This is a genomic window from Sinomonas sp. B1-1, assembly GCF_050474465.1.
GTDB classification, from domain to species: Bacteria; Actinomycetota; Actinomycetes; order Actinomycetales; family Micrococcaceae; genus Sinomonas; species Sinomonas flava.
Window position 1 is genome coordinate 1 of sequence record NZ_JBCHVF010000014.1, and the last position, 109,856, is coordinate 109,856.

The 109,856-nt window shown below is 70.3% G+C and carries 100 protein-coding genes, 1 tRNA gene, 2 pseudogenes and 1 riboswitch; of the genes and pseudogenes, 52 read left to right on the top strand and 51 right to left on the bottom strand.

The genetic code is table 11. The features are described from left to right. The first annotated feature begins 200 nt into the window (after positions 1-200). The 7 genes from ACQ5BE_RS16560 to ACQ5BE_RS16590 all read left to right on the top strand — a co-directional run bounded on the left by ACQ5BE_RS16560 (position 201) and on the right by ACQ5BE_RS16590 (position 6,520). Complete coding sequence (locus tag ACQ5BE_RS16560; RefSeq protein ID WP_430298086.1) at positions 201-1,136, top strand: ABC transporter ATP-binding protein; 936 nt, start codon at positions 201-203, stop codon at positions 1,134-1,136. After that, on the top strand, positions 1,102-1,902 hold the full coding sequence (locus tag ACQ5BE_RS16565; protein WP_430298087.1) for an ABC transporter permease subunit: 801 nt from the start codon (positions 1,102-1,104) through the stop codon (positions 1,900-1,902). The genes ACQ5BE_RS16560 and ACQ5BE_RS16565 overlap by 35 nt, the downstream gene beginning before the upstream one ends. A gap of 142 nt (positions 1,903-2,044) precedes the next feature. Further along, complete coding sequence (locus tag ACQ5BE_RS16570) at positions 2,045-3,034, top strand: ABC transporter substrate-binding protein (RefSeq protein WP_430298088.1); 990 nt, start codon at positions 2,045-2,047, stop codon at positions 3,032-3,034. Between the two features lie 37 nt (positions 3,035-3,071). Beyond that, positions 3,072-4,055, top strand: coding sequence for an ABC transporter substrate-binding protein (locus ACQ5BE_RS16575; protein WP_430298089.1), 984 nt, complete (start codon positions 3,072-3,074; stop codon positions 4,053-4,055). Beyond that, positions 4,052-4,915, top strand: a complete 864-nt coding sequence (locus tag ACQ5BE_RS16580) for an ABC transporter permease (RefSeq protein WP_430298090.1) — start codon at positions 4,052-4,054, stop codon at positions 4,913-4,915. Before ACQ5BE_RS16575 ends, ACQ5BE_RS16580 begins: the two co-directional genes overlap by 4 nt. Continuing rightward, positions 4,912-5,685: an ABC transporter permease gene (locus tag ACQ5BE_RS16585; protein ID WP_344299252.1), complete on the top strand. Its 774-nt coding sequence runs from the start codon at positions 4,912-4,914 to the stop codon at positions 5,683-5,685. The genes ACQ5BE_RS16580 and ACQ5BE_RS16585 overlap by 4 nt, the downstream gene beginning before the upstream one ends. Next, positions 5,675-6,520: an ABC transporter ATP-binding protein gene (locus tag ACQ5BE_RS16590; protein WP_430298091.1), complete on the top strand. Its 846-nt coding sequence runs from the start codon at positions 5,675-5,677 to the stop codon at positions 6,518-6,520. Before ACQ5BE_RS16585 ends, ACQ5BE_RS16590 begins: the two co-directional genes overlap by 11 nt. Positions 6,521-6,563: 43 nt before the next feature. On the opposite strand, the gene ACQ5BE_RS16595 is transcribed toward ACQ5BE_RS16590, so the two are convergent. Next, positions 6,564-7,454, bottom strand: coding sequence for an aminoglycoside phosphotransferase family protein (locus ACQ5BE_RS16595; protein WP_430298092.1), 891 nt, complete (start codon positions 7,452-7,454; stop codon positions 6,564-6,566). 226 nt (positions 7,455-7,680) lie between these two features. Here ACQ5BE_RS16595 and ACQ5BE_RS16600 point away from each other — a divergent pair, with 226 nt between their 5' ends. The 3 genes from ACQ5BE_RS16600 to ACQ5BE_RS16610 all read left to right on the top strand — a co-directional run bounded on the left by ACQ5BE_RS16600 (position 7,681) and on the right by ACQ5BE_RS16610 (position 12,642). Beyond that, positions 7,681-7,965: an HU family DNA-binding protein gene (locus tag ACQ5BE_RS16600; protein ID WP_208710531.1), complete on the top strand. Its 285-nt coding sequence runs from the start codon at positions 7,681-7,683 to the stop codon at positions 7,963-7,965. Positions 7,966-8,075: 110 nt separating this feature from the next. Next, a complete protein-coding gene (locus ACQ5BE_RS16605; RefSeq protein ID WP_430298093.1) occupies positions 8,076-10,208 on the top strand; it encodes a cytochrome c oxidase assembly protein in 2,133 nt (710 codons plus the stop codon). Between the two features lie 352 nt (positions 10,209-10,560). Beyond that, positions 10,561-12,642, top strand: coding sequence for an NHL domain-containing thioredoxin family protein (locus ACQ5BE_RS16610; protein WP_430298094.1), 2,082 nt, complete (start codon positions 10,561-10,563; stop codon positions 12,640-12,642). 110 nt (positions 12,643-12,752) lie between these two features. Here the strand turns inward: ACQ5BE_RS16610 and ACQ5BE_RS16615 are convergent, their stop codons facing one another. From ACQ5BE_RS16615 to ACQ5BE_RS16630, 4 genes are all read right to left on the bottom strand, one after another. Then, positions 12,753-13,742, bottom strand: a complete 990-nt coding sequence (locus ACQ5BE_RS16615) for a hypothetical protein (protein WP_430298095.1) — start codon at positions 13,740-13,742, stop codon at positions 12,753-12,755. A 102-nt stretch (positions 13,743-13,844) separates the two neighbouring features. Then, complete coding sequence (locus ACQ5BE_RS16620) at positions 13,845-15,506, bottom strand: helicase HerA-like domain-containing protein (RefSeq protein WP_430298096.1); 1,662 nt, start codon at positions 15,504-15,506, stop codon at positions 13,845-13,847. A 5-nt stretch (positions 15,507-15,511) separates the two neighbouring features. Next, entirely contained in the window at positions 15,512-16,453 is a 942-nt protein-coding gene (locus tag ACQ5BE_RS16625) for an SDR family oxidoreductase (protein ID WP_430298097.1), read from the bottom strand. Then, positions 16,450-16,896 carry a nuclear transport factor 2 family protein gene (locus ACQ5BE_RS16630; RefSeq protein WP_430298098.1) on the bottom strand — a complete coding sequence of 149 codons (447 nt, stop codon included), beginning with the start codon at positions 16,894-16,896 and terminating at the stop codon, positions 16,450-16,452. Before ACQ5BE_RS16630 ends, ACQ5BE_RS16625 begins: the two co-directional genes overlap by 4 nt. Positions 16,897-16,980: 84 nt before the next feature. Here ACQ5BE_RS16630 and ACQ5BE_RS16635 point away from each other — a divergent pair, with 84 nt between their 5' ends. Continuing rightward, positions 16,981-17,640: a TetR/AcrR family transcriptional regulator gene (locus tag ACQ5BE_RS16635; RefSeq protein ID WP_430298099.1), complete on the top strand. Its 660-nt coding sequence runs from the start codon at positions 16,981-16,983 to the stop codon at positions 17,638-17,640. Positions 17,641-17,692: 52 nt separating this feature from the next. On the opposite strand, the gene ACQ5BE_RS16640 is transcribed toward ACQ5BE_RS16635, so the two are convergent. From ACQ5BE_RS16640 to ACQ5BE_RS16650, 3 genes are all read right to left on the bottom strand, one after another. After that, positions 17,693-18,628, bottom strand: coding sequence for an AEC family transporter (locus tag ACQ5BE_RS16640; RefSeq protein WP_430298100.1), 936 nt, complete (start codon positions 18,626-18,628; stop codon positions 17,693-17,695). 89 nt (positions 18,629-18,717) lie between these two features. Then, the gene (panD, locus tag ACQ5BE_RS16645; RefSeq protein WP_208710523.1) at positions 18,718-19,143 is read right to left on the bottom strand and encodes an aspartate 1-decarboxylase; all 426 of its coding nucleotides are present in this window, start codon (positions 19,141-19,143) and stop codon (positions 18,718-18,720) included. A gap of 48 nt (positions 19,144-19,191) precedes the next feature. Continuing rightward, positions 19,192-20,043 (bottom strand): LysR substrate-binding domain-containing protein, encoded by an 852-nt coding sequence (locus ACQ5BE_RS16650; protein ID WP_430298101.1) that lies wholly within the window; start codon positions 20,041-20,043, stop codon positions 19,192-19,194. Positions 20,044-20,186: 143 nt separating this feature from the next. Here ACQ5BE_RS16650 and ACQ5BE_RS16655 point away from each other — a divergent pair, with 143 nt between their 5' ends. After that, on the top strand, positions 20,187-21,539 hold the full coding sequence (locus tag ACQ5BE_RS16655) for an MFS transporter (RefSeq protein WP_430298102.1): 1,353 nt from the start codon (positions 20,187-20,189) through the stop codon (positions 21,537-21,539). Between the two features lie 21 nt (positions 21,540-21,560). Here the strand turns inward: ACQ5BE_RS16655 and ACQ5BE_RS16660 are convergent, their stop codons facing one another. The 3 genes and pseudogenes from ACQ5BE_RS16660 to ACQ5BE_RS16670 form a co-directional block, all read right to left on the bottom strand. Next, positions 21,561-21,998 (bottom strand): SRPBCC family protein, encoded by a 438-nt coding sequence (locus ACQ5BE_RS16660; protein ID WP_430298103.1) that lies wholly within the window; start codon positions 21,996-21,998, stop codon positions 21,561-21,563. Between the two features lie 101 nt (positions 21,999-22,099). Then, positions 22,100-22,173 (bottom strand) — tRNA-Gly (locus ACQ5BE_RS16665). Between the two features lie 102 nt (positions 22,174-22,275). Further along, positions 22,276-22,425, bottom strand: a pseudogene (locus tag ACQ5BE_RS16670) (AraC family transcriptional regulator); the annotation flags it as partial. Positions 22,426-22,519: 94 nt separating this feature from the next. On the opposite strand from ACQ5BE_RS16670, the gene ACQ5BE_RS16675 reads away from it, so the two are divergent. Beyond that, positions 22,520-22,966 carry an SRPBCC family protein gene (locus ACQ5BE_RS16675; RefSeq protein WP_208710519.1) on the top strand — a complete coding sequence of 149 codons (447 nt, stop codon included), beginning with the start codon at positions 22,520-22,522 and terminating at the stop codon, positions 22,964-22,966. Between the two features lie 47 nt (positions 22,967-23,013). Here ACQ5BE_RS16675 and ACQ5BE_RS16680 read toward each other — a convergent pair whose 3' ends face one another. Next, positions 23,014-24,684, bottom strand: a complete 1,671-nt coding sequence (locus ACQ5BE_RS16680) for a CAP domain-containing protein (protein WP_430298104.1) — start codon at positions 24,682-24,684, stop codon at positions 23,014-23,016. Positions 24,685-24,840: 156 nt separating this feature from the next. Between ACQ5BE_RS16680 and dcd the strand changes: the two genes are divergently transcribed. Then, on the top strand, positions 24,841-25,416 hold the full coding sequence (gene dcd / locus ACQ5BE_RS16685; RefSeq protein WP_430298105.1) for a dCTP deaminase: 576 nt from the start codon (positions 24,841-24,843) through the stop codon (positions 25,414-25,416). Positions 25,417-25,548: 132 nt separating this feature from the next. Here the strand turns inward: dcd and ACQ5BE_RS16690 are convergent, their stop codons facing one another. From ACQ5BE_RS16690 to ACQ5BE_RS16700, 3 genes are all read right to left on the bottom strand, one after another. After that, the gene (locus tag ACQ5BE_RS16690; RefSeq protein WP_430298107.1) at positions 25,549-26,538 is read right to left on the bottom strand and encodes a hypothetical protein; all 990 of its coding nucleotides are present in this window, start codon (positions 26,536-26,538) and stop codon (positions 25,549-25,551) included. 187 nt (positions 26,539-26,725) lie between these two features. Next, positions 26,726-27,430, bottom strand: coding sequence for a FadR/GntR family transcriptional regulator (locus ACQ5BE_RS16695; RefSeq protein ID WP_208710516.1), 705 nt, complete (start codon positions 27,428-27,430; stop codon positions 26,726-26,728). A 114-nt stretch (positions 27,431-27,544) separates the two neighbouring features. Continuing rightward, positions 27,545-29,227, bottom strand: a complete 1,683-nt coding sequence (locus ACQ5BE_RS16700) for an L-lactate permease (RefSeq protein ID WP_430298108.1) — start codon at positions 29,225-29,227, stop codon at positions 27,545-27,547. Between the two features lie 171 nt (positions 29,228-29,398). On the opposite strand from ACQ5BE_RS16700, the gene ACQ5BE_RS16705 reads away from it, so the two are divergent. The 4 genes from ACQ5BE_RS16705 to ACQ5BE_RS16720 all read left to right on the top strand — a co-directional run bounded on the left by ACQ5BE_RS16705 (position 29,399) and on the right by ACQ5BE_RS16720 (position 35,519). Beyond that, entirely contained in the window at positions 29,399-32,296 is a 2,898-nt protein-coding gene (locus tag ACQ5BE_RS16705) for an FAD-binding and (Fe-S)-binding domain-containing protein (protein ID WP_430298109.1), read from the top strand. A gap of 114 nt (positions 32,297-32,410) precedes the next feature. Further along, entirely contained in the window at positions 32,411-33,280 is an 870-nt protein-coding gene (locus ACQ5BE_RS16710; RefSeq protein WP_430298110.1) for a (Fe-S)-binding protein, read from the top strand. Further along, the gene (locus tag ACQ5BE_RS16715; protein ID WP_430298111.1) at positions 33,277-34,791 is read left to right on the top strand and encodes a lactate utilization protein B; all 1,515 of its coding nucleotides are present in this window, start codon (positions 33,277-33,279) and stop codon (positions 34,789-34,791) included. Before ACQ5BE_RS16710 ends, ACQ5BE_RS16715 begins: the two co-directional genes overlap by 4 nt. Further along, positions 34,788-35,519, top strand: coding sequence for a LutC/YkgG family protein (locus tag ACQ5BE_RS16720; RefSeq protein ID WP_430298112.1), 732 nt, complete (start codon positions 34,788-34,790; stop codon positions 35,517-35,519). The genes ACQ5BE_RS16715 and ACQ5BE_RS16720 overlap by 4 nt, the downstream gene beginning before the upstream one ends. A gap of 125 nt (positions 35,520-35,644) precedes the next feature. Here the strand turns inward: ACQ5BE_RS16720 and ACQ5BE_RS16725 are convergent, their stop codons facing one another. From ACQ5BE_RS16725 to ACQ5BE_RS16740, 4 genes are all read right to left on the bottom strand, one after another. After that, the gene (locus ACQ5BE_RS16725) at positions 35,645-36,475 is read right to left on the bottom strand and encodes an amino acid-binding protein (protein WP_430298113.1); all 831 of its coding nucleotides are present in this window, start codon (positions 36,473-36,475) and stop codon (positions 35,645-35,647) included. 72 nt (positions 36,476-36,547) lie between these two features. Beyond that, positions 36,548-37,744 (bottom strand): cation:proton antiporter, encoded by a 1,197-nt coding sequence (locus tag ACQ5BE_RS16730; protein WP_430298114.1) that lies wholly within the window; start codon positions 37,742-37,744, stop codon positions 36,548-36,550. Positions 37,745-37,750: 6 nt separating this feature from the next. After that, positions 37,751-38,233 carry a cation:proton antiporter regulatory subunit gene (locus ACQ5BE_RS16735; protein ID WP_208710511.1) on the bottom strand — a complete coding sequence of 161 codons (483 nt, stop codon included), beginning with the start codon at positions 38,231-38,233 and terminating at the stop codon, positions 37,751-37,753. 334 nt (positions 38,234-38,567) lie between these two features. Then, positions 38,568-39,944: an MFS transporter gene (locus ACQ5BE_RS16740; protein ID WP_430298115.1), complete on the bottom strand. Its 1,377-nt coding sequence runs from the start codon at positions 39,942-39,944 to the stop codon at positions 38,568-38,570. 119 nt (positions 39,945-40,063) lie between these two features. On the opposite strand from ACQ5BE_RS16740, the gene ACQ5BE_RS16745 reads away from it, so the two are divergent. Genes ACQ5BE_RS16745 through mnhG form a run of 6 tightly spaced genes read left to right on the top strand, consistent with a single transcriptional unit; the run spans position 40,064 to position 46,583 of the window. Further along, positions 40,064-43,135: a Na+/H+ antiporter subunit A gene (locus ACQ5BE_RS16745; RefSeq protein WP_430298116.1), complete on the top strand. Its 3,072-nt coding sequence runs from the start codon at positions 40,064-40,066 to the stop codon at positions 43,133-43,135. Next, positions 43,132-43,668: a Na(+)/H(+) antiporter subunit C gene (locus tag ACQ5BE_RS16750; protein ID WP_430298117.1), complete on the top strand. Its 537-nt coding sequence runs from the start codon at positions 43,132-43,134 to the stop codon at positions 43,666-43,668. The genes ACQ5BE_RS16745 and ACQ5BE_RS16750 overlap by 4 nt, the downstream gene beginning before the upstream one ends. Continuing rightward, positions 43,665-45,269 (top strand): Na+/H+ antiporter subunit D, encoded by a 1,605-nt coding sequence (locus tag ACQ5BE_RS16755; RefSeq protein ID WP_430298118.1) that lies wholly within the window; start codon positions 43,665-43,667, stop codon positions 45,267-45,269. The genes ACQ5BE_RS16750 and ACQ5BE_RS16755 overlap by 4 nt, the downstream gene beginning before the upstream one ends. Then, positions 45,266-45,853, top strand: coding sequence for a Na+/H+ antiporter subunit E (locus tag ACQ5BE_RS16760; protein WP_430298119.1), 588 nt, complete (start codon positions 45,266-45,268; stop codon positions 45,851-45,853). The genes ACQ5BE_RS16755 and ACQ5BE_RS16760 overlap by 4 nt, the downstream gene beginning before the upstream one ends. Then, the gene (locus ACQ5BE_RS16765) at positions 45,850-46,137 is read left to right on the top strand and encodes a monovalent cation/H+ antiporter complex subunit F (protein WP_255405338.1); all 288 of its coding nucleotides are present in this window, start codon (positions 45,850-45,852) and stop codon (positions 46,135-46,137) included. Before ACQ5BE_RS16760 ends, ACQ5BE_RS16765 begins: the two co-directional genes overlap by 4 nt. Further along, the gene (mnhG, locus tag ACQ5BE_RS16770) at positions 46,134-46,583 is read left to right on the top strand and encodes a monovalent cation/H(+) antiporter subunit G (RefSeq protein ID WP_430298120.1); all 450 of its coding nucleotides are present in this window, start codon (positions 46,134-46,136) and stop codon (positions 46,581-46,583) included. The genes ACQ5BE_RS16765 and mnhG overlap by 4 nt, the downstream gene beginning before the upstream one ends. A gap of 14 nt (positions 46,584-46,597) precedes the next feature. Here the strand turns inward: mnhG and ACQ5BE_RS16775 are convergent, their stop codons facing one another. Beyond that, positions 46,598-46,858 carry a DUF4235 domain-containing protein gene (locus ACQ5BE_RS16775; protein WP_208710504.1) on the bottom strand — a complete coding sequence of 87 codons (261 nt, stop codon included), beginning with the start codon at positions 46,856-46,858 and terminating at the stop codon, positions 46,598-46,600. Positions 46,859-46,895: 37 nt separating this feature from the next. Then, positions 46,896-47,035: riboswitch (TPP riboswitch) on the top strand. A 43-nt stretch (positions 47,036-47,078) separates the two neighbouring features. Between ACQ5BE_RS16775 and ACQ5BE_RS16780 the strand changes: the two genes are divergently transcribed. The 6 genes from ACQ5BE_RS16780 (at position 47,079) to ACQ5BE_RS16805 (ending at position 53,327) form a co-directional block, all read left to right on the top strand. Beyond that, complete coding sequence (locus tag ACQ5BE_RS16780) at positions 47,079-47,681, top strand: ECF transporter S component (RefSeq protein WP_430298121.1); 603 nt, start codon at positions 47,079-47,081, stop codon at positions 47,679-47,681. A 1-nt stretch (position 47,682) separates the two neighbouring features. Beyond that, positions 47,683-49,254 (top strand): ABC transporter ATP-binding protein, encoded by a 1,572-nt coding sequence (locus ACQ5BE_RS16785; RefSeq protein WP_430298122.1) that lies wholly within the window; start codon positions 47,683-47,685, stop codon positions 49,252-49,254. Next, positions 49,251-50,090 (top strand): energy-coupling factor transporter transmembrane component T family protein, encoded by an 840-nt coding sequence (locus ACQ5BE_RS16790; protein WP_430298123.1) that lies wholly within the window; start codon positions 49,251-49,253, stop codon positions 50,088-50,090. The genes ACQ5BE_RS16785 and ACQ5BE_RS16790 overlap by 4 nt, the downstream gene beginning before the upstream one ends. A gap of 76 nt (positions 50,091-50,166) precedes the next feature. Further along, positions 50,167-50,550 (top strand): VOC family protein, encoded by a 384-nt coding sequence (locus ACQ5BE_RS16795; protein WP_430298124.1) that lies wholly within the window; start codon positions 50,167-50,169, stop codon positions 50,548-50,550. A 122-nt stretch (positions 50,551-50,672) separates the two neighbouring features. Then, positions 50,673-52,211, top strand: a complete 1,539-nt coding sequence (locus tag ACQ5BE_RS16800; protein ID WP_430298125.1) for a UDP-N-acetylglucosamine 1-carboxyvinyltransferase — start codon at positions 50,673-50,675, stop codon at positions 52,209-52,211. Between the two features lie 48 nt (positions 52,212-52,259). Next, positions 52,260-53,327 (top strand): NADPH:quinone reductase, encoded by a 1,068-nt coding sequence (locus tag ACQ5BE_RS16805; RefSeq protein ID WP_430298126.1) that lies wholly within the window; start codon positions 52,260-52,262, stop codon positions 53,325-53,327. On the opposite strand, the gene ACQ5BE_RS16810 is transcribed toward ACQ5BE_RS16805, so the two are convergent. Then, a complete protein-coding gene (locus tag ACQ5BE_RS16810; protein ID WP_430298127.1) occupies positions 53,314-53,553 on the bottom strand; it encodes a hypothetical protein in 240 nt (79 codons plus the stop codon). The two genes, ACQ5BE_RS16805 and ACQ5BE_RS16810, sit on opposite strands and share 14 nt — an antisense overlap. 146 nt (positions 53,554-53,699) lie before the next feature. Between ACQ5BE_RS16810 and ACQ5BE_RS16815 the strand changes: the two genes are divergently transcribed. Beyond that, positions 53,700-55,937: an ATP-binding protein gene (locus ACQ5BE_RS16815; RefSeq protein ID WP_430298129.1), complete on the top strand. Its 2,238-nt coding sequence runs from the start codon at positions 53,700-53,702 to the stop codon at positions 55,935-55,937. A gap of 15 nt (positions 55,938-55,952) precedes the next feature. On the opposite strand, the gene ACQ5BE_RS16820 is transcribed toward ACQ5BE_RS16815, so the two are convergent. Next, a complete protein-coding gene (locus ACQ5BE_RS16820; protein WP_430298130.1) occupies positions 55,953-56,435 on the bottom strand; it encodes a glutathione peroxidase in 483 nt (160 codons plus the stop codon). 155 nt (positions 56,436-56,590) lie between these two features. Here ACQ5BE_RS16820 and ACQ5BE_RS16825 point away from each other — a divergent pair, with 155 nt between their 5' ends. After that, positions 56,591-57,052 (top strand): DUF6326 family protein, encoded by a 462-nt coding sequence (locus ACQ5BE_RS16825; RefSeq protein WP_430298131.1) that lies wholly within the window; start codon positions 56,591-56,593, stop codon positions 57,050-57,052. Positions 57,053-57,180: 128 nt separating this feature from the next. On the opposite strand, the gene ACQ5BE_RS16830 is transcribed toward ACQ5BE_RS16825, so the two are convergent. From ACQ5BE_RS16830 to ACQ5BE_RS16865, 8 genes are all read right to left on the bottom strand, one after another. Further along, positions 57,181-58,524, bottom strand: coding sequence for an MFS transporter (locus ACQ5BE_RS16830; RefSeq protein WP_430298132.1), 1,344 nt, complete (start codon positions 58,522-58,524; stop codon positions 57,181-57,183). Positions 58,525-58,760: 236 nt separating this feature from the next. After that, positions 58,761-59,453, bottom strand: a complete 693-nt coding sequence (locus ACQ5BE_RS16835) for a GntR family transcriptional regulator (protein WP_430298133.1) — start codon at positions 59,451-59,453, stop codon at positions 58,761-58,763. A gap of 24 nt (positions 59,454-59,477) precedes the next feature. Continuing rightward, a complete protein-coding gene (locus ACQ5BE_RS16840; RefSeq protein ID WP_430298135.1) occupies positions 59,478-61,247 on the bottom strand; it encodes an acetyl/propionyl/methylcrotonyl-CoA carboxylase subunit alpha in 1,770 nt (589 codons plus the stop codon). Next, a complete protein-coding gene (locus ACQ5BE_RS16845) occupies positions 61,240-62,946 on the bottom strand; it encodes a 5-oxoprolinase/urea amidolyase family protein (RefSeq protein WP_430298136.1) in 1,707 nt (568 codons plus the stop codon). Before ACQ5BE_RS16845 ends, ACQ5BE_RS16840 begins: the two co-directional genes overlap by 8 nt. Next, positions 62,946-63,701 carry a LamB/YcsF family protein gene (locus ACQ5BE_RS16850; protein WP_430298175.1) on the bottom strand — a complete coding sequence of 252 codons (756 nt, stop codon included), beginning with the start codon at positions 63,699-63,701 and terminating at the stop codon, positions 62,946-62,948. The genes ACQ5BE_RS16845 and ACQ5BE_RS16850 overlap by 1 nt, the downstream gene beginning before the upstream one ends. 91 nt (positions 63,702-63,792) lie before the next feature. Next, positions 63,793-66,471, bottom strand: a complete 2,679-nt coding sequence (locus ACQ5BE_RS16855) for an ATP-dependent DNA ligase (RefSeq protein WP_430298137.1) — start codon at positions 66,469-66,471, stop codon at positions 63,793-63,795. 114 nt (positions 66,472-66,585) lie between these two features. Further along, positions 66,586-67,029 (bottom strand): SRPBCC family protein, encoded by a 444-nt coding sequence (locus tag ACQ5BE_RS16860; protein ID WP_430298138.1) that lies wholly within the window; start codon positions 67,027-67,029, stop codon positions 66,586-66,588. Positions 67,030-67,074: 45 nt separating this feature from the next. Further along, positions 67,075-67,608, bottom strand: a complete 534-nt coding sequence (locus ACQ5BE_RS16865; protein WP_430298139.1) for a DUF805 domain-containing protein — start codon at positions 67,606-67,608, stop codon at positions 67,075-67,077. A 234-nt stretch (positions 67,609-67,842) separates the two neighbouring features. Here ACQ5BE_RS16865 and ACQ5BE_RS16870 point away from each other — a divergent pair, with 234 nt between their 5' ends. After that, positions 67,843-69,645 carry a hypothetical protein gene (locus ACQ5BE_RS16870; protein ID WP_430298140.1) on the top strand — a complete coding sequence of 601 codons (1,803 nt, stop codon included), beginning with the start codon at positions 67,843-67,845 and terminating at the stop codon, positions 69,643-69,645. Positions 69,646-69,719: 74 nt separating this feature from the next. Here ACQ5BE_RS16870 and ACQ5BE_RS16875 read toward each other — a convergent pair whose 3' ends face one another. Further along, complete coding sequence (locus ACQ5BE_RS16875; protein WP_430298141.1) at positions 69,720-70,262, bottom strand: flavodoxin domain-containing protein; 543 nt, start codon at positions 70,260-70,262, stop codon at positions 69,720-69,722. Between the two features lie 124 nt (positions 70,263-70,386). Between ACQ5BE_RS16875 and ACQ5BE_RS16880 the strand changes: the two genes are divergently transcribed. Next, positions 70,387-71,337 carry a Ku protein gene (locus ACQ5BE_RS16880; protein WP_430298143.1) on the top strand — a complete coding sequence of 317 codons (951 nt, stop codon included), beginning with the start codon at positions 70,387-70,389 and terminating at the stop codon, positions 71,335-71,337. A gap of 18 nt (positions 71,338-71,355) precedes the next feature. On the opposite strand, the gene ACQ5BE_RS16885 is transcribed toward ACQ5BE_RS16880, so the two are convergent. The 5 genes and pseudogenes from ACQ5BE_RS16885 to ACQ5BE_RS16905 form a co-directional block, all read right to left on the bottom strand. Continuing rightward, positions 71,356-72,204 (bottom strand): Rieske 2Fe-2S domain-containing protein, encoded by an 849-nt coding sequence (locus ACQ5BE_RS16885; RefSeq protein ID WP_430298144.1) that lies wholly within the window; start codon positions 72,202-72,204, stop codon positions 71,356-71,358. Positions 72,205-72,388: 184 nt separating this feature from the next. Continuing rightward, complete coding sequence (locus ACQ5BE_RS16890; protein ID WP_430298176.1) at positions 72,389-72,808, bottom strand: RpiB/LacA/LacB family sugar-phosphate isomerase; 420 nt, start codon at positions 72,806-72,808, stop codon at positions 72,389-72,391. After that, positions 72,751-73,062: pseudogene (locus ACQ5BE_RS16895) on the bottom strand (dihydroxyacetone kinase subunit DhaK); the annotation flags it as partial. The gene ACQ5BE_RS16890 and the pseudogene ACQ5BE_RS16895, both read right to left, overlap by 58 nt. Positions 73,063-73,310: 248 nt before the next feature. Then, positions 73,311-74,084: an SDR family NAD(P)-dependent oxidoreductase gene (locus ACQ5BE_RS16900; RefSeq protein WP_413248790.1), complete on the bottom strand. Its 774-nt coding sequence runs from the start codon at positions 74,082-74,084 to the stop codon at positions 73,311-73,313. Between the two features lie 41 nt (positions 74,085-74,125). Beyond that, positions 74,126-74,962, bottom strand: coding sequence for a sugar phosphate isomerase/epimerase family protein (locus tag ACQ5BE_RS16905; RefSeq protein ID WP_430298145.1), 837 nt, complete (start codon positions 74,960-74,962; stop codon positions 74,126-74,128). A gap of 184 nt (positions 74,963-75,146) precedes the next feature. Between ACQ5BE_RS16905 and ACQ5BE_RS16910 the strand changes: the two genes are divergently transcribed. The 5 genes from ACQ5BE_RS16910 to ACQ5BE_RS16930 all read left to right on the top strand — a co-directional run bounded on the left by ACQ5BE_RS16910 (position 75,147) and on the right by ACQ5BE_RS16930 (position 79,723). Continuing rightward, positions 75,147-76,487, top strand: a complete 1,341-nt coding sequence (locus tag ACQ5BE_RS16910; protein ID WP_430298146.1) for an MFS transporter — start codon at positions 75,147-75,149, stop codon at positions 76,485-76,487. 23 nt (positions 76,488-76,510) lie between these two features. Then, entirely contained in the window at positions 76,511-77,419 is a 909-nt protein-coding gene (locus tag ACQ5BE_RS16915; protein WP_430298147.1) for a transketolase, read from the top strand. Beyond that, complete coding sequence (locus tag ACQ5BE_RS16920) at positions 77,416-78,423, top strand: transketolase family protein (RefSeq protein ID WP_430298148.1); 1,008 nt, start codon at positions 77,416-77,418, stop codon at positions 78,421-78,423. Before ACQ5BE_RS16915 ends, ACQ5BE_RS16920 begins: the two co-directional genes overlap by 4 nt. A gap of 128 nt (positions 78,424-78,551) precedes the next feature. Next, entirely contained in the window at positions 78,552-79,202 is a 651-nt protein-coding gene (locus tag ACQ5BE_RS16925; RefSeq protein WP_344299195.1) for a GntR family transcriptional regulator, read from the top strand. A 245-nt stretch (positions 79,203-79,447) separates the two neighbouring features. Beyond that, positions 79,448-79,723: a hypothetical protein gene (locus ACQ5BE_RS16930; RefSeq protein WP_430298149.1), complete on the top strand. Its 276-nt coding sequence runs from the start codon at positions 79,448-79,450 to the stop codon at positions 79,721-79,723. 21 nt (positions 79,724-79,744) lie between these two features. Here the strand turns inward: ACQ5BE_RS16930 and ACQ5BE_RS16935 are convergent, their stop codons facing one another. From ACQ5BE_RS16935 to ACQ5BE_RS16980, 10 genes are read right to left on the bottom strand one after another with little or no spacing between them, the layout of a single operon-like run. Next, entirely contained in the window at positions 79,745-80,110 is a 366-nt protein-coding gene (locus tag ACQ5BE_RS16935) for a hypothetical protein (RefSeq protein ID WP_430298150.1), read from the bottom strand. A 43-nt stretch (positions 80,111-80,153) separates the two neighbouring features. Continuing rightward, positions 80,154-80,462, bottom strand: a complete 309-nt coding sequence (locus ACQ5BE_RS16940; RefSeq protein ID WP_430298151.1) for a hypothetical protein — start codon at positions 80,460-80,462, stop codon at positions 80,154-80,156. Positions 80,463-80,471: 9 nt separating this feature from the next. After that, the gene (locus tag ACQ5BE_RS16945; RefSeq protein ID WP_430298152.1) at positions 80,472-80,840 is read right to left on the bottom strand and encodes a hypothetical protein; all 369 of its coding nucleotides are present in this window, start codon (positions 80,838-80,840) and stop codon (positions 80,472-80,474) included. Then, positions 80,837-82,474 carry a radical SAM protein gene (locus tag ACQ5BE_RS16950; protein WP_430298153.1) on the bottom strand — a complete coding sequence of 546 codons (1,638 nt, stop codon included), beginning with the start codon at positions 82,472-82,474 and terminating at the stop codon, positions 80,837-80,839. Before ACQ5BE_RS16950 ends, ACQ5BE_RS16945 begins: the two co-directional genes overlap by 4 nt. Before the next feature lie 37 nt (positions 82,475-82,511). Next, complete coding sequence (locus ACQ5BE_RS16955; protein WP_430298154.1) at positions 82,512-82,862, bottom strand: hypothetical protein; 351 nt, start codon at positions 82,860-82,862, stop codon at positions 82,512-82,514. Between the two features lie 4 nt (positions 82,863-82,866). After that, positions 82,867-83,019: a hypothetical protein gene (locus ACQ5BE_RS16960; protein ID WP_430298155.1), complete on the bottom strand. Its 153-nt coding sequence runs from the start codon at positions 83,017-83,019 to the stop codon at positions 82,867-82,869. 10 nt (positions 83,020-83,029) lie between these two features. After that, positions 83,030-83,365, bottom strand: a complete 336-nt coding sequence (locus tag ACQ5BE_RS16965) for a hypothetical protein (RefSeq protein ID WP_430298156.1) — start codon at positions 83,363-83,365, stop codon at positions 83,030-83,032. Beyond that, positions 83,362-84,120 (bottom strand): prolipoprotein diacylglyceryl transferase, encoded by a 759-nt coding sequence (locus tag ACQ5BE_RS16970; protein ID WP_430298157.1) that lies wholly within the window; start codon positions 84,118-84,120, stop codon positions 83,362-83,364. Before ACQ5BE_RS16970 ends, ACQ5BE_RS16965 begins: the two co-directional genes overlap by 4 nt. 55 nt (positions 84,121-84,175) lie before the next feature. Beyond that, positions 84,176-84,997 carry an SDR family oxidoreductase gene (locus ACQ5BE_RS16975; protein WP_430298158.1) on the bottom strand — a complete coding sequence of 274 codons (822 nt, stop codon included), beginning with the start codon at positions 84,995-84,997 and terminating at the stop codon, positions 84,176-84,178. A 54-nt stretch (positions 84,998-85,051) separates the two neighbouring features. Next, a complete protein-coding gene (locus ACQ5BE_RS16980; protein WP_430298159.1) occupies positions 85,052-86,599 on the bottom strand; it encodes a succinic semialdehyde dehydrogenase in 1,548 nt (515 codons plus the stop codon). A 126-nt stretch (positions 86,600-86,725) separates the two neighbouring features. On the opposite strand from ACQ5BE_RS16980, the gene ACQ5BE_RS16985 reads away from it, so the two are divergent. Continuing rightward, a complete protein-coding gene (locus tag ACQ5BE_RS16985) occupies positions 86,726-87,409 on the top strand; it encodes a bifunctional 4-hydroxy-2-oxoglutarate aldolase/2-dehydro-3-deoxy-phosphogluconate aldolase (protein WP_430298160.1) in 684 nt (227 codons plus the stop codon). After that, the gene (locus tag ACQ5BE_RS16990; protein ID WP_430298161.1) at positions 87,406-88,407 is read left to right on the top strand and encodes a sugar kinase; all 1,002 of its coding nucleotides are present in this window, start codon (positions 87,406-87,408) and stop codon (positions 88,405-88,407) included. The genes ACQ5BE_RS16985 and ACQ5BE_RS16990 overlap by 4 nt, the downstream gene beginning before the upstream one ends. A gap of 11 nt (positions 88,408-88,418) precedes the next feature. On the opposite strand, the gene ACQ5BE_RS16995 is transcribed toward ACQ5BE_RS16990, so the two are convergent. Next, positions 88,419-89,486 (bottom strand): Lrp/AsnC family transcriptional regulator, encoded by a 1,068-nt coding sequence (locus tag ACQ5BE_RS16995; protein ID WP_430298162.1) that lies wholly within the window; start codon positions 89,484-89,486, stop codon positions 88,419-88,421. Positions 89,487-89,711: 225 nt separating this feature from the next. Here ACQ5BE_RS16995 and ACQ5BE_RS17000 point away from each other — a divergent pair, with 225 nt between their 5' ends. From ACQ5BE_RS17000 to ACQ5BE_RS17020, 5 genes are read left to right on the top strand one after another with little or no spacing between them, the layout of a single operon-like run. Further along, positions 89,712-90,632 (top strand): polysaccharide deacetylase family protein, encoded by a 921-nt coding sequence (locus ACQ5BE_RS17000; RefSeq protein WP_344299178.1) that lies wholly within the window; start codon positions 89,712-89,714, stop codon positions 90,630-90,632. Beyond that, positions 90,629-91,945: an MFS transporter gene (locus tag ACQ5BE_RS17005; RefSeq protein WP_430298163.1), complete on the top strand. Its 1,317-nt coding sequence runs from the start codon at positions 90,629-90,631 to the stop codon at positions 91,943-91,945. The genes ACQ5BE_RS17000 and ACQ5BE_RS17005 overlap by 4 nt, the downstream gene beginning before the upstream one ends. A gap of 11 nt (positions 91,946-91,956) precedes the next feature. Beyond that, complete coding sequence (locus tag ACQ5BE_RS17010) at positions 91,957-92,742, top strand: SDR family NAD(P)-dependent oxidoreductase (protein ID WP_430298164.1); 786 nt, start codon at positions 91,957-91,959, stop codon at positions 92,740-92,742. Between the two features lie 7 nt (positions 92,743-92,749). Beyond that, positions 92,750-93,808: a ketopantoate reductase family protein gene (locus ACQ5BE_RS17015; protein ID WP_430298165.1), complete on the top strand. Its 1,059-nt coding sequence runs from the start codon at positions 92,750-92,752 to the stop codon at positions 93,806-93,808. 59 nt (positions 93,809-93,867) lie between these two features. After that, positions 93,868-95,013, top strand: a complete 1,146-nt coding sequence (locus tag ACQ5BE_RS17020) for a M20/M25/M40 family metallo-hydrolase (protein ID WP_430298166.1) — start codon at positions 93,868-93,870, stop codon at positions 95,011-95,013. Positions 95,014-95,064: 51 nt separating this feature from the next. Here the strand turns inward: ACQ5BE_RS17020 and ACQ5BE_RS17025 are convergent, their stop codons facing one another. Further along, complete coding sequence (locus tag ACQ5BE_RS17025) at positions 95,065-96,342, bottom strand: S8 family serine peptidase (RefSeq protein ID WP_430298167.1); 1,278 nt, start codon at positions 96,340-96,342, stop codon at positions 95,065-95,067. A 60-nt stretch (positions 96,343-96,402) separates the two neighbouring features. After that, on the bottom strand, positions 96,403-96,711 hold the full coding sequence (locus ACQ5BE_RS17030; RefSeq protein ID WP_413248752.1) for a hypothetical protein: 309 nt from the start codon (positions 96,709-96,711) through the stop codon (positions 96,403-96,405). Positions 96,712-96,867: 156 nt separating this feature from the next. Here ACQ5BE_RS17030 and ACQ5BE_RS17035 point away from each other — a divergent pair, with 156 nt between their 5' ends. Next, positions 96,868-97,098: a hypothetical protein gene (locus ACQ5BE_RS17035; protein ID WP_430298168.1), complete on the top strand. Its 231-nt coding sequence runs from the start codon at positions 96,868-96,870 to the stop codon at positions 97,096-97,098. A gap of 30 nt (positions 97,099-97,128) precedes the next feature. On the opposite strand, the gene ACQ5BE_RS17040 is transcribed toward ACQ5BE_RS17035, so the two are convergent. Further along, positions 97,129-97,974: an SDR family oxidoreductase gene (locus tag ACQ5BE_RS17040; protein WP_430298169.1), complete on the bottom strand. Its 846-nt coding sequence runs from the start codon at positions 97,972-97,974 to the stop codon at positions 97,129-97,131. An 85-nt stretch (positions 97,975-98,059) separates the two neighbouring features. On the opposite strand from ACQ5BE_RS17040, the gene ACQ5BE_RS17045 reads away from it, so the two are divergent. The 5 genes from ACQ5BE_RS17045 (at position 98,060) to ACQ5BE_RS17065 (ending at position 109,315) form a co-directional block, all read left to right on the top strand. Continuing rightward, positions 98,060-98,260: a hypothetical protein gene (locus ACQ5BE_RS17045; protein ID WP_208710458.1), complete on the top strand. Its 201-nt coding sequence runs from the start codon at positions 98,060-98,062 to the stop codon at positions 98,258-98,260. A gap of 198 nt (positions 98,261-98,458) precedes the next feature. Next, positions 98,459-100,864, top strand: coding sequence for a hypothetical protein (locus ACQ5BE_RS17050; RefSeq protein WP_430298170.1), 2,406 nt, complete (start codon positions 98,459-98,461; stop codon positions 100,862-100,864). Beyond that, positions 100,865-102,340 carry a hypothetical protein gene (locus ACQ5BE_RS17055; protein ID WP_430298171.1) on the top strand — a complete coding sequence of 492 codons (1,476 nt, stop codon included), beginning with the start codon at positions 100,865-100,867 and terminating at the stop codon, positions 102,338-102,340. A gap of 1 nt (position 102,341) precedes the next feature. Next, on the top strand, positions 102,342-107,780 hold the full coding sequence (locus tag ACQ5BE_RS17060) for a type IV secretion system DNA-binding domain-containing protein (RefSeq protein WP_430298172.1): 5,439 nt from the start codon (positions 102,342-102,344) through the stop codon (positions 107,778-107,780). Positions 107,781-107,863: 83 nt separating this feature from the next. After that, positions 107,864-109,315 (top strand): DNA cytosine methyltransferase, encoded by a 1,452-nt coding sequence (locus ACQ5BE_RS17065; RefSeq protein ID WP_430298173.1) that lies wholly within the window; start codon positions 107,864-107,866, stop codon positions 109,313-109,315. An 83-nt stretch (positions 109,316-109,398) separates the two neighbouring features. On the opposite strand, the gene ACQ5BE_RS17070 is transcribed toward ACQ5BE_RS17065, so the two are convergent. Beyond that, on the bottom strand, positions 109,399-109,856 hold a 458-nt coding region (locus ACQ5BE_RS17070), incomplete at its 5' end, for an IS1634 family transposase (protein ID WP_430298174.1).

Sequence of the window (109,856 nt, forward strand, 5' to 3'; positions counted from 1 at the left end):
GGCGACCATCGCCATCAACGGCGCTGCACAGACCTTCGCACCCGACGTTCCAGCCCAGCAGCAGGCCATCCTCGACGCCATCCACCGCCCGAACCTCACGCACTAAGCAAATGAGCCAACTCGGGTCGGACTCCCGGAGCCGGCGGCAGACGGTCCTTTGGCCTCTGGTCGGCCCTGCTGCCGCCGCTGATACTGGCCGCATGCGTGCAGACCAGCCCGTCGTGATTGACGCTCTGACCAAGAGATTCGGGCGCGCCTTGGCCCTCGACCGGGTGGGCTTCACGATAGAGCCGGGCGAGGTGTTCGGGTATCTGGGCCCCAACGGGGCGGGGAAGACCACGACCATCCGGCTCCTGCTCGGGATGATCCGCCCCACGGCGGGCAGCGCGGCCATCTTCGGCCTCGACGTGTGGGACCGGGCCATGGAGGTGCACCGCCTCGTCGGGTACGTCCCGGGGGAGCCGTCGCTCTACCCCCGGCTCACGGGCCACGAGCACATCGAGTACCTGAGCCATCTGCGCGGCCGCAAGGACCATGCGCTGGGCCGCGCACTGGCCGAGAGGCTGGGCCTGGACCTCGCCAAGCGCAGCCGCACGCTCTCCCGGGGCAACCGGCAGAAGCTCGCCATCGTGCTCGCCCTCATGTCGCAGCCGCGGCTGCTCATCCTGGACGAGCCGACCAGCGGCCTGGACCCGCTCGTGCAGAGGGAATTCCATGCCATGCTGCGCGAGCACACCGCCGGCGGCGGCAGCATCCTCCTGTCCTCCCACATCCTCGGGGAGGTCCAGCGCGTCGCCGACCGGATCGGCGTCGTGCGGGAAGGGCGGCTCGTCGCGGTGGAGAGGCTCGCGGACCTGAGCCAGAAGTCGCTGCACCACGTGAGGGCATCGTTCAGCGCAGAGGTCAGGCCGGAGGACTTCGCGGGCGTTCCCGACGTGCGAGACCTCGCCGTCGACACCCACTCCATGACCTGCAGCGCTCCCCAGTCAGCCCTCGACGCCCTCCTGAAGAGGGTCAGCGCCCACCCCGTGATCGACTTCGAGTGCGCGGAGGCCGAGCTCGACGAGATGTTCCTTACCTACTACGGAGGAGGGGCCGACCATGCTGACCAGCGTGTTCCTCAAGACGCTTCGTGACCAGCTGCGGGCACTGGCCGGCTGGGCGGTCGCGATTGCCGTCCTCGTGGCGATGTACGCGGCGATATGGCCCAGCATCCGGGACCAGCCATCCATGAACGCGTTCCTCGACCAGATGCCGGAGGCGCTCCGCAGCCTCTTCGCGATGTCGGGCGCGGACATGACGACGCCGACCGGCTACATCAAGATCGAGCTCCTGTCCTTCATGGGGCCCATCGTCGTGCTCCTGTACGCGATCGGCACGGGCGTCGCCGCCGTCGCGGGCGAGGAAGACCACCACACCCTCGAACTCCTGCTCTCAACGCCCCTCAGCCGGGCCCGGATCGTGCTGGAGAAGGCGGGGGCCATGGCCGTGGGCACCGTCTTCCTCGCAGCGACGATGGGAGCCTCGCTCATGGTCGAAGGCTCGTGGACCGGGATGGACCTCCCCGCGGACAAGGTCTTCGCGGCCATGGGCCACCTCGCACTCCTCGGGCTCGTGTTCGGCGGGCTCGGCCTGGCCCTCTCCGCGGCCACGGGGCGAGCGGGCCTGAGCAAGGGGCTCCCCGCCGCGCTTGCCGTCCTCGCGTACGTGGTGAACGGGCTCGGGGGTGTCGTCGACTGGCTCAAGCCGGTCCAGAAGTACTCGCCCCTCTACCAGTACTCGGGGCACGACCCGCTCGTGAACGGCGTGGACTGGCCGAGTGCCTGGATCGCCCTCGGGACGGCCGTGGTGCTCGTGGTGCTCGCGGTGGTCGCGTTCCGACGGCGCGACGTGGCGGTCTAGGGCTCCACGGCACTGGAGGAGCACAGGCACTCCGAATGATCAATAGTTGATGTTCTCAATGATTGAAGATAGTGTGCACTTAACGTGGGGTGGATCACATCGGGCCAACGGTGACCCGGCACCCCCGACAGGGAGCTGAGACATGTTGAAGACTGTTGCCAAGGCGCTCGCCGGAGCCGCCGTCGTCGCCGTCGCCCTCACGGGGTGCGGTTCAGGATCGCCGTCGGGGAGCGGCGGAGCCAGCCAGCAGGGCGGCGGCTCGGGTCCGCTCACGAAGGTCACGGTTGGCCTGCTGAGCATCGCGCCCTCGGCCGCAGTCCAGTACGGCGTCGAGAAGGGCTACTTCTCCCAGGAGGGCCTCGACGTCCAGTTCCAGACCGGTCAGGGCGGCGCTGCCATGCTGCCGGCCGTCTCGTCGGGCAGCATGGACTTCGCCGTGGGCAACCCGCTCTCCGTGCTCGTCGCCGCCGACAAGGGGCTCGACATGAAGATCGTCACTGGCTTCTCGAACTCGATCGCCAGCGGCAACGACATCGAGGCGGTCATCGTCAAGAAGGACTCGCCGATCCAGTCCTGGAAGGACCTCGCGGGCAAGACGGTGTCCGTCAACGCCGTCAACACGCAGGGCGACCTGACCATCATGGAGTCCGCCGCCAAGGAGGGCGCAGACCCCAAGGCCATCAAGTTCAGCGAGGTCGCGTTCCCCGACGCCCAGGCGCAGCTCGACCGGGGCAACATCGACGCGGCGTGGGTCCCCGAGCCGTTCATGAGCAAGATGCTCGGCGACCCGAACTACCGGCTCCTCGGCTACCCCTACCAGGAGGTCATCCCCGGGCTGCCCACGATGGTCTCGTTCACCTCCGGCAACTTCGCCAAGTCCAACGCGGACACCGTGCAGAAGTTCAAGAAGGCCATGCAGACCACGCTTGACGCCGTGCAGAAGGACCAGCAGGGCTTCAAGGCCTCCGCCGGCACCTTCCTCAAGATGGACGCCGCTGCCGCGCAGAAGCTGAACATGGAGGAGATGTCCGCGGAACTGCGCGAGAAGCAGCTCACCGATCTCGGCAGCCTCATGCAGAAGTACAAGTTCGTCTCCAAGCAGCCCTCGGTCGACTCCCTCCTCGTCAAGTAGCCCCGCCCGCACCCGGGGACCTGAAAGGAACGCACCCATGATGAAGCGCATCGCGACGGCAGCAGCCGCAGCGCTCACCATCCTCTCCCTCGCCGCCTGCGGCTCGGGCTCGCCCAGCGGCGGGTCGCAGACCGCCGCCGGAGGCGGAGGCGGACAGACGCAGAAGATCACGGTCGGAGTGATCCCGATCGTGGACACCGCTCCGATCTGGCTCGGCAAGTCCAAGGGCTTCTTCACCGCGGAGGGCCTCGACCTCGACATCCAGACGGCCACAGGCGGCTCGGCGATCGTGCCCGGGGTGCAGTCCGGCAGCTACGACTTCGCGTTCTCCAACCTCATCTCCGTCATGGTCGCTCGCGACAAGGGCCTCGACATGCGGTTCGTGGCCGACGGCGCGTCCTCCACCGGGGACCCCGCCAAGGAGTTCGGCGCGGTGCTCGTCAAGGCTGACTCGCCGATCAAGACCGCGAAGGACCTCGCCGGCAAGAAGGTCTCCGTCAACAACCTCGCCAACATCGGCGACACGACCATCAAGTCGGTCGTGGAGAAGGCGGGCGGGGACCCGTCGAGCGTCCAGTTCGTCGAGGTCGCCTTCCCCGACGCCCAGGCGGCGCTCGAGAAGGGCGTGGTCGACGCCGCGTGGATCCTGGACCCGTTCCGCACCGCAGGCGTCGAGGCGGGCGACCGGATCATCAGCAACAACTTCGTCGAGTTCGATCCGAAGCTCGACATCGCGGGGTACTTCACGAGCGGGGACACTGTGAAGAACAAGCCCGAGCTGGTCGGCAAGTTCACGCGCGCGATGAACAAGTCCCTCGAGTACGCGCAGGAGCACCCCCAGGAGGTCCGGGACATCGTGGGCACGTACACCAAGATCGACGCCGCGACGCGCGCGAAGATGAACCTGCCCCTGTACCGCAGCGCGTTCGACCGGGCGGCCGTGCAGAAGCTCGGCGACGCCGCGCAGAAGTACGGCACCCTCAGCAAGCCCGTGAACCTCGACGACCTCCTGCCGCGATGAGCACCGAGGCAACGCAGGCCAGCGGGCGCCCCGCGGCGTCCGTGCCGGCCCCGCGGCGCTCGAGGCCGCGGGCCGGCGGAGGGCGGCGCGGGTGGACGACGCCGGTGCTCGGCGTCGTCGGCATCCTCGCCTTCCTCGCGCTGTGGGAGCTGGCGCCGGCGAGCGGGATCATCCAAGCGAAGTACCTCCCCCCGGCCTCGGAGGTGCTGGCCGCGCTCGCGAACGACTTCGGCCTGGCGCTGTTCTGGAAGGCCGTGGCGGACACGATGTCGGCGTGGGCCGTCGGCCTCGCGATCGCCGTCGTGCTCGCCACCGTGCTGGGCCTCGTGATCGGGATGTTCCCGTTCCTGCGGCGGGCCACGAACTCGACCATCGAGTTCCTGCGCCCGATCCCGTCGGTCGCGCTCATCCCGCTCGCGGTGCTGCTGTTCGGCATCAAGATCGAGTCGACGCTCATGCTCGTCGTGTACGCGAGCTTCTGGCAGGTGCTCATCCAGGTCCTGTACGGGGTCGCGGACGTCGACACGGTGGCGATGAACACCGCGAAGAGCTACGGGTTCTCGTGGTGGCAGCGGGTGCGCGACGTCGTGTTCCCCACCGTCCTCCCGTACCTCATGACGGGCGTGCGGCTGGCCGCCTCGGTGGCGCTGATCCTGGCGATCACGGCCGAGCTCGTCATCGGTTCCCCCGGCCTCGGCCGCGAGATCGCCCTCGCACAGTCCGGCGGTGCCATCTCTGGCATGTATGCCCTCATCCTCGCCACCGGCCTGCTGGGCGTCCTCGTCAACCTCGCCGCACGGTGGGTCGAGCGGCGCGTCCTGGCCTGGCATCCGTCGATCCGCGGGGAGGTCGCGGCATGAAGATCCTCAAGGCTTTCCTCTACGGGATCGGGCTTCCGGTCCTCCTCATCGCGCTGTGGTGGGCGGCGACCTCGGGCGCCCCGAACTTCTTCGTGCCCACCCCGGGCGCGCTCGTCGAGAAGTTCCCGGCCACCTGGTTCGGGGACCGGCTCCTCACGGACGTGCTCCCCAGCATCCTGAGGCTCCTGGCGGGACTCGCCGTGGCGATCGTCCTGGGCATCGTGCTCGGCCTGCTCGTGGGCCTGAGCCCGGTGCTGCGGGCGCTCACCGAACCGGTCTTCGAGTTCTTCCGCGCCATCCCGCCGCCCGTGCTCGTTCCGGTGCTCATGCTCATCGTCGGCATCAACGACTCGATGAAGGTCGCCGTGATCGTGTCGGGCTGCGTGTGGCCGGTGCTGCTGAACACCATCGAGGGCGTCCGCGCCATCGACCCGGTGCAGAACGAGACCACCCGCTCCTACGGGATCACGGGCTTCAGCAGGGTCCGGTACCAGATCCTGCCCTCGGCCGCGCCGCAGATCTTCGCCGGTGTGCGCCAGAGCCTCTCGATCGGCCTGATCCTCATGGTGATCTCCGAGATGTTCGCATCCTCGTCCGGCCTCGGGTTCACCATCGTGCAGTTCCAGCGCTCGTTCGCGATCCCCGAGATGTGGTCCGGGATCGTGGTCCTGGGCCTCATCGGCGTGGCCATGTCGCTCATCTTCCAGTGGATCCAGCGGATCGTCCTCCGCTGGTACAACGGCCTTAAAGAGGTAGAGAATGCAGCCTGACCAGACCCAGACCGTCCCCCGCGGGCGCACCCTCCCCGAGGGCGAGGCCCTCCTCTCGGTGCGCGGCGTGAAGAAGGTCTACCACACGGACGCCGGCCCCGTCGAGGCGGTCCGAGACCTCACGTTCGACCTCGGCCACAACGAGCTCGCGTGCATCGTCGGGCCGTCCGGCTCGGGCAAGACCACCCTGCTCAAGTGCATCGCCGGCCTGCTCTCCACGACCGAGGGCGAGGTGGTCCTGGACGGGAAGAAGGTCACGGGGCCGCCCAAGAAGATGGCTGTCGTGTTCCAGGAGTACGGCCGGTCCCTGTTCCCGTGGCTGCGCGTCAAGGACAACGTGGAGCTCCCGCTCAAGAACGCCGGCGTCCCGAAGGCCGAGCGGGAGAAGCTCGTCAGCCAGGCCCTCGAGGCCGTGGGCCTCGCGCACGTCCCGCGGTCGTACCCCTGGCAGCTCTCGGGCGGCATGCAGCAGCGCGTGGCCATCGCGCGTGCGGTCGCGTACCAGCCCGAGGTGCTCCTCATGGACGAGCCCTTCGCAGCAGTCGACGCCCAGACCCGTGCCGACCTCGAGGACCTCATCCGGCGCATCTGGAAGGACCTCGGCGTCACCGTCCTGTTCGTCACCCACGACATCGACGAGTCGGTGTACCTGGGCCAGCGCGTGATCATCCTCTCGTCCTCGCCGACGGTGGTGCAGGAGGACCTCGTGATCGACCTGCCCGCCGAGCGCGACCAGCTCGAGACCCGTGCCCTGCCGCGCTTCACCGAGCTCCGGCACCACGTGTACGAGCAGATCCAGCTGGCGAAGCAGGGACACCGTCCCGACGCGAGGTGACGCCCGGGGCGACGGCCGGTGCGCTGGACCCGGGACAGCAGGCTCAGGCGAGCCGGTCCACGACACGCGCCAGCATGCGCCGGCCCTCCTCCTCGAACGCGGGCTCGCCGACGTCGTGGGCCCACACGATCGTTCCGAGCGACTGCAGGATGTTGTCGAGGCGCCATGAGCCCGGCTCCTGGGCCGGGTCGCGGCCGTAGCCGGCGTAGAACGCCGCCCGCAGCCGGGCGGCGTCGTGCGTCCCCGGCCGGTCCGGCTCGAACCACTGGTGTTCGAGCCGGACGAGGTCGGTGACCCAGGGCCGGTACCCGGCGCGGCCCCAGTCGATGACTGACACTCTCCCGCCGGCGGACGGATCGCCGTCGACGAGCCAGTTGCGCGGCGTGTAGTCGCCGTGGGTCGCGTACAGGCGCCGCGGCTCCGGCCTGTGCGCGTGCGCCGCGCGCTCGACGGCGCGCAGATGGGCGGCCGGGGCCAGGCCTCTGGCGCGGGTGAGGAAGTCGCCGACCTTGTTCAGCGCGGCGGGGTCATAGCTAGCCGTCTTCTCGCCGGGCACGTGGACGAGCGAGAGGAGCTGGCCGGCCTGGCGGAACGCCTCCTCGGACCGCTCGTGCGCACTCCCTTCGACGATGCGGCCGGGCAGCCACGTCGTGGCGAGGACGCCCGCGCGGGTGTCGGCGTGGAGGAGCCGGGACGCCCGCGGCGGGTCGAGCGAGGCGAGCGGCGCCGTCATCCGGCGGTGCGCCCGGACTTCCCGCTGGATGTGGTGGCCGGTCTCGGACGCCTTCACGACGACGGTCCCGCGCGCCGTCCGCACGCGCAGGACGTGGATGCCCTGGACCCCCCACGAGAGGTCCTCGAGCACGTCCCAGGCCCCGAACCATGCCTCGAGGAGGGCGATCTGCCCGGCGTTCAGGGGCGTGGAATCGGTCACCCTCCCACGGTACTGTCCCCCGCCGGGCGGGTCCGGATATGGGACTTTGGCACTCGGTTAAGGGGTGCTGGGCGGGCTCGAAAGGGGAAAGTGCCCGGAAAACCGCGGAAACACGCGGGTTTCTGCTGGCGTCACGACTCTCAACTGGTAAGTTGCGGTAACAGCAGGCCCCGGGCGAAAGCCGCGCGGGGACTGGCACGAACAATCCACACGTCCAGGAGGACACATGGCTAAGAACCGCAGCGAGCTGGTTGCAGAGGTTGCTGGCAAGACCAGCCTGAGCCAGACCGCCGTCAACGGTGTGCTCGACGCACTGTTCGAGGTCTTCGAGACCTCCGTCGCGAACGGTGAGAAGGTCAGCATCCCGGGCTGGCTCGCCGTCGAGCGCACCGAGCGTGCCGCCCGCACCGGCCGCAACCCCCAGACCGGCGCCGCCATCGAGATCCCGGCCGGCTACAGCGTCAAGCTCACCGCGGGCTCGAAGCTCAAGGCCGCAGCGTCCGGCAAGTAAGGCTTTTCCCTTCTCAGGGGGCGGCGGGAGACACCGCTGCCCCCTGAGGGCGTTAAGGCCCCCACCCGGTGGTGGAGATCCGTCCCGGGCCGGTGGGGGAGAATGGACAGGTGCCTCGTTCTGCTCTTCCCGTCCGTCCGCCCGCCCACGACACCGCCACGGGCGGACCCGTGCGCGGCTGGGCGATCGGAGCCGGCGTCGCGGTGCTGGTGGCGCTCGCTGCAGGGCTCCTGTTCTCCGGGGCGGCCGATCCGCGCCAGGTGCTCGACCCGGGCGCCCTCGTCCGGTGGGGCCTCCCCGTCGCGAAGGCGGTGCTCAACGTCTCCCTCGCGCTGGTGATCGGAGGGATCACCTTCGCCGTGGGCGTCCTGCCCCGCTACCCCTCGCGACGGCGTACCGACCACGGGCACGACGACGCCGATGAGCACCCGGCCTTCACGCGGTCCCTCCGCATCGCCACCGCGGGCGCCATCGTGTGGACGATCAGCGCGATCGCCGTCCTCGTCCTGACCCACTCGGACCTCGTGGGGCAGCCCCTCTCCGGCAGCGCCGACTACACCAAGCAACTGGTCTTCTTCATGACCGATCTGGACGTCGGGCGCGCCTGGCTCAGCATGGTGATCATCGCGGCAGTCGTGGCGACCCTCCTGTTCGCGGTCCGATCGCTCACGGGCCTTGCCCTCACCGGGCTCCTCGCTCTCGGGGGCCTCGTCCCGCTCGCGCTGATCGGGCACTCTGCCAGCGCCGGCGACCACGAGGGCGCCATCAACTCCCTCGGCCTGCACCTCGTCGGTGCCTCGCTCTGGCTCGGAGGCGTCGGCGTCCTGGCCCTGCTCGGACGGACCCTCGCCGGCGGTGCGGACCGCCCGGGTTCCGCGGCCGACGGGAGTGGAGGACGCGCCGTCGTGCGTGCCACCGACGCGACCGAGGCCGCGCTGCGGCGGTTCTCCGCGCTCGCGCTGTTCGCATTCCTGCTCGTCGTGGCGTCCGGCGTCATCAACGCCCTGATCCGGCTCCCGAACCTCGGCGACCTGGTCGGGTCCGCGTACGGGCAGCTGATCCTCGTCAAGACGGCCCTCGCCCTCGTGCTCGGCGGGATCGGCTTCATGCACCGCCAGTGGGTCATCCCGCAGCTGGGCCGCGGGGCGTCGGCGCGCCGGGTGCTGTGGCAGCTCATCGGCGTCGAGCTGGCCGTGATGGGCGCGGTGTCCGGGGTCGCGGTCGCACTGTCGCGCTCCGCGCCGCCCGAGCCGACGACCTATGCCCCGGACGCCTCGCCGGCCTTCATCCTCACCGGCTACGAGCTCCCGCCCGAGCTCACCCCGGCACGCTGGCTGACCGAGTGGCGCGCCGACTGGCTCTGGGTCGCCGTCGCACTGTTCGGCGCCGTCACGTACGCGCTCGGGATCGTCAAGGTGGTGCGGCGTGGGGACTCGTGGCCGTGGGCGCGGGCCCTGACGTGGTTCGTGGGGCTTGCCGCGCTCACCTACATCACGAGCGGGCCGCCGGCCGTGTACGGGCGCGTGCTGTTCTCCGCGCACATGGTGGACCACATGATGCTCACGATGGTCGCGCCGATCTTCCTCGTGCTCGGGTCCCCGATCACGCTCGCGCTCAAGGCGCTCACGCCCCGCGGCGACGGCAGCCGCGGGCTGCGCGAGTGGATCCTCGTGTTCGTGCACTCCAAGTGGTCGCAGCTCGTGACGCACCCGCTCTTCGCCGCCGCGAACTTCGCCGGGTCGATCATCCTGTTCTACTACTCGGACATCTTCGGGTACGCCATGCGCGACCACGTGGGCCACGAGCTCATGAACTTGCACTTCACGCTCACGGGGTACATCTTCGTGCTGACGATGATCGGCTCTGACCCGCTCCCGCGCCGCGCCCCGTACCCGCTGCGGCTCCTGCTGCTGTTCGCGACCATGGCGTTCCACGCCTTCTTCGGGGTGGCCATCATGGGCTCCGACATCCTGCTCGAGCCCGGGTACTTCGGCAATCTCGGGCGGACGTGGGGGCCCTCCGCGATCGCCGACCAGCAGGCCGGCGGCGCCGTGGCCTGGGGCATCGGCGAGATCCCGACGCTCTTCGTGGCCATCGGGGTGGCGGTCATGTGGTCCACCGCGGACGCCCGGGAGACGCGGCGCCGCGACCGCGCCGCGGACCGCGACCACGAGGCCGAGCTCGAGGCGTACAACGCGATGTTCTCGCGCCTCAACGAGCGCGACCGCTCCCGGGGGCAGTAGGCGACCTCCCCGCCGAGGTCACCGGGTGTGGTGCCGAGGTCACCGGGTGTGGCGTCGAGGTCACCGGGTGTGGCGCCGAATCGGCGTCGGGGGGGTGACCTCGGGCGCATAGGGGGTGACCTCGGCGTCGGTGGGGGTGACTTCGGGCGCATAGGGGGTGACCTCGGCGTCGGTGGGGGGTGACCTCGGCGTCGGTGGGGGTGACTTCGGGAGCATACGGGGTGACCTCGGGCCCGCACGGGGTGACTTCGGCGTGTGGGTGCCGGCGACGCGCGGCGTAACGTGGGGAAGAAAGCCCGGGATAATGGGGTTGCCCCTATCGGCCCCGTTCCACCATGCATGAGGAGTGCCCGTGACCGCAGAATCCACTGAGGACCAGCACAGCGCCGGAACCCTGCGCGCTGACTCCGTGCGCACCGCCCGTCGCGTCCGCGCGAGCGAGCTCGGCGGCCGGGCCTGGCTCAACACCGGCGGCAAGGAGCTGGACCTCGCGGCGCTGCGGGGCAAGATCGTGCTCCTCGACTTCTGGACCTTCTGCTGCATCAACTGCCTCCACGTCCTCGACGAGCTTCGCCCGCTCGAGGAGAAGTACAGCGACGTCCTGGTCACCGTCGGCGTGCACTCGCCCAAGTTCGAGCACGAGGCGGACCCGGTGGCGCTCGCGGCTGCAGTGGAGCGCTACGAGATCCACCACCCGGTCCTCGACGACCCGGAGCTGCTCACCTGGCAGGCGTACACGGCGCGCGCGTGGCCGACCCTCGTCGTCGTCGACCCCGAGGGCTACATCGTCGCGCACCTGTCCGGGGAGGGCCACGGCGGCGGCCTCGGCGTGCTGGTCGAGGAACTCGTGGCCGAGCACGAGGCCAAGGGCACGCTCCACCGCGGCGACGGCCCGTACGTCGCACCCGAGCCCACCGCGGGCACGCTCCGCTTCCCCGGCCAGGCAGTGCCGCTGCCCAACGGCAACTACCTCGTCGCCGACACCGGCCACCACCGCCTCGTCGAGCTGCGCCCGGACCTCACCACGGTCGAGCGGGTCATCGGCTCCGGCACGAAGGGGCACCTCGACGGCCAGGCCGAGGTCGCCCAGTTCAACGAGCCGCAGGGCATCGCCGTCCTGCCGGCGTCGGTCGCGTGGCAGACCGGCTACGAGGCCATCGTCGCGGACACGGTCAACCACCGGCTCCGCGGCGTGACCCTCAGCTCCGGCTATGTGCAGACCCTCGCCGGGAACGGCGTCCAGCGGCTCCTCGACGCGGGCCCCGCCCGGGTGGACGGCGACGGCGCGGGCACGTGGGCCAAGGCCGGGAAGGACGACGCCGGTGCTCCCGCCACCGCGGCGGCCGGCTCGCCGTCGGACGGTTCAGGGGCACCCCATGACGTGTACGCCGGCGACGCCGAGGACATCGGCTACCTCGGGCACGGCACCGGTGTCTCGCTCTCCTCGCCATGGGACGTCGTGTGGAGCGAGAAGCTCGGCAAGGCGGTCGTGGCGATGGCCGGCACGCACCAGATCTTCACGTTCGACCCCCTCACCAACGAGGTCGCGATCCTCGCCGGCTCGGGCCTCGAAGGACTCCTCGACGGCTCCGGGCCGCAGTCGTGGTTCGCGCAGCCGTCCGGGCTCGCCGTCGACCCCACCGGGGACCTCTGGGTCGCCGACTCCGAGACGTCCGCCCTGCGCCGCCTGCGCCTCGGCGCATCGGGGCGGAACGGGGACGTTGTCGTCGAGACGGCCGTGGGCAAGGGGCTCTTCGACTTCGGCTTCCGCGACGGCGACTCGGACACCGCCCGCCTCCAGCATCCGCTCGGCGTGACGGTCCTTCCCGACGGATCGGTCGCCATCGCCGACACGTACAACGGCGCCGTGCGCCGGTACGAGCCCGCGACCGGCGCGGTCTCCACGCTCGCGAGGGGACTCGCGGAGCCCGCGGACGTGGTCGTCGTCGTGCCCGAGGAGGGCGAGCCGCTGCTGCTGGTGACGGAGACGAACCGGCACGAGCTGGTCCTCGTGCCGCTTCCGAAGGAGGCGCAGCAGGTCGACGAGGGCGAGCGCCAGACCCAGCGCCCCCGCACCGCCGTCGCCGCCGGCCCACTCGACCTGAAGGTGCGCTTCGCCGCTCCGACTGGGCAGAAGCTCGACGACCGGTGGGGCGACCCGACCCAGCTGAAGGTGTCCTCGACCCCGCCCGAGCTGCTGCTCGGCGGCACCGGGACGTCGCAGGGCCTCGCGCGCACGCTCGAGCTCAACCCCGCGATCGCCGAGGGCGTCCTGCACATCACGGCCCGTGCCGCGGCCTGCGACGGTGCGCCCGGCGAGGACATCCCGGACCACGCCGCCTGCCACCTGTACCAGCAGGACTGGGGCATCCCGGTGGTGCTCCAGGACGGGGCGGACTCGGCCCTCACGCTGGACCTCCGCGGCATGGACTGACGCGGGAGGTGACCTCCAGGAGGTGACCCCCAGAGGGTGACCTCCGGGAGGTGACCCCCAGGAGGTGACCCCCAGAAGGTGCCCCTCAGAGGGGCGGCTGCGTGACTGGGCTACTTGAACTGGGGCGTGACCGTGATGGCCGTGTCGGTGACGTCGAGGCGGGCCGAGAACTCGTAGCCGAGCTCCTCGTCGAGGGGCTGGCGCGCGCCCGTGAAGAGGTTGATCTGGGTGGCCTTGAGCCGCGCCGTGCCGGTCAGCGGGGCCACGACCCAGTGGCCCTCGAACGGCTCGACGGACACCATAGGGTACGTCTCGACGCTCCACTGGATGGTTCCGTCCTGGATGCGGCTGTTCGTGGCCAGGGCGAAGGGGCAGTCCGGCTGGAGCCGCTGCTGCTGCGTGGCCGTGCGGGCGCACTCGTCCAGGTAGCCGCGCACCTTGGTCTCGATCGACTCGACGAGCTGCGGCGTCGCCTTGGTCGCAAGGCTCATGGCCGGCGTCCCGCTCGTGCCGCTCACCACGACGGCGCTCGGCTCGGCGGCGAACTGCTCGCCCGGGAGCGATCCCACGTACGAGCCGGGGTAGAAGACGGGAAACGCGTTGGCTCCGCCGGGCATGTTCACGGCCACGCCGTTCACGGTGGCCCGCGCGGAGTTCACCACGGTCGCCTGGAGCGTGGGGAGCGTGCCGCGGACCATCTGCCAGCGGGGGAAGAACAGCCAGTCGGTGCCCGTCCGCTCGAGCCGGAAGGTGCTGTCGTGCCGGCCGCCGTCCACGGTGTAGTGGACGGTCACGGAGGCGTGGTCATCGTCGGACTCGGTGGTCTCGAACGCGAGGTCCTGCACCCGGCTCATCGAGTCGCGCAGCGGCGTCCCGTCGAGGAGCGCCGGGCTGCCGGGCGGGACCTGGGCGCGGAGGACGCCCAGGGCGCGGGCGCCGTCGCCGGCCTGGAGCGCGGCGACGTAGCTTCGCACGGGCTGCTCGGGCCCGGAGACCGTGGACTTCACCGTCCGCACGGCCACGACCGAGCCCACAATCGCCACCACGAGGGCCAGCAGCCATGCGGCGGCGACCCTGAGGAGGGCGGGACTCTTCTGCACTCGCCCCAGCCTACCAACGCGGGCGGGGCCGACGAACGCGGGGGCGGGACCGCGCCCAGGGCGACCCGCACCCAGGACAGCGCACACCCGGGGCGCGGGCGGCTAGCGGCGCCGCCGGCGGGAGGACGTGCCGAACATCCCGCGCATGAGCTCGCGGCCCAGCTGGGTCCCGAAGGAGCGGGCCATCGACTTCAGCCCGCCGCCCAGCGCACCGCCCAGGCTGCCTACGACGTCGCCGAGGACGCCGCCGCCGTCGTGCCCCTCGCCGTCCCGTCGGTCCGTGTCCCGCGGGGCGGGGGGCTCGAGGTTCGGCGAGGGGAGCGGCGGCGGGGGTGGCAGGGGCGCGCCGGTCTGTGCGGCGGGCTCAGCCGCCTGCTTCTGCTCCGCGGCCTGCTGGAGCTTCTCGTAGGCGGTCACATTGTCGACGGCGGTCCCGTACCGCCCGAGGAGCGGCGAGGCCTGGACCGTGCTCGCCACGAGCGCGGGGTCCGAGGGGCCCATCTTCGACTCGGGGGCGCGCAGGCGCGTGAGGGCCACCGGGGTCGGGGCGCCCTTCTCGTTCATCACGGTGATGACGGCCTCGCCGATCCCTGCGGAGGTGAGGACCTCCCCAAGGTCGTAGTCGCTCACGGGGAACGTGGAGACGGTGGCCTTGAGTGCCTTCGCGTCCTCGGGCGTGAACGCGCGCAGGGCGTGCTGGACCCGGTTCGCGAGCTGCCCGAGCACATCGGCCGGGACGTCCTTGGGGGTCTGGGTCACGAAGAAGATGCCCACGCCCTTGGAGCGGATGAGCCGGACCGTCTGCGTGATCGCGTCGAGGAACGCCTTGGACGCGTTGTTGAACAGCAGGTGTGCCTCGTCGAGGAAGAAGACGAGCTTGGGCTTGTCTGCGTCGCCCACCTCGGGCAGGTCCTCGAAAAGGTCCGCGAGCAGCCACATCAGGAAGGTCGAGAACAGGAGCGGCTTGCTGGCCACCCCCGGAAGCTCGAGGCAGGTAATGACCCCACGCCCGTCGGGAGCGGTCCGGAGGAGCTCCGAGGTGTCGAACTCGGGCTCGCCGAAGAACTTCTCCATCCCGGCGGCCTCGAGCCCGACGAGCTCGCGGAGGATCACCCCGGCCGTGGCCTTGGAGAGCCCGCCGAGGTTCTCGAGCTCGTCCTTGCCCTCGGCGGAGGTGAGGAACTGGATGACGGCCCTCAGGTCCTTGAGGTCCGTCAGCTCGAGCTGGTTCTTGTCGGCGAAGTGGAAGATGAGCTGCAGACTGGATTCCTGCGTCTCGTTCAGTTCCATGACGCGCGAGAGCAGGATCGGCCCGAACGAGGTGATGGTCGCCCGCACGGGCACCCCGGTGCCTTCGCCGCCAAGCGCGAGGAACTCGACGGGAAAGGTCGAGGACTTCCACTCCTGCCCGAGGCCCTTGGTACGGGCCAGGAGCTTCTCGCTGCCCTCCCCGCCGGTCGCGAGGCCGGTGAGGTCGCCCTTCATATCCGCAAGGAACACCGGGACGCCGGCCGTGGAGAGCTGTTCGGCGATCATGTGCAGGGTGACGGTCTTGCCGGTGCCGGTCGCGCCGGCCACGAGCCCGTGCCGGTTCATCATGGCCAGCGGAAGGCCCACCTGCGCCTCCGGGCGGACCTCGCCGTCCACGATCGCCGCGCCGAGGGCCACGGTCGCGCCCTCGAAGACGTAGCCCTTCTGGATCGTGGACAGCTTCTCGTCGGTCGTCTTCGCCGTGCTGGTCTTCGCCGCGCTCGATTCAGCCATGCGGCTCAGCTTAGCGGGGAGTGACCCGCGCCACGCTGCTCGGCGGGCATCATGTCAGCGAGAGCCTCCTCCAGGCTGGTGAGCGGAAGGTCCGGGAACTCGGCGCGGCCGGGGGCGGGATCGAAGGACTCGTCGCCCGAGTCCTCCCACACCCCCGCCCCGGCCACCCGGGCCAGGAACGGCGAGAACGGCTTCGCGGCCACAGCCATGACGCGGAGCACCGGCGTCGGCACGCGCTGCACCGACCCGCGGCCCGCCTTCGCGATCATCGCCCCTGCAACCTCGTTGGCGGTGTGCGTCTCGGAGCCCCACTCGATCACGCGGTTCCTCAGCGCAGGGTCCGTCAGGGCGCGCACGACGACGGCCGCGGCGTCGTGCGCGGACGTGAAGGTCACCGGGGCCTCGCCCGAGCCGAAGACGGGCACCTTGCCCTTGGAAGCCAGGCCCTCGCCCATGATGTCGAGGCGCTGTTCGAGGATGGCTCCGAGGCGCACGATGGTCCACGCAATGCCGGAGGTGCGGGTGGCCTCCTCGGCTGCCGCCTTGCAGCGCAGGTACTCGATGGGGGCATTTTGGGCGGCGCCGTGCATCGACATCATCACGAGGTGGCCGACGCCGGCCTGTGCCGCCGCGCGCACGAGCCGGATCGCGCCGTCGCGGTCGACGCTGCGCTCGTCGGCGCCCTTGGGGATGCCGAAGCCCGAGGCGGCGAAGACGACCTGGCTGCATCCCTCGACCGCGCGGCGGCAGTCGGATTCGGAGGTGAGGTCCCCGCGGACGTACTCGGCGCCGTCGTCCGCCCCGCTTCCTGCCGGAGTGTCGGGGGAGGGGGCCGGGAACGGCTGGGAGGCGCCGCGCGCCATGACGCGCACGCGCTCGCCCCTGCGGAGCAGCTGGGCGACGAGCTCGCGGCCGAGGCGGCCGGTGCCGCCGACGACGAGGATCATGGCCGGCCTCCCGTCCCCACACCGGTGGTCTCGCGGACGGCGGCGTCGACGTCGCCCGATGCGTGCTCGACAGGCTCGAGGTAGAAGCGGACGGCCGAGATGAGGTCGTCGTCGAGGGTGAAGACCGAGACGCCGGCGAGATCGACGGGCACGCCGTCCCGTCGGGTGCCCCGCTGCCCCCACTCGACCCAGACCATGCCGTCCGGCGCCGTCGTCGCGCGGACGACGAAGGGAACAAGGTCCGGGATGCCGGCGAGGATGGAGGTCCAGTTCTTCCGGACCTGCTCGCGGCCCCTGAAGCCGCGGTCCGGGTGGATCGGGGTCTCGTTGAGGTAGTCCTCGGCGAAGCAGGCAACCATGCCGTCGAGGTCGTGGCGGCTGATGGCCTCGAAGACCCGGCGTACGGGACCTGCCGGGAGGAGGTCGATTCCTGAGGCGTCCATGACGTGCTCCTGTGTGCTGGGAAAGGTGGAGGCTGGTACGCTCAATTGAATACAGTTCACTGTATTGATTGGAGTATAGATCCGGTGCCACAGGCGGTCAACGGCTCGGGCCGCGCCCGCGGGTACGACGCGTCGCTCCGGCGAGAGCGTGCCGAGGCCTCGCGGCGCGAGGTCCTCGCGCGGGCACGCGAGCTGCTGCTGTCCCAGGGGTTCGGCGCGACGACGATCGCGCAGATCGCGCGGGCCGCTGGCGTCTCGGCCGAGTTCGTGTACAAGAACTTCGGCGGGAAGCCCGGTCTGGTCCGGGCGATCTGGGACCAGAGCCTCCTCGGTTCGGGCGACGTGCCGGCCGAAGTGCGCTCCGACGCCGCCCAGGAGGCCGCGACGGAGCCGCGCGCGCTCATGGAGCAGTTCGGGCGGTTCGTCGCCGAGGTCAGCCCGATCGGCTCGCCCGTCGTGCTTCTCGTCCGCGACGCCGCGGCCAGCGGGGACGCCGCGATGGCCGCGCTCCTGGAAGAGGTCGACGGCGCGCGGTACCGGCGCATGCTGCACAACGCCCGGCACGTGCTCGCCCGTGGGCTGCTGCGCCCCGGGCTCAGCGAGGCCGAGGTCGCCGACGTCTTCTTCGCCTGCACCTCTGCCGAGCTCTACGAGACGCTCGTCCTCAAGCGCGGCTGGAGCCATGAGCGGCTGGGGGAGTTCGTGGCACGGACGCTCACGGCGAACCTGGTGGCGGCACCGTAGGGACGGGACCCCGCAACGGTGGGGACGGGACCCCGCAACGGTGGGAGCGCCGTCAGGAGAGGAGCGCCGCCATGCCGGCCATCGCCGGGACGGCGACGACGGTCGTGATCAGCACGGTGTCCTTCGCGACCACGATCCCGTGGCGGTAGCGCTGGGCGGCGATGTAGACGTTCTGCGCGGTGGGCAGGGCGGCCGTGACGACCGCGGCGAAGAGCTCGTGCCCGCCGAGCCCCAGCGCGAACCGGGCGAACACGAAGGCGATGAGGGGGTGGACCACGACCTTCAGCGTCGAGGCGAGGGCCGTGTCGAGCCGCCGCCCGTCGTCCGCGCGCAGGGGCCGCGAGCCGTGCAGGGAGATGCCGAACGCCATGAGCATCGCCGGGATCGCCGCGCCGCCGATGAGGTGGATCGGCTGCATGATGAGCTCCGGCGGCGTCCACCGCGTTCCGGCGAGCACGAGGCCGATCATCGAGCCGATGATGTTCGGGTTCGTCACGATGGGGAGCACGAACTGCGCCGCGCGGGCCAGCCCCGGCTTCGCGGTCGCCGTCGTGCCGTCGAGGAGGAGCAGGTACGACGGCGTGAAGAGGGCCAGCTGGAAGATCAGCAGCGGCGCGACGAAGCTCGCGTCGCCGAGCACGAACACCGAGATGGGAATGCCCAGGTTCCCCGAGTTCGCGACGGAGGCGCTCATGGAGGCAATGAGGGCCTCGGGGGTACCGCGCCCGCGAAGCCAGCGGAACACCACGAACGAGACGAGGCCGATCGCGGTGGAGCTGACCGCGATCACGAGCAGGTGGGTGGAGAAGACGGCCCGCAGGTCGGAGCGCGCGAGGGTCTCCAGCAGGAGCGCCGGGCTGGCCACGAAGAAGGAGAGCCGGCTGAGCACTGCCTGCGCGCCGTCGCCCAGGATTCCCTGGCGGGCGCAGAACCACCCCACGCCGATGATGGCCCAGACGACGGCGAAGCCCTCGAGGACGCCTAGCATCGGCGGCCCCGTGCGCGCGTGGATGGGAAGCGGTTTCTCGGGGGCATGACCCCCAGCCTAGCGCCTGCCCGCGGTGCCCGGCGGGGGGACTAGTTCAGGTGCGCCTGGATGGCGAAGGGCGGACGCAGCATGCCGGCCCCGTTCCCCTCGGCCGGGTCGGTGCCGAGCTGGACGATCTTGTTCTCGGCGTCGACGTGGACCACCGTGGGGACGAACTCGCGCGCCTCGGCGTCGGACATCGAGGCGTAGGTGATGAGGATGACCAGGTCCCCCTCGTGGATGAGGTGGGCCGCGGCGCCGTTGATGCCGATGACGCCGGAGCCGCGCTCGCCCGCGATCGTGTAGGTCTCGAGGCGGGCGCCGTTGGTGATGTCGACGATCGAGACGAGTTCGCCGGGCAGGATGTCGGCGGCCTCGAGCAGGTCAAGGTCGATCGTCACCGAGCCGACGTAGTGGAGGTCAGCGTGCGTGACCGTGGCGCGGTGGATCTTGGACTTGAACATTGTGCGGTTCATCGCGCCCAATTCTACTCCGGACGCCGCGCCGGCTCTGTGGCGTGCGCCTCACGTGCGTCCGAGTGTGCGTCCGAGGATCGCCTCCGTGAGGGCATCGACGGCCGCCGAGTTCGCGAGGGGGTTGCGGATGAGCGTGAAGTCGACGTCCCCCACAGGCGGCAGGTCGAAGCGGTGGGTGATGATCTTCAGGTCCGTCGGCACGAGCGTCGTGGGCATGACGGCCACGCCCAGGCCTGCGCGGATCGCCGCGAGGACGCCCGCGATCTGCTTGGTGCTGCAGGTGACCTTCCACCGCCGCCCGCTCGCCTCGAGCGCCTGGATTGCGAGTGTGCGGGACAGGCTCGGCGCGGGATAGGCGACGAGCGGGACCGGGTCGCCGGGGTCCAGCGCGGTCTCCTCGACCCCGACCCAGGAGAAGGTGTCCTGCCGCACCACCGTGCCCTCCTGCGCCCCGGCCACCCACTTGATGAACACGAGGTCCAGCTGGCCGGCCTTGAGCCGGCGGTGGAGGTCATCGCTCTGGCTCACGGTCAGTTCGAGGTTCAGCTGGGGGTACGCGCGCCGGAACTCGCGCAGGATCCGGGGCAGCCCGGTGATCGCCAGATCGTCCGCCGTGCCGAAGCGCAGGCGCCCGCGCATGGCCTCACCGCGGAAGTAGCGCGCGGCGTCGTCGTGCGCGGCCAGGATCGTCCGGGCGAAGCCGGCCATCGCGTCGCCGTTGTCCGTCAGCCGCACGCCGTGCGTGTCCCGGACGAGGAGGAGGCGGCCGGCGGCCTTCTCGAGCTTGGCGACATGCTGGCTCACGGTGGGCTGGGCCAGGCGCAGCCGCTCGGCTGCGAGCGTGAAGCTCAGGTTCTCCGCGACGGCCAGGAAGCTGCGCAGGTGGGTCGGGTCGAACATGGTGGGAATGCTCCCCGAAAGCATTGCGGACCGCAATAGCAGTTAGAGGAGGAATAATCTTCCGCAATTGAATGGGCTCTGCCTAGCGTGGAGGCAGTCGACTTTCCAGGCCTAACGCTCCCGAACGACACCAGGACTCCTCCGTGACCTCGCCCAGCACAGCCCTGCCCTCAACTACGTCGGACAACCACTGCACCGCCTCCACGGCCCACGGCCGTCCCGCCGCGATCCCGCCGACCGGACCCATCGCCGTCGTGCCCGAGCGGCTCCCGTGGCGGCACACCTTCGTCTCGCTCTCCGTGCGGAACTTCCGCATCTTCGCCGCCGCGCACTTCGTCGCGGTGGTCGCGCTGTGGATGCAGCGCATCGCGCAGGACTGGATCGTGCTCGAGCTCTCCGGGTCGGTGACGGCCGTCGGCGTCACGGTCGCGCTGCAGTTCCTGCCCGTGCTCCTGCTCGGGCCCTGGGGCGGCCTCATGGCGGACCGCTTCTCCAAGCGCCGTCTCCTCCAGGGCTGCGCCGTGGCCTCCGCGCTGTGCGCCGCTGCCCTCGGGGCCCTGGCGCTCACCGGCTCGCTCGCGGTCTGGCACGTGTACGGCATCGCGCTCCTGCTCGGGATGGTCACCGTGCTGGACCAGCCGGCACGGCAGGTCTTCGTCAACGAGCTCGTCGGGCCCGCGTACCTCCGCAACGCGATCAGCGTGAACTCCACGACCTTCCAGCTCGGCGCTCTCATCGGACCCGCGGTGGCCGGCTGGCTCCTCACCGCCGTCGGCGGCGGGTGGGCATTCGCGATGAACGCCGTCGCGTGCCTCGTCACCGCATGCGCGCTCGGCGCCCTCCGGCGCGACGAGCTCACCGTCGCCCCGCCCACGCCCAAGTCGCCCGGCATGCTGCGGGAGGCGTTCGCCTACGCGTGGCGCAAGCCGACGATCCGCTGGCCCTGGACCCTGGCCGGCGTCGTGGCCGTGTTCGCGATGAGCCTGCCGGTGCTCCTCGCCGCCTACGCCGAGCACGTCTTCGGCGTGGGCGCCGCAGGGTACGGGCTCCTCAACACCATGGTCGCCGTCGGGGCGCTCAGCGGGGCGATCGCCTCGGCGCGGAGGGTTCGGCTGAGCCTGCGCACCGTGGTCCTCGGCGCGGGCCTGCACGGGTCGATGCTGGCACTCGCCGCGCTGGCGCCCTCGCTCCCGGTCTTCTGCGCGCTCGTCGCCGTCACCGGCTTCTGCGCCCTCCTGTTCCTCACGAGCGCGAACCAGCTCGTGCAGACCAGCTCCAACGTGGGGATCCGCGGCCGCGTCATGAGCCTGTACACGATGGTGCTCATCGGCGGACAGGCGCTCGGGGGCCCGCTCCTGGGCTGGCTCGCCGAGCATATCGGTGCCCACGCCGCGATGCTCGTCTCGGGCGGGGTGCCGGCCCTCGCCGCGGGGGTGCTCGGGCTGGTCCTGTGGAGGCGACGGGGACGCACCCGCGGGACGGCTTCGGCGGCCTGACCTGCCGGGCAGCGTGCAGGGCTAAGGCGATGGTGCCTCGATGAGCGCTCTGAGATTGCCGAGCTCTTTGGCGGCCTCGCGTCCGCCCAGAAGCGCGTGCTCTACAACTCGGCCGAGGACGCCCAGCCCGCGGGGCCACGACGTCACAACGCGGAGGCGGAGCCGGGTGCCGTCGCCGTCCGTGCTGAGCTCGGACGTGACGTCGAAGCGAAGCCCGAGGGAGGCGTCGGTGTGGGTGACGAGCCGTCGAGGGGGTTCCGACTCGATGACGGATGTGCGGGCGACCAGAGCTCTTCGCCGGGACGTGTAGGCCGAGCCTGCGGAAGCACCGTCCCCACCGAGGTCCTCGATCACGGGCGAGCCCGTCTCCCACTCCGGAATGCGCCGTGGGTCTGTGTACACGTGCCAGACCGCCTGGGGGGCCGCCTTGATCCATACGGAGTGCTCGATGACGCCCATAACGGTTCCAGTAGGCCGCGGTCCCCGAGAAGTGTCAATGCCGCACGGCCGGCGGCAGCGCGGACATGAAAGAACCCCCGGTCCGGGGGATCGGGGGTTCGTGGAGCGGCCGACGGGAATCGAACCCGCGTATCTGGCTTGGGAAGCGAGCGCTCTGCCATTGAGCTACGGCCGCGTTGCCCTGAGGCTTCCCCCAGCTTACAACACCGTCGGGGGTGGTCTGCGCAACCGGTGCGACGACCGTGGTCCGTGTGAACCGCGCGGGGAAGCGGCGCGCTCAGGCGGCGATGCGCCGTCGTGCGCTCCGGTAGGCCGACGGCGACATGCCCACCGCCTGCGCGAAGTGGGACCGCAGGTCCGCCGCCGAGCCGATGCCGGTGCCCTCGGCGATCCGCTCCACGGGGAGCTCCGTGGATTCGAGGAGGCGGCGGGCGGCGTCAGTGGGGGTGACGTCGAGGGCAGTGGGGGTGACCTCGGCGGTCGGCCTTGCCGGGGGTCCCTGCGGCGCCTAGGGTTCACGCATGGTCGCCGCCGAGCACACAGTCACGATCCGCCGGTCCCCAGCAGACGTCTACGCCTTCCTCGCGGACGGGCTCAACAACGCCCGCTGGCGCCGCAGCGTCCGCTCGGTCTCCCACACCTCCGGGGACCCGGGGACGGTCGGTGCGGTGTACGCGCAGCGCCTCGCCGGGCCCGGCGGCCGCGAGATCGACGGCGACTACGAGATCACCGAGGCGCGCCCGGGGGAGGTGCTGCGGTTCCGGGTCGTTGCCGGCCCAGCCCGCCCGCAGGGGGTCTTCCTCCTGGTTCCCGCGGACGACGGCGCCACGACCGTGAGCTTCGGCCTCACCTTCGAGCCCACCGGAGTCATGAAGCTCATGGGCGGCCTCATCCACAAGACCATGCAGTCCGAGGTCAACGAGCTCGACAGCCTCAAGGCCGTCCTCGAGGGGGCGCCCGCCGGCTGAAGCGATCCGGCGCGCGCCGGGTGAGCAGCCGAACGCGCCGACGCCCGCTACTGGGCGAGCCGGATCCCGGCCCAGCCGCCGCCGATCACGCGCGAGGCCCCGAAGGCGCCGCCGGCCACGGGCCAGTAGACGAGCGCGCCATCCGGGCGGACCGAGGCGACGCCGACCGTGTTGAGCCCGTCGAGCCCGCGCAGCACCCGGATCGGGCCCATCGAGGACCACCCAGTCCCGATCGTGGCCCGTGCCTCGTCGACGAGGCCCTGCTGCCCGAGCGAGCGGTGCAGGAGCAGCGCACCGTCCGAACGCCGCACCACGAGGTCCTCGAACCCGTCGCCGCTGAAGTCCACGACATTCCCCTGCCCGGCGGGCATCGAGGTCGCGAGGCGGCCGCGGTCCACGAGGTCGCCGAGCCCGCGGTTCGGGTACAGCCACAGGTTCCCCGCGCCGTCGGCCGCGAGGATCTGCGGGAGCCGGTTGTCGGCGCACCACTCGCCGAGGCTGATCGTCATGGTCTCCCAGCCGGACGAACCGAGCGTCACCTGCGCCGCGAAGCCGCCGCCCGGCAGGCCGCGCAGGAGCGTGAGCCTGCCGTCCTTCCACTGCACGAGCAGGTCCAGGAGCCCGTCGCGGTCCCAGTCCGTGACGTTGACCGTGATCGCGTTCGCATATCCGGTCCCGAGGTCGGTGGGCGCCCCGTAGCCGCCGCCGCGCGCGGGGTAGGCGCGCAGGGTCCCGTCCGAGGTGACGGCGACGAGGTCCGCGGTGCTCGTCAGCGCGGCCTTTGACATGTCCTGGGCGGTCGGCATGAAGCGCGCCGGCGGGGTGCACAGGGCCTTGTCCGCCTGGGCCACGGCCACGCCCCCGGCTGAGAGGGTCGGACTCGGGGTTGGGCTCGGCGAGGGCGCGGGCGCCGGGGTGCTCGAGCCGTTCGGCGCGTCGATCGTGCCCGAGGGGAAGGAGGTGTACCCGAAGAAGTCCACCACGCCCCACATCGCGTACCGGTTCGGAGTCGCGGGGTAGGTCCCGTTCGTGAACGTGATGCCGATGCCGATCACGTTCAGGCGCGGGTCGGTCAGGATCGCGTTGTGCGAGGGTGACGTCTTCCACCACTCGACGAGCTGCGCCGCATCCCGGTCCCAGCGCACGGCGATGACCTCGCCCGCGCCGTTGTTCGGGTTCATGGCCCGCGGGTCCGTCCAGAACGACGCCCGGTGCTCGATGACCTCTCGGCTCGCGATGCTGTCCGACCACTCCTGCGCGAGGTCCTGCACCGAGAGGTGGTACTTGACCGGATTGAGGCCCTTCTGCGCGCGGTAGGCGTTGATCGCGTCGAAGACCGCCCGGACCTGGGCGGAGTTGTCGTCCCGGACGAGGTTGCTCGTGTCGCCCATGGGCGCAGACAGCGGGGAGACGGCAGTGACCCCCGCGTCCATGGCAGCCGGGCCGCGCGCGGCGTCGACCGACTTCACGGGTGGGGGCGTCGGGGCCGTCTGGAGAGCGGCCTGTGGGGCTTCCTCGGCGGCGGCCAGCTGCACGGCTCTCGACCCGCCGCCGGGGTCCGCTGCCCCCGGCGGCGACGCGGCGGCGTCGTGCGCGGCGGCAGGCTGGGCGGCGACCGCCGGCGCTGTGGCGACGGACGACGGCGGGGACGCGGCCGGCGCTGCGGCGGCGAGGGCCGCGGCGGCCAGCACGGTGACGGCTGTCAGGAATCGTGGCATTCGCAAGCGTCCTTTCCCCGGACCGACCGGGAGGCCGATCACCTGCGTCACGATTGCAACACTAGTCCCGCGTGTCGCAGGCGGCAATCCTCGCGCTCCTGTCACAGCCGTGCTAGGGGAGCGGTCAGGCGCCCGGCCTGCGGTACTTTGGGAGGCGTGCTCCTTTCAGATCGCGACATCCGCGCGGAAATCGACGCCCAGCGAATCCAGCTCGCGCCGTACGAGCCCGCCATGGTGCAGCCGTCCAGCGTGGACGTGCGGATCGACCGGTTCTTCCGGCTCTTCGACAACCACAAGTACGCCCACATCGACCCCGCCCAGGAGCAGCCGGAGCTCACCCGGCTCGTCGAGGTCGAGGGCGACGAACCGTTCATCCTGCACCCCGGCGAGTTCGTGCTCGGCTCGACGTACGAGACGGTGACCCTCCCCGACGATGTCGCGGCGCGGCTCGAGGGGAAGTCCTCCCTCGGCCGGCTCGGGCTGCTGACCCACTCCACCGCCGGCTTCATCGACCCGGGCTTCTCGGGACACGTGACCCTCGAGCTCTCCAACGTCGCGACGCTGCCCATCAAGCTGTGGCCGGGCATGAAGATCGGCCAGCTGTGCTTCTTCCGGCTCTCCTCCGCCGCCGAGCACCCCTACGGCTCGGGCGAGTACGGCAACCGGTACCAGGGCCAGCGCGGCCCGACGGCGTCGCGGAGCCACCTCAACTTCCACCGCACCAGCATCTAGGGGCGCCGGGGCGGCACACCCCGCCGCCCCCATCCCCGGCGCCCGAGCCCTCCCCCGCACCACCCCGCCCCCGCACCCGCACCACCCCCGCAATTGTCGGGTTCCAGCGGGTGCGAGGGCGCCTCACCCACGTCAAGCCGACAATTGCGAGGCAGTGGCCGTCCTCGGCCGAGCCGCCCCGGTTCGCCGGGCCCTCGCCGACGCCAGGCGGAGGCGCTCCCCGATGAACCGGGCCACTCCGTCCCACCCGCGCTGCGTCACGTCTCGGGCAGAGACTACGACGTTGTCCCAGTCCTCATCCGTGACGGCGCGGTTGCGCCAGTTGTCGTTCGCCTGTTGGTCGGCACTCCGGTGATGGCCGCCGTCGTACTGGAGGGCGACCCGTTCCTCGACGAACGCCTGGTCCGGCCACGCGACGGCCCGGCCGTCGGGTCTGCGGATCACGTGGTTCAGAGAGGGCTCGGGCAGGCCAGCGTCCACGACGGCGAGGCGAAGCTTGGTCTCGGGGACCGAGTCGGCGCCGACCCTCACCAGCGCCAGCGCTTCCCTCGCGGCCGGGAGCCCGCGGACGCGGTGCTTGCGGTCGAGGAACTCCGTGATGTCCTCGATGGAGAAGAGGGGCTCGCGGGGCCGCGGGAAGTCCGGTGGATGGGCGCAGACGAGGTGGTCGCCGATCGCCACGAGGTCATCGCGGAAGAGGACCCCGGACAGGTCGAGCCAGGTTCGCAGGGGAGACGTCACGGCCAGACCATGGAAGTCCACCACGTCCTCCGGGCCGAGCTTCATCCGATGGCACACCACCCCGGGCCGTTCGGTCCGGGACCTCCCCGGGAGCCGCGTCACGTGGACGGAGAAGTCGTCCTGGAAGGCCAGCGGCAGGGGGAACCGCCAGATCCGCGCCGCGGTCGTGAAGCTGGCGACGCCTCCTGCGATCACGTCCAGGAGCGGCCGTACGGTGGCCTCGGGGGAGGGGGCGGCGTCCCAGGGGACGCGGACTCCTCGCGTGGGGATGACGAGGTCGGAGGCGCGGAGGCGGCTGCCCGACGCGCCGAGCGCACGGGCCTCCTCGAGCGAGAAGGACCGGCCCCTCAGCGGCTCGGGCAGTGGGCGTCGCGTTGTCATGCGAGCATCCTCGCCCGGCCGGGACTTCCGCGGGTCCACGTGGCCGACTTATCCACAGTGTGGAGGACCAATGACAATGGCCCCTCCCGCGAATTGTTGGCTTGACGCGGGTGCGACGGCTGGTGACCCACGCGAAGTCGACAATTCGGGGGGGCCGGGGGCAGGCGCGGGCCCGGGCGGGCCCGCGTCAGAGGGCCTGGCGGTAGAACCACTCGATGTGCTCGCGGACCAGGCGTGCGGAGCGCTCGCCGTCGCGGGCCTCGACGGCCTCGAAGATGCCCCGGTGGTGCTCGCGGAGCACGTGCACGGCGGCGTCCCAGCCGCCGCGGCGCGTGACGGCGTCGTCGATGTAGCCCCGGATGGCCTCGCGCAGCGACTCCATCATGGTGCTCACCACGACGTTGCCGGCGAGGGCGCTCAGGGCCACGTGGAACTGGGCGTCGAGGAGGGTGAAGATCTGCGACGGCAGGGCGTCGTCGTCCATGGCGTCGAGGAGGCGGCGCGCGTCGTCGAGCTGGTCAGGGGTCCAGGGGGCCGCGGCGGCGTGCTCGAGGGACCACGTCTCCATCATGATGCGGGCCTCGACCACGTCGTTGACCGGCAGGTGGTGGCTGGCGACGTGCATCCGCAGCGCGACGCCGAGCGCCGAGGAGGGGTCCGAGACGACGATCGTGCCCGAGTTCGGCCCCGACCCCGTGGCCGAGCGAAGGACGCCCAGGACCTCCAGCGAGCGGATCGCGTCCCGCACCGAGGCCCGCGAGATCCCGAACTGCTCCGCGAGGGCGCGCTCGCCCGGCAGCCGGTCGCCGAGCTTGAGCTCGCCCGAGCGGAGGCTGTTCTCGATGTGGCGCAGCACCACGTCGTGGGCGCGGCCGGTGGCGGTTTCAGACATGGGGTCCATTCTTCCGCACGCGCGCCCGGGAACGGACGACGCCGGCCCCCGCCACCGGCGCGTTGGGCACCGGGAGCGGGGGCTCGCCGTCGTGCGGGGAGGACGCCGGACGGGCTACGGCAGCATCCATCCGAGGACCGGGGTGGACTGGAGGAACACGAGCGTGCACAGGACCAGGAGCATGCCCAGGCTCCACCACACGACCTTCCGCAGGATGGTGGACTCCTGCCCGTCCATGCCCACGGACGTCGCGGCGATCGCGAGGTTCTGCGGGCTGATGAGCTTGCCGACGACGCCGCCGGAGGTGTTCGCCGCGACGAGCAGCGCGGGGTCGATGCCCGCGTGCTGGCCCGCGGTCTGCTGGAGCTTGGCGAACAGGGCGTTCGCGGACGTGTCGGAGCCGGTCACGGCGGTGCCGATCCAGCCGAGGATCGGCGAGAGGAACGCGAACGCCCCGCCCGCGCCGGCGAGCCACGTGCCGATCGCGACGGTCTGGCCGGAGAGGTTCATGACGTACGCGAGGGCGAGGACCAGGACGATCGTGAGGGCCGCGAAGCGCATCTTGACCGCCGTGCGCCACAGCTCGGCGAGGGCGTCGGAGACCTTGAGGCGGAACCGGCCGCGGCCGTCGTTGAGCGAGTACACGAGCGCGATGATGAGCCCCGAGATGAAGAGCATGGTGCCGGGGCCCGAGAGCCACTGGAACGTGTACACGGTCGAGGAGAGGGGCTTCCCGTCGATGCCGAGGACGGCGTCGTGGAGGATGGGCCAGTTGACCTTGACGTCGGTCGCGGCGAGGGCCGCCGGGATGTCGAGGCCGAATCGCCACAGCTTCGAGACGGAGAACACGACGATGACGAGGAGGTAGGGGAACAGCGCCATCCACGTGCGGGCGCGCGTGAGCGTGGCGTCTGCCGCGCCGGGTCCGGCGGGGACGGCGGCGGGGACGCCGAGGCGCGCGCGGGCCTCCGCGGCCCCGCGGGGCCGCCAGACGCGCAGGAACGCGATCGCCGCGCCGAGGCCGACGAGGGAGGCGACGACGTCCGTGAGCTCGTAGGAGAAGTAGTTCGAGCAGAGGAACTGGGCGATGCCGAAGGCGATGCCGGTCACGAGCGCGGGGGCCCAGGCGTCGCGGAGGCCCCGCACGCCGTCGACCAGGAGCAGGAGCAGGAGCGGGACGACGAAGGCGAGGAGCGGGGTCTGGCGTCCCACGACGGCGCCGATGTGGTCCGCGGGGATGCCCGTGAGGGCGCCGGCGGTGGTGATCGGGATCGCGATGGCGCCGAACGCGACCGGCGCGGTGTTGGCGACGAGCACGGTGGCGGCGGCGCGCAGCGGCTTGAGGCCGATGGCCATGAGCATGGTCGCGGTGATCGCCACGGGCGCGCCGAACCCGGCGAGGGCTTCGAGGAGGCCGCCGAAGCAGAAGGCGATGAGGATCGCCTGGATGCGCAGGTCCCCGTTGCCGATCCGGTCGAAGATGCGGCGCAGGTCCTCGAACCGCCCGCTGCGGACCGTCACCTGGTACAGCCAGACGGCCATGAGGACGATCCAGAAGACCGGGAACGCGCCGAAGACCGCGCCCTGGGTGGCGGCGAGTCCGGCGAGCGGGGCAGGCATCCGGTAGGCCACTACGGCGACGACGAGCGCCGCGAGCAGGGCGAACGCCCCGGCCACATGGGCGGAGGTGCGCACGATGGCGAGCAGCACGAAGAACGTGAGGAGGGGGATGAGGCCGATCAGCGCGGAGACGGCAACACTGCCGGCTACCGGATCGGTCACGGGGGTGAAGGTCATGCGGGCTCCTGCGGAGTGGTAACCGGGGCGACGGCGACGCTGGCGCCGATGTGGTCGGACCTTCGTGGTCCGACCACGTAACCTAGCACACATTCCCGCCCTTGTGACAAGGGGCACAGGTGTGGTTGCATGGTCTGACCACATGCCCGCCGCCCGTCCGGGAGGACCTCCATGACCATGCGCACGACGACGAGCGCCCGCCTCGCAGACTCGCGCCCCGCGGCCGCCTCCCCCGCGGCCGCACCCCGGAACCTGCTCGCCGACGACCTCGCCGCCGCGCTCGGAGCCGATGCCGTGACGACCCGGCCCCTGGACCTCCACGCCAAGGCGCACGACGCCTCGCACTACCTGCTAGTGCCCAGCGTCGTCGCGGCCCCCCGCACGGAACAGGACGTGGCGCGCCTGCTCGCGGCGGCCGCACGCCACGATACCCCGGTCACGTTCCGCTCCGGCGGCACGAGCCTCTCGGGCCAGGCGATCACCGACGGCATCCTCGCGGACACGCGGCGCAACTTCGGCCGCATCGAGGTGCTCGACGGCGGGAAGCGCGTGCGGGTGGAGCCCGGCGCGACGGTGCGCGCCGTCAATGCCCGCCTGGCCCGCCACCGCCGCGCGCTCGGGCCCGACCCCGCCAGCGAGATCGCCTGCACGGTGGGCGGCGTCGTGGCGAACAACTCCTCGGGCATGCACTGCGGCACCGAGGCCAACACATACCGGACGCTGGCGTCCCTGAGGTTCGTCCTGCCCTCGGGGACGGTCATCGACTCGGGGGACCCCGCGGCGTCGTCCGTCTTCGCCGCACGCGAGCCCGAGCTGCACGAGGGGCTCGCGCGGCTGCGGCGCCGGATCCTCGCCTCCCCGGACTCGGTGGCGCGGATCCGGCACCAGTTCTCGATGAAGAACACCATGGGGTACGGCCTCAACGCGTTCCTGGACTTCGAGGACCCGCTGGACATCTTCGTCCACCTCATCGTCGGGTCCGAGGGGACGCTCGCGTTCGTCGCGGAAGCGGTGTTCGACACGGTGGAGGTCAAGCCGCACGTCGCGGCGGGCCTGCTCGTCTTCCCGGGCGTGCGGGCGGCCGCCGCCGCGGTCCCCGCGCTCGTGGCCGCGGGTGCGGACACCGCCGAGCTCATGGACGCGGTGTCCCTGCGCGTCTCCGCGCGCCTGCCCGACTGCCCCGAACAGATCCGCGCCCTGGACCTCGCCGACCCGGCCGCGCTGCTCGTCGAGTTCACGGCGGGGAGCGCAGAAGAGCTCGCGGACCGCGCCGCCTCCGCGGACGCGCTCTTCGCGGGGCTCGGCCTCGCCCTGCCCGTGGCGATGACCAGGGACGCCGCAGAGCGGGCGGCGCTGTGGAAGGTCCGCAAGGGCCTGTACTCGACTGTGGCGAGCGCCCGCCCGTCCGGCACGAGCCAGCTGCTCGAGGACATCGCGGTCCCCGTCCCGGCCCTCGCCCAGACGTCCCATGACCTCGCCGGGCTCCTGGCCGAGCACGGCTATGCGGACCCCGTCATCTTCGGCCACGCCAAGGACGGGAACCTCCACTTCATGATCAACGAGGACTTCTCCACGCCGGACACGCGCCGGTACGAGGACTTCACCGAGGAGATGGTCAGCCTCGTGCTCGGCGCGGGCGGCACGCTCAAGGCAGAGCACGGCACCGGGCGCATCATGGCCCCCTACGTGCGCCGCCAGTTCGGCGACGAGCTCTACGAGGTCATGAAGGAGGTCAAGCGCCTCGCCGACCCGCGCGGCATCCTCAACCCCGGCGCCGTCCTCTCCGATGACCCCCGCTCGTACCTGGCCGACCTCAAGGTGACCCCGACCGTCGAGGAGGAGGTGGACCGCTGCGTCGAGTGCGGGTACTGCGAGCCGGTCTGCCCGTCCCGCTCCCTGACCCTGACCCCGCGCCAGCGGATCACCCTCCGCCGCGACGCCGAGCAGGCCCGCGCGGAGGGCAACGAGGAGCTCGCGCGGGCCATCATGGACGGCTACGACTACGACGGCGTCTCGACCTGCGCCGTCGACGGCATGTGCGGCACGGCCTGCCCCGTGGGCATCAACACCGGCGACCTCGTGCGCCGGCTCCGCGCCGACGCCGCCGGCCGCGTCGAGTCCGCCGCCTGGAACGGCGCGGCGCACTCCTGGGGCGCGGCCTCCCGCGTGGGCGGGGCGGCGCTGAGCGCGGCCGCCGCCCTGCCCTCCGCGCCGATCGAGGGTGCGACGCGCCTGGCGCGGAAGCTCCTGGGCGACGGGATCCCGATGTACGACGGCGCACTGCCGGGCGGCGGCTCCCCGCGTCCCCGGCGGCGGGACGACGCCGCGGAGGCGGTCCTGTTCGCGGCGTGCATCGGCACGATGTTCGGGCCCGAGGACGGCGGCCACCCCGGCGGGGCGTCGGGGGCGTTCCTGGACGTCTGCGACCGCGCCGGCGTCCGCCTGCGCACCCCTGAGGGCCTCGGCTCGATGTGCTGCGGCACCCCGTGGAAGTCCAAGGGCATGACCTCGGGCTGGGAGCACATGCGCTCGGTCGTCGTGCCCGCCCTCGTCGAGGCGAGCGACGGCGGGCGGCTCCCCGTCGTCGTCGACGCCTCCTCCTGTGCGGAGGGGCTCGCGGTCATGCTGCGCTCTGCCGCGGAGGCCCTGCCGGCGGCCGCGGCCCTGCGCGTGGTCGACGCGATCGAGTTCGCCGCCGGCCTCCTGCCCCGGCTCGAGGTGCGCTCCCCCATCCCCTCGATGGCCCTGCACCCGACCTGCTCCGGAACGATCGCTGGGACGACGCCGTCGCTCGCCGCGATCGCCGCTCACATCGCCGACGAGGTCTTCACGCCCCTCGCGGCCGGATGCTGCGGCTTCGCGGGCGACCGCGGGCTCCTGCACCCCGAGCTGACCGCCTCGGCCACGACGCCCGAGGCGGCAGGGATCGAGGAGGCCGAGCGGGAGCGCGGGGGCCGCTTCGCCGAGTACGCCTCGAGCAACCGCACGTGCGAGATCGGGCTCACCCGCGCCACCGAGCGCCCCTACCGCCACGTCCTCGAGCTGCTGGCGGCGGCGACGCGCCCCTGACGCGCCCCTCACGCCACGCCGTCCGGCCGGAAGGTGTGGTGTGATTGCCCACACATCGCTATGTTATGGTCAGACCACATGGTCCGGGGTCATCCCGGGCTGAGAGAGGACACCATGAGAATCGCGCTCTTCGCGACCTGCATCGTGGACGCGATGTACCCCCGCGTCGCGCAGGCCACGGTGGAGATCCTGGAGCGGCTGGGGCACGAGGTCGTGTTCCCGTCCGGTCAGGCCTGCTGCGGCCAGATGCACGTCAACTCGGGCTACTTCCCCGAGGCGCTCCCCGTCGTCGCGAACCACGTCCGCACCTTCGAGTCCGGCTTCGAGGCGGGGGAGTACGACGTCGCCGTCGCCCCCTCCGGCTCGTGCGTCGCATCGGTGAAGCACCAGCACGCGATGGTGGCGGACTGGGCGGTGGAGCACGGGGTCAAGGGCGCCGACAGCACGCTCGCCGGGCGGGCCGACGCAGTCGGCGCGCGCACCTACGAGCTCGCACAGCTCCTCACCGACGTCCTCGGCGTCACCGACGCCGCCGCGCAGCTCGGCTCCTACCTCCCTGGCACCATCACGTACCACCCGTCGTGCCACGGCATGCGGCTGCTCCGCCTCGGCGACCGGCAGCGCGCCCTGCTGTCCACGGTCGAGGCGCTGGACGTGGTCGACCTCCCCGACGCCGAGCAGTGCTGCGGCTTCGGCGGCACGTTCTCCGTGAAGAACGCGGATGTCTCCTCCGCGATGCTCGCCGACAAGGTCGCAAACATCTGCGGCACCGGCGCCGAGGCGTGCGCCGGCGGGGACGCGTCCTGCCTCATGCACATCGGGGGCGGCCTCTCCCGGGAGAAGCGCACGACGGCGCAGGGCCGCCCCGTGCGGACCGTGCACCTCGCGGAGGTGCTCGCCTCGACGAGGGAGAACCCGCTCAGGGTCGACGGCGAGCTCGCGCTCGCCGGCCAGCCGGCCGGCGCGAAGGGAGGTGCACGATGACCACGGTGAGTCTGGGGATCCCGGCTGTTCCGCCGCGCGGCTTCGGCAACATCTCCGCCCTCGAATCCTTCCCGAAGGCCGCCCACCGCGAGCTGGGCAACGCCCAGCTGCGCGCAAACCTCGGCCACGCGACCCACACGATCCGCGACAAGCGACTCCGCGTCGTCTCCGAGCTGCCGGACTGGGAAGAGCTGCGCGAGGCCGGTTCGGCGATCAAGGCCGAGGCCATGGAACGCCTGCCGGAGCTGCTGGCGCAGTTCGAGGAGCAGTTCACCGCCCGCGGCGGCACGGTGCACTGGGCCCGCGACGCCGCGGAGGCGAACCAAATCGTCGAAGGCCTCATCCGGGAGCGAAACGCGACCGAAGTGGTCAAGGTCAAGTCCATGGCCACCCAGGAGATCGGGCTCAACGAGTACCTCGAGGAGCGCGGCATCGCCGCCTATGAGACGGACCTCGCCGAGCTGATCGTCCAGCTCGGGCACGACAAGCCGTCCCACATCCTCGTCCCCGCGATCCACAAGAACCGCACCGAGATCCGAGACATCTTCCTCGCCGAGATGCCGGACGTGGACCCCGCCCTCACCGACGAGCCGCGCCGCCTGGCGATGGCTGCCCGCGCGCACCTGCGCGCCAAGTTCCTCTCCGCCCGCGTGGCGATCTCGGGGGCGAACTTCGGCATCGCCGAGACCGGCACGCTCGGCGTCGTCGAGTCCGAGGGCAACGGGCGCATGTGCGTGACGCTGCCGGAAACGCTCATCACGGTCATGGGCATCGAGAAGGTCCTGCCGCGCGCCGAGGACCTCGGAGTGTTCATGCAGCTGCTCCCGCGCTCCTCGACCGGGGAGCGGATGAACCCCTACACGTCCCTGTGGACCGGCGCGACGCCGGGGGACGGGCCCTCCGACGTCCACGTCGTGCTGCTGGACAACGGGCGGACCCGGGCGCTCGCGGACAGGCACGGCCGCTCGGCCCTGCACTGCATCCGCTGCTCGGCGTGCATGAATGTGTGCCCCGTGTACGAGCGGACCGGAGGCCACGCCTACGGCTCCACCTACCCGGGGCCGGTCGGCGCGATCCTCTCGCCGCTGCTCACCGGCGTCGAGGCGGAGGAGAACAAGTCTCTGCCGTACGCGTCCTCGCTGTGCGGGGCCTGCTTCGACGCATGCCCGGTGAAGATCAACATCCCCGAGATCCTCGTGCACCTGCGCGGCGAGGACGTCGAGGCCCGGCGCTCGAAGCCGGGGGCGCGGCACCTGCCCTCACAGTTCGACCTTGCCATGGCGGGGGCTTCCTGGGCCATGTCCGACGGCGCGCGCATGGGCCTGCTCCAACGCGGGCTCCCGCTGGGGCGGCTTGCGGCGGGGCGGGACCGGGTCATCGGGAAGCTCCCGGGCCTCGGCGCCGGCTGGACCCAGAGCCGCGACATCCCGGCGCCCCCCGCGGAGTCGTTCCGGCACCAGTGGGCCAAGCGGGAGAAGCTGAACACGTCCGAGGAAGGGGAGGCGAAGTGAGCGCCCGCGACGACATCCTGGCCAGGGTCCACGCGGCCCTCGGCACCACCCCCACCCCCGCCCCCGCCGAGGTCACCCCGGGTGGTGCCGAGGTCACCCCGGGTGGCGCCGAGGTCACCCCGGGTGGCGCCGAGGTCACCCCGGGTGGCGCCGAGGTCACCTCTGGTGGGGCCGAGGTCACCCCGTTGTACCGCACGACGTCGGGCCTCACCGAGGACGAGCTCGTCGCCCTCCTGGTGGACCGACTCGAGGACTACAAGGCCCGCGTGGAGGTTGTCGCCGCGGAAGGCCTGGCCGAGGCCATCCGCGCACGGCTCGAGGGCAAGGCCTTCGTCGCCCCCGACGGCCTTCCCGCCCACTGGCTCCACCCGGGCCTCAGCGAGCGCAGGGTGACCGACTCGCGCGAGGCGCCGCTCGCCGTCGTGCGTCTCGACGAGCTCGACGCCGTGGTGACCAGCTCCGCGGTGAGCATCGCCGAGACCGGGACGATCGTGCTGGACGGTTCCCCGGACCAGGGGCGGCGGGCGATCTCGCTCGTGCCGGACCACCACGTGTGCGTGGTGCCGGTGGAGACAGTTGTGGGCATTGTGCCCGAGGGCTTTGCGCGTCTCGACATCACGCGTCCGCTCACGTTCATCTCTGGCCCGTCCGCGACGAGCGACATCGAGCTCGAGCGCGTCGAAGGCGTCCACGGGCCGAGGACGCTGGACGTCATCATCGTTCGCTGAGGTGCTGAGGAAGGTCCCTATCCTGACGCCGGTTGCCCGACAGACGCAGCGCGACTGAGCATGGCCAGGGGTGACCTCGGCGCCACACGGGGTGATCTCGGCGGCAGAGGGGGTGACCTCGGCGCTCAGGTGGCCCGCTGCCGCTCGACGACCTCGGCGAGCTCCGCGAGGCGGCTCGCCCGCGCCGCCTCCGCCGGGGTGAACGGCATGCCGGGCCGGATCAGCACGAGCGGCGCGTCCCACGGCGTCGGGATCTTCAGGACCGTGCCCGTGGCGTGCCACTCGTCCGGTACCGCCCGGTCGGCCGGCACACGCCGCGCGGACAGCAGCTCCGCCGCGGCGTACGGCAGCTCGGCCGGGGCCGCGGCGACTCTCGCCGCGAGGGACAGCGCGCGGGTCGGTCCGTCGGCGAGGGCCAGCGGCGTCGTTGGCCAGACTCGGGCGGCCGCCCCGCCGCCGTCGCCGATCGCGTGCAGGAGGTCCTGCTCGCTGAGCCCGCCGGGCGCGGACAGCACCAGCTCGTCCACCACGCCGCTGCGCACCGGCTGCGCCTGGATCCCGAGGATGTTCACCTCGAGCCGGGCCAGCTCATGCGTGAGGTGCTCGAGGGCGCCCGGGGTGTCAGGCAGGGTGGTGCGGGCCCGCCACAGAGCGGGTGCGACGTCGAGCTGCCGCCGCCTCCGCAGCGCGGGGGCATGCAGCCAGGACCGGAACAGCCGTCGCGCGCCGGGCTCGGCGACCCAGATGACGAGCGCCGTCGCGGTCACCGCGAGCAGTGCGACCTTGAGCAGGAGCGGCCACCCCGTTCCCACGACCGCGGCGTGCACCGCGAGCTCGATCGGCAGCATCGCAGCGACATTGGCGAGGGTGAGCCGCAGCTTGGTCGGCTCGGGGAAGCGGCCGCAGACCTCGCAGGCCAGCTCCGAGGGCGGGGGAGTGTGCGTGAAGGTGCTCATGGCACCCATCCAAGCTGAGGCCTGTTTCGCCCGGGTTGCCGGGCCGTTTAAGCTCGACGCCGCGTGCTCGCCTCAGAAGCGGACCTTGGCCTGCGCGGGTTTGCGGCCGCGCGGGCTGCGGAGGGCCCGCACCATCGGCTCGACGAACCGGGCTGCGAGTGGGCCCATGACGGCCATCAGCAGGACATAGGCAGTGGCCAGGGCGGCGAGCTCGTCGTTGACGGCACCCGAGGCGACGGCGAGACCGGCGATGACGATCGAGAACTCCCCGCGTGCGATGAGGGCAGCGCCGGCGCGCGCGCGGCCGGGCACGGCCACCCCGGCGCGGGCGGCGGCCCACCAGCCGGTGGCCACCTTGGTCACCGCGGTCACCACCGCGAGGATGAGCGCCCAGCCGAGGACTGGCGGGATGGTCGCGGGGTCCGTGTTCAGGCCGAACGCGACGAAGAAGATCGCCGCGAAGAGGTCCCGCAGCGGTTCGAGGACGCGGGAGGCGTTGTGCGCCGTCGTGCCCGAGATGGCGATGCCGAGCATGAACGCCCCCACCGCTGCCGAGACCTGCAGCGCCGAGGCGACCCCGGCGACGAGGAGCGCAAGGCCGAGCACGTTCAGGAGGAACACCTCCGAGTTCTCGCTGTGCACGGCCTTGGAGACGTGGTGCCCGTGCCGGAGCGCGATCAGCAGCACGAGGGTCACGACCACGAGCGAGATGCCCACGGTCTGCAGCCCCCCGAGGAAGCTGACCCCCGCGAGCACGGCGGTGAGGATCGGCAGGTAGAGGGCCATCGCGAGGTCCTCGAACACGAGGATCGCGAGGATGGTCGGGGTCTCGCGGTTGCCGAGCCGGCCCAGATCCGTGATGACCTTGGCGACGATTCCCGAGGAAGATATATACGTCACGCCTCCCATGACGAGCGCCCCGACCCCACCCCAGCCGAGAAGCAGGGCCACCCCCACTCCCGGGAGGAAGTTCAGGACGAGGTCCATGACGCCGGCCTGCCACGACCGCCGCAGCCCGGTGACGAGCTCTTGCGCCGTGTATTCCAGCCCGAGCATAAGAAGGAGGAGGATGACGCCGATCTCGCCGGACAGGTGCGCGAAGTCCCGCACGCCCCCCAGGTCCACGACGCCGCCCGCGCCGAACAGCAGCCCGCCCACGAGGTAGAGCGGGATCGGCGACATGCCGATCCTCCCGGCCAGACGGGCCAGGAGCCCGAGGGCGAACACCACCGCCCCCAGCTCGATGAGGGTCAGCGCGAGGCGGTCCATCGCCGGTCAGCCGTTGCGGAGGATCTTGGCCGTCTGGTCGAGTCCCTCCTGCGTGCCCACGGCCACGATGAGGTCGCCGGTGCGGAGGACGACGTCGGGCGCCGGCGAGGCGAGCACCTCTCCTTCGCGCATGATCGCCACGATCGAGACGCTCGTCCGGGTGCGGATCGCGGCCTTGCCCATGGGCTGGTCCCGGAAGGGCGAGTCGGCGGAGATGTGGAACTGGCGGGTCGTGATGCCGGGCACCTCGCGGTGCTCCTCGGTCAGCTGCATGACGATCCGCTGGCCGCCGAGCAGGTTGCCGAGCGTCGTCGCCTCGTCGCCGGTGAGGGGGATCGAGGCCTGGCAGGTGTCAGGGTCGTCCCAGTCGGAGATGATGAGCTCGGTCTCGCCGTCGCGGTGCGTCACGACCCCGATCCGCCGACCAGACTGGGTCATGAAGTCCTTGCGGACCCCGAACCCCGGGAGGTCGGTCTCGTCAACGTTCATGGGACAACTCTAGTCTGTTGGGCCGCGGCTCCGGGCTGTCCGATTCGGGTCCGCTGCCTCCCGCCCCCCACCCATTTCGGGTACGCCAAATTCAGGCCCAGCCGGTTTCGGGTACGCCAAATCCAGGCCCAGCCGGTTTCGGGTACGCCAAATCCACGCCCAGCCGGTTTCGGGTACGCACGACGCCGGGTGAGCGGCGCGCGCTGCCGACCCACGCGGCGTCGTGCGTACCCGAGATGGCGGTGGGACGTCTTTGGTGTACCCGGAACGGCGGTGGGGCGCTTTTGGTGTACCCGAGATGGGGGTGGGGGGTCTTTGGTGTACCCGAAACGGATCAGGCGGCGGGGACGACGGCCGTCGCGACCTTTGCCGGGGGCTTGACGGGCAGCAGGACCAGAAGGCCCGCGAGCAGCACGGCCATGATTCCCACGATCCCCCAGCGCTGCGCCTGCCCCGGGGCGACGAGCGGCGCCGCGATCGCGATGCTGAGGCTGAACAGGGAGGGGGCGAGGAAGCTGACGGCCCGGCCGGTCGTGGCATAGAGGCCGAACAGCTCCCCGGCCTCGCCGTCCGGCGCCAGCCGCGCCAGGTACGCGCGGGCCGAGGACTGGGCCGGTCCCACGAAGAGGCACAGGAGCAGTCCGAACACCCAGAACGTCAGGGGCCCGGTCCACTCCATCCCTGCCAGGGAATGGGTCTGGTTCCCAAGGGCCAGGATGGCGCCGGCGGCGACGAGCAGGCCCACGAGCGAGCCCACGATGACGCGCTTGGGGCCGACCACGTCGTCGAGCACACCGCCCAGGACGGCGCCCGCCGCCGCGACCACGTTGCCGAAGATCGCGAAGAAGATCACCTGGCTCAGCGAGAACCCGAACGTCCCGGCCGCGATCACCCCGCCGAAGGTGAACACCGCCGCGAGCCCGTCCCGGAACACGGCGGAGGCGAGGAGGAAGTAGATGGTGTGCGGGCTCGTGGCCCAGATGGCCCGGATGCGCCGCCACAGGAGCGCGTAGGAGGCGAAGAACCCGAGCCGCGCCTGGCGCCGGCGCGGCACCTCCGGCACGGCGAACAGCACCGGCAGCGAGAACACGATGATCCACAGCATCGAGAACACCGCGACGAGGCGGATGTTCAGGGACTCCTCGGTCGAGGCGCCGAACCAGGCGAACGCGGGCTGGACGAAGAGGACGAGCACGAGCAGCAGGGCCACGATGCCGCCGAGGTACCCGGCGGCCCACCCGAAGCCGGAGACCTTCCCGATGGTCCTGGGTGTCGCGATCTGGTCGAGCATCGCGTTGTAGTTCACCCCCGCGAACTCACTGAACACGTGCCCGGCGGCGATGAAGGACGCACCGAGGACGAGCAGCTCCGGGCGCGGGTAGACGAAGAAGCAGGCCCCCGTGAGGACGGCCACGACTCCGGTGTTGACCCCGAGCCAGAGCCTGCGCCGGCCCCCCGAGTCCGACCTCTGCCCTGTGACGGGCGCGAGCAGCGCGATCGCGAGCCCTGCGATCCCGAGCGCCGCGCCCAGGACCGAGGAGGCGTGGTCCTCGGAGCCGAACGCCTTCGAGGTCAGGTAGACGGTGAACACGAACGTGGTCATCACCGCGTTGAAGGCCGCCGAGCCCCAGTCCCAGGCCGCCCAGGCCATGACCTGGCGGCGCCGCAGGGGAGCGGTATGGCGGGAGAGTTCGGAGACCCCGGACGTCATACTCGGCACTCTAGCGGTTGATAGACTGCTGGGACTGAACCCAACTGATGTGCCCCCAACTGATGTGCCGCCGCACCCAACGCTGAGACAACTGAACTTCTAATGAGCGGAGTCGACCCGTGCTGCCAGTCCTCGCCCTGCACTTCGCGGTGGCGATCGGCGCGCCGTGGATCTTCCGGCGGTGGGGCCGTGGGTCGTTCTTCGCACTGGCCGCGGTGCCGGCCGGGTCGCTCGCGTGGCTGGCCTTCCAGTACCCGGCGGCCTACTCCTCCGGCATCAGCGAGACCTGGCCGTTCATCCCGGAGCTCGGCGTCGAGATAGCCCTCCGGCTGGACCCGCTCGCGTGGACGATGTCCCTGCTCATCCTCGGCGTCGGCGCGCTGGTCCTGCTCTACTGCTCCCGCTACTTCAAGCCGGGCGACGCCGGCCTGGGCGGCTTCGGAGGCCAGATGCTCGCGTTCGCGGGCGCGATGTTCGGGCTCGTCACCGCGGACGACCTCATCGCCCTCTTCGTCTTCTGGGAGCTGACGACCGTCCTCTCGTACCTGCTCATCGGGTACGCGAGCACCCGCCTCGGAGCGCGCCGCTCGGCCCTGCAGGCACTCGTCGTCACGACGGCGGGCGGCCTCGCGATGCTCGTCGGCTTCATCCTGCTGGGCGAGAGCGCCGGGACGTACCGCATCTCCACGATGCTCGAGCGCGCCCCGGAGCTCGCCGCCCAGCCCGCGACGGCGGCCCCGGTAGCGGTCGGCGCGCTGCTGGCCCTCGTCGGGGCCCTGAGCAAGTCGGCGCTCATCCCGTTCCACTTCTGGCTGCCCGCCGCGATGGCGGCCCCGACCCCCGTCTCGGCGTACCTGCACGCCGCGGCGATGGTCAAGGCCGGCGTCTACCTCGTGGCGCGCTTCGCGCCGGGGCTCGCCGGCACCGACTTCTGGCTCCCGGTGGTCCTCGGATTCGGCATCGCGACGATGGTGCTGGGCGGCTACCGCGCCCTGCGCCAGACCGACATCAAGCTCATCCTCGCGTTCGGCACCGTGAGCCAGCTCGGGTTCCTCGTGGCCGTCGTGGGCCTCGGCACCCCCGAGTCGGCGCTCGCGGGCCTCGCGATGGTCGTCGCGCACGCCCTCTTCAAAGCCGCCCTGTTCCTCGTGGTCGGCATCATCGACCACCAGACCGGGACCCGCGACCTCCGGCGCCTGTCCGGCGTCTTCCGGCGCTCGCGCGCGCTGGGCTGGACGGCCGTCCTCGCCGCCGCCTCCATGGCGGGGCTGCCCCTGTTCGGCGGCTTCGTCGCCAAGGAGGCGGTGCTCGAGGCGTTCGCGCATGCCCCCGTGGGAGGCGCGTGGGCCGGCGTCGTGCTCGCGGGCGCCGTGGCCGGCTCGGCGCTCACGGTCGCCTACAGCGCGCGGTTCGTGTGGGGGGCCTTCGCGCGCAAGCCCGGGGTCGAGGACATCCCCTTCACGCCGATCACCCCGCTCTTCGTCGCCTCGCCGGCGGTGCTCGCGCTCGCCGGGCTCGCCTACGGCGTGTGGCCCGCGGCCGTGGACGCGTGGGCGGGCCCCTACGCGGAGCAGGTGGCCCTCGGTGCGGGCGCGCACGACGGCGGCGCTTCAGCGGGTGCCGTCCCGCACCTCGCGGTGTTCCACGGCCTCGGGCTCGCCCTCGCGCTCTCCGCGGTGTCCTGGCTCGTGGGCGCGGTCCTGTTCGCCGCCCGGTCGGCCGTGGCCCGCGCGCAGGAGCTGCTCGGCCCGCCCGTCGACGCTGAGCGGTCCTACCGCTCCATCATCGGGGCCCTGGACGACGCCGCGATCTGGGTGACCGGCCGTACGCAGCGCGGTTCGCTGTACTTCTACCTCGCCGTCATCCTCACGGTCGCCGCAGCCGTGCCGTTCGCTGTGCTGGTCACCGGCACCGTGAGGATGCCCGGTCAGGGGCAGATGGTCCTGCTGGACCCGAAGTCCCCGCTCCAGCCCGTGATCGCCCTCGCCGTCGCCGTGGGCGCGCTCGCGGCCGTCCGGGCCAACAAGCGCTTCCTCGCCGTCCTCATGGTCTCCATCACCGGGTACGGGATCGCACTCCTGTTCGCGCTCCAGGGCGCCCCCGACCTCGCCCTGACCCAGATGCTCGTCGAGACGATCGTGCTCGTCGCGTTCATCCTCGGCATGCGCCGGCTCCCGCCGCAGCTGCGCGACCGCACGGGCGGGCGCTACCGCGCGGTGCGGATCGTCGTCGCCCTCGCGTTCGGCAGCGCGGCGGTCCTCGCGGGGCTCGCGGCCATGGCCGCGCGGACGGCCACCCCCGTCTCGCTCGGGTTCCCCGAGCTGGCCTACTCGGGCGGCGGCGGACTGAATGTGGTCAACGTGACGCTCGTGGACATCCGCGCGTGGGACACGTTCGGCGAGATCTCCGTCCTCGCGCTCGCGGCAACCGGGATCGCGAGCCTCATCTTCGTCCGCGTGCGGCACCGCGACCTCGGGTCGGTCGATTCCGTCGAGACCGGCAGCGTGGGCAGGGTCCGCGGCGTCGAGGCCCTCTCGCGCGACGCCGCCGAGCTCTCCGTCGCGCGCACGTTCGCGACCGTGGCCCGGGACGCGTGGCTCGTGGCGGGGCGCACGCTCGCGCCCGAGCGCCGATCCATCATCTTCGAGGTCGTCACCCGGCTCGTGTTCCACAGCATGGTCATCGTGTCCGTGTACCTGCTGCTCGCGGGCCACAACTTCCCGGGCGGCGGCTTCGCGGGCGGCCTGCTCGCGGGCCTCGCGCTCACCGTCCGCTACCTCGCGGGCGGCCGGTTCGAGCTGCGCGAGGCCGCCTCGGCGAGCCCGGGCGCGATCCTGGGCACGGGCCTCGCAACCGCCGCGCTCTCCGGCGCCGTGCCGCTGGCCTTCGGCGGCCAGGTCTTCCAGAGCGCGATCATCGAGCTGTGGCTCCCCGTGTTCGGGGACGTGAAGTTCGTGACGTCCACGATCTTCGACATCGGCGTCTACCTCGTCGTCGTGGGCCTCGTCGTGGACGTCCTGCGGTCGCTGGGCGCCCGCGTGGACGAGCAGATCGACGAGGACCAGCGCCGTGAGGCCAAGGCCGCCGCGAAGCGTGCCGAGCGCGAGGCGCCGCTCATGGCGGCCCCGTTCGGGCCCGGCCGCTCGGGCGCACCTGCAGGCCCCGAGCAGAACGGAACGGACCAGCGATGACGGCCAACCTGACCCTCCTGATCCTGGCCGGGCTGCTCTTCGCCACCGGGATCTACCTCCTCCTCGAGCGCTCCCTCACGAGGGTGCTCCTCGGCCTCATGCTCCTGACCAACGGAGCGAACGTGCTCCTGCTCGCCTCCGGCGGCAGTGCCGGCCTCGCGCCGTTCTTCTCCAAGGGGACTGACCCCGCCGAGTACAACGACCCGCTCCCGCAGGCACTCATCCTGACTTCGATCGTCATCTCCTTCGCGGTCACGGCCTTCATGCTCGCCCTCATCTACCGCACGTGGCAGCTGGGCCGGCTCGACGTGGTCCCCGACGACATCGAGGACCGCCGCGTGGCCGCGCAGTCCAGCTGGGACGCCGAGGACGACGCGGACGTCCCCGAGGACCTGTCCGAGTTCGTGAGCCCCGAGGAGGCCGCGGCGGCGGACCAGGCGGCGCTCGCGACGCCGGATCCCCGCCGCCATGGCGACGACGCCGAGCCTGCGCAGGCCCACTCGGCCCTGCGCAAGGAGGGCGAGCGCGAGTGAACATCGCAAGCTTCGCGCCGCTCGCCGTCGCCCTCCCGATCTTCGGGGCGGCCCTGGCCTTCCTCCTGCTGCGGCAGGAGCGCGCCCAGCGGATCGTCACGATCTCGGTGCTGAGCCTGACGCTCGCGCTCGAGGCGCTGCTCCTGGTATCGGTGTGGGAGGGCGGCACGGCCGCCGTGATGATCGGCGGATGGGCGCCGCCGTTCGGCATCACGATGGTCGTGGACCAGTTCTCCTCGCTCATGCTCGTGGTCTCGACCACGGTGAGCCTGGCGGTCCTCGTCTACGCCACCGGGCAGGGCATGGCCGACGGGGACAAGGACGGGCCGATCTCGGTGTTCCACCCGAGCTACATGATCCTCGTCGCGGGCGTCTCGAACGCCTTCCTCGCCGGGGACCTGTTCAACCTGTACGTCGGGTTCGAGATCCTCCTGACCGCGAGCTACGTGCTCATGACGATGGGCGGCACCGGGCCGCGCATCCGCGCAGGGGTGACGTACGTCGTCGTGAGCGTGGTGTCCTCGCTGCTGTTCCTCGTCGCGATCGCGATGGTCTACTCGGCCACGGGCACGGTGAACATGGCCGACCTCGCGGTGAAGCTCGGCGACCTCGACCCGGGCATGCAGACGCTCCTGCACTCCATGCTCCTGGTCGGGTTCGGGATCAAGGCCGCCGTGTTCCCGCTCTCCTTCTGGCTCCCAGACTCCTACCCCACGGCGCCCGCGCCGGTCACCGCCGTGTTCGCCGGCCTGCTGACCAAGGTGGGCGTGTACGCGATCGTGCGCACCGAGACGCTCCTGTTCCCCGGGGAGACGCTCAACGTCCCGCTCATGGTCGTCGCGCTAGCGACCATGGTCGTCGGGATCCTGGGCGCCCTCGCGCAGACGGACATCAAGAGGCTCCTGTCCTTCACCCTCGTGAGCCACATCGGGTACATGGTCTTCGGCGTGGCCCTGAGCTCGGTGCTCGGGCTCGCCGCGGCGGTGTACTACGTGGCGCACCACATCACCGTCCAGACGTCGCTGTTCCTCGTCGCCGGCCTGATCGAGCGCCGCGGCGGCTCCTCCAACACCGACCGCCTCGCCGGGCTCGCGAAGCTCTCACCGCTGCTGGCGCTGCTGTACTTCCTCCCCGCGATGAACCTCTCCGGCATCCCGCCGCTCTCGGGGTTCCTCGGCAAGCTCGGGCTCCTCCAGGCCGGAGTGCAGCTCGGGACGCCGCTCGCGCTCGTCCTTGTCGCCGCGGGCGTCGTCGTGAGCCTGCTGACGCTGCTCGCGATGGCCCGGGTGTGGAGCCGCGTGTTCTGGCGGCGGCCCGACGACGCCGAGAACCCTGACCCGGCGCTGCTCGCCCCCGCGGCGGCCCGCACCCTGCCCCGGTCGATGGTCGGCGCGACGGCGGGGCTCGTCGTCGTGGGCCTGGCCCTGACCGTGTTCGCGGGGCCGCTGTTCCGGCTCAGCGAGCAGTCGGCCCAGGAGATGCTCGACCGCACGGGCTACATCACCGCCGTGCTGGGCCCCGATGCCGCCGCGCGCGCGGCGGCGAACCTGCAGTCCGGTGCCGAAGCAGCCGCCCCGGGCGGGACAGGGGGCGCACCGTGAGCCGGAGCCGCATCTCGCTGAAGAAGGAGCTCCCGCTCCTCGCCTGGCTCGTCGTCGTGTGGGGCGGGCTGTGGCAGGACTTCTCGGCGGGCAACCTCGTGTTCGGTGCGCTCATCGCGCTCGTCGTGACCCGGCTGTTCTACCTGCCCCCCGTCGAGCTCAGCGGCCGGTTCAACGTGCTGCACGCGCTCCGCTATGCCTTCGTGTTCGTGTGGCAGGTGGTGGTGGCCAGCGCGCAGCTGATCTGGCTCGCGTCCACCAAGGGGCCGAACGTGCGCAGCGCCGTCGTCGCCGTGCCGCTGCGCAGCCACGCCGACCTGATGGTCACCGCGACCGGGCACGTCATCTCGCTCGTCCCGGGGTCCCTCGTGGTCGACGTCGACCGCGCCAACGCGACCCTCTACGTCCACTACATCAACGTGGAGGACGCCGCGGGCGCTGAGCGCGTCCGCCGCGACGTCCTGGCTGCGGAGGCCGAGCTCATCCGGATCATGGGGACCAAGGAGGAACTGGAGCTGCTGCGGGAAGAACAGCACCTGGAGCGGATGGCCTCCGCAGAGCCCGGCCAGGGAGGAATCCGATGAGCGGGGCCGCCTCCGCGGTCATGCCCGTGGTCCTCGTGGTCTGCAGCGTCCTGCTGTCCCTCGCCGCGTTCGGGGCCATCGTCCGCATGATCAAGGGGCCGGCGCTCCTGGACCGGGTGCTCGCCGCGGACGTCCTGCTGGTCGTCCTGGCCTCGGCCCTGGCCATCGACATGGCGGCGAACCGGCACACCGACCACCTCGCGCTCATCGTGGCCATCACGCTGATCGGCTTCATCGGGTCCGTGACCGTTGCCCGCTTCGTCCAGGACCGGAGGCGGCCATGACCCCCGAACTCGACGCCGCCCTCACCTGGGCCGCCGGCGTGCTCATGGTCGTGGGCTCCGCGCTCTCGCTCGGGGCCGCCTTCGGCATCCTGCGCTTCCCCGACCTCCTGACCCGCATGCACGCGGCCACGAAGCCGCAGGTGCTCGGGTCGCTGATGCTGCTCACCGCCGTCGGGCTCCAGCTGCGCACGTGGGCGCTCGTGCCGGTGCTCGTCGTCGCGTGGATCTTCCAGCTGCTCACCGTGCCCGTGTCGGCCCACATGCTCGGGCGCTCCGGCTACCGCACCAAGCACCTGGACAAGGCCCGCCTGTCCGTCGACGAGCTCGAGGAGGTCGTGGCCCGCGTGGAGCGCGGCGGGCCAGACGGCGCCCATGGCGCCCACGGCGGCGCGGCAGCCGGGGCCGCGGGCGCAGGGCACGACGGCGGCTCCCCACCGCGCGCCTGAAGGGCGCCTGAAGGCTAGACGACCTCGGGCGTGGACTTGTAGCGGGCGATCGCGCGCTGCGTGTACCGCTGGGCGAGCGTCTGGATCACCGCGCCGACGCCCGCGGAGACGAGCGCGAACACGAGCGTGTCCCTCAGGCTCTCCTCGAGGTTCGTCGCGTCTTTCGGAGGGGCATGGCCGGTGCTCTTCTGCCAGGCGAAGTCGACGAGCTTCGTCGCCAGGATTCCGGCGCCGATGCTGATGGCCGTGCCGAGGAGCTTGATGAGGATGCTCATGACCGCCAGCCTAGCGCCCCGCGGGTAGACTGGACCGTACACACGACAGGGGAGCGTCGCCCCGACGCACGGCACAGGGCCGGGCGGCAAGGCGAAGGACGCTGAGAGTGCGGGATACCGCAGACCCTCGAACCTGCTCCGGCTAGTACCGGCGAAGGGAGTCGAGCATCTCAAGGCAGCAGCCGCTGCCTTCCCCTCCTGAGTCACAGGAGGACCAGCAATGTCTGCAATCAATGCGGCGCCGGCCAAGCACTCGTACAGCTGGCGCGTCGTCGACATCGTCGTCGCCGCAGTCGTCTCGGTGGCGTGCGGCGTCATCTTCTGGCTGTGGGACCAGGGGTACGTGGGCGTGCAGGCGGCGACGGCCGCCTTCGCGCCGCTGGGCGGCCTCTATGCGGGCGGCTGGGTCATCGCCGGCGTTCTCGGCGGCCTCATCATCCGCAAGCCCGGAGCCGCGCTGTTCTGCGAAATCCTCGCGGCCGTGGTCGAGGCGCTCCTCGGGTCCCAGTTCGGCCTCGCCGTGCTGCTCTCGGGCCTCGTCCAGGGCGCGGGCGCGGAGCTGGCCTTCGCGGCCCTCCGCTACCGCCGCTGGAACCTCGGCGTCGCGCTGCTCGCCGGCGCCCTCTCGGGCCTCGCGCTCGGCGTCTCCGAGGTCATCATCTACTTCCCGGAGTGGGAGTTCGGCTGGCAGGCGCTCTACACGGTGCTCGCTGTCATCTCCGGCGCCGTCATCGCCGGGCTGCTGAGCTGGCTCGCCGTCCGGGGCCTCGCCAGGACGGGCGCGCTGTCCGCGTTCGCGGCCGGCCGCACTGCGGACGTCTGACGTGCCGGGGGCCTCGGGCGCTGCCCGTCGCGGTCCGGCCGGGGTGACGGCCCGCGGCTGGGGCTGGCGGCACGCCGGCCGCAAGGCCTTCGCGGTGAGCGGCCTGGACCTCGACATCGCGCCCGGGGAGCGCGTCCTGCTCCTGGGCGCGTCCGGGGCCGGGAAGTCCACCCTCCTGCACGCGCTCGCCGGAGTGCTCGGCGCCGCGGAGGAGGGCGAGGAGCACGGCTCGCTCACGGTCGACGGCGTGCCCGCGCCCCTCGCGCGCGGCCGCGCCGGCCTGGTCCTGCAGGACCCGGAGGGGCAGATCGCCATGGCCCGCGTGGGGGACGAGGTCGCGTTCGGCTGCGAGAACCTCGCCGTGCCGCGGGAGCAGATCTGGCCCCGCGTGCACCGCGCCCTCGACGACGTGGGCCTCGCCGTCCCGCTCGACCACCCGACGTCGTCCCTCTCCGGCGGCCAGAAGCAGCGGCTCGCCCTCGCGGGGATCCTCGCGATGGAGCCGGGCCTCGTGCTGCTCGACGAGCCGACCGCCAACCTCGACCCTGCCGGCGTCGAGGAGGTCCGTGACGCCGTGCGCCGCAGCCTCGAGCGCACCGGGGCGACGCTCGTCGTCGTCGAGCACCGCGTCTCGGTGTGGGCGGACCTCGTGGACCGGGTCGTGGTGCTCGACGCACCCCACGGGCCCTCCACGTCCTCCGTGGGGAGCCTCCTCGCCGACGGGCCGCCGGACGCCGTGCTCGCCGACCGCGGCGCACGACGCCGGCTGGCCGCCTCGGGCGTGTGGGTGCCGGGCTGGCACCCCCTCACCGGGGAGGAGCCTGCACGGCCGCTCCGCGACCGGAGCCGAACGGCGGTTGAGCGCAGTCGAAACCCAGGCGTCCTCCTCGCAGGCGAGGCGCTCGCCGTCGGCCGCTCCACGAAGGCCCCGCCGACGGTGACCGGGGTAGACCTGAGGCTCCGCGCGGGGCACGCCGTGAGCGTGACCGGGCCGAACGGGGCCGGGAAGTCCACGCTCGCGCTCACCCTCGCCGGCCTGCTCCCGGCGCTCGGGGGTTGCGTCGACGCCCTCGCCCCGCTCGCTGCCGGCGCCTCGGCCAACCCCTACAAGTGGCGCTCGGCCCAGCTCGTGACCCGGATTGGCAGCGTGTTCCAGGAGCCCGAGCACCAGTTCCTCACGCCGCGCGTGATCGACGAGCTCGAATTCGGCCCGCGCCGTGTGGCCCGCATGGGCGAGGCCGAGGTGCGCGCCGCCGTCGACCCCCTCCTCGAGCGGCTGCGCCTGACCAAGCTGGCCGGCGCGAACCCGTTCACGCTCTCGGGCGGGGAGAAGAGGCGCCTTTCCGTGGCGACCATGCTCGCCACCAGCCCGCGCATCCTCATGCTGGACGAGCCGACGTTCGGCCAGGACGCCCTCACGTGGGCCGAACTCGTGAAGCTGCTCGCGGAGCTGCTCGACCAGGGCACAGCCCTGCTGGCCGTGACGCACGACGAAGACTTCACCACGGCCCTGTCCGACTCCGTGTACCGCGTGGACAGCGGGCGGGCGGCCCTCGTGGAGGCCGCCGCATGAGCGCGGGCACGCCGGGCGCCGGCAGCGCCGACATCCTCACCCCGGTGACCCCCAATTCGGTCCTGGCCCGGGCGAATCCCGTCGCGAAGCTCGCGGCCGGTCTCTGCATCACGGTGGCGCTCCTGTTCAGCGTCGACTGGGTCTCCGCCTCCGTGGCGCTCGCGTGCGAGCTCGCCCTCGTGCCGCTGCTCGGGGTGCGGCCGTGGACGCTGGCCCGGCGGACCTGGCCGCTGGCCGCCGCCGCGGCGCTCGCGGCCTATTCGACGGCTCTGCTGGCCGCGAAGACCGGCCCGGTCTGGCTCCAGCTCGGCCCGGTGGTGATGACCGAGCACTCGGTGCTCGCCGGCGTCGCGATCGGCCTGCGCGGCCTCGCGATCGCCCTCCCCGGGGTCTTCCTGCTGTTCTCCACCGATCCGACCGACCTCGCCGACGGGCTGGCCCAGAAGCTGCGCCTGCCGAGCCGGTTCGTGCTCGGCGCCCTGGCGGGCATGCGCCTCGTGGGGCTCCTCGTGGACGAATGGCGCACGCTCGGCCTCGCCCGGCGGGCCCGCGGCGTGGGCACCGGGCACAGCTATGTGGCACGGTCCCGGGCCTTCCTCGGGCAGGCGTTCGCGCTGCTCGTGCAGGCCATCCGCCGGGCCACGCGGCTCGCCGTCGCCATGGAGGCGCGCGGCTTCGGGGGCATGGTGGACGGGCGGCCGGCCCCGCGCACCTGGGCCCGCGAGTCCAGCTTCTCCCGCCTCGACGCCTGGGTGGTTGCCGCGGGCGTGCTGATCGCGGCGCTCGCCGTGGGGGCCGCCGTCGTGCTCGGCACGTGGAACGTGGTCTGGGGCTAGTGGGCGCGGCCACTGGCGCGGCCGCCGCTGCGGTGGGATCGTGGCGGGGGAGGAACCCTGCAGCAAGGAGCCTGAGATGTTCGAAATCGCGTCCTCCATGTCCAGCTTCAGCGTCGATGACCTCGAGAAGGCCCGCGAGTTCTACGGCGGGACCCTCGGATTCGACGTCCGGGACCAGATGGGCGGCCTGCATGTCACCGCGCCGGGGGGCCAGAGGATCTTCCTCTATCCCAAACCCGACCACCAGCCCGCCACGTTCACCGTCCTGAACCTCATCGTCCCGGACCTCGACGCGGCGCTGGCCGAGGTCGAATCGATGGGCCTCTCCCTGCAGAAGTACCCGAGCACTCCCGAGATGCCCGTCGACGACCGGGGCGTCCTGCGGGACCCGGAGACCGGCCACGGCATCGCGTGGATCGCGGACCCCGCCGGGAACGTCATCGGGATCACGAGCGGCTGACACGGCCCGAGCGGGGCACCTTATCTCATGGATTTCTGTTACCCGTCGGTGCAGACGTGATTTTCACTCGTCGGACGGCCTGAATTGGGGCTTCGTATAGCAAGCATGATATTTTTGTGGGCATGGCCCAACAGACCGCAGAGACCGTAGGCGTGCTGCTCCGCACCGTCCGCTCCGACCGGGGCTGGACCCAGGGGCAGCTCGCCGCCGAGCTGGGGACGAGCCAGAGCGCCGTCGCCCGCATGGAGCAGGGCAAGCAGAACCTGAGCCTGAAGATGATCCAGCGGATCGAGGACATCCTCGGCCGCCAGATCGTGAACGTCGGCGCGCCCAAGATGACCCACCTGAGGGTCGAGGGCGGGCGCCGCCTCTCCGGCTCCGTCGACGTCAACACCTCCAAGAACGCGGGAGTCGCCCTGCTGTGCGCCTCCCTCATCAACCGGGGCACGACGACGCTCCGCAGCCTCGCGCGCATCGAGGAGGTCAACCGGATCGTCGAGGTCCTGACCTCGATCGGCGTCGAGTGCGTCTGGCTGCCCGCGGCCGACGGCGAGCCGCGCGACCTGCAGATCCGCCGCCCCGCCGTCCTGAACCTGGACGGCATGGACGTCGAGGCAGCGCGCCGCACCCGCAGCGTCATCATGCTCTTGGGCCCGCTGCTCGACGAGCGCAGCGAGTACAAGCTCCCCTACGCCGGCGGCTGCGACCTCGGCACCCGCACGGTCGAGCCGCACATGCAGGCGCTGCGCGAGTTCGGACTGGCCGTGGAGGCCACCGCCGGGTTCTACACCGTCCGCGCGCCGGAGGCGGACCGCGCCGACCGCTCCTTCGTGCTCACCGAGCGCGGCGACACGGTCACCGAGAACGCCATCATGGCCGCGGTCCACCGCGAGGGCGTGACGGTGATCCGCAATGCGAGCCCGAACTACATGGTCCAGGACCTGTGCTTCTACCTGCAGGCCCTCGGGGTGCAGATCGAGGGGATCGGCACCACCACGCTGAAGATCCGCGGCAGGGCCCGGATCGAGGCGGACATCGACTACTGGCCCTCCGAGGATCCGATCGAGGCGATGAGCCTCATCACCGCCGCCATCGTCACCGGCTCCGAGGTGACCGTGCGGCGCGTGCCCATCGAGTTCATGGAGATCGAGCTCGCCACGCTTGCGACCATGGGCCAGAAGCTCGTCATCTCGGGCGAGTACACGGCCCGCAACGGCCATACGCGGCTCGTGGACGTCACGACCATTCCGTCCGAGCTCCACTCGCCCGCGGACAAGATCCACCCCATGCCCTTCCCGGGCCTGAACATCGACAACCTGCCCTTCTTCGCCGTCATCGCGGCGAACGCGACCGGGCAGACCATGATCCACGACTGGGTCTACGAGAACCGCGCCATCTACCTCACGGAGCTCAACCGGCTCGGCGCGAACGTGCAGCTCCTCGACCCGCACCGCATCTACGTCAACGGTCCCACCAAGTGGCGCGCCGCCGAGGTGGGCTGCCCGCCCGCCCTGCGCCCGGCGGCGTGCATCCTGCTGGCCATGCTGGCCGCGCGGGGCACGAGCGAGCTGCGGAACATCTACGTCATCGAGCGCGGGTACCAGGACCTGGCCGAACGGCTCAACTCGATCGGCGCGCGGATCGAGTACTTCCAGGGCTGAGCCCAGCGAGCCCCCCGGGCGGTTGAGGGGATGGGGCAGGATGGGTCCATGGCTGACACCGACAGCACGACGACCAGCAACCCCACCCCCGGCACCGCCTACCGCGCCATCATGTACAGCGCGACGGGCCCGTCCTCCGTCCTGACCCTGCGCGAGCGCGCCCTTCCCGAGCCCGGCGAGGGGCAGGTCCGGGTCCGCATCGCTGTCGCGGGCGTCAACCCGACGGACTGGAAGGCCCGCGCCGGCGGCACCTACCCGGGCGCCCTCGAGGGCTGGCACGTGCCCGGCCAGGACGCTGCGGGGACGGTCGACGCCGTCGGGCCGGGTGTCGAGGGCCTCGAACCCGGGCAACGGGTCTGGCTCTGGGACGTCGCGTACGGGGGCACCGAGGGCACGGCGCAGGAGTATGTCGTCGTGCCGGCGGACAAGGCGCAGCCCCTCCCGGACGGCGAGTCGTTCGAGACGGGCGCGTCCTTGGGCATCCCCGCCCTGACGGCCCACCGTGCGCTCACCGCGCGCGAGGGCGGTCCGGCCCGGCTCGCCCCGGGCGCGCTGAGCGGCACTACCGTCCTCGTGACGGGCGGCGCGGGCGCGGTCGGGCATGCCGCGATCCAGCTCGCGCGCTGGGCCGGCGCCACCGTCGTCGCCACGGTGAGCAGCGGCGAGAAGGCGGCGCTCGCCCGCGCGGCGGGGGCCGACGTCGTCGTCAACTACCGCGAGCAGGACGTCGCCGCAGAGGTGCGCCGCGTGGCGCGCGGCGGCGCGGAGCTGGTCGTGGACGTCAACGTCACCGCGAACATCGGCGCCGACCTCGCCGCGGTCGCGACCGGCGGCACCGTCTCCGCCTACGCCGGGACCGGCGACGAGACGCTCACCCTGCCGGTCCGCGCCGCGATGGGGAAGAACGTGCGGCTCCAGTTCATCCTCACCTACACCGTCACCGGGGCCCAGAAGCACGACGCCGTTGCCGCCGTCGGCGCGGCCCTCGCCGACGGCGCGCTCAGGGTCGGCCAGGAGCACGGCCTGCCGCTGACCCGGTTCCGGCTCGAGGAGACGGCAGCCGCGCACGACGCCGTCGAGGGAGGGCTGGTGGGCAAGGCCCTCATCGACGTGTGAGCCGCGCGTAGAGCGCCATGAGCCGCGGCATCACGACATACGAGGCGACCGGGACGACCACGAGGGTCATCGCGAACACCTGCAGGACGGCCGGCCACGCGTGGACGAGCGGGCTGAGCACCGCCTGCGCCGCCAGCACGAGCGGGAAGATGGCCGCCCACGTGACGAGCGCCCGTTCGTGGACGTTGAGGAGGATGGGGGTCTTGGCGGGGGCTGCGGTGTGCATGGCGGGCTCCTCTCGGGTCTGGTGACTGTCGCTGATGCCTTCACGGTAGGCGTGGGGAGGGGGCCCGGGCATCGGTGCATCCACCCAGGTGCGTACTCATCCGGACGCCGCTGGACCCCCCTCGCCGGCGCGCGGATACTGGCAGCATGGCCACGGGATCAGCTCCCGCACCCCCGCGCGAGCCCGGCCGCGTCCCTGCTTCCGCCAGCAGCTTCAGGGGGCGCGCGCACGAGGTGGCCGCCGTCGTCGAGGCTCTCGGCGCCGGCCGGCTGGTGACGCTCACGGGCCCCGGTGGCGTGGGCAAGACCCGCGTCGCGCTGGCCGCCGTCGGCGCCGCCGCCGAGCGGTTCGGCCGGCCTGTCTTCGTGGACCTGACCAGGATCGGGGAGGGCTCCCCGGTCTCCCTTGCGGTCGCGGAGTCGCTGGGGCTGCGGGACCTCACCGACGAGTCCGCGCGCTCGGCGATCCTCTGGTGGCTCGAGGCCGGCGGGGCTCCCGGGGAGGTGCTGTTCGTCGTGGACAACGCGGAGCACGTCCTCCAGGACGCGGCCTCCCTCGTGGCGCTGCTGCTGGCCGGGTCGGAGGGCTGCCGGATCCTCGTCACGAGCCGCCAGCCGCTGCGCGTCGCTGGCGAGCGGGTCCTCGCGGTCGGCCCCCTGCCCGTGGACGACGCCGAAGCCCTCTTCTGGGACCGCGCCCTCGCCCTGCGCCCGTCGCTCCGGGACACACGCGAGGCGCGCGAGGCCTCCCGCGCCCTGTGCACGCGCCTCGACGGGCTGCCCCTCGCGGTCGAGCTCGCCGCCGCCCGGGCCTCCGTTCTCACGCCGCAGGAGCTGCTCCCGCGGCTCGACCGGCGGCTGGCCGCGCTGGGGACCGGACCGACGACGGCGCCGGCGCGCCACCGGACGCTGCGCGCGTGCATCGCGGGGAGTGTCGACACGCTCGGGGCGCAGGAGCGCGCCGTCTTCGAGGCGTGTGCCGTCTTCGCGAGCCCGTTCGACGCCGAGGCCGCCGCCGCCGTCGCCGACGCGACCCTGGACCACCTCGAGGAGCTCGTCCTGCGGTCCCTCCTGCAGACGGGCGAGGACGCCCGGGGCAGGACCACGTTCAGGCTCCTCGAGAGCCTGCGCGAGTTCGCCCGGGAAGGGCTCGAATCCTCGGGGACGCTCGAGGGCGCGCAGCGGCGTCACCTCGCCTGGCTCGGCTCCGTCTTCGGCGCCGCGACGTTCCCGTCGGTGCTCGAGGCGTCGCGGGCGGGGGAACGCTCTGACCTGCTGCCCGACCTGCGGGCGGCCCTGGACTTCGCGGTGCGTGCGGCGCCTGCCGAGGGTCTGCGGCTCATGGCGGCGACCCGCGAGCTCTGGTTCCGCAACGGCCAGGACGAGGGGCTGGGGTGGGCCCTCAGGCTCCTCGAGCGGCACCCCGCGCGGGACGAGGCTCGTGCCGCAGGGCTGGTGGTCGCCGCGAACCTGCGCACCGTCCGGCAGGAGACCGAGCTCGCGGGAGCGCACGTCGACGAGGCACTGGCGCTGCTCGACCCGCGGTCCGCGGAGGCCGCCGAGGCGCTGTTCTACCGTGCGGTGTCCCGGGCCCTCGGGCACGATCCGGAGGGCGCAGACCGCGCGGCCGTCGCGGCGATGGAGGCGTACGCCTCCCTCGGCGACGCGGCGGGGAGGAGCCGGGCGCTGTGCGCACGCGGCATGGCCGCCGTGTGGGGCCACCGCGAACAGGACGCCCTCGACATCCTCGAGGCCGCGTACCCGCTCGCCGCCGAGGCCGGGGATGCGTTCGCGCAGGGGGTCGCGCTCACCTATGGCGGCCTCGCCGAGTCGTCGCTGGGGCGCAGCGCCGAGGCCCGCGACAGGCTCTTCCGCGCAGTCGAGGTGCTGGCGGGGATCGGGGACGTCACGATGCGCGCGATCGCCCTCGCGCGGCTCGCGGCGCTGACCGTGCGGCGGGATCCGACGACGGCGGCGCGCGCCGCTGCGGCCGTCTCGCGGCGGGAGGGCGCCGGGGGGCGGTTCCACGAGATCTCCTCCGCGGACCTCGACCGCGTGCGCGCCACCGCGGATCTCCTCCTCGGCCCCGGGGGCCTCGCCGCGGCTTGGGGCGCGGGGGAGAAGCTCCGGTTCGCCGACGCGGCGGAGGAGCTGCGCGCCGTCTGGGAAGCGCACGACGCCGAGAGCCCCGCCGCCCTCACCGCGCGCGAGCTCGAGGTGGCAGAGCTGGTGCGCCGCGGCCTGGGCAATGCCGCGATCGCCGAGCAGCTGACGCTCTCGGCCCGGACCGTGGAGAACCACGTCGCCCACGCGCTGGCCAAGCTCGGGCTCCGCAGCCGGTCCGCGCTCGCAGTCTGGGCGGCGGAGCGTTCGGCGGAGCGTTAGGCGGAGCGGACTTCCTCAGCGCGCCAGCGCTGACTCGATGAGCGCGACGATCGCCGGGTCGTCCGGAGGGGTCTGCGGGCGGAAGCGGTGCACGCCGCCGTCGGGCATCACGAGGAACTTCTCGAAGTTCCACTGGATGCGGCCGGAGCGCCCGGCGGCGTCGGAAGCCCTCGTGAGCTCACGGTAGAGCGGGTGCGCCCCGCGTCCGTTCACCCAGACCTTCTCCATGACGGGGAACGTCACGCCCCAGGTCTGCGAGCAGTACTGCGCGATCCTCTCCGCGTCCCGGTACTCCTGGAGGAACTGGTTGCTGGGGAAGGCCAGGACGGTGAAGCCCCTGTCCCCGTAGAGGCTCTGGAGCTTCTCGAGCTGCTCGTACTGCGGCGCCAGGCCGCACCGGCTGGCCACGTTGACCACAAGCCGGACCTTTCCCGCCCACTCGCCGAACGTCGTCGTGCGCCCGTCGAGGGTCGTGACCGCGATGCCATCGAGTTCCATGCCGTCCTCCCGCTCTCACTGGGTCAAACGAATCGCGCGGCTGCCCGGTTCAGGCAGTGGGGACCTTCGGCACTTCTACGCAATGTAGAAGAGGCGCATCCTGAAGGTGGAGGCCCGCCCGGGCGGGCGGCTCTCCACCTGAGGAGGTGGCGACGATGCGGTCGTTGATGTGGAAGCTACGGATCGCCACGCTGTGGGTGTTCTACGCGGTGGGCATGATCCTCCTGTTCCTGCTGGTGCTCATGGAGCCCGGATTCATCGATGGGCTCCGCAACGGCCGGATCATGGAGATGGCGGTCGACAGCCCTGTGACGCTGGAGATGGCGGCGTTCGTGCTGGTCCCGCTGGTCCTGGCGTTCCTGACGTTCGTCCTGACGGACACCGTCGTGCGCTGGGCCAACGTGGTCGCGGGCGCGTTCTTCGGGGCCATGATGGTCTGGGACGTCTTCGAGCACTGGGGTGCCGCGGTGATGGCCGCGCCGGTGGTGTCCGAGCTGGTCGCGCTCTCCGGGCTCCTCGTCGTCGTGATGGCGCTGATGAAGCCGAAGGACGAGTTCGCCGAAGTCGAGCGCAAGGACGCCGACGCGCACCACAGGGGCCACACCCTGGCGGCCTGAGAAGCCGCGCACGAAGTGACCCCCAGAAGGTGACCCCCAGAAGGTGACCCCCAGACCGCAGTGGTCTGGGGGTCACCTTCTGGGGGTCACGTGCGGGGAAGGGTGCTGGGAGGCGGAGCCTCCGGCGGTCAGCCGACCTGGTCGGCCCTGACGAGGGCGATCTCCTCCTCGGTCTTCGGGTCGCGTCCGATCGCGAGGCCGACGATCGTGACCACGGACGCCACGGCCAGGTAGACCGCGATGAGGACCCAGCTCGCCGTGGCCTGGTACAGGGCGGTGAACACGAGCGGGGCGATGGCGCCGCCCACGACGCCGGCCAGCGTGTACGCGAGCGAGCTGCCGGCGTAGCGCAGCCGCGCCGGGAACTGCTCGGTGATGAACGCCGCCTGCGGGCCGTACATGAACGCGTGGAGCGCGAGGCCGACCACGACGCCGATGGTCAGGACGACCACGGACCGGCTCTGGACCGTGAGGAAGAAGACCGGGATCCACACGGCGGTCGCCGCGGCCGCGATGCCGTAGACGAGGCGGCGGTTGAAGCGGTCGGTGAGGGCGCCGGCGGCCGGGATCAGCACGAGCTGGAAGGCGGAGCCGATGAGGATCGCTGTCAGGACCGTGCCCGTGGTCATGCCGAGCTCCTTGGTCGCGTACACGGCAACGAAGACGGTGAACAGCGAGTAGAGGATGTCCGGGCTCAGGCGGGACAGGATCGCCGCGGCCAGGCCGCGCGGCTGCGTCCTGATCACTTCGGCGATCGGTGCCTTCGGCCGTTCCCCGTGGGCCTCGATGTTCTTGAAGACCGGGGTCTCCTCGAGCTTGAGGCGGATCACGAGGCCGAAGACGACGAGCAGGGCGGAGGCGAGGAAGGCGACGCGCCAGCCCCAGGAGAGGAAGGCGTCGTTGCTGAGGGTCGCGGCGAGCACGGCGAGGGCGCCGTTGGCGAGGAGGTTTCCGGCCGGCGGCCCGATCTGCGCCGCGGAGGACCACAGGCCGCGCCGGCTCGGGTCCCCGAACTCGCTCGAGAGCAGGACGGCCCCGCCCCACTCGCCGCCCACGCCGATGCCCTGCGCGAGGCGCAGCAGCACCAGGATCAGGGGCGCGACGGCGCCCACGGTGCCGTACGTGGGCAGGACGCCGATCAGCACGGTGGCGATGCCGATGAGCAGGAGGGTGACGACCAGGACGTGCTTGCGCCCGATCCGGTCGCCGAGGCGGCCGAAGATGATGCCGCCGATGGGGCGGGCGAGGTAGCCGATCGCGAAGGTGGAGAAGGAGAGCAGGAGCCCCACGAACTCGTCCCCGGAGGGGAAGAAGATCTTCGGGAAGACCAAGGCGGAGGCCACGGAGTAGATGGCGAAGTCGTAGTACTCGAGGGAGGTTCCGGTGAGGCTCGCGATGTAGGCCCTGATGGCGCCCGGGGGGATCTTGCGGGCCGCTGGCGGAGTACCGTGCGACGGTGCGTGGGTGCTCATGCTGGTGTCCTTCGTGGGGGGCGGTTTCTGGACGGCTGTGACGCTCATCTCATCGAGCGCATAGATCAAGCATGCACTACGACGTGAGTTTGTTCAACAATTCTGGGCGGAAGATTCGACGGCCAAGGGCCGTGCGCCCGTCGAAAGGGCGTCGACTGCTGTTCGTCGACCATCGCGGCCCGGCGCGAAGGCGGGTTTGTTGAACAACCAACGCCCGAGGAGCAGAGGCGGAAGGGTCAGGAGGCGTGCGCCTGTCCTTCGACGGCCTCGAGCAGCTGCAGCTCGGCGCGGTCGAGGTAGGTGACCATGGCCTCGGCTGCGGCGGTGTTGCGCCCGGCCTCGAGCAGCCGGGTGATCGTGGCGTTCTCCTCGACGTACGGCGCGTGGAAGCGGGGGTCGGAGCCCATCGTGGCGAACACGAGCCGCATCTCGGCGAGGATCTGCTCCATGAGCGCGTCGAGCCGCCCGCTGCCGGCCCGGGCCACGATTGCGCGATGGAACTCCTGGTTCGCCGTCGCCATCGCCGGGACGTCGCCAGCCTCGGCGGCCGCCCGGGCCCGGCGCACGACGGCGTCGAGCGCCTCCGCGGTCTGCGCCGGCGCCCAGAGCAGGCAGCTGGGCTCGATGAACCGCCGGACCCGGTAGATCTCCCGGATGTCCTCGGCCGTGGGATGCGAGACGAAGACGCCGCGGTTGGGGATGCGGGTGACGACGCGCTCCGTCGCGAGGGTCGCGAAGGCCTCGCGCAGGGTGTTGCGCGAGACGCCGAGGGCCTCGCGCAGCTCCTCCTCGGCCAGCTTCGCCCCGGGGGCGAGCTTTCCCTCGGTGATGGTGTGCCGCAGCTGGGCGGCGACCCATTGGCTCGTCTCGGCGTGCTTCGTGTTCCTCGCGGCGGCGCGCAGGGAGGAGAGGACTGCCTCGGACGTCATGGCCCCAGCCTAGTGGGGGAGCGGTCAGCCGATCGTCGTCAGGACGCTGCCCGCCGCGACGGCGTCGCCGGGGGCGGCCGCGTGCTCGCCGAGGGTGCCGGAACGGTGGGCGGACAGGGTCGTCTCCATCTTCATCGCCTCGAGCACCACCACGGCGGTCCCCTCCTCGACGCCCGTTCCGGGCTCCACGAGCCACTTCACCACGGTGCCGCCCATCGCGGCGGTGAGGTGGTCCGCGGAGGAGGCCGCGCCGTCGTGCGCGGGGACGGACGACGGCGCGGCGGCCGCTCCCGCCGCAGACCCCACCCCGGCCGCGGCGAGCCCCGCGAGGAGCGCGGCGGGCAGGCCCAGGGTGACCCGGCGCCCGTCGAGGTCGATGGCGAATGTCTGCCGCGGCGCGTCCGGAGGCGCGGGCGCGAACTCGGGGCTCGCGGCGAGCGCGTCCGCGAACTCGGACTCGATCCACGTGGTGTATATGCGGAACCCGTCGGCGCCGTCCTCCGCGGCGAAGGCCGGCTCCGCCACGACGGCGCGGTGGAAGGGCAGGACGGTCGGGAGGCCGGAGACCTCGAACTCGGCCAGGGCACGGCGGGCGCGCCGGAGCGCCTGCTGGCGGTCCGCGCCGGTGACCACGAGCTTGGCCAGGAGCGAGTCGAACTGGCCCGGCACGGTGGAGCCGTCGCGCACGCCGGAGTCCACCCGGATCCCCGGGCCGGTCGGCACCGCGAAGCGCGCCACCGTGCCCGGCGAAGGCAGGAAGCCGCGCCCCGGGTCCTCGGCGTTGATGCGGAACTCGATCGAGTGGCCGCGCGGCTCGGGATCCGTCAGGACGGGCAGCGTCCCGCCGGCCGCGATCGCGAGCTGCGCCGCCACGAGGTCGATCCCCGAGGTCTCCTCCGTGATCGGGTGCTCGACCTGCAGCCGCGTGTTCACCTCGAGGAAGCTGATGGTCCCCTGGCTGTCGAGGAGGTACTCGACGGTGCCCGCGCCGACGTAGCCCGCCTCGCGGCAGATCGCCTTCGCGGAGGAGTGGATGCGCTCGCGCTGCTCCGGGGTGAGGAACGGGGCCGGGGCCTCCTCGACGAGCTTCTGGTGGCGGCGCTGGAGCGAGCAGTCTCGGGTCCCGACGACGATGACGTTGCCGTGGGTGTCGGCGAGGACCTGGGCCTCGACGTGCCGCGGGCGGTCCAGGAACTTCTCGACGAAGCACTCCTCGCGCCCGAACGCGGCGCGGGACTCACGGACCGCCGAATGGAAGGACTCCTCGATCTCCCCGGCGGTCCGGGCCACCTTGAGGCCGCGGCCGCCGCCCCCGAACGCGGCCTTGATGGCCACCGGCAGCCCGTGCTCGGCGGCAAAGGCGCGCACCTCCTCGGCACTTTCGACCGGGCCGTCGCTGCCCGGGGCCAGCGGGGCGCCCGCTCGCACGGCGACCTCGCGGGCGCTGACCTTGTCCCCGAGGAGCCGGATCGTTTCGGGGGACGGGCCGATCCAGATCAGGCCCGCGTCGAGGACGGCCTGGGCGAAGTCCGCGTTCTCGGAGAGGAACCCGTAGCCGGGGTGGACGGCGTCGGCCCCGGACCGCTCCGCGACGTCGAGGATCTTGCCCGCGTCGAGGTAGGTCTGGGTGGGGGAGGTCCCGCCGAGGGCGTAGGCCTCGGTGCAGGCGGCGGCGTGGACGGCGTCGGCGTCCTGGTCGGCGTAGACGGCGACGCTGGCCAGCCCGGCGTCGTCGCACGCGCGGGCAATTCGGACGGCGATCTCGCCGCGGTTGGCGATGAGGACCTTACGCATCGGCATTTCCTTCGGAGGTCGTGGGGGCGGCGCTGGGCTGGGGCACGAAGCGCACCGCGGCGCCCGGTGGCAGCTGGGCCGCGAGATCGAGGTCGGCATCGACGACGACGCCGATCACCGGGTAGCCGCCGGTCACCGGGGCGTCGGCGAGGAAGAGGACGGGCAGGCCGCTCGCGGGGACCTGGAGGGAGCCGCGGGCGGTCCCCTCGCTCGTGAGCTCGCCCTCGCGGGACCGCTCCAGGGGTGCGCCGTCCAGCCGCAGGCCGACGCGGCTGGACTGCGGGGTCACGGTCCACTCCTCGTCGAACAGCGCCGCCTTGGACGCGTCGGTGAACCAGTCGTCGCGCGGGCCGGGCAGGACGCGGAGCTCGGTGACGGCTTCGGGGAGCTGCGGCGGGACCTCGGGATGCCCCACGACATGGGCGCCGCGCACCGGCAGCACCGCCAGCATCTGGCCGTCGGCCAGAGGGGCCGGTCCGATCCCGGAGAGCGAGTCGGCCGAGCGGCTGCCGAGCGCGGGCGGGACGTCGAGGCCGCCGCGCACCGCGACGTACGCCCGCAGCCCCGCGCCAGCGGTGCCGAGGGCCAGGGTCTCGCCGGCCAGCAGCGCGAACGGCTCGTCCCGCGGCGCCTCCCGCGCAGCGCCGTTGGGCGCGGTCGCCGTCAGGGTGGTCTCCGCGCCGGTGATCGCGAGGATCTGGTCGGCCTCAGCGCGGAGCTCAAGTCCGCCGAGCAGGACCTCGAGGGCAGCGGCCCCGGGCTCGTTGCCCACCATCCGGTTCGCGCGCCGCAGCGCCCCCCGGTCGAGCGCGCCCGAGACGCTCACGCCCAGCGCCGCGTGCCCTGGCCGCCCGAGGTCCTGCACCGTCGTCTGGAGCCCGGCGCGCACGACGACGAGTCCTCCTGACGCGGCCCGCGTCGCCGAGGCGTCGGCGTCCTCCGCGGCCCTGCCCCCGCCCTCCCCGGAATTGTCGGCTGCCCGTGGGTGCGCGGCGTCTGCACCCGCGGTAGGCCGACCATTCGCGGGGGTGGAGGCGGCGTGGGTGAGCGTTGCGCTCGCCCGGACGGGGACGAAGCGGACCCGGTCGCCGGGCTGGACCAGCGCGGGATCCTCGCGGGAGAGGTCCCACATGACCGCGTCTGTGCGCCCGATCAGCTGCCAGCCTCCGGGCGACTCCCGCGGGTAGACCGCCGTGTATGTTCCGGCCAGCGCCACCGACCCGGCGGGGACCGACGTCCTGGGCGAGGTCCGCCGCGGGACGGAGGGGGCGCCGTCGTGCGTCAGGTAGGTGAACCCGGGCGCGAAGCCGCCGAACGCGGCGTCCCACTCCTGCCCCGCGTGGGCGGCGACGAGGGCCTCGGGGCTCGAGCCGGTGAGCCGGGCGGCCTCGGCGAGGTCGGCGCCGTCGTACACGGTCTCGATCCGCACGAGCCGGCCGGGCTCCCGTTCGGCGTCCTCGAGGTGGAGCCCGCGGACGTAGTCGGCGGCGCGGGCGACGCCGGCGGCGGACTCCGCGACCACGAGGACCGTCGTCGCGGCGGCCACGACGTCGACCACGTCGAGCCGGCCGTCCCTCTGGGCCGCGGTGAGCTGGGATGCCAAGGCCAGGACGCTGCCGAGCGAGCGCAGCTCGACGAGCAGGGCCCGGTCCCCGGCGGGGCGCACTCCGACGATCGGGTTCACGAGGGTCTGGGCCATCACGCGAAGCTCTTGATCTCGACGCCCGCGTCCGTGAGGGCTGCGCGGATCCTGGCGGCCATGGCGACGGCACCGGGAGTGTCGCCGTGAACGCAGATGCTGTCCGCGACGACGATGACGTGGCTTCCGTCGACCGCGCGGACCTTGCCGTCGAGGAGGCGGAGGACGTGTTCAACGATCTCGTCGATGTCGTGGAGCACGGAGCCCGGCTCGCGCCGCGAGACGAGCCGACCCTCGGGCGTGTAGGCCCGGTCGGCGAAGGCCTCGGTGACCGTGCGCAGTCCGGCGGACTCGGCGGCGCGGCGGATCTCCGAGTCGGGCAGGACGAGGAGCGGGAGGGAGGGGGCGACCTCGGCGACGGCCTTCGCCACGGCCTTGGCCTGCGCCTCGTGGTGGACGATGGCGTTGTAGAGCGCGCCGTGCGGCTTGACGTACTTGACCTCGGTGCCCGCCGCGCGGGCGAGGCCCTGGAGGGCGCCTATCTGGTAGATGACCTCGTCGGTGAGCTCGCTCGCCGGGACGTCCATGAAGCGGCGGCCGAATCCGGCGAGGTCCCGGTATCCGGGGTGGGCGCCGACCGTCACGCCGGCGGCTGCCGCGGCCTCGCAGGTGGCGCGGATCTGGCGTGGGTCGCCCGCGTGGAAGCCGCAGGCGACGTTCGCGCTCGAGACGCTCGCGAAGATCGCCGCGTCGTCTCCGAACGTCCAGTTCCCGAACGATTCCCCGACGTCGCTGTTGAGGTCGATGGTGGCCATGGTGATCTCCGTCTCATCGGTGTGCTGCATCTAGCATGCACTATGAGGCGGGATTGTTCAACAATCTTTGGGAAGCTGCGGCGGCTCGGCGTCAGCGCTCCAGCACCACGTCCTCGGGCGTCTTGTCCGGCCGCCATCCCCGCCAGACGGGGTGGCGGAGCCGCCCGCCCGAGGTCATCTCCGAGTAGGACACCTCGCCGACGTACTTCGGTGTGACCCAGTGCGCGTCCCTCGCGTCCGCTGCCGGCATCTCCTCGAGGGGAGAGGTCTTCCGTTCGAGCGGCCGCAGTTTCGAGGAGATCTCGTCGAGCATCGCGTCCGTGAAGCCTGAGCCGACCCTGCCCGCGTAGACCAGCCGCCCGGCGTCGTCCGGGATGCCCACGAACAGCGATCCGAGCGTGGCGGCGCGGCTCCCGTTGCCCTCGCGCCAGCCGCCCACCACGACCTCCTGGGTGCGCTCGTTCTTGACCTTCACCCAGGCACCGGACCGCCGGCCGGGCTCGTAGCGCGAGCCGAGCCGCTTCGCGAGGATCCCCTCGAGGCCGTGCTCGGCGGAGGCGGCGAGGACGTGCTCGGCGTCGCCGTCGAACAGGGGGGAGAGCTGGACGTTCGCGGGCAGTCCGCCGTCGGCCAAGAGCTCGAGCGCGGCGCGGCGCTCGCGGAACGGGAGCCGGGTGAGGTCCCGGCCCTCGTACTCGAGGAGGTCGAACAGCACGATCCGCACCGGGACGTCGCGGCGTGCGCGTTCGACGTCGGCGGGCCGGGTCAGGTTCATGCGCTGCTGGAGCAGCCCGAAGTCCGGGCGGCCGTTCTTGTCCTGGGCGATGATCTCGCCGTCGAGCACGGCCGGCCCGAGCTCGGCGAGGCCCGCCAGTTCCGGGTACGTGGCCATCTGGTCGATCCCTTTGCGGCTCATGAGCCGCAGCGGCTCGGCGCGGGCGTCGACGATCGCGCGGATGCCGTCCCACTTCATCTCGAGCGCCCAGTCGTCGCCGCGCACCATCCCGAGGGCGCCCTGCTGGGCGAGCATGGGCGACGGCGCCGGGCCGGTCCGCACGGCGGGGGTGACGTCGGCGTCAGAAGGGGTGACGTCGGCGTCACGGGGGGTGACCTCGGCGGCAGAGGGGGTGTCCTCTGCGCCAGAGGGGGTGACGTCGGCGTCGGCAGGGGTGACGTCGGCGGGGCGGGAACCCTTCGCGTCGTGGCGCCAGTGTCCCTTCTCCTGGTCCTTCATGAGGTGTGCGAGCCAGTTCTCCTTCCCGCCCGAGTCGCCGCCGCCGTACCCGCCATCGGGGTGGATGAGCGCGAGCCGGACCCCCTCGCCGGGCCGCCCCAGCCCGGCGGCCACCCCGCGGAGGCCGCCGCCCTCGCGCCCGTGCAGCACGACGATGATCTCCTTGCCGTCGATCCACTTCTCGACCTCGTACGTCCCGGTGTCCCACACGGACATCTCTCCGGCGCCGTATTCGCCCTTCGGGATGGTCCCAGTGAACGTGAGGTACTCGATCGGGTGGTCCTCGGTGTGCACGGCGAGGTGGTTCGCGCGGGTGTCCGTGGGGATGCCCTTCGGGATCGCGAATGAGGCCAGCACGCCCTCGTGCTCGAGCCGCAGGTCCCAGTGCAGCCGCCGTGCGTGGTGCTCGTGGATCACGAACGCGTCGCCGCGGCCGGGCGTGGGCGCCTCGAGGGGGACGGGCTCGGGGGTCTTGGCGGCGTCGCGCTTGGCGCGGTACTCGGTCAGCGGGTCGGCGGACGACGCCGCGCGGCCGCCGCCGTCGTCGTCCTCGCCTGACGCGCGCGCACCCGAACGCGAGGCGGCCACGGCGGAGGCGCGGGACCGTGGCTGGGACGAGCGTGCGCCGTCGTGCTCCGACAGTGCCGGGGGGTGCAGCGGGGCGAACAGGTCCCCGAACGCCTCCAGCCGGGCCGCCATCTCGTCGTAGCGCACGTGTGCCAGATCCGGGGAGCCGATCTCCTCCCACGTCCTGGGCGCGGCGACCATGGGCTGGGCGCGGCCGCGCAGGGAGTAGGGGGCGATCGTGGTCTTCTGGCCGCTGTTCTGGCTCCAGTCGACGAGGACGCGGCCGGTGCGGAGGGTCTTCTTCTGGTCGGCGACGATGAGGTCCGGGTGGTCCGCTTCGAGGGACTTCGCGAGCTCGCGCGCGACCGCGGAGACCTGCTCCCATTCCTGCGTGCCGTCCAGCTTCGCGTAGAGGTGGATGCCCTTGGAGCCGCTCGTGACGGGCACGGACGTGAGTCCCATGTCGTCGAAGAGGGGCTTGACCAGGTGGGCCACCTCGACGCATTCCGGCAGGCCTGCGCCGGGGCCGGGGTCAAGGTCGATCACGAGCCGGTCCGGATTGATCATCGCGTCCTCCTCGACCGCGCGCCACTGCGGCACGTGGATCTCGAGGGCGGCGATCTGGGCGAGCCAGATGAGGGTGGGCAGGTCGTTGACCAGCGGGTACGTGTTGGTCGAGCGGCGGTGGTGGAGCGTGACGCGCTGGACCCACTCCGGGGTCGAGCGGTCGTCCAGGTTCTTCTGGAAGAAGACCTCTCCGGGCTCCTCCGCGGTCCCGACACCGTGCACCCAGCGCTTGCGGGTTGCGGGCCTGTCCCGCACCGCTGGGATCATCACCGCGGCGACGCTCCGGTAGTACTCGATGACGTCGCCCTTCGTGGTCCCGGCGTCCGGGTAGAGCACCTTGTCCAGATTGGACAGGCTGAGTCGGCGGCCCTCGATCTCGACGGTCTCGCGCTGCGGAGCCATGCGGTTACCCTCCCATGGGGTGCCTCGGGCGGGGAAGATGCCCCCCTGCACCTACCCGCCATGCGGCTGCTCGAACCGATGCCCGCTGCCACAGGGGCTCGACCGCGCCGGGCGCTACGCCGGGGAGGACCTCTCGAGGTACGCCTTGAGACCGGACCAGATCCGCTGCTCCTGCCGCCGCCCCACCGCAGCGAACAGCGGGGCGGCAAGCTTCAGGACTCCCTTCGGCCGCAGGTCCCATGACCAGCTCATCCGGGTCCCGCCTGCCTCGGCGGCGAACGTCAGGCCGCCGTCGATGTCGGCCGTGCCCATGCGGGTCACGGATCCGAGCCTCGACGGCCGGGCGTAGCCGGTGACTTCGAGCTCGAATGGGGTGGTCCTCCTGCCGGTGGCGACGGTGGCCCGCCAGAGGGTGCCCACGCCGATGGGCCCGGGGGTGACCTTTTCGACCGCGCGCATCTGCGGATTGTAGATGGGCTCGTTCCGCTCGTCGGCCACGAAGTCGAAGACCTCCTCAACGGGACGTCTGATCGTGATGGAGCCACTGATGAGAGCCATGTGCGACTCGTTCCTCGGCAGGGCCAGAGGTGACCGCCGTCCGCGCTACGCGGAGGCCGGGCCACCCGGCTCTGGCGGATACGGAGGCTGCTGCTGGGACGGGTACGGGGGAGCCATGGGTGCCTGCCCATAGTCCGCCCCATAGTTTGCGCGGTGCCTGTCGAAGCGTTGGCCTCTCGGATTCTCCGGCTGGGCGAGCATCACGACGAGCGCGATCCATCCGAGCACAGGCACGAGTGCGAGCAGCAGAAGCCATCCGCTGAGGTTGACGTCGTGGAGCCGACGCGCCGCGACCGCCAGCCCGGGGACCACCGTGGCGAGGAACCAGAGGCCGCCGAGCCCGCTCGTACCGGTCGGCTGCCCGTTGACCACGGTTGGACCGATGGAGTTCAGGACCGCGGATGCCAGCGCTGAGGCGAGGAACCACCACCAGTACTCGCTGCGGCTCGCGCGTCCGGAGAAGACGGCGTACTTCTGGAAGACGCGTTTGACCGCCTCGACGGGCGGGGCTCCGTAGTAGGGAAGCTCGAGCGGGGGCACTGCTCCGCCGGCTGGGTACGGAGGCTGGTGGACGGTCATCGAACCGTTCCTCTCAACTGGACGCTGCCGATGCTCCCACGCTAGGCATGACGGCGGCCTGGCGGTAAGAGTCGCAAGACCCCACCGGCCGTTGTCCCTGTTCGGACCCGGGTCTATCCTTGCGATGTTCACCCGGCCCCAGCGCGCCGGGTCCGTTCGCTCCTGAGGCACCCGGTCCGCCGTCGTGCGTGCCCTCCGGCACGGGCGACGGCTCTAGGCGAGGAGCATCCTTCCATGACACTTCCCCCGCTCTTCAGGCGCGCCTTTGCTCTGGCCGCGGCCTCTGCCCTCGCACTGGCGGCAGCTGTGCCGGCCAGCGGCGCCCCGCCGACGCCGAAAGGCAGCGGTGACGCGCTCGTCACCTCAGGCAGTCCGGCCAGCCCCTTCCCGCAGAACAAGCAGAACGAGCCCTCGATCGCCCGCGATCCGGTCTCCGGCACGCTCATCGCAGGCGTCAACGAGGAGATCGACATGGCGCCCTGCACCCAGAAGGCCTCGGGCGCCGGATCCTGCCCCTTCACGCCGGGCGTGGGCTCCAGCGGCGTGTACTTCTCGACCGACAACGGGACCAGCTGGGTCCAGCCCACCTACACCGGCTACTCCGCGCGAAGCGGCACTGCGGCTGCCGGAGGCCCCATCGGAACCCTGCCCAATTACTACGAGGCCGGGCTCGTCTCCGGTGGCGACCCCGTCCTGGCCGTCGGGCCCATGCCCGATGCACAGGGCCACTTCTCATGGAGCAACGGCAGCCGGTACTACTACTCGAACCTGGTCAGCAACTTCCCGGGCTCGTCCACGCTGGTGACCCCGCACTACGCCGTGGCGGTCTCGCACACCGACAACGCCACCGATGCGGTGAAGGGCAGCAACGCAGCCTGGAGCGCCCCCGCCATCGCGAGCGGCCGGCTCAACCCGGTGGTGTTCAACGACAAGAACACCCTGTGGGCGGACAACGCCGCCTCGAGCCCCTACTTCGGGCGCGTCTACGCCGCATGGACGTCGTTCCGGGCGGCGAACGCGACGCAGGCGGTGGCGGACGCCGAACCGATCATGGCGGCGTACTCGGATGACGGCGGCACCACGTGGTCCGCTCCGGTCCAGGTCAGCGCCTCGTACAACACCCCCTCGAATGGGGGCCGGCAGGGTTCCACGGTCCGCAGCGACTCCAAGGGCAACGTGTACCTCTTCTTCGAGGGCAGCGCCCAGGGGCGCAGCGTGCAGATGATGGCCGTCTCGGCGAACGGCGGGCGGCAGTTCAGTACCCCACGGCCCGTCGCCGACGTGACCGATGTGGGCGTGTTCGACTCGTTCGCCGGGCGCTACACTTTCGACGGCTTCGCCGGGGCCCGCACGGACAGCTTCCCGAGCGTGGACATCGCCAACGGTGCGCCGTCGGGAGTCGGCGCGACCGACCGCATCCTCCTCGGGTGGAGCGACGCCAGGAACGGCCTCGGCCACGAGGAGTCCCTCCTGCAGGTCTCGGCCGACGGCGGCGCGAGCTGGTCGGCCCCGCGCGGCGTGCAGGCGGCCGGCGACAGGCCGAACTTCACCGCCGTGGCGATCAGCCCCGACGGAGGGTCTGCCTACGCCGTGTACGACGCATTCCATGCCGTGTACTCCGACCTCAGTGCCCCCCGGCCCATGGAGGGCGTCGTGGTCGCGCTCAACGGCGACCTCACCGGCCCGGTGAGCGTGCTGCACCGCGGCGCGAGCGGCGACGCCCGCGGCTCCAGCGCGAACAGCCTGGTCAGCGAGTTCCTCGGGGACTACAACGCCGCGGTCGCGAGCAACGGCGCGGTCTATCCGATCTGGAACGACGTCCGCAACGCCGACAGCTGCGCCGCCGTGAACGCCTACCGCGCCGCCCTCAGGTCCCCGTCGGCGGCGAGCCAGTCGAGCACGGTCGAGTGGGGCGAGGACAGCAGCGAGGCGGCGAGCACCGACACCGTCCCGGCGCGGCCTTTCCCGCCTGCAGACTGCGGCGCCGGCTCCCGCTTCGGCAACTCGGACATCTACTCCGGCGCGTACAGCCGCTGACGCCGGTTCGCGCTCACGGACGGCGGGCGCACGACGGCGGGTGCGCACCCGCCGTCGTCCGCCCCCCTCGAGGATCAGGACCGGTGGGCGCGGAGCTCCTCGGCAATCCCGCGGGCCCACTCCTCGATGTCATCCCAATCCCGGAAGTCCCCGCTGGGCAACGCGCTGAGCGGATTCCCCGGGAGATGGCTCATGGCCTTCTCCATGACCCCGACTGGGGGCGTGGACGGATCCCACGCGCCGAAGAACACATGTTCGCCCTTGACCCGGAGGAGGTCCGCGAATTTCTCGAACTCCTTGGGCGCCGTCGTTTCGAGGACGTCGCGGCCCTCCTTGTCGACCTTGTCGTCTCCGAGGGGGCCGCTGCTGAAGAGCCAGACGGGCCGCCGCGCGAGCTCGGCCTCGTGGTGCTTCGCGAACGCCGTCGCCTCGCGCATCCAGTGGAACGCGTAGGCCGCGCTGCCCAGGACGACGGCGTCGTAGGGCGTGAGGTCGTCGACCTCGCCGACGGGTCTGGCGGTCGCCGGGAGCCCTTCGGCGGTGAGCGTGGAGGCGATCCGCTCGGCGATCCCGGCGGTCGCCCCGTGCTTGCTGGCATAGGCAACGAGGACGTTCATAGGGGTTCCTTTCGAGGATGACTCCACGGTGGCTTCTTCCGCGTCCACTCCACTAGGGCCGAAAGCCGCGCCGCTCGGGGCGTCCGCCTATCCAAGCCCTCCAATGTGCGGTTCACTTAGGCACATGCGGTCAATCTGGAAGGGCGCCATCAGCTTCGGCCTGGTCAGCGTGCCCGTGAAGGTGTACAGCGCCACCGAGGACCACGACATCAAGCTCCACCAGGTCCACGACAAGGACCGGGGCCGGATCCGCTACCAGCGCCGCTGCGAGGTGTGCGGCGAGGTGGTCGAGTACGCGGACATCGACAAGGCGTACGAGGAGGGCGGCCGCACGGTGGTCCTCACCGACGAGGACCTCGAGTCGCTCCCGGTGGAGCGCAGCCGCGAGATCGAGGTGGTCGAGTTCGTCCCCGACGAGCAGATCGACCCCATGTTCTTCGAGAAGAGCTACTACCTCGAGCCGGAGAAGGTCGGCGTCAAGCCCTACCAGCTCCTGCGGCGCACCCTCGAGCAGACCGAGCTGACCGCTGTGGTGAAGTTCGCCCTCCGGCAGAAGACGCGGCTCGGGGCCCTGAGGGTGCGCGGAGACGTCATGGTCCTCCAGTCCCTGCTGTGGCCGGACGAGGTGCGCGAGGCTGCCTTCCCCATCCTCGAGGACACGGACGTGAAGATCTCCGACAAGGAGCTCAAGATGTCCTCCTCGCTCGTGGAGAGCCTCTCCTCCGAATTCGAGCCCGAGCAGTTCACGGACGAGTACCAGGAGCAGCTGCGCCAGCTCCTCGAGGCGAAGCTCGCCAAGGGCGATGCGGTGGACACCGAGGAGACCTTCGGCGCGCCCGCCGAGGAGGGCGAGGGCGCCGAGGTCCTCGACCTCATGGAGGCCCTGCGGCGCAGTGTGGAGAGCCGCCGGAAGGCGTCGGGCGCCGCGTCCGGCGCAACTGCGTCGGGCACTAGGGGGTCCGGCACCAAGGCGTCCGGCTCGCGGGCGGCGAAGGCGAAGGCCGCGGACGACGCCGAGGGGTCGCCCAAGGAGGAGAAGGCGCCGCCGAAGCGGCGCACCAGGAAGACCGGCTGAGGCGTCGGCGCGCCCGCCCTACCGCCGCGCGCGGATCTGGACGCGCCCGTCGCGGATGCGGGTGTCGTAGCTGGGCTGCGGCGTGCTCGCGGGGCCGTGCACCACGCCTCCGTCGGCCAGACGGAAGGTGCTGCCGTGGAGCGGGCAGGTCACGCACCCGTTCTCGATGGTTCCCTCGTCGAGGGAGCCGCCGGCGTGGGTGCAGACGTTGTCGAGCGCGAGGAAGCGGCCGGCGTCGTGCACGACGAGCACTGGGATGTCGTCGGCCTGGACCAGTGTGGGCTTGTCCACGGACAGCTCGCTGGCCGCGCCGACGTCCTGCCAGTCGGTGGGACCCTCGTGCCATGCCGTCCGGGAGACCCTCACGCCCTTCGTGAAGGCGAGGTGCCCGCCGAGGTAACCGCTCGTGAGCAGCACCCCGAGGCCCGCGAACGCGAGCCCGCGTCCGGCGGTGCGGGCGCCCGCCTTCCGCGCCGCGAGGGAGGCGCCGTAGAGGCCGAGCGCGGCAACGTTGAGCGCGGCGTGCACGATCCCGAGCCGGGTTTCCCCGCCCTGGGTGTCCGACCAGTCGCTGAAGCCGGCCGCCGCCGTCGGGACCGCCGCGACGAGCCCGGTGGCGACCAGGATGTCGGCCGCCTTCTCCGTTGGCTCGCCGAACAGGTCCAGGACTCCGGCCATGCTCCAGGCGCCGATCGGGAAGTCTGTGAGGACGGGGTGCAGGGGGTGTCCGGTCGGGATGCCGCTGAGGGCGTTCCGGACCAAGCGGGGCTTCACGAGGGCATGGGCTGCCGTCCGCACGGGCTCCGCCACGGTGTCGAGGGCCTTCCAGCGCTCGAGCCGGGTGACGGCGTCGTCCAACAGGTTCATCGTGTTCTCCTTGGCCGCGGGGCGGGGACAGGAGTCACTTACCCGCGTTCGCGCTCCTCACGCCCGCACGACGACCACACCCATCTGGGGGTCACGTTCTGGGGGTCGCGTGACGTGACCCCCAGGAGGTGACCCCCAGGAGGTGACCTTCGGGAGGTGACCTTCAGACGCCGGGGGGAAGCGCTCAGCAGCCCTCGTAGTCCCTGAGCACCTGGACCTTCGCCGCGGAGGCCGAGGCCGGGTCGAACGTGTACCCGATCCACTCCCTGGCCAGCCGCCGCGCGAGCTCGAGGCCCACCACGCGTTGGCCCATCGTGAGGACCTGGCAGTTGTTCGAGAGGATCGAGCGCTCCACCGAGAAGGAGTCATGCGCGGCCGTGGCACGGATCCCGGGAACCTTGTTCGCGGCGACCGCGACCCCGATCCCGGTGCCGCAGAACAGCAGCGCCCTGTCGGCCTTGCCCTCGCTGATCATCTCCCCGGCCGCCACGCCCACGTAGGGGTAGGGCCGGGCGAAGTCCTCGGCCTCGCGGTGCACGCCGATGTCGATGAATACGTGAACACGACGCCGGCGCCCGACTCGGCCGCGCGGGCCACCGTGCAGGCCTGCTGCGACGAGGGGGAGGTAAAGATGTTGCCCACCACGGCGCCGTCGGCAAAGCCGGCGCCGACGAGGCCGGCGAAGGCGGGATAGTGCCCGGAGCCGCCGCCCACGAGGACGGCGACCTTGGGCTGGGCGGGGCGGCGCCGGCGGACGGCGCCGCCGGGCACCTGGCGGACCAGGCCCGCATGGAGGTCGCAGAAGCCCGCGAGGGCCTCGTCGGCGAAGTCCGCGGGGTCGTTGGAGATGCGCGTCATGGGGTGACTCCTTGGAACGGTGGTTGAGCGGACATGGCGCTGGTTGAGCGGAGTCGAGGCCGGGGCGCCGACCGGGAGGAGCAGGTTTCGACTCCGCTTCGCTCCGCTCAACCGCCGTTGCGCCGACCGGGAGGAGCAGGTTTCGACTCCGCTTCGCTCCGCTCAACCGCCGGGGTGCCGATCGGGAGGAGCAGGTTCGACTCCGCTTCGCTCCGCTCAACCGCCGTTGCGCCGCCCGACTGCCGTGGTCAGTGGATGTGGCTGCCGCCGTTGATGTCCATCGTGGTGCCGGTGAGGTACGCGGCATCCTCGGAGGACAGGAAGGTGAACAGGGCCGCGACCTCTTCGGTGGTGGCGTTGCGGCCGATCGGGATGCCCGCGTTGATGGCGGCCTCCTGCTCGTCCGTGCTGCCGACGCGGATGTTGGTGTCCACGGCGCCGGGCGTGATGGCGTTGACGGTGACGCCGGTCGGGGCGATCTCGCGGGCGAGCGCCTTGGTGAAGCCGAGGATGGCGGCCTTCGCGGCGGAGTAGGGGACCTTGCCGAACACGCCGCCGCCGCGCTGGGCGGACACCGAGGACATGTTGACGATGCGGCCCCAGCCGGCCTCGATCATGGCCGGGAGGAAGGCCTTGGTCACGAGGTATGTGCCCGTGGCGTTCACGGCCATGACCTTGTTCCACAGGGCGAGGTCCGTCTCGAGGAACGGCACGGGGGAGGTGATGCCGGCGATGTTGGCGAGCGCGCCGACCACGGGCAGGCGGCCGGCGGCGACCTCGGCGGCGACGGCATCCGCGGCCGCGACGACCGAGGCCTCGTCGGCGACGTCGACCTGGTGGCCGAACGCGGGGACGTTGAACTCGTTGGCGATGTCCTGGGCGGTCTTCGCGGACTTCTCGCCGTCGAGGTCCAGGATGACGACGGCCCAGCCCTCGCGGGCGTAGCGGCGGGCGGTGGTGAGGCCGATGCCCCTCTCGGACGTGGCCCCGGTGAGGACGGCAGTGCGCTGGATGGTGCTCATGGTGGTTCCTTTGCGAGTTTCTGGGGGTCAGGTTCTGGGGGTCAGATGAGGTCGGTGATGAAGCTCGCGGCCTTGGCAGCGGCCGCGGGGCGCTCCGCGTGGGTGAGGTCGTGGGCCTCGAGCTCGAGCGAGAAGTGCCCGTCGAAGCCCGTCTCCCGCAGCGCGGCGAGCGCGCCCGCGAAGTCCACGGAGCCGTTGCCGATGCTGAGGTTGATGTTCCCGGGGACGGCATCGCGCAGGTGGACGTGGGCGATGCTGCCCGCACCCCCGGCGGCGAACGCGGAGACCGCCTCCTGCGGCTGGCTCCCCGACGCGACGACGTGGGAGAGGTCGACGACGTGGCGCACCCGGGTGCCCGCGAGCCGGTCGGCGAGGGCGAGGGCGCGGTCGAGGGTCCCGCACAGGCGGTAGAAGTGTAGGGACTCGGTCCAGAGCTCGACGCCGTGCTCCGCCGCGCGCTCGCCGGCGGCGGAGAGCTGGGCCGCGACGAGGTCGAGGTCCTCGCCCAGGGATCGCACTGGCTCGGGGGAGAGGGCGCCGCACGGGAGGACGAGCGCCTTCGCGCCGACGGCGCGGGTGAGGGCCAGGAGCCGGTCGAGGTGCTCGGCCCGCGCCGCCCGGGCGGCGGCGTCGAGCGGGACGTTGAGGTCCCCGATGTCCCCGTTGACCGACCGGACCCGCAGCCCTGCGGCCGAGACGGCGTCGGCGACCTGGCCGGCGTCGTGCGCGGTGAGCTCGAAGGGGACGTGGTCGCATACGCCCGGGAGTGCGCCCAGGTCGATCTCCTCGAAGCCGAGCCCCGCCATCGTGGCCAGGGCCTCGGCCAGCGGCAGGTGCCGGAAGCTGATCGAGGAGCAGCCGAGTCGGTCGTGGAACATCGTTGGTCCCTCCGGGGAGGTAGGCGGAAGAGGTGTGACGTCAACCACGGTACGGCGGGCAACTGTCAACAGTCAACCCAGAAAGTCGACTGTTGACAGTGTCGGGTGATGCGGCGCACACTGACATATCATGTTGACTGTCAACAGAGACAGCGGCAGATCTCTTCGACTCGGAAGGAACGCAATGAGCAACGAGGCTCTGGCCATGCGCGGCCCGGTCCACGGCACCAAGGACGCCAAGCGCGTGGCCGTGGGTTCTGGCGTGGGGGCCGTCATCGAGACCTACGACTTCATCGGGTTCGGCACCGCCGCTGCCCTCTACTTCAACACCGCCTTCTTCCCGGGCGCAGACCCGGTCACGGGCACCCTCGCCTCCTTCGCCACGCTCGGGGTGGGATTCGCGGCCCGCCCTCTCGGCGGCATCGTGGGCGGCCACCTCGGCGACAAGCTCGGCCGCAAGCCGGTCCTCGTCGCCTCGCTCATCATCATGGGCCTCGCGACCTTCGCGATCGGCCTCCTCCCGACCTACGCCATGGTGGGCGTCCTCGCCCCGACGCTGCTCGTGATCGTGCGCATCATCCAGGGCCTCGCGTTCGGCGCGGAGTGGGGCGGTGCGATCCTCATGAGCTACGAGCACGCCCCATGGCGGCGCAAGGGCGCCCTCACTGGCATCGTCCAGGCCGGCTTCCCCGTGGGCCTGCTCCTGGCCAACCTCGTCTTCCTCTTCAGCGTCCACCTCGGCGACGAGTGGGCCTGGCGCATCCCGTTCCTCGCGAGCCTCGCGCTCGTGATCGTGGGCCTCATCATCCGGTCCAAGGTGCCCGAGTCGCCGGTGTTCGAGGACGTCAAGGAGCGCGGCGAGATCGCCAAGGCGCCCATCGTGCAGGTGGTCAAGGAGGACTGGCGCAACATCCTGCGCGGCATCGGCCTGCGCATCGCCGAGACGGCCGGCTATGCCGTGTCGGTCACGTACATGATCTCGTACCTCAACTCCTCCAAGCTCGCGGACAAGAACCAGACCCTCATCGCGCTCTGCATCGCCGCCGCGATCGGCATCTTCGCCACCTGGGCGTGGGGCTCCCTGACGGACAAGGTCGGCCGCAAGCCCGTCTACGTCTGGTCCACCGCGTTCGCCGTCGTGTTCGGCGTGCCGATGTTCCTGCTGGTCAACACCGGGATGTTCCTGTTCATCGTCGCCACGATCGTGATCGCGTACGCCGTGTGCCAGAACTCCCTCGCCGGCGCCCAGGGCGCCTGGTTCCCGGAGCTCTTCCAGGCGAAGACCCGCTCCTCCGGCGCCTCGCTGGCCTACCAGATCTCCGCGATGGTCTCCGGCTTCACACCGTTCATCACCACGCTCCTGTTCGTGGCGTTCGGCTGGGTCGGCCCGGCCCTGCTCTTCAGCCTCTACGGCGCGATCGGCCTCTGGGCCGCGGTTTCGACCCGCGAGACCTGGAGTCGCCGCGACCGCGAGTTGGCCGAGCGGGTCGAGGCCGAGACCCCCGAGCCCGCCCACACCCACTGAAGGACCCGAAGGACCTGACACCGATGACTTCACCGACACTCGAACAGCGCGCCGCAGCCATGCCGGCCGAGCGCCGGGCCGCCGTCGAGGCTGCCGCGCACCGAATCCGCAGGCACGCCCTCTTCATGGGCGAGGTCCAGGGCCAGGGCTACGTGGGCCAGGCCCTCGGCGCCGCGGACATCCTCGCTACCGTCTACGCGGACCAGCTGCGCTTCCGCCCCGAGGACCCCGAGTGGGACGGCCGCGACCGGTTCCTCCTCTCGACGGGGCACTACGCGATCGGCCTGTACGCGGCGCTCGCCGAGGCCGGGATCATCCCGGTCGAGGAGCTCGAGACCTACGGTTCGGACGGTTCCCGGCTGCCGATGTCCGGCATGTCCACCTACACCCCGGGCATGGAGATCTCGGGCGGGTCCCTCGGACACGGGCTCACCATCGCGGTCGGCCTGGCCCTGGGCCTGCGCCACCGAGGCAACCCCGCCCGCGTCATCAACTTCCTCTCCGACGGCGAGCTCGACGAGGGCTCGACCTGGGAGGCCGCGATGGGCGCCGCGCACCACCGGCTCGGCCGGCTCACCGCCGTCGTGGACATCAATGCGCTCCAGGCGGACGGCGCCACCGAGGGCGTGCTGCGCACCGAGCCGGTCGCCGACAAGTGGGCCGCGTGCGGCTGGCGCGTGTTCCGGGTCGACGGGAACGACGTCGGCGCCCTCCTGGAGGCGTTCGACGCCGCCGGGTCGGCTTCTGCGGTGACGGACGACGGCGCGGGGGCACCCGCCGTCGTGCTCTGCGACACCAAGGTGGGCCACGGGGTGCCGCTGCTCGAGACGCGAGAGAAGGCGCACTTCATGCGGATCGAGGAGCACGAGTGGGCGGTCTGCAACGAGCAGCTCGAGGCGGGCTGGGCCGCCCGTCAGGAGGAGAAGGCATGAGCACGGCAGCAGTCGCGACGGGCGCGGCACCCAAGCTGAAGACCTCGGCGATGATCGCCTCGTTCGCGGACCCGGGGCAGAAGACCGACTCGGCCCCGTTCGGCCACGCCCTCGCGGCCGCGGCCGAGGCGGACGAGCGGATCGTGGGCCTCACGGCGGACCTGGGCAAGTACACCGACATGCACATCTTCGCCCAGGCCCACCCGGAGCGGTTCTTCCAGATGGGCATGGCCGAGCAGCTGCTCTTCGGCGCCGCCGCGGGGATGGCCGAGGCGGGGCTCGTCCCGTTCGCCTCGACCTACTCGGTGTTCGCCGCCCGCCGCGCGTACGACTTCATCTGCCTCGACATCGCCGAGCCCAACCTGAACGTCAACATCGTGGGCGGCCTCCCGGGCCTGACCACTGGGTACGGGCCCTCGCACCAGGCCACCGAGGACATGGCGATCTTCCGCGGCATGCCGAACCTGACGATCGTGGACCCGTGCGACTCGGTGGACATCGCCCAGGCCGTCCCGCAGCTGGCCGCCTCGGACGGGCCGACCTACCTGCGCCTCCTGCGCGGGAAGGTCCCGACTGTGCTGGACGAGTACGACTACGAGTTCGAGCTCGGCAAGGCCAAGGTCCTGCGCGGCGGCCGCGACGTCGTGTTCGTCTCCTCGGGCCTCATGACCATGCGCGCGCTGCAGGCCGCCCAGGCGCTCGAGAAGCACAAGGTGGACGTCGCCGTCGTGCACACCCCCACGATCAAGCCGTTCGACGAGGCGACCGTCCTCGCCGAGCTCGCGGGGGACCGGCTTGCGGTCACGCTCGAGAACCACACGGTGGTCGGCGGGCTGTTCGAGACGGTCGCGTCCGCACTGGTCAGGTCCGGGCAGCCGCGGCGCGTGGTGCCCGTGGGCCTGCCGGACGAGTTCCTCGACGCTGGCGCCCTGCCCACCCTGCATACCAAGTACGGGCTGAGCGTGGACCGGATCGTCGCGAAGGTCCTGGCCGAGCTGGGCTGACCGCCGAGTCGGTCCAGGGCCGAGCAGGCTGGGAGCTGCGGGCAGGCGCGGGTGCGATCCCCGCGCCTGCCCGTATCATCAATGTCAACGACTGTCGGATGACAGTCGACACGAGAGGGGGCGTGGCCATGACCGCGTCACTGCTGGGGCTCGAGAAGAAGAGCCTGCGCGAACAGGCTGTGACCGCCTTGCGCCGCGCCATCACGTCCGGCGAGCTGGAGCCGGGCCGGCACCTGGTCGAGACCGAGCTCTCGGAGATGCTCGGCATCAGCCGCGGCACGCTCCGCGAAGCGCTGCGGCAGCTCGAGCAGGAGGGCCTGGCGTCCGCCGGCCCCCGCGGGCGGCTGAGCGTGCGCCACCTCGACGAGAAGGAGATCCGGGACATCTTCTCAGTGCGTGCCGCGCTGGAATCCCTCGCCGCCCGCACGCTCATCGACCAGCCCCGCCGCGCCAAGGCCGTCGGGGAGCTGCGCGACGCGCTCGAGTTCATGGCCGACGCCGCCGACCGCTCCCTTGAGGACCGCATCGAGGCGGACCTGGACTTCCACCGGCTCCTCTGCAGGCTCTCCGGCAACGAGACCCTCCTGCACCAGTGGCAGTCCCTGGAGGGGTCGATCCGGATGTCCATCATGTTCGCCGGCCTTGAACGGGCCACGAGCAACATGAGCGTCGCGCGGCACCGCGAGATCGTGGACGCCATCGAGTCCGGCGACGCCGTCACCGCCCGGGAGACCATCCTGTCCCACATGGACGCCGCGTCGGAGAACCTCGTCGGCTGACGGGGCTTGCGCGCCTCCGCCCGGCGGGTGGGCTGTACCGACTTCCCCAGCATTGGGTGCAGAGTTCCCCAGCTTTAGTCGCCACGTACCGGCGTGTCGCTGATTCTGCCCGGCGTGTCGCGCGCACGACCGTCCGAAGCTGGGGAGTTCGGCACTGGAAGCTGGGGAGTTCGGAACACGCCTCCGTGCACACACGGCGCGGGCCGCAGTGATTGACCGCAGAAGGCTCGGGGTAGCGGTGGGCCATGACTGAGAACACCGGCGGGAACGCGAGCGACAGCGACTACCAGTCCGAGACCGTCGAGCCCCAGGACTCGGGCGAAGAGGCCAACGACATCCGCTTCTCCGAGGAGCAGCGGCTCATCCGCGAGCAGGCGCACGGCGTTCGCGCGGAGAAGCAGGACGTCCCCGAGGGCGTGCCCGGTCTCGACGAGGCCGCTGCCGGCATCGACGTCCCGGATGCGGACCTCCGCGGGGGAGACGCGAGCGACGACCCCGCCTTCAACGGCAAGGAGCAGTAGTCGCCCGGGCGGGCCGGCCCGTCAGCGCCCCACGCCGGCGATGAGCGCCACGCACAGGCCCGCCCCGATGACGAACCACGTGCCGACCGCGATGAGCAGGCCCGAGCCGAAGCGGGTGGTCGTCCGGATCAGGGCCAGCGTCACGGCGGCCACGAGGTAGGCCGGGATGAGCCAGGGAGCCACCACGCTCACGACCGGGATCGAGGTCGCCGTCGTGTAGAACGTCAGCCAGCCGAGGCCGCCGAGCACCAGGATCCCCACCACGAGTCCGAGGACGATCGACCCGCCTCCGGGCGGCCTGGGCGGAGGCCCCGGGGCCCGCTGGGGCCATTGCCCCGGCGGCGGCCAGGAGCCCGGCGGCGGGTACTGCGGCGGTCCTTGGCTCACGGCGTTCCCCCCTTGTCAGCTCTGCCGAACGATTCGGCCTGAGTCAGCGTCCCACCCCGGCCACGAGCGCGAAGCACAGGCCGGCGCCGATGAGCAGCCACAGGCCGATGGCCAACAGGAGGCCCGCGCCGAACCGGGTGGTCCTGTTCGAGATTGTCAGGCCGATGGCCGCGAACACGTACACGACACCCGCGACCGTCACCACCGTGTTCGCCTCGGGCAGCCCGCTGCCCAACAGGCCCCACGCCAGCAGGCCGAGGACCCCGGTGCCGACGATCAGGCCCACCAGGACCGAGCCCCGGTCCCACTCGATCCGCCACCGTCGTCTCCCGCCCGGCGAGCTGTCGTCCACCGCGTCCTCCTACGCCACGAGCGAGTAGATGCCCCACAGGCCCGCCGCCGCCAGCGCCGCGAGGTAGGCGAGGACGAGCCGCGTGTCCCGCAGGTAGCACTTCGAGCGGGTGAGTCCCGCGCGGCGCGCCTTCCAGTAGCCGGCGAACCCCACGCCCGCGAAGACCACGAGTGCCAGGGGCCCGGCGAGCCAGCCCAGCAGCGCGATGGTCGCGAAGATGCACAGCCGCAGCGGGTCATACGGCGCCGTCGCCTGGGATTCCGGAGCGGACGACGGCGGCTGCTCGCCCAGGTGCGGCGCGTCGTCGTGCGCTGTGCCCACCAGCTCGGAGGGAGGCGGGCCGGCAGCGATGCGCCGGGCGTCCTCTTCGCCGCTCACAGCGACCCCCGCGACCCCAGCGTCAGCGGCACCGGCTCGCGGCGGTGGCCTTCCGGGAGGGCGGCCCCGGTCGCGGTGCTCATGCGCTGCCGGGCGAGCTGCGGCCAGGCCTGAACGGCGCAGAAGGGGGCGCACTGGTGGGCGCCGTCGTCGGACTTGGTGCCCACGTGGACGCAGCACTGCATGAGCCGCTCCTCGATCATGGTCGAGATGTCCATGAACGGCTTGACGGTGATGCGGGTGACGCGCTCGGCGAGCAGCTTCCGGAGCCGCTGGTACTGGCCGGGGAGGGACCCGATGGCCAGGGTCGAGAGGGTGCCGATGCCGAGGTCGCACTGGGTGCAGATGTTCTTCCAGAGCTCGGCCGTGCTGGGGTGGGAGAGGGAGGACTGCTCGCTCAGGAGGTCCAGCAGGGAGGACTTCATGATGGAGCGCATGCCCAGCGGCAGGGCGCTGTCAGCGATCCGGTTCGGGAGGGAGTCCGGGTCGAGCTGGAGCCAGGTGAGCAGCCGGTCGTGGCCGATGAGCTGGGTGAGGGAGCGCCAGACGCCGGAGTCGTCCTTGAGCATGTAGCCCACCGATGCGCAGTGCGGGTGGGAGCAGGGGAGCGCGGTGAGGTCGTGCCACGAGACGACGCCGCCGGTCTGCTCCTCGAGCCGGGCCAGGACGCCGCCGTGGGTGAGCCGGTCCATGGCGTCGATGCCATGGCCGCGGCCGGAGCCGAAGACCGGCTGGAGCGCGACGCCGCCCATGTACGGGGTGTCGAGGGCCCGCATCACGACGTCGCCGATCTCTCCGTCGTTCACTCCGAGGGTCGCGGTCATGGTGAGGGTCGTGAAGACGCCGGCCTCGGAGAGGCGCGAGATGGCGAGGTCCTTGAACCGTGTGAGGTCCCCGCCGCGGTGGTACACGGAGGACTCCCTGGAGGGCCCGTCGTACTGGAGGTAGACCTCGACCCGCTCGCGGTGCTTCTTGAGTGTCTCGAGGAGGTGGTCGTCGGTGGCGATGAGGACGCCGTTGCTGTTGACCATGATCCGCACAATCGGCCGGGCCACCAGCTCCTCGAGCAGCTCGGCCAGGTACGGGTAGAGCGTGGGCTCGCCTCCAGAGAGCATGAGGACGTCGATCCGGCCGTTCTCGCGCGACAGCCGCGTGTCGACGTTGGCGAGCACCTCCGCCAGCGGCGCGACGCCCTGCAGCTTCGGCCCTGACGCCGTGAAGCACGTGGGGCAGCGCAGGTTGCAGTGCTCGATCACGTCCTGGAGCAGGATGCACGTGTGCTGGGTCTGCATGGCCGGAAGCCCGTAGGCGTAGGCCTCGGGAATGGGCCGGTAGTTGCCGACGGCGTCGGGCACGTGCTGCTTGGTGGGCGCCTGCCACTTCTCGAGGTAGGTGAGGATCTCGGGGGACTCGTCGTACATGGTCCGCACGAGGCCGTGGTCGGGGCAGCCCCGCTCGAGCCACACCCGCCCGTCCCGCACGAGCAGCGCCCCCGAAAGCCGCCGCACCTGTGCGAGAGGCGGGTTCTCCTTGTGGCACTCGGGGCAGAACGCAGTGACGTACCGGTGGATCCGGTCGCCGCGCAGCGGCTGGCCCGGCCCGAGGGGCGCCCGGCGGGTGGTCGAGGGCTTCATGCGATTCCTCCTGCTGTCTGGGGTGGTGTGCGCCTACTCATGCGAGGACTCCTCCGCCGGCCAGACCGCCGATGCAGGGGCCGCCGCCGAGGACCAGCCAGATCCCGAGGCCAGTAAGCATGCCGATGCCCGCGCTCATCCACCGCCTGCTGATCATCAGGAGGACCGTGATCAGGAGATAGATCCCCACGGGGACGAACGCGAGATAGCCGACCGTGCCGCGCGGAGGTCCGGCCGCGAAGAAGATCAGGACGTACACGAACAGCAGCACGACGCCGCCCAGGAACGCCCCCAGAGCGAAGAGGGCGCCGACGAACTCCCTAGCGGCCCGGCCGTCATCCTCGGGCGGCCCAGAAGCATCAGGTAGTGGCGTCTCGTCGGGTTCCACGGCCCTACCTCAGATTCCCGACACCGCCGGCGCAGGTGCCCGCCACGAAGACCAGAAGCCAGATGCCCGCGCCGATGAGGAGCGCAGCGCCCAGCACGCCCAGGAGGGCCTCCCGCCACATGTCTCGCCAACGGCGCGGAGGCTCGTCGTCGTTCATGCCGTCCTCCTCACACGACCATCGCCGAGATGCACAGCTCGCCTCCCAGCAGCAGCCAGACGCCGAGGGCGATGAGCAGGCCCGCCCCCGTCATCGACGTCCGCCGCACCAGCGTCAGCACCACCGCGAGCACCGCGTACAGCACGAGGGGAGCCCAGAGGAGCACGTTCTCCGTCAGCGGGGCGTCGGCGTTGAGCCGCGGAATCGACCGGGGCGCGATGTAGAAGATGCCCACCAGGTAGAGGAATGCGAGGCCGACCGCCAGGCCGATCGGGAGGAAGCCGCCCCGGTCCCGCTTCTCGGGCCCGGGCACCACGGGCTCTGCGGGCTCTGCGGGTCCGCTCACGCCGCCTGCCCAGCCGGTGCGCGGCGCAGCGCCGCGAACACCTTCCAGACGCGCCAGGCGAGCAGTGGGAGCATCACGAGGAGGAACCACTGGGGGCCGCTCAGGCCCAGCCAGAGGATCGAGTTGCCTCGGACGAACTCCACCGCGAACCGGAACAGCGCGTACGAGCTGACGTAGAGGATGAACAGATCTCCCGCCCGGCCCAGACGGTCGCGGAAGCGCCACAGGAGGAGGAACGCGACCGCGTGGAACGCGATCTCGTAGACGAACGAGGGGTGCAGCCCCACCCCGGCCTGCGCGCCGAACATCGCGGCCTGCTCCGGCGTGAGCACTATCCCCCAGTCGCCGCCGGTCGGGGTCCCGGGGAGTTCCGTGAGCAGGCAGCCGATGCGGCCGATCGCCATCGAGAGGGCGACGGCGGGGGCAAACAGGTCTCCGGTGGACTCGCGGTACCCGAGCAGCCGCTTCCCCAGGTGCACGCCGAGCCATGCCCCGACGAGGCCGGCGAGGATGCTCCGGTCGCCGTCGATCCACCACTCCTCGAGGGAGGGCTGGCGGACGAAGTTCCACGTGAGGAGGCGCGCCCCGATGGCCCCGAACGAGATCGCGAACCCGGCCAGGGCCCACAGCCGCGGGTCGGTCATGCCGCGGCGGCGCTTCTCGAGGGCGTAGAACACGAGCGCCGCCGCGACGCCGAGGCCCACGAGCAGTCCATGGACCTGCCCGTTTCCAGCGAACGGCACCCCCGTCGTCATGCGGACAGGCTAGGGGCCCGGAGCGCCGCGCGGTAGGGCCGAAGGCCCGATCGGCTCAGCGCACGCTCTGCGGTGCCCGCCCCACGAAGTGGTCCATCGTGTGGTTGATCCCGAAGAAGTCCGCCACGCGGTCGAAGGCGCGCGTCGGGAGGAACCGCATGAGCGGCACGAGCCGGGCGAACGGCGGCAGGATGATCTGCTCGCGCCCGGACTCGATGCCGTCGACGACAGCGAGGGCGACGTCGTGTTCTTCGAGGATCGGCAGGAGCCGCGGGAACTTCGTCTCGACCCCTTGGAACATGCCCGTGTTGATGTAGTACGGGCACACGAGGAGCGTTCCGACGTCGTGCCCGTCGGCCCGCAGCTCGGCGCGCAGGGACTCCGTGAAGCCGACGGCGGCGAACTTGCTCGCCGAGTAGTCGGTCTGGCGTGCGACGCCGATCAGCCCGGCCGCGCTCGCGACCGTCACCACGGTGCCGCCGCCCCGGCCGATCATCCCGGGCAGGAACGCGCGGGTGACCCAGTACGGGGCGAGCGTGTTGACCTCGAACGTGCGGCGGATCGACTCCTCGGTGGCCTCGAGCAGCGGCTTCCCGGCCACGACGCCCGCGCAGTTCACGAGCACGTCGACGTCCCCGGTATCCCTTGCGGCCTCGGCCACGCGGGAACTGTCGGTGATGTCGACCCGGTGGGCGGACGCGAGCCCCCCGGCGGCGCCGATCTCAGCGGCCACCGGTGCGCCGCCGTCGTCCGCGAGGTCCCAGACGGCCACCTCCGCGCCGCGTCGTGCGGCCTCGAGGGCCATGAGGCGTCCGATGCCGGACGCGCCGCCCGTGATCAGGATGCGGGCGCCGCGCAGGCGGGTTCCTCGGTACATGTGCTCCTCCTCGAGCGTGGGTTCTGTGGGACTGCCGCCGCTGGGACTGTCGCCTCAGAGGAAGCGGTTCATGATGCGCACCCCGGCGGTCACAAGATCGGCGAACCGCTCGGCGGACATGCGCCCGGAGGGGGCGATCGGCAGCCGCTGCACGGCGACAGTCTGGGACTCGGTGTACTTCAGGAGCCCCTCGGGCCCGTGCCGCCGGCCCATTCCGGATTCCTTCCAGCCGCCCATCCCGGCCGCGTGGGAGCCCCAGGCCGCTGCGTATCCCTCGTTGACGTTCACGGACCCGGCCTCGATCCGGGCGCCGAGCTCCCGCCCGCGCGAGGGCGCGGTCCACAGGCTCGCGTTGAGGCCGTAGCCGGTGTCATTGGCGCGGGCGAACGCCTCCTCCTCGCTCGCCACCGGGTAGAGCGCTACCACCGGGCCGAAGGTCTCCTCGCGGCAGAGCACCGCGGTCTCGGGGACGTCGGCGAGCACGGTGGGCGCGAAGAAGTTCGGCCCGAGCTCGGGCCGGGGCGCGCCGCCGGCGAGGATCCGCGCGCCCTTCGCGACGGCGTCGTCCACGTGGGAGCGCACCTTGGCGAGCTGGGCGGGCGAGGCGAGGGAGCCGACCTGCGTCTCCCACGACGATCCGGGGCCCACCTGCAGCCTGGACACCTCGTGCAGGAACAGGTCGGTGAAGCGCTCCCGCACGGCCTCGTGGATGTAGATGCGTTCGGGCCCGATGCACAGCTGCCCGGCGTTCGCGAAGCAGGTCCGCGCGGCGCCGGCCGCGGCGGCGGGCACGTCGGCGTCCTCGAGCACGATGAGCGGGTTCTTGCCGCCCAGCTCGGCGGAGAAGCCGACGAGCCGCTCCCCGCAGCGCGCCGCGACCTTCCGGCCGGTGGCGGTGGAGCCGGTGAACATGACGAAGTCGACGGCGTCGACGACGGCGGGCCCGGTCACCTCGCGCGGCCCGACCACCACCTGCGCGACCCCCTCCGGCAGCCCGGCCTCCCGGAGGAGCTGGAGGGTGAGGAGCGCGCTGAACGGGGTTTTCTCGTCCGGCTTGATGACGACGGCGTTGCCCGCCAGCAGCGCGGGGACCGTGTCCGAGGCCGGCAGGGTGAAGGGGTAGTTCCACGGCGTGATGACACCGACGACGCCCTTGGGGTGCCGGAGCTCGGTCGTCTTGGTCACGAACGGGAGCGCGCCGATCCGTGCCCGCGCGCGCAGCAGCCCGGGCGCGGAGTGGCCGTAGTAGGCCGCGGTGCGCGAGGCATCCAGGACCTCCTCGAGGGCCGCGACGCGTGCCTTGCCCGTCTCGGCCTGCACGAGGTCCAGGATCTGGTCCCGCCGGTCCAGCACGAGCCGCGCGAACCGGTGCGCGACGGCCGCGCGCTCGCGGGGAGGCCGGGCGGCCCAGCCCTTCTGGGCCCCGCGGGCGGCGCGGACGGCCGCTTCCACCTCGCGCTCGTCTGCCTGGCGCACGACGCCGAGGGGTCGCCCATCGCTCGGGGACGTCACCTCGAGCGCGGGTCCGGTGCCGGTGGCGAGCGCTGCGAGGGCCGCGAGGCCGGGCAGGGGGCGGGAGGGCGCCGTCGTGCGCGTGGTCATGCAACAGAAGCGTAGAGCGTGGCGCGCGCCGAGGCTACTGCCGGGTAACCAGAGGGGGCTGGGATGCCTTGAGGGGGAACCCCGGTAGCCTGACACCGAACCCACCGGACCACTGGAAGGACCCGCATGCCAGCCACCGATCCCACAGCCGCCGAGCCCGCAGCCTTCCGCCCCCAGCCGTCCGAGATCCTCACGCGGACCCGCGTCGTCGCCGTCCTGCGCGCGAAGCACGCCACGGAGTACGCGGCCGTGATCGAGGCCCTCGCGACCGGCGGCGTGCTCAGCATGGAGCTCACCCTCAGCACGCCCGGAGTGTGGGACGAGCTGCCGCGGCTCAAGGAGCGCTTCGGAACGGACCTTGAGATCGGGGTCGGGACGGTCACCCGCCCCGAGGAGGCCGCTACGGCACTGGACCTCGGCGCCGACTACCTCGTCACCCCGGTCATGGACCTGGGAATCGTCGAGGCCGCGGTGGCGCGGGGTGTGCCGGTCTTCCCGGGCGGCCTGACCCCCACGGAGCTGCTCGCCGGCTGGCGCGCGGGCGCTACCGCGGTCAAGGTCTTCCCGGCCGCGACGGTCGGCCCGGGCTACGTGGGCCAGCTCCGGGGACCGTTCCCGGACATCCAGGTGATCCCGTCGGGCGGGGTGGGGATCGAGGACGCGCCCCTGTGGATCCGCGCCGGAGCGCTCGCGGTCAGCCTCGGCGGACCGCTCCTCGGGGACGCGTTCAAGGGCGGGGACCTGTCGGAGCTCACCGCCCGGGCGCGCCGGCTCCGCGGCCTCGTCGCCGAGGCGGGCGGTGCGGCGTGAGCCAGCCGCACGCCGTCGTGCGTCCCGTGCCGGACGTCCCGTACGTGGTGACGCTGGGGGAGACCATGGCGCTCATGTCACCGGACGAGGTGGGGCCGCTCGCGCACGCGTCGGCGCTGCGGCTGGGGGTGGGCGGGTCGGAGTCGAACGTGGCGATCGGGCTGCAGCGGCTCGGCGTGCAGGCCGTGTGGTGCAGCCGGCTCGGCGACGACGCGTTCGGCGAGCTGGTCGCGCGGGAGGTGCGGGCCGAGCAGGTGGACGTGCGCGCCGTGCTGGACCCGGGCGCGCCGACCGGCCTGATGGTCAAGGAGCGCCGCACCGCGGTCTCGCAGCGGGTCACGTACTACCGCGCGGGCAGCGCGGCGTCGCGCATGACGCCCGACGACGTCGACCCCCGCCTCATCGCCGGTGCCGCGGTCCTGCACGTCTCCGGGATCACGGCCGCGATCTCTCCCACCGCGGCGGCCGCCCTCCGGCACGCCGTGGCCGTGGCGCACGACGCCGGCGTCACCGTCTCGTTCGACCTGAACCACCGCTCGTCCCTCTGGAGCGACGCCGACGCCCGCGCCCTCTACCGCGAGGTCATCCCGCTCGCCGGCGTGGTGTTCGGCGGGCTCGAGGAGGCCGCGCTCGCCGTCGGCGAGCCGGGGGAGTCTGGGGAGGCGTTCGACGCCGAGACCGCCGCCCGCCGCCTCGTCGCCCTGGGCGCGGGCCAGGCCGTGGTGAAGCTGGGTGCTGAGGGCGCGCTCGCGCTGGTCGACGGCGCGGTGCACCGGCGCGCCGCCATCCCGGTCCCGGTGGTGGACACCGTCGGGGCCGGCGACGCCTTCGTGGCCGGGTACCTGGCCGAGCTGGTCGAGGGGCGCGGGGTGGACGAGCGGCTCGCGACCGCCGTCGCGACCGGGGCCTTCGCCTGCATGGTCCCCAGCGACTGGGAGGGACTGCCCCGGCGGCGGGACCTCGCGCTGCTCGGCGCGACGGAGCCGGTGCAGCGGTAGGGCGGGGGCCGCTACCGCCTCAGGAGGCCCTCCACCTGTTCCCCGATCCGCATTCCGTCGCGGTCCATCCAGTAGCGCCGCAGAATGCTGAGGCCCACGCAGGTGTCCATGGATTGGATGCCGGGCAGGGCGCCGACGTCCTTCATGAGGAACTGGCTGAACTCCTGCGGGCCTCTGAAGACGCCGTGGAACACTATGGGTGCCTTGCCGGTGACCATCGACACCATGCGGGCTGAGGGATGTTCTCCGAGGGTTTCGAGGACGGTCTCGATGTGCTTCGGCTTGAGCTGAAGCGAGACGACGGCGGCGAGCGGGAACCCGACCGCGCCGGGCTCGACCTCCACGCGAGGAGAGACCGCGCCGGAAGTCAGCAGCATCTGGATGGCCCGGTAGGCCGTGGAGTTGCCCACGTTGAGGGTACGGGCGATTTCTGCGGCGGAGGCCCGCGCGTTGCGTCCCAGCTCGCACATGGTACGGAACTCGACGTCGGTCAGGTCCCGTGTCGACCGGAGGGCCGGCTGGTTCACGGGCACGACATGCGCGGAGAGTGCGTCCTTCTGCTCAGGGCTCAGGCGCTGAAGCCGCCAAGAGACACCGACGCGCCGCGAATCAAGGACCAGCCGCGTCTCGACGGCCGCAATCCCCTCGAGTGAGGGAATTCTGTGCCCGATGAGCTCGTCGAGGTCTGTTCCGATGAGAGGGAACAGGTCGGCGTAGATGTCGCTGCTGCCGGAGGTCACCATGATGTATTGGATCTCCGGAAAGGCCTTGAGCTGCTCGGCCACCCGAAACGTCTGGCCCGGGTGGCAGTGGATCCACAGCTGCTGAGGGTTGCCAGAGAGGATCAGGGGCCAGGCGAACCTTCCGACCACCTTCAGCAGCCGCTCGTCCTGGAGCCGCTTGAGCCTTCGGGTGACAGTGCTCGTGGGCACGCCGAGGATCTCTCCCAGGGCGTTGGCCGGAACCCGCGGCGCTATCTGGAGTGCGGCCACCAAGTCGTGGTCGGTCTCATCGAGGCGCGAGCTCCCGTTCCTGATGGGCGTCTGCGCTGCCTCGCGCTCTGTCTGAACTGCAGTCATGTCCTCCACCCGTCTCAGTGTCGTGATTCAGGGTACCTCTATCTACCGGCACCGATGGGTCGAAAACACCGCTCAAGCTGCTAAATATGGATGAATTTCCCAATTATCCTTGTCGACGGGAACGATAGGGCCTACCGTGGATGAGGTGAGAGCTGCGTCACTGGCTCCTAGAGCGACATCCCGCTCTCAGGCGACGCACCTACGGTCTGGAAGGAGAACCACCCAATGACACGGTCAGAGCCGTGGGGATGGCCCGAATCGCAGTGGCGCGGCGATGTCAACAAGATCCGCGCCGGTCAGCCGCTCCTGCACCCGGATCCGGACCTGCGCTGGAAAGACGGCGCGAAGGTCGCAGTCCTGCTGTCCTTCGACTCCGATCACGAGACCCCCTCACTTCGCGACGGCGAGACCTCGCCGGGGCGCATGGCGCAGGGCGAGTACGGGGCGCGGGTGGCCGTTCCGAGGATCCTTGACCTGCTACGCCGCTACGAGGCCCCAGCATCCTTCTACGTCCCTGCGGTGTGCGCACTGCTGCGGCCGGAGGAAGTTCCGATGTACGTGGACAACGGCCACGAGGTCGGGGTCCATGGGTGGATCCACGAGAGGAACACCCTGCTCAGCAAGGACCAGGAGCTGGATCTCCTCGGCCGTGCGACAGACGTACTGCACGAACAGTCGGGCAAGAGGCCCACAGGAATCAGGACGCCCTCCTGGGACTTCTCGGATTCCACTCTGGACGTCATCCGGGAGCTCGGATTCCTCTATGACTCCTCGCTCATGGCGGACGATGAACCGTACGAGCTCCTGGCGGACGGCGCGCAGACCGGGGTCATCGAGATACCCGTCGAGTGGATCCGAGACGACGCGCCGTACCTGATGATGGATCGCTACACCGGTCTCCGCCCGTATATGCCGCCGCGGCAGCTGATCCAGATCTGGAAAGACGAGTTCGACGCCGCCTATGCCGAGAACGGCGTCTTCCAGCTCACCCTCCACCCCCACATCATCGGCCACCGCTCCCGCCTGCTCGTGCTGGAAGAGCTGATGACGTACATCCGCACGCACGACGGCGTGTGGCTGGCAACCCATGAAGACCTGGCAACGCACGTTGCCGCCCAACTGACCTCGAGGATCGGTATCTCATGAGCACACAGCGGCTGACGATGGTGTCAGCAGACGAAACCAAGCTCACTGCCCACGGGCGCAAGGCGATCATCGCCGGAGGCATCGGAAATGCCGTCGAGTGGGTGGACTGGGCGGTCTACACCACCTTCTCTTCGGTGTTCGCCCACCACTTCTTCCCCAGCGGCGACCCGGTCGCAGCCCTGCTGGCCACGCTGGCGATCTTCGCCGTCGGCTTCGTCATGCGGCCGGTCGGGGCCGCGATCATGGGCGCCTATGCCGACCGAAAGGGACGCAAGAAGGGCCTGGTGCTCACCATCGGCATGATGGCCGGCGCCACCGCCGTCATCGGCATCGCCCCGACGTACGAGGCTGTCGGCATCCTGTCCCCGCTCATCCTGGTCGCGGCCCGGATCGTCCAGGGCTTCGCCGCTGGCGGCGAGTTCGGCTCCTCCTCGGCGTTTCTCGTTGAGTATGCCGCGCCCCGTCGTCGGGCGTTCGCAGGCTCGTGGCAGCAGGTCTCGGTGGGCGCCGGCGTTCTGCTGGCCTCTGGCATGGGCGCGATCGTCACGAGCAGCCTTCCCAAGGAAGCACTGGATGGCTGGGGCTGGCGCGCGGCGTTCATCGCCGCAGCGCTGCTGGGCCTCGTAGGCCTGTGGCTCCGCTCCTCCGTGGCGGAAACCAACTCCTTCATCAAGGCCGAGGCCCGCGTCGAGGAGTCCGGCCAGCGTCGTCGCAACCCTGTCTTCGCGATGTTCGTCCAGCACCCCAAGGCGACGCTGCGCGTGTTCGGGATCACCATTGCCGGCACGCTGCTCTACTACATGTGGGTCTCCTACATGCCCACGTACGCCGCGGTGGCAACCGGCATCCCCCTGAGCCAGGCGCTGCTCGCGAATTTCATCGCGGTCGCACTGTTCCTCGTCCTGCTCCCGTTCGCCGGTCTCCTGTCGGACAAGATCGGCCGAAAGCCCACCCTCACAGCCTTCGCCGCTGGCTTCCTGCTCTTCTCCTGGCCCGCCTTCACGTTGCTCAACGGCAACTTCTGGATGCTGCTGTTCATCGAGGTCGTCGGCATCATCCTGCTGCTGGGCTACTCGGGCAACTGCGCGGTGATCATGGCGGAGCAGTTCCCCGCAGAAGTGCGGGCGACTGGCATCGGCCTCCCGTACGCCCTGGCGGTGGCCGTCTTCGGTGGCACTGCCCCCTACATCACCACGTGGATGACCACGAGCGGCCTGGGCGGATTCGTCTGGCTGTACTGCACCATCGCGGCCGCGATCGGCGTCGCGGTCTACCTGACCATGCCGGAGACCAAGGGCAAGGAACTCGATTGAGCCGGCATGTTGTGGTCACCGGAGCCGGCAGCGGCATCGGCCGTCAGACCGCGGTCCGCTTCGCAGGTCTCGGCTGCCGCCTGACGGTGGTCGACATCAATGCCGCCCAGCTCCAGGCCGCGTCCGATGAGTGCGCCCGATCTGGCGCGAAGGAGGTCCGAGCCGTCGTCTCGGACCTCCGGACTCCAGACGGACCGGAAGACATGGTGACCGAAGCATGGTCGGTTGCGCCCGTGGATGTTCTGGTCAACTCCGCGGGAGTCTATCCGGCAACGCCGTTCCTCTCGCTGGATGCCGACAGCTGGGACAGCGTGCTCAACCTGAACACGAGGGCGCCGCTGCTCGCGACCGTGGCTCTGGCCCGGCGGGCCGTGCAATCCGGGCGACGGGCAAGCGTCGTGAACATCTCCTCGGGGGCGGCCCTGCGTGCCCGGCCCGGCGCTGCGCCGTACTCGACATCCAAGGCAGCCCTGGAAATGGTGACCAAGGCGTCGGCCCTCGAACTTGGCCCCTACGGGATCCGGGTGAATGCGGTGGCCCCCGGCTTCGTCACCGTGAACAGCACAGCCAACCCGGTCACCGAGGAATATGCGGCAGCAGTCTCGGGAAACCCTCTGGGCCGGAGAGGCGAGCCCGACGACATTGCCCGAGCTGTCGTATGGATCGCCGGGGAGGAGGCTGCGTGGATCACCGGCGAGACATTGCGGGTCGACGGCGGCTCCTCTGCTGGCGCCATGAATCTGCCCCTCCACTGGACGCCGCGTTCCATGAGCGGATCCGGCAATCGAGACAACTGAGGAAATGATGACCAAGAATCCCTACACAGTAGTTGGCGCCGGCGCCATCGGCGGCACTCTGGCAGCCCATCTGGATGCCCAGAGAGTCCCGGTCCAGGTGGTGGACGCGGATCCCAAGCACGTCGAGGCGATCCGCCGAAACGGCCTGCAGATCAAGAGCCCGTCGGACACCCTCGTGGCACGTGTGCCCGCCTACACCCTCGAGGATGCTCCGGCTCGCCTCGACCGAGTGCTCCTCGCGGTCAAGGCGCAGGCCACTGACAAAGCGGCAGCGTGGATCGCACCGAGGCTGAGCCGCGACGGGTATGTCGCCTCCCTGCAGAACGGGCTCAACGAGGCGACGATCGCCGAGCACGTCGGCGCGGACAGGACCGTGGCAGCCTTCGTCGATCTCTTCGCCGACGTGCTCGAACCCGGCGTCATCAATGACGGCGGCATCGGAGCCATGGCACTGGGCGAATACTCGGGCGGCACCAGCCAGCGCGTTCGCGAGCTGGCAGAGGATCTCCGGCATTGGGGTGAGCCGAGGGTCACGGACAACGTGGCGGGATTCCTCTGGTCGAAGCTGGGTTTCGGGGCGATGCTGGCGGCGACAGCCCTTGCGGACGCTGACATGCATGAGCTCATCGACCGGCACCGGCCCGCGATGAACGAGCTGGCGGCAGAGGTGTTCGATCTCGCGGCGGCGGAGGGCATTGTCCTCGAGGCATTCGATGCCTTCGACCCGGCCGCGTATGTTCGGGGAGCAGACCCGAAGAAGAACTCTGCCGCCACAGATGATCTGGTCACATGGCTGTCCACCCAGAGCAAGACGCGGTCGGGCATCTGGCGGGACATTGCTGTCCGGCATCGCGGCACCGAAATCCCCTCACACTACGGTCCCGTGATCGAGATGGGCGCCAAGCGTGGCGTGCCGCTTCCGCTGGTCGAGGAACTGGTGACGGCGATCCGGGAACTCGAGAACGGGCGAAGCAGCATGGATGAGGCGCACCTGACCGACCTCGATCGCATGGCCCTTGCCGTCAGCGAGAGCGTCTCCCTCGCCGGGAAGAACGCTGCGCGATGAGTGCCATTCGAGATCTCAAAGCTTGGCTCGAGCCCCGGCGTACGGAGATGGTGGCCGATTTGGCCGCATACGTCTCCCAGGAGACCCCATCGGATGACAAGGCACTGCTCGCCTCAGGGCTGGCCTGGAGCGAGGGGTGGCTGGAGCGCCGTCTCGGCACCCCTGCCGCGCGCGCGATGTTCGAAGGCGGCGAATGGGGCGACACCGTGGTGCTCGACTACCCGTCTGGAACAGAGTCGGATCTCTGGATCACGGCTCTCTGCCACTACGACACCGTGTGGCCAGCGGGCACGCTGAGGGAGTGGCCCGCCACAGTCGAGGGTGACCGCTTCACCGGACCTGGGGCGTTCGATATGAAGGCTGGCCTCGTACAGCTCGTCTGGGCCATGACGGCGTCGAGCGCGCTGGGGCTTCCGCGCCCGAATGTGCGCCTCGTCCTCAATGGTGACGAGGAGCTGGGGAGCCCGGCGTCCAGACCGGTCATAGAACAGGAGGCCGCCCGCGGAGACGTGGTGCTGGTCTTCGAAGCAAGCGCCCAAGGTGCCCTGAAGACTGCTCGCAAGGGAGTCGGCATCTTCGAAGTAGCTGTTGAGGGGCTGGAGGCCCACGCGGGGCTCGACCCCCATGCTGGCGTCAGTGCCATCGATGAAATCGCACGGCTTATCCTCCACCTTCACGCCCAGACGGACCTCGCCAAGGGGACCACGGTCAACGTCGGGATCGTTGAAGGAGGTACCAGGACCAACGTGACGGCCGGCAGGGCGAGGGCGAGATTGGACGTCCGGGTTTCCTCCGACGACGAGATGCACCGCATCACCGGGATACTGGACACGCTCTCGACTCGCCATCCAGCCGCGACCTTGTCAGTGGCAGGGGAGTGGAATCGGCCAGTCATGATGCGCTCCCCGCAGACCGGGAGGCTCTTTGCCGCAGCCGAAGCTGCGGCCAAGGAACTGGGCACTGAATTGTCCGAGGCCTTCGTGGGCGGAGCCAGCGATGGCAATTTTGCCGCAGCCCTCGGGCTGCCGGTTCTCGACGGCCTCGGGGCGGTGGGCGACGGCGCGCACGCCAGGAACGAGTGGGTGAGCGTGGACGGCATGCTCGAGCGGACGTGTCTGGCCAGCGGGCTGCTAGCCGTTCTGGAAAGCTCGCCTGAGCTGGTCCTGCGCGAGCCGGAGGTCGCGGCAGACGCCGGCGCGCGGTGAACGCGGGCCGCTGAAGGCAGCAACATCCAAGGTAAGCGGCTGAATCCGAACCTACTTGACCGCGCTGTTCGCGTTGACCCTCCCGTAGATCCAGTCGCTTCCGGTGCCCGCGATCCTGTCGGCGCTGGACTCCACGTACTGCCGGATCTGGGCGTTGGAGGCACCCGGGTGGGAACTCAGCGAAAGGGCGGCCGTGGCCGCGACGATCGGCGAGGCCATCGATGTGCCGCTGCCGATGTCGTAGCCCAGTGAGCGGTTGTAGGTGTCCTGCAGGGCGAAGTGGTGGTTCGGGAAGGTCGAGTAGACGCTGACGCCCGGTGCCGCGACGTCCACCCACCTGCCGCTGTAGGTCGAGAAGGACGCCATGGTGTCGGTGTTGTCCGTGGCGGCGACTGAGATGACGTTGGTGTAGGCGGCCGGGTACATCTTGGACTGGGCACCGGTATTCCCGGCTGCCGCGACGATGACCACGCCCTTGTTCCACGCGTTGTTCACGGCGGTCTGGAGCGTGCTGGAGGAGAACCGCATGGCCAGGCTCATGTTGATCACCCGTGCGCCGTTGCTGACGGCCCAGTCGATGCCCCGTGCGATGACCGAGGACGTGCCGTAGCCGCTGTCGTCGAGGACCTTGCCGTCCAGGATCAGGCAGCCGGGGCAGACACCGGTGACGCCGTATCCGTTGTCGGAGGCTGCGACGATGCCGGCCACGTGGGTGCCGTGGCCGTACATGTCGTCCAGAGTCGAGGAGGTGCTCAGATTGGCGGTGGCCACCACCTTGGGCCAGATGTCGTCGTTGTCGGCAGCGACACCGGAATCGAGGACGGCGACCCTGACGCCGTCGCCCCTCGTGACGGTCCACGCGTCCACCGCGTCGACGTCGGCGCCGGGCTTCCCGCCGGCCACGGTGATGGTCCCGGCGGTGTTGGTGAAGGACTGGCCCGTGTTGTGCAGCGCGTACTGCCGGGGGACATAGTCGGGGTCTCCCGCGGCGGTGGCGCTCGCGATCGCGTCCGGCTCGGCGTACTCGACGGCGGGGCTGTTGCGGAGGGCCTGGACGAGCCGGAGCTCCGCGCCAGCAGGGACGCTGATGAGGTGGGCGCCCGTGCTGCCCACGGCGGGCCCGTCGCTGAGCCCGTGCCGGCGCAGCACGCCGTCGGCCGCGCCCGCGTCTCGGAACTTGACCAGGATCTGCCCGGACGCGATCGGCCCGTCGACGCTCGGCGCACTGGCGCCCGGCGGGGGAGAGGCCGCCCCGGCTGCCGGCGCGAGCGCGAGCGGTCCGAACGCGAAGACCGCTGCCGCAACACTGGCGATGAACGCCTTCTTCATAGCCGTACTCCCCTCAATGGACGTCTATGCCGCGAGCAGCGCTCCCGGGCTCTTGCACCTTCAGATGTCGACTTCGACGCACTCGTCGATCTGGATCGTGGCCCCCCGGGCAAGGTACGGGTGGTCGGAGAGCAGGTCCCGTGCCTCGGCTAGGGAGCGGGCCTGGATGATGGTGAAGCCGGAGATCTCGACCGAGTCCGCTGGCTGGCCGGAGCACAGCTGGCCGCCGAGCAGGAGGGGAGAGCCGAAGTCGACCAGGGCGTCCCCGAGCTTCTCATCGGCCCAGGCCCGCAGGGCCTTCCTGCTCGCCGTGACGTAGTCAGGGTTGGGGTAGAGCATGTTGTGGTAGGTGATCAGGAACCGCGGCATCATGGGCCTCCTCCCGCAGTCAGTGGCGCCACCATACCCCCGCTGGGCGCCGCTGCGAAGGCTTCGATTCCGCCACTTCTGCGGTGCCTTCTCGCGCCTATCATGGGGTATCGGCGCGGCGCATGCCGGTGCCGGATCACTGAGGCGGTGGGCGTCATGAAGAATCCATTCGCGCACAAGTCCGACGCCAGCGCAGAGGCGCCGCCGGCGGAGCGGCGCACCCACAAGGGGTGGCTCGGACGGGAGAACAGCGGCATCGCCAACGGTCCGAGCAGCCTCTTCTTCACCCCGGGGCATGAGCGTGTGGCCCCCGCGAGGACCTGCATCCAGGGCCACGACATCCTGCCGGGCCAGGAGACCTGCAGCCACGGCCATCCTGCCGGCTGAAACGCGAACGGCTGAGACGAACGGCTGAGGCTACTCGCCCCGCAGCACGTCCCGCAGGCTCCGCGCGCGGTGGCCGGTGAGGTCCTCGACGTCCTCCGTCACGGTGGCCATCTCCCCGGCGGCGATGGCTGTGTAGGTGGAGACCCAGGCGTCGTACTGCCAGTCCGGCGCGGGCCACTTCTTCCGCGACTCGTACGCCTCGGCCACGGTCTCGTCGTGGAACGTGACGTGCGTGCCGCGGACCTCGGAGATGATGTGCGCGACCTGCGCCATCGTCAGCGCCTCGGGGCCGGTGAGGGTGTAGGTGACGCCGGCGTGGGCCGCGGGATCCCGGAGCACGGCGGCGGCGCACTCCGCGACGTCCTGCTGGGCGACCACGGCGGCGGCGCCGGTCCCCGCGGGGCCGCGGATGACGCCGTCGTCCCCCACCATGGCCTCGAGGAAGTCGGCGTAGAGGCAGTCGCGCAGGAAGGTGTAGGCGAGGCCGGTGTCCTTGATGTACTCCTCGGTGGCGAAGTGGTCGCGGGCCAGGGTGAAGGTCGCGTCCGGCGCGGCCCCCATGAACGAGGTGTACACGATGTGCCGAACCTCCGCGGCCACGGCGGCGTCGATGAAGCTGCGGTGCTCGTCCATGCGGTTCTCGCTCTCGCGGCCGGAGACCATGAACACGGCCTCGACGCCCTCGAGCGAGCGCTCGCAGAGCATCCGGTCACCGTAGTCGGCGGGACGCACGACGGCGCGCGGCAGCTCGGGTGCCTTGGCCGGGGTCCGCGCGAGGAGGACGAGCGAGATGCCGTCGTTGGACAGGAGGCGGGCGACCTCGCCGCCGATCGCGCCCGTGACGCCGGTGATGCCGAGGCTGGGGAAGTCGCTCATGGGGCGAGACTACCGCTCAAAACCACACCAAATCGCAACCACGGCCCCTATACCCGCCTTGGAAGAGCGGGTTTACAGTGTGCCCATGACTGAGCAGCGCAGCGCCGCCCCCGAGCCCACCGACGACGACGTCGAGTACCCCGCCAAGCAGGAGGTGGACGGTGCACGGGATTCAGTCGACGACGCCAACGCGCTCCGCTTCACCGAGGAAGAACGGCTCATCCACGAGCAGATCCGCCGCCACCGCGAGGAGGTCGAGCGGCGGAAGAAGGCGGAGGGGAAGTAGGGGCCGAGAACCCCGAAACGCCGCTGTTTCGTCGCAATCCTGCGCAGGTCCGGTCCTTTTGCGCGGACGCCACGCTCTCCAAGGCAATCACGTTTCCATGCGCTAGGCCACGGCGGTCGCACGGCACTATTCGGCAGTGGTCTCACCCACTGAGCACCTGTGCTCCGATGTCGGAGCGTCGGTGTATGTTGAACCACTGTGGGGGTAGAAGCGCTGAGCGGGCCTTGGACTGAAGAGGAAACGCAATCCTTGTTGAGCGCGTACTGGTCCATGTTGGATAGCGAACTCCGCGGAGAGCGCTATTCGAAGATCGAGCACAACCGCAGGGTTCAAGCCGAAACAGGCCGAAGCAAGGGTTCGATAGAGTTCAAGTTCTGCAACATCAGCCACGTGCTGTGGGAAATGGGCCGGCCATATGTCGTCGGCTACAAGCCTCGAAGTCACGTTCAAGAGTCCCTGCGGGTTGCGATTCAGAATTCGCTCGGCGTCCGTCAGGCATCTCAGGTCCCCGCTGACTTTCCACCGGTCGCACTCGAGGCTGCCAATGCACTATCAAATTCAGGAGGCACGATCTTGTCTGACCCGATTGCGGAAGAGGAGAGCCCATACACCCTGTTCTCAGGGTTCTGGGATCGTGCAACTGGCGGAACGGACGTTGCAGCTCGACCCGACGATGCCGTTGATGCTGTTTGGCCAGTAGCTGCCAGTGCGGCCGGCGTCGACGCAGCACTGGACTGGTTTCGCGGCGAAAGTCGACCAGCGGACCTTCCCAGACTCCTGTTTCTCGTAGGTGGCCCAGGTGCGGGCAAGTCGCATGCGAGTGCGAGAGCTGTGGCCGGTCTGCATCTGGTCAGCCGGCATGACGACGGACTGGCCCACCGTACATACAGATACTCGGGCGATTCAGCTGATGTTCTAGTTGTGAATGATGCGACGATCGGAAGCTACGCAGAGTCATCTGCCCCGCTCGCCACAGACATAGACCAGATGGTTGCTGTTCCCGGGGCGCGGCCCATGCATCTGATGGCTTGCGTCAATCGAGGAATTCTCATAGAGGAGTTGTCAGCGCTCACTGGTCATCCGGTGACCGAGAATTTCGTCGACTCGGCTGGAGCGTGCGTCATTCGGTGGCTCGCCGACACCCCATGGGACGAGTCTGCTTGGACTATAACGTCTGAGACGACTCCAAGGTTTATCCGGTCCGGACTCCTCGAGCATGTAGGCCGTGAGAAGGCGGAGGTGCTGGCAGTCTATGTGGATGAGTGTTCGCTGTTCGAGCCCGTCCCGGAAGTTGAGGTCGGCCGTCGGGCAAGAGTTGTAGCTGTCCCCCACAGCATCACGCCACTCGGCGCGCGTAGTTCGTTGCCTCGGGCAGCATCGCCGTCTCACGATCTTATTGAGCAGGTCGCCGAGATGCTGGAGTCCACATCACGGGGGAGTCGCATGGTGGCCGATCCGGTGCAAGCCAATGTCGCGATGCTTCAGCAGCCGGCCGTTCGCTCCTCGATACTGACCTTGGGCCGGTCCGCCGAAATGGCCTCCGGTTTGCGCTTCACATACCGCGAGCTATGGGGATTGATCAGCAGGGTCGTGGTCGGTGAAGCTCCAAGCCGAATGGGTCGGACTGAGTTGGAGGAGTTCATCGCTCTGCATCAGCCAACAGAAGGTCCCGTCGAGAACTTCACTCGGCTGCGTAAGCTTGCATGCCTTCGGGGAACGCAGGCAATGTTCGGAGCGGGCAGTGGAATGGCTGAGGTCGAAGCAGCGCGGCGGGATCCTGTCCTACGGCTGACGCGTCTGATCGATCCGGTCAAGGACGCAATCCCCGGAAACGCGCCTACAGATCCGACGAGCGGGTGGGCGACGCCGATAAACGAGGCGTTCGCAAGCCATTACAGCGAGAGCTCGCCTTTGGCGATCCTCCGCGCAGCGGACAGAGCGGAGACGTTCGAAGCCATTGTGCAGCCTTTCGACGAGTCCGTCGACAAAGCCTACGTCGAGCTGATGGGGCTGAACTCGCTGAAGCAGAACGACCGGCTGGACGCCATTAGCTGGTATGGCTCTTATCTCATGCGCTTGTACGCCGTGGCTCACGGCATATCTGCATTTCGACGCGAGGTGAGTGTCCTCTTGGATGCCGCCTACTTCGCCCCCAACATCCCGAAGGCCCTGTCCAAGTCCCTACGGACTCTAATCCGTCCCCAGCGGCAGCCGGGCGGAGGTACCGACGAATCTCTGCTGCCACTGTTCGACAGCCGAGCCGAGCCTATTCTGGGGTGGGCAAAATCGCGGAAGCTGGCCATCCTCATGCCGAGTCTTGAGATGAAGACCATGCCGGTCGCTGCGGATCAGACGGTGGTCCTGCTCGAAAGGCAGGGCAAGGAATTGGGGCGGATCGCACTCGATTTCGCCCTTGTTCGCGAGGCGCTTGCCTGTGTAGATGACCACGCGGGTGTCACGAATCTCGTAGATGCGACTTCACCGCGGCTCGAGCGAATTCGCGCTGTCCATCTTCGCAGCGATGTCCTTTCCGACACCCAACTGCGTATTGCTGAGGGCCGAGAGAGCAAGATTGTGACCCTGATAACACAGAAGGGCAAATAGTTGTCTATTCCGTCCGCCGTGCACCTAAAGCTTCCTTTCAACCGGCCTGAGTATTTTTCCATACCGGAACTTTTGATTTCTTCGTTGGCCCATCGCGCTTTTCAACGAAGGTCGGACGCGGACCCCATTGGTGAAGGTGGGAGTATTGCGGCCTCTGGAAAGGCGACGGGATACATGTACAAGGCCGATTCCAAGCAGAGCAAATTTGTGGATGTCAGGTCTACATTCCCGAAAGGCGAGGGGCTCGATCGGCTTGGCGACCTCTTCAGCCAGGGTTCACCAGACTTGAAGGTTGCGATCGAGGGTCCTCCGCGTGATCTGGGTGATGCGGTCGCCCGCAGTGTTCTGGGCATTCGCGTAGAGAAGACCGGTAACCAGCCCGCAAGTCCTCTTTCGCCGGCGCTCGCACTCCTTCAGGACGCGAGAGGTGTTCTCGTCAAGAAGAACCCGCCAGACTTCGCTGAGATCCTCGAAGCGATGTTCGCCGTGGGACATCATGAGGTAGACGACCCGAAGTGTTCGGCGAGCGGTCTGTGGCGAAAAGCAGTAGGGGTGCGTCTTGCGAGCGATCCTGTGTTGCGAGAAATTGACAGGGTTGTCATGACAGGTATTCTTCGGGACGGCTATGTCCCCCGGGAAGGCGACCTCGGCAATAGCGATGCTCGTGAATGGGCGGGCTTGTTCCCGGATACGCCCTTCGAATGGTTCGCTCGTGTCTGGAAGACCCTGACCTCGGATGGATGGGTCGATGCCCTCCCTGCGAGGGTTTGGGTCGATTGGGCCACCACTATCCTTCGACTGACGATGGGGCTCGGATTCCTGTGGGAGGCGGCGTGGTACGAACGTCTCGCAACTGCCATCATCGACGCTTCCGTTCCGCCCACGTTCGGTGAACTGGTGGCCACCGTCAGTCCGCCTCTGCCATGGCAGTCGAGCCGCGCCACGGTGACGACACGCGATGTTGCATCCCTTATAAAACATCGACTCCGGCGTGGTGAAAAAGTACGCACGTATTTGCTCGATCGGATGAAGGAGCATTCCCAGAAGCGGTCGCTTAGCGAGATTCCTGCGACGGAATTCCTGAGGGAACTGGCCGGCGAAAAAGGGCATGTCGAACGTCTCGTGAAATCGTTGGCCGACAGCACGGACAGGAGCAAGACTGTTCACGAAACAGTTAAGTATGGCTTGCAGGTCCGTGAGGCGAGCGGTCCCTATACCGACTATTACGGGATACTGAAGTCACATGGTCGGCGGTTTGTTCTCGTCGACCCGGGCACCGAATGGGTGACGGTCGTCGCGAGCCTTGCTTGCGACGGTCCATCGCGTCAGTGCACGGTCGGCGATGTCTTGGCCGATTTGGGTCGTTTGGGCATGCGCCCAGAACTGGGGGACCTAGTGTCTCTCCTTGAGCGGGCGGGCATGGCGCGTGGAAGCGCTGATGCAGACAATGCGGTGATTGTGGAAAGGGCATTCTGACGTGACCGACAGGACGGCGAGCCTCGCTGGAGCCCTGGGGCAGGCACTTGCAGGTATTGACGGGCTGAGCTTCTTCCATCTTCCCGATGGCATTGACTTTGCCAGTGCTGTGGATATCGTCCGGGCTGCCAACATTGCGCGCCCCACCGCCCCTAGCCCCTTTGCGATCCTAATCAATGCAGCTGCGAGCCAGCAGTCTGCCGGCAGTGAAGTCGTGGTCGTGTCGGCCAAAGAGTCGGTGCGCTATCGCCAAGGAGATCGCCTCGCCGTGGTGTACGGACGGCAGCCGGATCTGGCATCCTTCCTTCAGACGTTCACTGAAGTAGCTGGCCCGAGTTACCCTGACGCCGCTAACGACCGATTGGGCTTGCGCGAGGTCGCGCGGATCCTCCTTGAACGCCTCGGCGCTGAAGCTGGCCTGGATACAAAACCGGACAATGATGCGATCAAAGTTCTTGAGCGGTGTCTGGGGATGTTGCGGGTGCTCCACGTGGCGGATCAGCAAGGCGTCGGCAGCTGGAACGTGCGATGGTTCCGTCATGTGGAATCGGCGTTGCGGAATTTGGCCGAAGTTTTCAAAACACAGGTGAGCGAAGGTTCCGAGCTAGGATTTTCAGAGTTCATGGACAGGTGGTGCTTTGCGTCCTTCGGCCTCCCTCGGCCCGCGACCGTGACGAAGAGCGCGCCGAGTGTTGTTCGCGAAGTCGCGGATGCCTTCCATGAGTATTGGGCGGACGAAGACTCGCTCAAGCAGTCGTTGGCCCAGATCGCCATGCGTACGGACGACCCGTCCTTCAGCGCGGTCACCGCGGACGGGTATAACCAGGCTGTCCTCCAGACCGGCGACCCCAAGTCAGGGCTCGTTGCATGGGTCGCAGGTAGCCCGGAACGACTCGATGTCCTGTCCCGGATCAGCGTTGCCGATTTCGTGGATCCCTCGGGGACGGCATCCGACGCGTACTTGACCATGGATCTGGTCGGGAGGGGGAACCTCCGTCTCACCCCCGATTCTCTAACCACGCCGTTCATCGTTCCGCTGGCGACGGATCCACTCGTGGGCCGACGGCCCACGTCCGCGGAAATCGACATCCTCGTTTCCTGGACTGGTCCGGCGGACACCGTGGTGCCGCTCGACTTGTGCGGCATCGACGTTGTTCCCAAGGGCGCCGGAGCATGGGAAACGGAAGGGATCTCAGTAGAGCCGGGCCAGCTGCGAATCCGAGGGCGATTCCACCGTCCCGCTGGAACGGGTCGAAACGCGGCACCCTTCCGTGCTGCTTCGGTTGTCCTGCACGTGAACAGATCGCACGTACTCGCCTCCCGGATTCCTGGCAAGCCGGGCGTCAAGGTGTACTTCCTGTCTGCGGAGGAGGTACTCCTGATAGTCGCTCCCGTCCGGAAAGATGGCGCCCTCGGCAGACCCACCGTTCTCGAGTCGTCGGAAGAGGATCTGGAACCAACTGTCGAGGTCGTCCCGAACGAGTATGGCTATCAGGCGTTGCTGTGGCATGCAGATGCGGAGGCCGCTGTCACTCTCAATGGCAACCCCGTACCTGCTCATCCTGTCCTGTCCGAGGTCCGGACGGCCCAGTTCAGTGCCGGGGCCGACAACGATTTTTCAGCTGGTGACTACACCTTCCGTGTTCGCCCCGTTGCTGCAGGAAAGGGCCAACAGTCGGCGATTATCGCCGCAGCGCTGAAGGAACCAATCAGCGCTGAGCGCCCGAGCGCCGACGTTGAATCGTCTATCCGCGGACAATACGAAGCGCGTCTGGCCGAGGCCGTTTGTCTTGGAGACCGTGACTTCCTGCAGTCGCTGGGCCATGTAGTAATGCCCTCGGACCTGAGTTGTTCTCTGGACGGCGCAACCCCTCAGTGGGCGGGGGCCGTCCTGATGTCGAATCAAACTCGGGCGCTTCTACAGCCTCATCTGATGAACCTGACGTTCGACGACCCGTTCATCAATGGTCCGGAGGCCAGTCGGTTCCGGGAGGCGTTCGAAGCGCTGGAACTGCCCAGAATACTCGGCAGGCAAGCAGGAGCCTCAAGTTTGGGGTACGAGTGGCCTTCGAGGACTTCCGTTAGGGAACTGTGGCAGGATTCGCGGCTCGACGATTACCTGATGGCATATGCAGACCTCGTGCGCGCGGCCTCGGCCCTGCCTAACCACGCCATGCGGTTCTGGGCGGCATATCCGTTCTCTCTCAGCGTTTGGGACGTTAAGCAGGGCTATCACTGTAGTGCCGTTCTGCTAAGCCCTGTGCATCCCGTGAGATTGGCCTGGCTCGCTGGCAGCGAGTCGGTCCTTGACGCTTCGGCCCGATCCAGAGAACTCCTGGGCACCATCGAGGGCTGGAACTTCCCGGTGACCGGTCCAGGTCCGAAGAAGAACCGTCACATGATCGCCATACCGTCGGACGCCGGAGAAGACCAGATCTTCTTGGGCTGGTCCGTCCTGGTCCCTGCTGGGTCGGACGAGGGCATCGCCCTCAAGTCACCGGCCCGAATCGGCGACTATCTGGCGCCTGGAACTGCGGCGACAGGGCTGAATGGGGCGAGCGTCGATGCCGCGCTGCGATCCTTCAGGAGGATGCACCCGCATGCGACGACTTTGACGGTCGATCTTGCGGCCTCAGAGCCAGCAAACCGCGTCACAGAGATTGACAGTGCTGTTCTGAGAATGGCGCGGGACTGGTCGGCGAAGGAGTCCTTCCAAGGTGGTATCCGCGTTTACGACTCCGTCTTACGAGATGGAGCACCACCACGTGATGATGTAACTCGGATGGTTCGTGAGAATCGAGAACTGCTTGTGACGTGGTCAAGGTACCGGCATGACCCGTCGCGCCCTATCGCCTGCAACCTGCGCTTCCTTGAGGGAGCCGGAATCACCGCAAGGATCTCGGTCGAGGGCTTGGCGAAGGGGACAGTGGCGGAGGTTCCCCTCAGGCGGTTTGAGGCCCACGGTCAGTCCTTCGGCGCGTACGAGAGCCCGTCTTTTCCGGCGATTTCCGGCGGAATCGAGACGCCGTTCGTTGCGGCGCTCAAGCAGTTGGAAGGCGGTTCGCCAGCGATACATTCAGGGATGGTCTCCGCGTTTCTTGCCGATGAGTCGGCCGACTGGACGGTGCTTGGAGAAACCCACATCACCCCCGCAGTCATGGCTGGCATGATGGATCAATTCGGTGCCGGGCAGAAGATGCTATGGGAGTGGCGTCCACCGATCTTCGAGCGAGTGAAGGATAGGGCCGCCCTGATAGAGAGGCGCCCGCATATTTCAATCGCTCGCGTACCCGAAGCGTTCGGACACGAGCTAGAACATCTTTTGGTCAAAGCTGCCGGGGTGATTAGTGATTCACCTGCGCAGAAGAACTCTCTGAAAGAGCGAGTCCAGCGAACCTTGGGAAGGCGCGGAGTCGGACTGGCTTCATTGCTTTCGCTCGGAGGCACCCACGTGGCTGGCGCCTTGGGGTTCTACCTTGCCTTTGAACTGTTCGACCGTGCCCCTGGGCGCGGAGCCAGCAGGCTGGTCATCCCTGTCGACGCGGCCGACTACTTCCTCAGGGTTCTGGCAGGCGGTGCCGAGCACGGTCAGGACTACCGGCGTGCAGACCTGCTGTTGTTGGAACTCGGAGATGAAGAAGTCGTCATTTCGCCCGTGGAGATCAAGAGCTACGGATTGAAGTCCGCCGCGGGACCCGCCCACAAGCTGCCATCGGCTGAGAGTTCGGCATTCGATGATTCGCTCGAGCAACTCGCATCCAGTCTGAAGGTTGTTAAGGAGATTGAGAACACCGCCGGGTCCCTTGAAGACGGTGCCGATCGGGCGCTCTGGTTCAACGCCCTTGCGACTCTCGTAGAAACGGCAATCAAGCTTAAGCCCGCCGCCGACGAGCAGTCCGCAACTCTGTCTGACAGGCTGGACAAGGTCGCGCGAGGCCAGATGGCCGTCCGAGCCGGCCGCCCGATCCTGACCTACTTCGACTATCTGGGTGACGGCTCAGGAGCCAGCAGCTACTATTCCGGACGGCTGGGCAGTCGCGAACTTGGGGCCGTCGGTATGGTGGCCGATACGAGGGCCGTCTTTGCTGCCCTCGAAGACCCTGAGTCTGCTCTGATCGAGTCCTGGAATGACCTTCTCGATCGATCCGAAAGCCCGATCCACGGCGACGATCCGAGTCTTCGGCAGGGTCAGGATGATCCGTCGGATGACGACCACCGAGAGAACTTGACTACCAATATGGATCCCGGGGAAGCGCTCACGGGTCAGGCAACGGGTTCCCCTGTGACAGAGCGGGAGCCGGGCCAATCTGCTGGGGGGATCGTCGGGGATGGTGTGAGGGTGAATATCGGCCACGCTCTGGATTCCATTGGACATGCGGCCATAGATTTCTGGCCGAGCAATACGGGCCTGACTCAGATGAACGTCGGCATTGTCGGCGACCTTGGCACAGGCAAGACCGAGTTCGTCAAGGCGCTTCTGAGTCAGATTCGCTCGCAGGCAGCCGAACGGCAACCAGATGAATCGACGTCGGTGCTGATCTTCGATTACAAGGGCGACTTCCAGCATCAGGAGTTTCTGGACCGCGTTAATGGAATTGTGCTCCGGCCCTACAGGATGCCTCTCAATGTCTTCATGCCAGTGACGGACGAATACTCGAGGAAACCTCATCAGCAGGCCGGAGCGTTCGTCGATACGCTCTCCAAGATCTATAGCGGCATCGGGCCCGTTCAGGCCAGTGTCCTCAAGAAGGTAATCCGGGACATCTTCCAGGAGGGCAGGGAGCCGCTCCTCTCCGATGTCCTCGATCTGTATCTCGAAGAGCAGGGAAAGCCCGACGCTGTTTCCTCCATCCTTGAGACGTTCGTCTACGGGGAGATCTTCGATTACCATCGAGAGAATCTACGTAGTTTCCAGGAATTGCTGACAGGCCGTGTTCTCGTCGTTGCGCTGGACAAGCTGGGGCAGGACCAAGACGCAAAGAATGCGATTGTGGCACTCTTTCTAAACCTTTACTACGACCACATGATCCGTTCCACCAAGCCGCCGTTTCAGGGCTCTCAACCACAGCTTCGTTACTTGAAGTCATTCCTTGTTGTGGACGAGGCAGTCAACATCATGCGCTACAACTTCTCGGTGCTGATGGACCTCATGCTGCAGGGGCGCCAATTCGGCTTCGGAGTCATGCTGTCCAGCCAATACCTCTCACATTTCGATACAGGCAAGCTCAACTACGGAGAGCCCCTTAGGACGTGGGTCATCCACAGGGTGCCGAGCGTGTCGACGAAGCAGCTAGGAAATCTCGGGCTCAAGGGCGTGAGTGACAAGACCACCGACCGCATCCCCGCGTTCGACAAGCATCAGGTGCTGTACATGTCGTTCGGCTGCGCGGAGCCGAAGATCGTTCGGGTCACGCCATACTACGAGTTGGACCGCCTGTAGGCTTGCTAGTTGCGTGTCGCCTGGACATGCGGTGGGCTCGGGTGTGAGAATCAGAAGATGGCGTTCGTAGATATGTTCGAATCATGAAGTTCGTTGACCTGTTCTCTGGATGCGGAGGGCTGTCGCTGGGGATGGAGCGGGCGGGGGGAGCTCTGGTCGCCGCGGTCGAGAAGTCTGACATGGCTGCTCGGACGTTCTTCCACAACTATGTGGGAGACGCATCTGATCCTCGTAAGTGGGATCGCTACGTGGCTGCGAGCCTCGCGGAGCAGGTGCAGAGCAAGGTGATCGTGCGGCCGCTGGCCGATGTGCTTGGCGCCCCCGAGATCATGGCCTCCCTCCGCTCGACGGCTCTGGACGTGGTCGTCGGTGGGCCGCCATGTCAGGGCTTTTCAATGGCTGGCCGACGGAACAAGGCCGATATTCGCAATCGTCTTGCGTGGGAATACCTTGACTTCGTTGATGTGACCGAGCCCAAGGCCGTCGTGATCGAGAACGTGGTCGGTATGGGCAACAGCTTCGAGCCTGGTGAGGAGTCTTCATTCTCGCAGTTGCGAACAGCTCTTGCCGAGCAAGGCTCGGCTGGTTACGCGGTCCAGCCCGTTCAGGTCAACGCGATGCACTATGGGGCTCCTCAGCATCGTCCCCGGCTTATGCTGATTGCCCTGCGCCGGGATGTCGCTGATCAACTCCAGATTGGCGTCACTGATGAGGTGTGGCGCTCGTCGTTCGTGGATGAGCTCACGGAATGTCCCGCTCTTGCGCCGCGGCCAACAGTTCGCCGTGATGAGGTCTGGACCGTTCGCGATGCCATTTCGGACCTCAGCGACTGGAGGCTGATCCCGGGACAAGACCGGAACGCGGAGTACCTCAGGCGTCTCGGTGGACTGAGCGAAGCCGTTCGGCGAGCAGCGGGCGGCGAGGTCCCCAACCAGAATCGACGTCGCCACGGAGAACGAGTCGTCAACCGGTTCTCCCTCTATCGCTGGATGCAGCGGGCTGGTGTAGACCGGCTCCTGTTGTCGCGTATCGCTGCGACTCAGAAAGACTTTGTGGAGGTCGCAAGTCCATTCCTCGCAGAGGTGGAGTATCCGGTCGTTCTTCAGGCTGACGCCAACGACGCTGGACATAAGATCCATGACGAGGCTGCGCTCATCCAGTTCATGTTGCTTCTTGGCACTCGGAAGCACAGCCAGAAAGCGCTTGACCCTGAAAAGCCTGCGCGCACAGTGGTATCGCTGCCCGACGACTATGTGCATCCCGCCGAATCTCGCACCTTTACGGTTCGTGAACTCGCGCGCTTTCAGGGATTTCCTGACAACTTCGAGTTTATGGGGAAGGAAACAACGGGTGCACACCGTCGACGGGTCGAAGTCCCGCAGTACACGCAAGTTGGAAACGCGGTTTCGCCCTGGCAGTCGTATGCGGTTGGCAGGATGCTGAAGGCTCATTTAGAGGCCTTTGGCCGGGCCAATGAGGAGTCTCCGGCGGTCAGTTCTGGACAATTTGAGCAGCACTCCCTCGTGGCTGTCTAGGCGCTCAATCGCCTCAGGTGTGGCGGCCCGAAACGCAGGGGCGGCCGCTCCCCGTCGAACGCATCCCGAGTTGGCTCATTTGCTTAGTGCGTGAGTTTCGGGCGGTGGATGGCATCGAGGATGGCCTGCTGCTGGGCTGGAACGTCGGGTGCGAAGGTCTGTGCAGTGCCGTTGATGGCGATGGTCGCCGAGCGCAGTGGCCTGAGCTGCTTGACGACGTTGGCGATCGCGAGCCCTGTCCTGGCCTGGACCGCGCGGGAGACGGCCAGGGCCGTGAAGACGATGGTCAGGTGGGCCTCGATCGCGTCGCGGGTGCGGTGGAACATCGGTCTGGCCCGCAGGTCCGTCTTGCTCATCCGGAAGGACTGCTCGACGTGCCAGAGGTCGTGGTAGGAGCCTATGACCTCGGTGGCGGGCATGAGGGCGGCGGGGATGTTGGTCACGTAGCCCTTGAGCCCGGCGAGCTCGCGGGCACGGGCAAGTGAGGCCTCATCCAGGGTGGGCTTTCCGCCGGTGGTCTTGACGAAGCGCGGGGTCCGCG

Bases quoted from the DNA above. Each gene is read 5' to 3' on its own strand.
- ACQ5BE_RS16560 (WP_430298086.1), top strand. From the start codon at position 201: ATGCGTGCAGACCAGCCCGTCGTGATTGACGCTCTGACCAAGAGATTC.
- ACQ5BE_RS16565 (WP_430298087.1), top strand. From the start codon at position 1,102: ATGCTGACCAGCGTGTTCCTCAAGACGCTTCGTGACCAGCTGCGGGCA.
- ACQ5BE_RS16570 (WP_430298088.1), top strand. From the start codon at position 2,045: ATGTTGAAGACTGTTGCCAAGGCGCTCGCCGGAGCCGCCGTCGTCGCC.
- ACQ5BE_RS16575 (WP_430298089.1), top strand. From the start codon at position 3,072: ATGATGAAGCGCATCGCGACGGCAGCAGCCGCAGCGCTCACCATCCTC.
- ACQ5BE_RS16580 (WP_430298090.1), top strand. From the start codon at position 4,052: ATGAGCACCGAGGCAACGCAGGCCAGCGGGCGCCCCGCGGCGTCCGTG.
- ACQ5BE_RS16585 (WP_344299252.1), top strand. From the start codon at position 4,912: ATGAAGATCCTCAAGGCTTTCCTCTACGGGATCGGGCTTCCGGTCCTC.
- ACQ5BE_RS16590 (WP_430298091.1), top strand. From the start codon at position 5,675: ATGCAGCCTGACCAGACCCAGACCGTCCCCCGCGGGCGCACCCTCCCC.
- ACQ5BE_RS16600 (WP_208710531.1), top strand. From the start codon at position 7,681: ATGGCTAAGAACCGCAGCGAGCTGGTTGCAGAGGTTGCTGGCAAGACC.
- ACQ5BE_RS16620 (WP_430298096.1), bottom strand. From the start codon at position 15,506: ATGGCTGAATCGAGCGCGGCGAAGACCAGCACGGCGAAGACGACCGAC.
- ACQ5BE_RS16625 (WP_430298097.1), bottom strand. From the start codon at position 16,453: ATGATCCTCGTCGTCGGCGGCACCGGCCGCCTCGGCCGCGAGCTCGTC.
- ACQ5BE_RS16630 (WP_430298098.1), bottom strand. From the start codon at position 16,896: ATGGACGCCTCAGGAATCGACCTCCTCCCGGCAGGTCCCGTACGCCGG.
- ACQ5BE_RS16640 (WP_430298100.1), bottom strand. From the start codon at position 18,628: ATGCTAGGCGTCCTCGAGGGCTTCGCCGTCGTCTGGGCCATCATCGGC.
- panD (WP_208710523.1), bottom strand. From the start codon at position 19,143: ATGAACCGCACAATGTTCAAGTCCAAGATCCACCGCGCCACGGTCACG.
- ACQ5BE_RS16650 (WP_430298101.1), bottom strand. From the start codon at position 20,043: ATGTTCGACCCGACCCACCTGCGCAGCTTCCTGGCCGTCGCGGAGAAC.
- ACQ5BE_RS16660 (WP_430298103.1), bottom strand. From the start codon at position 21,998: ATGGGCGTCATCGAGCACTCCGTATGGATCAAGGCGGCCCCCCAGGCG.
- ACQ5BE_RS16675 (WP_208710519.1), top strand. From the start codon at position 22,520: ATGGTCGCCGCCGAGCACACAGTCACGATCCGCCGGTCCCCAGCAGAC.
- ACQ5BE_RS16680 (WP_430298104.1), bottom strand. From the start codon at position 24,684: ATGCCACGATTCCTGACAGCCGTCACCGTGCTGGCCGCCGCGGCCCTC.
- ACQ5BE_RS16690 (WP_430298107.1), bottom strand. From the start codon at position 26,538: ATGACAACGCGACGCCCACTGCCCGAGCCGCTGAGGGGCCGGTCCTTC.
- ACQ5BE_RS16695 (WP_208710516.1), bottom strand. From the start codon at position 27,430: ATGTCTGAAACCGCCACCGGCCGCGCCCACGACGTGGTGCTGCGCCAC.
- ACQ5BE_RS16700 (WP_430298108.1), bottom strand. From the start codon at position 29,227: ATGACCTTCACCCCCGTGACCGATCCGGTAGCCGGCAGTGTTGCCGTC.
- ACQ5BE_RS16705 (WP_430298109.1), top strand. From the start codon at position 29,399: ATGACCATGCGCACGACGACGAGCGCCCGCCTCGCAGACTCGCGCCCC.
- ACQ5BE_RS16710 (WP_430298110.1), top strand. From the start codon at position 32,411: ATGAGAATCGCGCTCTTCGCGACCTGCATCGTGGACGCGATGTACCCC.
- ACQ5BE_RS16715 (WP_430298111.1), top strand. From the start codon at position 33,277: ATGACCACGGTGAGTCTGGGGATCCCGGCTGTTCCGCCGCGCGGCTTC.
- ACQ5BE_RS16725 (WP_430298113.1), bottom strand. From the start codon at position 36,475: ATGAGCACCTTCACGCACACTCCCCCGCCCTCGGAGCTGGCCTGCGAG.
- ACQ5BE_RS16730 (WP_430298114.1), bottom strand. From the start codon at position 37,744: ATGGACCGCCTCGCGCTGACCCTCATCGAGCTGGGGGCGGTGGTGTTC.
- ACQ5BE_RS16735 (WP_208710511.1), bottom strand. From the start codon at position 38,233: ATGAACGTTGACGAGACCGACCTCCCGGGGTTCGGGGTCCGCAAGGAC.
- ACQ5BE_RS16740 (WP_430298115.1), bottom strand. From the start codon at position 39,944: ATGACGTCCGGGGTCTCCGAACTCTCCCGCCATACCGCTCCCCTGCGG.
- ACQ5BE_RS16750 (WP_430298117.1), top strand. From the start codon at position 43,132: ATGACGGCCAACCTGACCCTCCTGATCCTGGCCGGGCTGCTCTTCGCC.
- ACQ5BE_RS16765 (WP_255405338.1), top strand. From the start codon at position 45,850: ATGAGCGGGGCCGCCTCCGCGGTCATGCCCGTGGTCCTCGTGGTCTGC.
- mnhG (WP_430298120.1), top strand. From the start codon at position 46,134: ATGACCCCCGAACTCGACGCCGCCCTCACCTGGGCCGCCGGCGTGCTC.
- ACQ5BE_RS16775 (WP_208710504.1), bottom strand. From the start codon at position 46,858: ATGAGCATCCTCATCAAGCTCCTCGGCACGGCCATCAGCATCGGCGCC.
- ACQ5BE_RS16780 (WP_430298121.1), top strand. From the start codon at position 47,079: ATGTCTGCAATCAATGCGGCGCCGGCCAAGCACTCGTACAGCTGGCGC.
- ACQ5BE_RS16790 (WP_430298123.1), top strand. From the start codon at position 49,251: ATGAGCGCGGGCACGCCGGGCGCCGGCAGCGCCGACATCCTCACCCCG.
- ACQ5BE_RS16795 (WP_430298124.1), top strand. From the start codon at position 50,167: ATGTTCGAAATCGCGTCCTCCATGTCCAGCTTCAGCGTCGATGACCTC.
- ACQ5BE_RS16800 (WP_430298125.1), top strand. From the start codon at position 50,673: ATGGCCCAACAGACCGCAGAGACCGTAGGCGTGCTGCTCCGCACCGTC.
- ACQ5BE_RS16805 (WP_430298126.1), top strand. From the start codon at position 52,260: ATGGCTGACACCGACAGCACGACGACCAGCAACCCCACCCCCGGCACC.
- ACQ5BE_RS16810 (WP_430298127.1), bottom strand. From the start codon at position 53,553: ATGCACACCGCAGCCCCCGCCAAGACCCCCATCCTCCTCAACGTCCAC.
- ACQ5BE_RS16815 (WP_430298129.1), top strand. From the start codon at position 53,700: ATGGCCACGGGATCAGCTCCCGCACCCCCGCGCGAGCCCGGCCGCGTC.
- ACQ5BE_RS16820 (WP_430298130.1), bottom strand. From the start codon at position 56,435: ATGGAACTCGATGGCATCGCGGTCACGACCCTCGACGGGCGCACGACG.
- ACQ5BE_RS16825 (WP_430298131.1), top strand. From the start codon at position 56,591: ATGCGGTCGTTGATGTGGAAGCTACGGATCGCCACGCTGTGGGTGTTC.
- ACQ5BE_RS16830 (WP_430298132.1), bottom strand. From the start codon at position 58,524: ATGAGCACCCACGCACCGTCGCACGGTACTCCGCCAGCGGCCCGCAAG.
- ACQ5BE_RS16835 (WP_430298133.1), bottom strand. From the start codon at position 59,453: ATGACGTCCGAGGCAGTCCTCTCCTCCCTGCGCGCCGCCGCGAGGAAC.
- ACQ5BE_RS16840 (WP_430298135.1), bottom strand. From the start codon at position 61,247: ATGCGTAAGGTCCTCATCGCCAACCGCGGCGAGATCGCCGTCCGAATT.
- ACQ5BE_RS16845 (WP_430298136.1), bottom strand. From the start codon at position 62,946: ATGGCCCAGACCCTCGTGAACCCGATCGTCGGAGTGCGCCCCGCCGGG.
- ACQ5BE_RS16850 (WP_430298175.1), bottom strand. From the start codon at position 63,701: ATGGCCACCATCGACCTCAACAGCGACGTCGGGGAATCGTTCGGGAAC.
- ACQ5BE_RS16855 (WP_430298137.1), bottom strand. From the start codon at position 66,471: ATGGCTCCGCAGCGCGAGACCGTCGAGATCGAGGGCCGCCGACTCAGC.
- ACQ5BE_RS16860 (WP_430298138.1), bottom strand. From the start codon at position 67,029: ATGGCTCTCATCAGTGGCTCCATCACGATCAGACGTCCCGTTGAGGAG.
- ACQ5BE_RS16865 (WP_430298139.1), bottom strand. From the start codon at position 67,608: ATGACCGTCCACCAGCCTCCGTACCCAGCCGGCGGAGCAGTGCCCCCG.
- ACQ5BE_RS16870 (WP_430298140.1), top strand. From the start codon at position 67,843: ATGACACTTCCCCCGCTCTTCAGGCGCGCCTTTGCTCTGGCCGCGGCC.
- ACQ5BE_RS16875 (WP_430298141.1), bottom strand. From the start codon at position 70,262: ATGAACGTCCTCGTTGCCTATGCCAGCAAGCACGGGGCGACCGCCGGG.
- ACQ5BE_RS16880 (WP_430298143.1), top strand. From the start codon at position 70,387: ATGCGGTCAATCTGGAAGGGCGCCATCAGCTTCGGCCTGGTCAGCGTG.
- ACQ5BE_RS16885 (WP_430298144.1), bottom strand. From the start codon at position 72,204: ATGAACCTGTTGGACGACGCCGTCACCCGGCTCGAGCGCTGGAAGGCC.
- ACQ5BE_RS16900 (WP_413248790.1), bottom strand. From the start codon at position 74,084: ATGAGCACCATCCAGCGCACTGCCGTCCTCACCGGGGCCACGTCCGAG.
- ACQ5BE_RS16905 (WP_430298145.1), bottom strand. From the start codon at position 74,962: ATGTTCCACGACCGACTCGGCTGCTCCTCGATCAGCTTCCGGCACCTG.
- ACQ5BE_RS16910 (WP_430298146.1), top strand. From the start codon at position 75,147: ATGAGCAACGAGGCTCTGGCCATGCGCGGCCCGGTCCACGGCACCAAG.
- ACQ5BE_RS16915 (WP_430298147.1), top strand. From the start codon at position 76,511: ATGACTTCACCGACACTCGAACAGCGCGCCGCAGCCATGCCGGCCGAG.
- ACQ5BE_RS16920 (WP_430298148.1), top strand. From the start codon at position 77,416: ATGAGCACGGCAGCAGTCGCGACGGGCGCGGCACCCAAGCTGAAGACC.
- ACQ5BE_RS16925 (WP_344299195.1), top strand. From the start codon at position 78,552: ATGACCGCGTCACTGCTGGGGCTCGAGAAGAAGAGCCTGCGCGAACAG.
- ACQ5BE_RS16930 (WP_430298149.1), top strand. From the start codon at position 79,448: ATGACTGAGAACACCGGCGGGAACGCGAGCGACAGCGACTACCAGTCC.
- ACQ5BE_RS16950 (WP_430298153.1), bottom strand. From the start codon at position 82,474: ATGAAGCCCTCGACCACCCGCCGGGCGCCCCTCGGGCCGGGCCAGCCG.
- ACQ5BE_RS16960 (WP_430298155.1), bottom strand. From the start codon at position 83,019: ATGAACGACGACGAGCCTCCGCGCCGTTGGCGAGACATGTGGCGGGAG.
- ACQ5BE_RS16970 (WP_430298157.1), bottom strand. From the start codon at position 84,120: ATGACGACGGGGGTGCCGTTCGCTGGAAACGGGCAGGTCCATGGACTG.
- ACQ5BE_RS16975 (WP_430298158.1), bottom strand. From the start codon at position 84,997: ATGTACCGAGGAACCCGCCTGCGCGGCGCCCGCATCCTGATCACGGGC.
- ACQ5BE_RS16980 (WP_430298159.1), bottom strand. From the start codon at position 86,599: ATGACCACGCGCACGACGGCGCCCTCCCGCCCCCTGCCCGGCCTCGCG.
- ACQ5BE_RS16985 (WP_430298160.1), top strand. From the start codon at position 86,726: ATGCCAGCCACCGATCCCACAGCCGCCGAGCCCGCAGCCTTCCGCCCC.
- ACQ5BE_RS16995 (WP_430298162.1), bottom strand. From the start codon at position 89,486: ATGACTGCAGTTCAGACAGAGCGCGAGGCAGCGCAGACGCCCATCAGG.
- ACQ5BE_RS17000 (WP_344299178.1), top strand. From the start codon at position 89,712: ATGACACGGTCAGAGCCGTGGGGATGGCCCGAATCGCAGTGGCGCGGC.
- ACQ5BE_RS17005 (WP_430298163.1), top strand. From the start codon at position 90,629: ATGAGCACACAGCGGCTGACGATGGTGTCAGCAGACGAAACCAAGCTC.
- ACQ5BE_RS17015 (WP_430298165.1), top strand. From the start codon at position 92,750: ATGACCAAGAATCCCTACACAGTAGTTGGCGCCGGCGCCATCGGCGGC.
- ACQ5BE_RS17025 (WP_430298167.1), bottom strand. From the start codon at position 96,342: ATGAAGAAGGCGTTCATCGCCAGTGTTGCGGCAGCGGTCTTCGCGTTC.
- ACQ5BE_RS17030 (WP_413248752.1), bottom strand. From the start codon at position 96,711: ATGCCGCGGTTCCTGATCACCTACCACAACATGCTCTACCCCAACCCT.
- ACQ5BE_RS17035 (WP_430298168.1), top strand. From the start codon at position 96,868: ATGAAGAATCCATTCGCGCACAAGTCCGACGCCAGCGCAGAGGCGCCG.
- ACQ5BE_RS17040 (WP_430298169.1), bottom strand. From the start codon at position 97,974: ATGAGCGACTTCCCCAGCCTCGGCATCACCGGCGTCACGGGCGCGATC.
- ACQ5BE_RS17045 (WP_208710458.1), top strand. From the start codon at position 98,060: ATGACTGAGCAGCGCAGCGCCGCCCCCGAGCCCACCGACGACGACGTC.
- ACQ5BE_RS17065 (WP_430298173.1), top strand. From the start codon at position 107,864: ATGAAGTTCGTTGACCTGTTCTCTGGATGCGGAGGGCTGTCGCTGGGG.